The sequence below is a fragment of the Pseudomonas sp. EL_65y_Pfl2_R95 genome, from assembly GCF_963971045.1.
In the GTDB taxonomy this organism is placed as follows: domain Bacteria; phylum Pseudomonadota; class Gammaproteobacteria; order Pseudomonadales; family Pseudomonadaceae; genus Aquipseudomonas.
The window spans coordinates 112,971-227,949 of record NZ_CAXAOV010000006.1 but is presented as its reverse complement, the minus strand read 5'-3'; the positions used below and the strand labels follow the sequence as shown (position 1 = coordinate 227,949).

At 55.7% G+C, this 114,979-nt stretch carries 107 protein-coding genes, 1 other RNA gene and 3 pseudogenes (2 of these 111 only partly in view); 65 read left to right on the top strand and 46 right to left on the bottom strand.

Annotation, left to right across the window (positions count from 1 at the left end; genetic code table 11):
- Nucleotides 1-983 carry the 5' end (the start) of an ATP-binding protein gene (locus tag AACY09_RS19205; protein WP_339490295.1) on the bottom strand. It extends 1,945 nt beyond the left edge of the window, so the window shows 983 of its 2,928 coding nt (coding positions 1-983); its start codon is at nt 981-983; the stop codon falls past the left edge of the window.
- A 141-nt stretch (nt 984-1,124) separates the two neighbouring features.
- Between AACY09_RS19205 and ssrA the strand changes: the two genes are divergently transcribed.
- Nucleotides 1,125-1,511, top strand: a transfer-messenger RNA (tmRNA) gene (gene ssrA / locus AACY09_RS19200).
- A gap of 153 nt (nt 1,512-1,664) precedes the next feature.
- On the opposite strand, the gene AACY09_RS19195 is transcribed toward ssrA, so the two are convergent.
- From AACY09_RS19195 to AACY09_RS19185, 3 genes are all read right to left on the bottom strand, one after another.
- Nucleotides 1,665-1,868: a LexA family protein gene (locus AACY09_RS19195; RefSeq protein ID WP_339490294.1), complete on the bottom strand. Its 204-nt coding sequence runs from the start codon at nt 1,866-1,868 to the stop codon at nt 1,665-1,667.
- A complete protein-coding gene (gene rhuM, locus AACY09_RS19190; protein WP_339490293.1) occupies nt 1,861-2,154 on the bottom strand; it encodes a RhuM family protein in 294 nt (97 codons plus the stop codon). Before rhuM ends, AACY09_RS19195 begins: the two co-directional genes overlap by 8 nt.
- A gap of 138 nt (nt 2,155-2,292) precedes the next feature.
- Nucleotides 2,293-3,987 carry a DNA cytosine methyltransferase gene (locus AACY09_RS19185; protein WP_339490291.1) on the bottom strand — a complete coding sequence of 565 codons (1,695 nt, stop codon included), beginning with the start codon at nt 3,985-3,987 and terminating at the stop codon, nt 2,293-2,295.
- Nucleotides 3,988-4,075: 88 nt separating this feature from the next.
- Between AACY09_RS19185 and AACY09_RS19180 the strand changes: the two genes are divergently transcribed.
- The 5 genes from AACY09_RS19180 (at nt 4,076) to AACY09_RS19160 (ending at nt 8,422) form a co-directional block, all read left to right on the top strand.
- The gene (locus AACY09_RS19180) at nt 4,076-4,210 is read left to right on the top strand and encodes a hypothetical protein (protein ID WP_339490290.1); all 135 of its coding nucleotides are present in this window, start codon (nt 4,076-4,078) and stop codon (nt 4,208-4,210) included.
- Between the two features lie 459 nt (nt 4,211-4,669).
- Nucleotides 4,670-4,891, top strand: a complete 222-nt coding sequence (locus AACY09_RS19175) for a hypothetical protein (protein ID WP_339490289.1) — start codon at nt 4,670-4,672, stop codon at nt 4,889-4,891.
- 39 nt (nt 4,892-4,930) lie between these two features.
- Nucleotides 4,931-6,904: a hypothetical protein gene (locus AACY09_RS19170; RefSeq protein ID WP_339490288.1), complete on the top strand. Its 1,974-nt coding sequence runs from the start codon at nt 4,931-4,933 to the stop codon at nt 6,902-6,904.
- Complete coding sequence (locus AACY09_RS19165; protein WP_339490287.1) at nt 6,901-7,680, top strand: hypothetical protein; 780 nt, start codon at nt 6,901-6,903, stop codon at nt 7,678-7,680. Before AACY09_RS19170 ends, AACY09_RS19165 begins: the two co-directional genes overlap by 4 nt.
- 1 nt (nt 7,681) lies before the next feature.
- Nucleotides 7,682-8,422 carry a hypothetical protein gene (locus AACY09_RS19160; RefSeq protein ID WP_339490286.1) on the top strand — a complete coding sequence of 247 codons (741 nt, stop codon included), beginning with the start codon at nt 7,682-7,684 and terminating at the stop codon, nt 8,420-8,422.
- A 215-nt stretch (nt 8,423-8,637) separates the two neighbouring features.
- On the opposite strand, the gene AACY09_RS19155 is transcribed toward AACY09_RS19160, so the two are convergent.
- Nucleotides 8,638-10,521, bottom strand: a complete 1,884-nt coding sequence (locus AACY09_RS19155; protein ID WP_339490285.1) for a methyl-accepting chemotaxis protein — start codon at nt 10,519-10,521, stop codon at nt 8,638-8,640.
- A gap of 341 nt (nt 10,522-10,862) precedes the next feature.
- On the opposite strand from AACY09_RS19155, the gene AACY09_RS19150 reads away from it, so the two are divergent.
- Entirely contained in the window at nt 10,863-11,183 is a 321-nt protein-coding gene (locus AACY09_RS19150; RefSeq protein ID WP_339490284.1) for a helix-turn-helix domain-containing protein, read from the top strand.
- 151 nt (nt 11,184-11,334) lie between these two features.
- Here the strand turns inward: AACY09_RS19150 and AACY09_RS19145 are convergent.
- The 4 genes and pseudogenes from AACY09_RS19145 to AACY09_RS19130 all read right to left on the bottom strand — a co-directional run.
- A pseudogene (locus AACY09_RS19145) lies at nt 11,335-11,661 on the bottom strand (TonB-dependent receptor domain-containing protein); the annotation flags it as partial.
- 63 nt (nt 11,662-11,724) lie between these two features.
- A complete protein-coding gene (gene map, locus AACY09_RS19140; protein WP_339490283.1) occupies nt 11,725-12,498 on the bottom strand; it encodes a type I methionyl aminopeptidase in 774 nt (257 codons plus the stop codon).
- Nucleotides 12,495-12,707, bottom strand: coding sequence for a ParD-like family protein (locus AACY09_RS19135; RefSeq protein ID WP_339490282.1), 213 nt, complete (start codon nt 12,705-12,707; stop codon nt 12,495-12,497). The genes map and AACY09_RS19135 overlap by 4 nt, the downstream gene beginning before the upstream one ends.
- A 110-nt stretch (nt 12,708-12,817) precedes the next feature.
- Nucleotides 12,818-13,639 carry an AraC family transcriptional regulator gene (locus AACY09_RS19130; RefSeq protein ID WP_339490281.1) on the bottom strand — a complete coding sequence of 274 codons (822 nt, stop codon included), beginning with the start codon at nt 13,637-13,639 and terminating at the stop codon, nt 12,818-12,820.
- Between the two features lie 129 nt (nt 13,640-13,768).
- On the opposite strand from AACY09_RS19130, the gene AACY09_RS19125 reads away from it, so the two are divergent.
- From AACY09_RS19125 to AACY09_RS19095, 7 genes are all read left to right on the top strand, one after another.
- A complete protein-coding gene (locus AACY09_RS19125) occupies nt 13,769-14,287 on the top strand; it encodes a carboxymuconolactone decarboxylase family protein (protein WP_339490280.1) in 519 nt (172 codons plus the stop codon).
- A gap of 10 nt (nt 14,288-14,297) precedes the next feature.
- Nucleotides 14,298-14,552 carry a glutaredoxin 3 gene (gene grxC / locus AACY09_RS19120; protein ID WP_339490279.1) on the top strand — a complete coding sequence of 85 codons (255 nt, stop codon included), beginning with the start codon at nt 14,298-14,300 and terminating at the stop codon, nt 14,550-14,552.
- Between the two features lie 198 nt (nt 14,553-14,750).
- Nucleotides 14,751-15,665 (top strand): LysR family transcriptional regulator, encoded by a 915-nt coding sequence (locus tag AACY09_RS19115; RefSeq protein ID WP_339490278.1) that lies wholly within the window; start codon nt 14,751-14,753, stop codon nt 15,663-15,665.
- 3 nt (nt 15,666-15,668) lie between these two features.
- Nucleotides 15,669-16,598: a LysR family transcriptional regulator gene (locus AACY09_RS19110; RefSeq protein ID WP_339490277.1), complete on the top strand. Its 930-nt coding sequence runs from the start codon at nt 15,669-15,671 to the stop codon at nt 16,596-16,598.
- A gap of 136 nt (nt 16,599-16,734) precedes the next feature.
- Nucleotides 16,735-17,364, top strand: coding sequence for a glutathione S-transferase family protein (locus AACY09_RS19105; protein WP_339490276.1), 630 nt, complete (start codon nt 16,735-16,737; stop codon nt 17,362-17,364).
- A 37-nt stretch (nt 17,365-17,401) separates the two neighbouring features.
- Entirely contained in the window at nt 17,402-19,459 is a 2,058-nt protein-coding gene (locus AACY09_RS19100) for a pyridoxamine 5'-phosphate oxidase family protein (RefSeq protein WP_339490275.1), read from the top strand.
- A 307-nt stretch (nt 19,460-19,766) separates the two neighbouring features.
- Entirely contained in the window at nt 19,767-20,243 is a 477-nt protein-coding gene (locus AACY09_RS19095) for a nuclear transport factor 2 family protein (RefSeq protein WP_339490274.1), read from the top strand.
- Nucleotides 20,244-20,245: 2 nt separating this feature from the next.
- Here AACY09_RS19095 and AACY09_RS19090 read toward each other — a convergent pair whose 3' ends face one another.
- Complete coding sequence (locus tag AACY09_RS19090) at nt 20,246-20,473, bottom strand: hypothetical protein (RefSeq protein WP_339490273.1); 228 nt, start codon at nt 20,471-20,473, stop codon at nt 20,246-20,248.
- 257 nt (nt 20,474-20,730) lie between these two features.
- On the opposite strand from AACY09_RS19090, the gene AACY09_RS19085 reads away from it, so the two are divergent.
- The gene (locus AACY09_RS19085; protein WP_339490271.1) at nt 20,731-21,630 is read left to right on the top strand and encodes a transporter; all 900 of its coding nucleotides are present in this window, start codon (nt 20,731-20,733) and stop codon (nt 21,628-21,630) included.
- 15 nt (nt 21,631-21,645) lie between these two features.
- Here the strand turns inward: AACY09_RS19085 and AACY09_RS19080 are convergent.
- Both AACY09_RS19080 and AACY09_RS19075 read right to left on the bottom strand, forming a co-directional pair.
- A pseudogene (locus tag AACY09_RS19080) lies at nt 21,646-21,957 on the bottom strand (OprD family outer membrane porin); the annotation flags it as partial.
- 95 nt (nt 21,958-22,052) lie between these two features.
- Complete coding sequence (locus AACY09_RS19075; RefSeq protein ID WP_339490270.1) at nt 22,053-23,042, bottom strand: sulfate/molybdate ABC transporter ATP-binding protein; 990 nt, start codon at nt 23,040-23,042, stop codon at nt 22,053-22,055.
- Between the two features lie 410 nt (nt 23,043-23,452).
- On the opposite strand from AACY09_RS19075, the gene cysP reads away from it, so the two are divergent.
- The 4 genes from cysP (at nt 23,453) to AACY09_RS19055 (ending at nt 26,819) form a co-directional block, all read left to right on the top strand.
- Nucleotides 23,453-24,466, top strand: coding sequence for a thiosulfate ABC transporter substrate-binding protein CysP (cysP, locus tag AACY09_RS19070; protein ID WP_339490269.1), 1,014 nt, complete (start codon nt 23,453-23,455; stop codon nt 24,464-24,466).
- Nucleotides 24,467-24,536: 70 nt separating this feature from the next.
- Nucleotides 24,537-25,385, top strand: a complete 849-nt coding sequence (gene cysT / locus AACY09_RS19065; RefSeq protein WP_339490268.1) for a sulfate ABC transporter permease subunit CysT — start codon at nt 24,537-24,539, stop codon at nt 25,383-25,385.
- Nucleotides 25,382-26,212 carry a sulfate ABC transporter permease subunit CysW gene (gene cysW, locus AACY09_RS19060; RefSeq protein ID WP_339490267.1) on the top strand — a complete coding sequence of 277 codons (831 nt, stop codon included), beginning with the start codon at nt 25,382-25,384 and terminating at the stop codon, nt 26,210-26,212. Before cysT (AACY09_RS19065) ends, cysW (AACY09_RS19060) begins: the two co-directional genes overlap by 4 nt.
- Nucleotides 26,213-26,417: 205 nt before the next feature.
- A complete protein-coding gene (locus AACY09_RS19055; protein WP_339490266.1) occupies nt 26,418-26,819 on the top strand; it encodes a hypothetical protein in 402 nt (133 codons plus the stop codon).
- Nucleotides 26,820-26,826: 7 nt separating this feature from the next.
- On the opposite strand, the gene cysW (AACY09_RS19050) is transcribed toward AACY09_RS19055, so the two are convergent.
- The 4 genes from cysW (AACY09_RS19050) to AACY09_RS19035 all read right to left on the bottom strand — a co-directional run bounded on the left by cysW (AACY09_RS19050) (nt 26,827) and on the right by AACY09_RS19035 (nt 29,914).
- On the bottom strand, nt 26,827-27,693 hold the full coding sequence (gene cysW / locus AACY09_RS19050; protein WP_339490264.1) for a sulfate ABC transporter permease subunit CysW: 867 nt from the start codon (nt 27,691-27,693) through the stop codon (nt 26,827-26,829).
- Nucleotides 27,694-27,702: 9 nt separating this feature from the next.
- Complete coding sequence (gene cysT / locus AACY09_RS19045) at nt 27,703-28,521, bottom strand: sulfate ABC transporter permease subunit CysT (RefSeq protein ID WP_339490263.1); 819 nt, start codon at nt 28,519-28,521, stop codon at nt 27,703-27,705.
- A 68-nt stretch (nt 28,522-28,589) separates the two neighbouring features.
- Nucleotides 28,590-29,588: a sulfate ABC transporter substrate-binding protein gene (locus AACY09_RS19040; RefSeq protein WP_339490262.1), complete on the bottom strand. Its 999-nt coding sequence runs from the start codon at nt 29,586-29,588 to the stop codon at nt 28,590-28,592.
- A 143-nt stretch (nt 29,589-29,731) separates the two neighbouring features.
- The gene (locus AACY09_RS19035) at nt 29,732-29,914 is read right to left on the bottom strand and encodes a DUF2292 domain-containing protein (protein WP_339490260.1); all 183 of its coding nucleotides are present in this window, start codon (nt 29,912-29,914) and stop codon (nt 29,732-29,734) included.
- A gap of 234 nt (nt 29,915-30,148) precedes the next feature.
- On the opposite strand from AACY09_RS19035, the gene AACY09_RS19030 reads away from it, so the two are divergent.
- From AACY09_RS19030 to AACY09_RS19010, 5 genes are all read left to right on the top strand, one after another.
- Nucleotides 30,149-30,730 carry an RBBP9/YdeN family alpha/beta hydrolase gene (locus tag AACY09_RS19030; RefSeq protein ID WP_339490259.1) on the top strand — a complete coding sequence of 194 codons (582 nt, stop codon included), beginning with the start codon at nt 30,149-30,151 and terminating at the stop codon, nt 30,728-30,730.
- Nucleotides 30,731-30,849: 119 nt separating this feature from the next.
- A complete protein-coding gene (gene hmgA / locus AACY09_RS19025; RefSeq protein WP_339490258.1) occupies nt 30,850-32,142 on the top strand; it encodes a homogentisate 1,2-dioxygenase in 1,293 nt (430 codons plus the stop codon).
- Nucleotides 32,143-32,515: 373 nt separating this feature from the next.
- On the top strand, nt 32,516-33,310 hold the full coding sequence (locus tag AACY09_RS19020; protein ID WP_339490257.1) for an outer membrane protein OmpK: 795 nt from the start codon (nt 32,516-32,518) through the stop codon (nt 33,308-33,310).
- A gap of 114 nt (nt 33,311-33,424) precedes the next feature.
- On the top strand, nt 33,425-34,273 hold the full coding sequence (locus AACY09_RS19015; RefSeq protein WP_339490256.1) for a DMT family transporter: 849 nt from the start codon (nt 33,425-33,427) through the stop codon (nt 34,271-34,273).
- Between the two features lie 97 nt (nt 34,274-34,370).
- Nucleotides 34,371-34,871, top strand: coding sequence for an LEA type 2 family protein (locus AACY09_RS19010; RefSeq protein ID WP_339490254.1), 501 nt, complete (start codon nt 34,371-34,373; stop codon nt 34,869-34,871).
- Here AACY09_RS19010 and AACY09_RS19005 read toward each other — a convergent pair.
- Nucleotides 34,868-35,956 carry a GGDEF domain-containing protein gene (locus AACY09_RS19005; RefSeq protein ID WP_339490253.1) on the bottom strand — a complete coding sequence of 363 codons (1,089 nt, stop codon included), beginning with the start codon at nt 35,954-35,956 and terminating at the stop codon, nt 34,868-34,870. The genes AACY09_RS19010 and AACY09_RS19005 overlap by 4 nt on opposite strands.
- Before the next feature lie 433 nt (nt 35,957-36,389).
- Here AACY09_RS19005 and AACY09_RS19000 point away from each other — a divergent pair, with 433 nt between their 5' ends.
- The 4 genes from AACY09_RS19000 (at nt 36,390) to AACY09_RS18985 (ending at nt 38,410) form a co-directional block, all read left to right on the top strand.
- Nucleotides 36,390-36,797 carry a hypothetical protein gene (locus AACY09_RS19000; RefSeq protein ID WP_339490252.1) on the top strand — a complete coding sequence of 136 codons (408 nt, stop codon included), beginning with the start codon at nt 36,390-36,392 and terminating at the stop codon, nt 36,795-36,797.
- A 140-nt stretch (nt 36,798-36,937) separates the two neighbouring features.
- Complete coding sequence (locus tag AACY09_RS18995; RefSeq protein WP_339490251.1) at nt 36,938-37,279, top strand: zinc ribbon domain-containing protein YjdM; 342 nt, start codon at nt 36,938-36,940, stop codon at nt 37,277-37,279.
- A gap of 190 nt (nt 37,280-37,469) precedes the next feature.
- Nucleotides 37,470-38,195 (top strand): substrate-binding periplasmic protein, encoded by a 726-nt coding sequence (locus tag AACY09_RS18990; RefSeq protein ID WP_339490250.1) that lies wholly within the window; start codon nt 37,470-37,472, stop codon nt 38,193-38,195.
- A gap of 17 nt (nt 38,196-38,212) precedes the next feature.
- Nucleotides 38,213-38,410: a hypothetical protein gene (locus AACY09_RS18985; protein ID WP_339490249.1), complete on the top strand. Its 198-nt coding sequence runs from the start codon at nt 38,213-38,215 to the stop codon at nt 38,408-38,410.
- 10 nt (nt 38,411-38,420) lie between these two features.
- On the opposite strand, the gene AACY09_RS18980 is transcribed toward AACY09_RS18985, so the two are convergent.
- The 3 genes from AACY09_RS18980 to pmbA form a co-directional block, all read right to left on the bottom strand.
- Entirely contained in the window at nt 38,421-38,948 is a 528-nt protein-coding gene (locus tag AACY09_RS18980) for an AAA family ATPase (RefSeq protein ID WP_339490247.1), read from the bottom strand.
- Entirely contained in the window at nt 38,945-39,511 is a 567-nt protein-coding gene (gene pnuC / locus AACY09_RS18975) for a nicotinamide riboside transporter PnuC (protein WP_339490246.1), read from the bottom strand. Before pnuC ends, AACY09_RS18980 begins: the two co-directional genes overlap by 4 nt.
- Nucleotides 39,512-39,684: 173 nt before the next feature.
- A complete protein-coding gene (gene pmbA, locus AACY09_RS18970; RefSeq protein ID WP_339490245.1) occupies nt 39,685-41,031 on the bottom strand; it encodes a metalloprotease PmbA in 1,347 nt (448 codons plus the stop codon).
- A 108-nt stretch (nt 41,032-41,139) separates the two neighbouring features.
- Between pmbA and yjgA the strand changes: the two genes are divergently transcribed.
- Nucleotides 41,140-41,658 (top strand): ribosome biogenesis factor YjgA, encoded by a 519-nt coding sequence (gene yjgA, locus AACY09_RS18965; RefSeq protein ID WP_339490244.1) that lies wholly within the window; start codon nt 41,140-41,142, stop codon nt 41,656-41,658.
- Between the two features lie 77 nt (nt 41,659-41,735).
- Here the strand turns inward: yjgA and tldD are convergent, their stop codons facing one another.
- The 8 genes from tldD to mreB all read right to left on the bottom strand — a co-directional run bounded on the left by tldD (nt 41,736) and on the right by mreB (nt 52,735).
- Nucleotides 41,736-43,178: a metalloprotease TldD gene (tldD, locus tag AACY09_RS18960; RefSeq protein WP_339490243.1), complete on the bottom strand. Its 1,443-nt coding sequence runs from the start codon at nt 43,176-43,178 to the stop codon at nt 41,736-41,738.
- A 2-nt stretch (nt 43,179-43,180) separates the two neighbouring features.
- Nucleotides 43,181-44,029 carry a carbon-nitrogen hydrolase family protein gene (locus tag AACY09_RS18955; protein ID WP_339490241.1) on the bottom strand — a complete coding sequence of 283 codons (849 nt, stop codon included), beginning with the start codon at nt 44,027-44,029 and terminating at the stop codon, nt 43,181-43,183.
- A gap of 67 nt (nt 44,030-44,096) precedes the next feature.
- Nucleotides 44,097-47,924, bottom strand: coding sequence for a YhdP family protein (locus AACY09_RS18950; RefSeq protein WP_339490240.1), 3,828 nt, complete (start codon nt 47,922-47,924; stop codon nt 44,097-44,099).
- Between the two features lie 31 nt (nt 47,925-47,955).
- Complete coding sequence (gene rng, locus AACY09_RS18945; RefSeq protein WP_339490238.1) at nt 47,956-49,413, bottom strand: ribonuclease G; 1,458 nt, start codon at nt 49,411-49,413, stop codon at nt 47,956-47,958.
- 67 nt (nt 49,414-49,480) lie between these two features.
- Nucleotides 49,481-50,080 carry a Maf family protein gene (locus AACY09_RS18940; protein ID WP_339490237.1) on the bottom strand — a complete coding sequence of 200 codons (600 nt, stop codon included), beginning with the start codon at nt 50,078-50,080 and terminating at the stop codon, nt 49,481-49,483.
- Nucleotides 50,081-50,123: 43 nt separating this feature from the next.
- Complete coding sequence (gene mreD / locus AACY09_RS18935) at nt 50,124-50,612, bottom strand: rod shape-determining protein MreD (protein ID WP_339490236.1); 489 nt, start codon at nt 50,610-50,612, stop codon at nt 50,124-50,126.
- Entirely contained in the window at nt 50,609-51,574 is a 966-nt protein-coding gene (gene mreC / locus AACY09_RS18930; RefSeq protein WP_445323894.1) for a rod shape-determining protein MreC, read from the bottom strand. Before mreC ends, mreD begins: the two co-directional genes overlap by 4 nt.
- 123 nt (nt 51,575-51,697) lie before the next feature.
- On the bottom strand, nt 51,698-52,735 hold the full coding sequence (mreB, locus tag AACY09_RS18925; RefSeq protein WP_010489781.1) for a rod shape-determining protein MreB: 1,038 nt from the start codon (nt 52,733-52,735) through the stop codon (nt 51,698-51,700).
- A 236-nt stretch (nt 52,736-52,971) separates the two neighbouring features.
- Here mreB and gatC point away from each other — a divergent pair, with 236 nt between their 5' ends.
- The 6 genes from gatC (at nt 52,972) to AACY09_RS18895 (ending at nt 58,276) form a co-directional block, all read left to right on the top strand.
- On the top strand, nt 52,972-53,259 hold the full coding sequence (gene gatC / locus AACY09_RS18920) for an Asp-tRNA(Asn)/Glu-tRNA(Gln) amidotransferase subunit GatC (RefSeq protein ID WP_339490235.1): 288 nt from the start codon (nt 52,972-52,974) through the stop codon (nt 53,257-53,259).
- A gap of 5 nt (nt 53,260-53,264) precedes the next feature.
- Nucleotides 53,265-54,716 carry an Asp-tRNA(Asn)/Glu-tRNA(Gln) amidotransferase subunit GatA gene (gatA, locus tag AACY09_RS18915; RefSeq protein WP_339490233.1) on the top strand — a complete coding sequence of 484 codons (1,452 nt, stop codon included), beginning with the start codon at nt 53,265-53,267 and terminating at the stop codon, nt 54,714-54,716.
- Nucleotides 54,717-54,727: 11 nt separating this feature from the next.
- Nucleotides 54,728-56,173 (top strand): Asp-tRNA(Asn)/Glu-tRNA(Gln) amidotransferase subunit GatB, encoded by a 1,446-nt coding sequence (gatB, locus tag AACY09_RS18910; protein WP_339490231.1) that lies wholly within the window; start codon nt 54,728-54,730, stop codon nt 56,171-56,173.
- A 96-nt stretch (nt 56,174-56,269) separates the two neighbouring features.
- Nucleotides 56,270-56,683, top strand: a complete 414-nt coding sequence (locus AACY09_RS18905; protein WP_339490505.1) for a septal ring lytic transglycosylase RlpA family protein — start codon at nt 56,270-56,272, stop codon at nt 56,681-56,683.
- Between the two features lie 95 nt (nt 56,684-56,778).
- Nucleotides 56,779-57,870: a calcium/sodium antiporter gene (locus AACY09_RS18900; protein WP_339490230.1), complete on the top strand. Its 1,092-nt coding sequence runs from the start codon at nt 56,779-56,781 to the stop codon at nt 57,868-57,870.
- A gap of 25 nt (nt 57,871-57,895) precedes the next feature.
- Nucleotides 57,896-58,276, top strand: coding sequence for a carboxymuconolactone decarboxylase family protein (locus tag AACY09_RS18895; protein WP_339490228.1), 381 nt, complete (start codon nt 57,896-57,898; stop codon nt 58,274-58,276).
- A gap of 78 nt (nt 58,277-58,354) precedes the next feature.
- Here AACY09_RS18895 and AACY09_RS18890 read toward each other — a convergent pair whose 3' ends face one another.
- From AACY09_RS18890 to AACY09_RS18880, 3 genes are all read right to left on the bottom strand, one after another.
- Entirely contained in the window at nt 58,355-59,296 is a 942-nt protein-coding gene (locus tag AACY09_RS18890) for an AEC family transporter (RefSeq protein WP_339490226.1), read from the bottom strand.
- Nucleotides 59,297-59,559: 263 nt separating this feature from the next.
- Nucleotides 59,560-60,120 carry a response regulator transcription factor gene (locus AACY09_RS18885; protein ID WP_339490225.1) on the bottom strand — a complete coding sequence of 187 codons (561 nt, stop codon included), beginning with the start codon at nt 60,118-60,120 and terminating at the stop codon, nt 59,560-59,562.
- A gap of 23 nt (nt 60,121-60,143) precedes the next feature.
- Nucleotides 60,144-61,397, bottom strand: coding sequence for an ATP-binding protein (locus AACY09_RS18880; RefSeq protein WP_339490223.1), 1,254 nt, complete (start codon nt 61,395-61,397; stop codon nt 60,144-60,146).
- 358 nt (nt 61,398-61,755) lie between these two features.
- Here AACY09_RS18880 and AACY09_RS18875 point away from each other — a divergent pair, with 358 nt between their 5' ends.
- From AACY09_RS18875 to AACY09_RS18845, 7 genes are all read left to right on the top strand, one after another.
- The gene (locus AACY09_RS18875; RefSeq protein WP_445323897.1) at nt 61,756-62,469 is read left to right on the top strand and encodes an SIMPL domain-containing protein; all 714 of its coding nucleotides are present in this window, start codon (nt 61,756-61,758) and stop codon (nt 62,467-62,469) included.
- Between the two features lie 231 nt (nt 62,470-62,700).
- Nucleotides 62,701-64,302, top strand: a complete 1,602-nt coding sequence (locus AACY09_RS18870) for an ABC transporter substrate-binding protein (protein ID WP_339490219.1) — start codon at nt 62,701-62,703, stop codon at nt 64,300-64,302.
- 105 nt (nt 64,303-64,407) lie between these two features.
- Nucleotides 64,408-66,015: an ABC transporter substrate-binding protein gene (locus AACY09_RS18865; RefSeq protein ID WP_339490218.1), complete on the top strand. Its 1,608-nt coding sequence runs from the start codon at nt 64,408-64,410 to the stop codon at nt 66,013-66,015.
- A 102-nt stretch (nt 66,016-66,117) separates the two neighbouring features.
- Complete coding sequence (locus AACY09_RS18860) at nt 66,118-67,128, top strand: ABC transporter permease subunit (protein WP_339490216.1); 1,011 nt, start codon at nt 66,118-66,120, stop codon at nt 67,126-67,128.
- A gap of 11 nt (nt 67,129-67,139) precedes the next feature.
- Nucleotides 67,140-68,051, top strand: coding sequence for an ABC transporter permease subunit (locus AACY09_RS18855; protein WP_339490215.1), 912 nt, complete (start codon nt 67,140-67,142; stop codon nt 68,049-68,051).
- A gap of 10 nt (nt 68,052-68,061) precedes the next feature.
- Nucleotides 68,062-69,036: an ABC transporter ATP-binding protein gene (locus tag AACY09_RS18850; RefSeq protein ID WP_339490214.1), complete on the top strand. Its 975-nt coding sequence runs from the start codon at nt 68,062-68,064 to the stop codon at nt 69,034-69,036.
- Complete coding sequence (locus AACY09_RS18845) at nt 69,036-70,019, top strand: peptide ABC transporter ATP-binding protein (protein WP_339490213.1); 984 nt, start codon at nt 69,036-69,038, stop codon at nt 70,017-70,019. The genes AACY09_RS18850 and AACY09_RS18845 overlap by 1 nt, the downstream gene beginning before the upstream one ends.
- A gap of 166 nt (nt 70,020-70,185) precedes the next feature.
- Here AACY09_RS18845 and AACY09_RS18840 read toward each other — a convergent pair whose 3' ends face one another.
- Together AACY09_RS18840 and AACY09_RS18835 are read right to left on the bottom strand one after the other, a co-directional pair.
- A complete protein-coding gene (locus AACY09_RS18840; RefSeq protein WP_339490212.1) occupies nt 70,186-72,552 on the bottom strand; it encodes a sulfite reductase flavoprotein subunit alpha in 2,367 nt (788 codons plus the stop codon).
- A 216-nt stretch (nt 72,553-72,768) separates the two neighbouring features.
- Nucleotides 72,769-75,003: a TonB-dependent receptor gene (locus tag AACY09_RS18835; protein ID WP_339490210.1), complete on the bottom strand. Its 2,235-nt coding sequence runs from the start codon at nt 75,001-75,003 to the stop codon at nt 72,769-72,771.
- 171 nt (nt 75,004-75,174) lie between these two features.
- On the opposite strand from AACY09_RS18835, the gene AACY09_RS18830 reads away from it, so the two are divergent.
- The 4 genes from AACY09_RS18830 (at nt 75,175) to AACY09_RS18815 (ending at nt 77,571) form a co-directional block, all read left to right on the top strand.
- Nucleotides 75,175-75,855, top strand: coding sequence for a Fe2+-dependent dioxygenase (locus AACY09_RS18830; RefSeq protein ID WP_339490209.1), 681 nt, complete (start codon nt 75,175-75,177; stop codon nt 75,853-75,855).
- Nucleotides 75,856-75,861: 6 nt separating this feature from the next.
- Complete coding sequence (locus tag AACY09_RS18825; RefSeq protein WP_339490207.1) at nt 75,862-76,614, top strand: tetratricopeptide repeat protein; 753 nt, start codon at nt 75,862-75,864, stop codon at nt 76,612-76,614.
- Nucleotides 76,615-76,816: 202 nt separating this feature from the next.
- Entirely contained in the window at nt 76,817-77,131 is a 315-nt protein-coding gene (locus AACY09_RS18820; RefSeq protein WP_339490205.1) for a DUF4258 domain-containing protein, read from the top strand.
- On the top strand, nt 77,128-77,571 hold the full coding sequence (locus AACY09_RS18815) for a helix-turn-helix domain-containing protein (RefSeq protein WP_339490204.1): 444 nt from the start codon (nt 77,128-77,130) through the stop codon (nt 77,569-77,571). Before AACY09_RS18820 ends, AACY09_RS18815 begins: the two co-directional genes overlap by 4 nt.
- 75 nt (nt 77,572-77,646) lie before the next feature.
- Here AACY09_RS18815 and AACY09_RS18810 read toward each other — a convergent pair whose 3' ends face one another.
- The gene (locus tag AACY09_RS18810) at nt 77,647-78,810 is read right to left on the bottom strand and encodes a type III PLP-dependent enzyme (protein WP_339490203.1); all 1,164 of its coding nucleotides are present in this window, start codon (nt 78,808-78,810) and stop codon (nt 77,647-77,649) included.
- Between the two features lie 723 nt (nt 78,811-79,533).
- Here AACY09_RS18810 and AACY09_RS18805 point away from each other — a divergent pair.
- Nucleotides 79,534-81,117 (top strand): peptide chain release factor 3, encoded by a 1,584-nt coding sequence (locus AACY09_RS18805; RefSeq protein WP_339490202.1) that lies wholly within the window; start codon nt 79,534-79,536, stop codon nt 81,115-81,117.
- 149 nt (nt 81,118-81,266) lie between these two features.
- Here the strand turns inward: AACY09_RS18805 and AACY09_RS18800 are convergent, their stop codons facing one another.
- Nucleotides 81,267-82,484, bottom strand: a complete 1,218-nt coding sequence (locus AACY09_RS18800; RefSeq protein ID WP_339490199.1) for a hypothetical protein — start codon at nt 82,482-82,484, stop codon at nt 81,267-81,269.
- A 219-nt stretch (nt 82,485-82,703) separates the two neighbouring features.
- On the opposite strand from AACY09_RS18800, the gene AACY09_RS18795 reads away from it, so the two are divergent.
- Together AACY09_RS18795 and AACY09_RS18790 are read left to right on the top strand one after the other, a co-directional pair.
- Nucleotides 82,704-84,134 carry a chloride channel protein gene (locus AACY09_RS18795; RefSeq protein WP_339490198.1) on the top strand — a complete coding sequence of 477 codons (1,431 nt, stop codon included), beginning with the start codon at nt 82,704-82,706 and terminating at the stop codon, nt 84,132-84,134.
- 94 nt (nt 84,135-84,228) lie between these two features.
- Nucleotides 84,229-85,011, top strand: a complete 783-nt coding sequence (locus tag AACY09_RS18790; RefSeq protein ID WP_339490196.1) for a TatD family hydrolase — start codon at nt 84,229-84,231, stop codon at nt 85,009-85,011.
- Here AACY09_RS18790 and ptsP read toward each other — a convergent pair.
- From ptsP to AACY09_RS22090, 3 genes and pseudogenes are all read right to left on the bottom strand, one after another.
- Nucleotides 85,008-87,890: a phosphoenolpyruvate--protein phosphotransferase gene (gene ptsP / locus AACY09_RS18785; RefSeq protein WP_339490195.1), complete on the bottom strand. Its 2,883-nt coding sequence runs from the start codon at nt 87,888-87,890 to the stop codon at nt 85,008-85,010. The two genes, AACY09_RS18790 and ptsP, sit on opposite strands and share 4 nt — an antisense overlap.
- Before the next feature lie 227 nt (nt 87,891-88,117).
- The gene (locus tag AACY09_RS22095) at nt 88,118-88,822 is read right to left on the bottom strand and encodes a methyl-accepting chemotaxis protein (RefSeq protein WP_445323896.1); all 705 of its coding nucleotides are present in this window, start codon (nt 88,820-88,822) and stop codon (nt 88,118-88,120) included.
- 153 nt (nt 88,823-88,975) lie between these two features.
- A pseudogene (locus AACY09_RS22090) lies at nt 88,976-89,179 on the bottom strand (HAMP domain-containing protein); the annotation flags it as partial.
- A 1,474-nt stretch (nt 89,180-90,653) separates the two neighbouring features.
- On the opposite strand from AACY09_RS22090, the gene AACY09_RS18775 reads away from it, so the two are divergent.
- The 4 genes from AACY09_RS18775 to AACY09_RS18760 all read left to right on the top strand — a co-directional run bounded on the left by AACY09_RS18775 (nt 90,654) and on the right by AACY09_RS18760 (nt 93,510).
- Nucleotides 90,654-90,827, top strand: coding sequence for a DUF3094 family protein (locus AACY09_RS18775; protein WP_339490193.1), 174 nt, complete (start codon nt 90,654-90,656; stop codon nt 90,825-90,827).
- Between the two features lie 63 nt (nt 90,828-90,890).
- On the top strand, nt 90,891-92,198 hold the full coding sequence (locus AACY09_RS18770; RefSeq protein ID WP_339490192.1) for an NAD(P)/FAD-dependent oxidoreductase: 1,308 nt from the start codon (nt 90,891-90,893) through the stop codon (nt 92,196-92,198).
- 440 nt (nt 92,199-92,638) lie between these two features.
- Entirely contained in the window at nt 92,639-93,118 is a 480-nt protein-coding gene (locus tag AACY09_RS18765) for an Lrp/AsnC family transcriptional regulator (RefSeq protein ID WP_010487285.1), read from the top strand.
- A 182-nt stretch (nt 93,119-93,300) separates the two neighbouring features.
- Nucleotides 93,301-93,510, top strand: a complete 210-nt coding sequence (locus AACY09_RS18760) for a DUF2788 domain-containing protein (RefSeq protein WP_339490190.1) — start codon at nt 93,301-93,303, stop codon at nt 93,508-93,510.
- A 47-nt stretch (nt 93,511-93,557) separates the two neighbouring features.
- Here AACY09_RS18760 and AACY09_RS18755 read toward each other — a convergent pair whose 3' ends face one another.
- On the bottom strand, nt 93,558-94,190 hold the full coding sequence (locus AACY09_RS18755) for a pseudouridine synthase (protein WP_339490189.1): 633 nt from the start codon (nt 94,188-94,190) through the stop codon (nt 93,558-93,560).
- Nucleotides 94,191-94,319: 129 nt separating this feature from the next.
- On the opposite strand from AACY09_RS18755, the gene ahr reads away from it, so the two are divergent.
- A complete protein-coding gene (gene ahr, locus AACY09_RS18750; protein WP_339490188.1) occupies nt 94,320-95,354 on the top strand; it encodes an NADPH-dependent aldehyde reductase Ahr in 1,035 nt (344 codons plus the stop codon).
- 69 nt (nt 95,355-95,423) lie between these two features.
- On the opposite strand, the gene amn is transcribed toward ahr, so the two are convergent.
- From amn to AACY09_RS18730, 4 genes are all read right to left on the bottom strand, one after another.
- A complete protein-coding gene (amn, locus tag AACY09_RS18745) occupies nt 95,424-96,899 on the bottom strand; it encodes an AMP nucleosidase (protein ID WP_445323890.1) in 1,476 nt (491 codons plus the stop codon).
- A gap of 192 nt (nt 96,900-97,091) precedes the next feature.
- Nucleotides 97,092-98,741: an acyl-CoA dehydrogenase family protein gene (locus tag AACY09_RS18740; RefSeq protein ID WP_339490186.1), complete on the bottom strand. Its 1,650-nt coding sequence runs from the start codon at nt 98,739-98,741 to the stop codon at nt 97,092-97,094.
- The gene (locus tag AACY09_RS18735; RefSeq protein ID WP_339490185.1) at nt 98,738-99,379 is read right to left on the bottom strand and encodes a TetR/AcrR family transcriptional regulator; all 642 of its coding nucleotides are present in this window, start codon (nt 99,377-99,379) and stop codon (nt 98,738-98,740) included. Before AACY09_RS18735 ends, AACY09_RS18740 begins: the two co-directional genes overlap by 4 nt.
- A 156-nt stretch (nt 99,380-99,535) precedes the next feature.
- Nucleotides 99,536-101,500, bottom strand: coding sequence for a sensor histidine kinase (locus tag AACY09_RS18730; protein ID WP_445323887.1), 1,965 nt, complete (start codon nt 101,498-101,500; stop codon nt 99,536-99,538).
- Nucleotides 101,501-101,824: 324 nt separating this feature from the next.
- On the opposite strand from AACY09_RS18730, the gene AACY09_RS18725 reads away from it, so the two are divergent.
- From AACY09_RS18725 to AACY09_RS18705, 5 genes are all read left to right on the top strand, one after another.
- Nucleotides 101,825-102,619, top strand: a complete 795-nt coding sequence (locus AACY09_RS18725) for a bifunctional hydroxymethylpyrimidine kinase/phosphomethylpyrimidine kinase (RefSeq protein WP_339490183.1) — start codon at nt 101,825-101,827, stop codon at nt 102,617-102,619.
- A 13-nt stretch (nt 102,620-102,632) separates the two neighbouring features.
- A complete protein-coding gene (thiE, locus tag AACY09_RS18720; protein ID WP_339490182.1) occupies nt 102,633-103,256 on the top strand; it encodes a thiamine phosphate synthase in 624 nt (207 codons plus the stop codon).
- Nucleotides 103,257-103,321: 65 nt separating this feature from the next.
- Nucleotides 103,322-104,611, top strand: a complete 1,290-nt coding sequence (gene hemL / locus AACY09_RS18715; protein WP_339490180.1) for a glutamate-1-semialdehyde 2,1-aminomutase — start codon at nt 103,322-103,324, stop codon at nt 104,609-104,611.
- Entirely contained in the window at nt 104,611-105,273 is a 663-nt protein-coding gene (locus AACY09_RS18710) for a DUF6962 family protein (RefSeq protein WP_339490179.1), read from the top strand. Before hemL ends, AACY09_RS18710 begins: the two co-directional genes overlap by 1 nt.
- Before the next feature lie 245 nt (nt 105,274-105,518).
- Nucleotides 105,519-106,064, top strand: coding sequence for a tetratricopeptide repeat protein (locus AACY09_RS18705; protein WP_339490178.1), 546 nt, complete (start codon nt 105,519-105,521; stop codon nt 106,062-106,064).
- A 75-nt stretch (nt 106,065-106,139) separates the two neighbouring features.
- On the opposite strand, the gene AACY09_RS18700 is transcribed toward AACY09_RS18705, so the two are convergent.
- Nucleotides 106,140-106,463 carry a DUF1820 family protein gene (locus AACY09_RS18700; RefSeq protein ID WP_339490177.1) on the bottom strand — a complete coding sequence of 108 codons (324 nt, stop codon included), beginning with the start codon at nt 106,461-106,463 and terminating at the stop codon, nt 106,140-106,142.
- Nucleotides 106,464-106,592: 129 nt separating this feature from the next.
- Here AACY09_RS18700 and miaB point away from each other — a divergent pair, with 129 nt between their 5' ends.
- From miaB to lnt, 5 genes are all read left to right on the top strand, one after another.
- On the top strand, nt 106,593-107,936 hold the full coding sequence (gene miaB, locus AACY09_RS18695; protein WP_339490175.1) for a tRNA (N6-isopentenyl adenosine(37)-C2)-methylthiotransferase MiaB: 1,344 nt from the start codon (nt 106,593-106,595) through the stop codon (nt 107,934-107,936).
- A 134-nt stretch (nt 107,937-108,070) separates the two neighbouring features.
- Nucleotides 108,071-109,066: a PhoH family protein gene (locus tag AACY09_RS18690; protein WP_339490174.1), complete on the top strand. Its 996-nt coding sequence runs from the start codon at nt 108,071-108,073 to the stop codon at nt 109,064-109,066.
- Nucleotides 109,059-109,544 (top strand): rRNA maturation RNase YbeY, encoded by a 486-nt coding sequence (gene ybeY, locus AACY09_RS18685; RefSeq protein ID WP_339490173.1) that lies wholly within the window; start codon nt 109,059-109,061, stop codon nt 109,542-109,544. Before AACY09_RS18690 ends, ybeY begins: the two co-directional genes overlap by 8 nt.
- 6 nt (nt 109,545-109,550) lie before the next feature.
- Nucleotides 109,551-110,387, top strand: a complete 837-nt coding sequence (locus AACY09_RS18680) for an HlyC/CorC family transporter (protein WP_339490172.1) — start codon at nt 109,551-109,553, stop codon at nt 110,385-110,387.
- Nucleotides 110,388-110,507: 120 nt separating this feature from the next.
- Nucleotides 110,508-112,028 (top strand): apolipoprotein N-acyltransferase, encoded by a 1,521-nt coding sequence (gene lnt / locus AACY09_RS18675; protein ID WP_339490171.1) that lies wholly within the window; start codon nt 110,508-110,510, stop codon nt 112,026-112,028.
- A 51-nt stretch (nt 112,029-112,079) separates the two neighbouring features.
- On the opposite strand, the gene AACY09_RS18670 is transcribed toward lnt, so the two are convergent.
- Both AACY09_RS18670 and AACY09_RS18665 read right to left on the bottom strand, forming a co-directional pair.
- Entirely contained in the window at nt 112,080-112,838 is a 759-nt protein-coding gene (locus tag AACY09_RS18670; protein WP_339490168.1) for a YdcF family protein, read from the bottom strand.
- A gap of 101 nt (nt 112,839-112,939) precedes the next feature.
- On the bottom strand, nt 112,940-113,374 hold the full coding sequence (locus AACY09_RS18665; RefSeq protein ID WP_339490166.1) for a hypothetical protein: 435 nt from the start codon (nt 113,372-113,374) through the stop codon (nt 112,940-112,942).
- Between the two features lie 206 nt (nt 113,375-113,580).
- On the opposite strand from AACY09_RS18665, the gene leuS reads away from it, so the two are divergent.
- On the top strand, nt 113,581-114,979 hold the 5' portion of the coding sequence (leuS, locus tag AACY09_RS18660) for a leucine--tRNA ligase (protein ID WP_339490163.1). The gene runs 1,208 nt beyond the window's last position; the window shows 1,399 of its 2,607 coding nt (coding positions 1-1,399); it begins with the start codon at nt 113,581-113,583; its stop codon lies beyond the right edge, outside the window.

Sequence of the window (114,979 nt, the reverse complement as noted above, 5' to 3'; positions counted from 1 at the left end):
GCGGCTAACAGCGCCTGCATATCTTCCCGGCCGGTCAAACTGAAGCGCTTGGGTTTCAAAACCTCAGCCTTTACCGCGCCGCTGTACGATGCCTCGGTCAGCTCTTCCAGGCCGAAATCCTTCTCACCGGCTTTTGGCAGTGCCATGATGGTGTTTTCCGGACCAATCAGAACCGAATACCCGTTCCAGGGCACAATCAAATTGCTGACCTCTTCAATCAGCTCCCCGACCGTGACATCAAGCCCAACCACCCCCTCCAAGAAATCATTGCGGTAAACCGGCGCAATAGCCGACATCACCCAGCCTTGACCGGCGGGATCGAGGTAAATATCGGTCCAGACTGTTTTGCGCTCAGGGTTGTGCGCGGCATCGGCCTTGTAATAGAAGTTGAACTGGGTCATATCGAAGTCGCGCGGATAAACCGCTAGCGTATCGATGCTGGGGTAAATCCGGTTATAGCTGTCCCACGTATTGAAATAGGCCGCCGCCACGGTCGAATTCGCCGCATGGATGGAGCGCAAAAGTGGATCAATCTGAGCAAGGCGCAAAACCTTGTTGTGGTCCTGCTGCGCCAGCGGCGTCAGGTTCGAATAGAACGAAGCCGCACGGCCTTGGCTGGGTTCAGAGTAATAGATCCCTTCAGGGCTGGTTTTGTAACGCTTGCGCTCCGTCTCATCGGCATTGAAATCTTGGTTTAGCAGGGCTTCACGGGCCGCATCCCGTAGCAACTCAACCTGAACCTGCACCCCATTCAGGCGGCTCTCTATCACCTGCCGCTCACGGTCAACCGAAGTAGATAACTGGCTGAGCGCACTGTCACGCAGATACCCCACCTGGGCCTCGCGGATGGCGGAGTTGCTAAGCATATAGACAGCGATTAACACGCACTCGACCAGCACCAGTGGGATCAACGAGCTCTGTACAACAGCCCGCCATAGCCACTGGCGCAGTGGATATGACGATATCCGTGATGAATTACCCATGCCTTTTCCTGAACACCCGTCTACTCGCAAGCGCCATCATACCTATATCTGCCAGCGCGACTCAGCAAACGAGCATTGGCGGTCGACGCATGGTGGGGCTTTGTCGTACACTAGAGCGGTCTTAGAGACGTACCACCGTTTGGGGCCGATTAGGATTCGACGCCGGTAGCGAAACTCGAGGGGCATGCCGAGTGGGTAACAGAACTCGTAAATCCACTGTTGCAAACTTTATAATTGCCAATGATGACAATTACGGTGCTCAACTAGCTGCGTAAGCAGCCTAGTCGCACTTCTGGTAGCTTCGGCTCCAGCAATCATGAGGGGATGTCTGTAAACCCAAAATGATTGTCATATAGAACAGAATCGCCGCGTAGTACGTTGTGGACGAAGTGGCTAAAACTTACACAACTCGCCCAAAGCACCCTGCCCGTCGGGCGGCCAAGGGTTAACTTAATAGACACGGCTAAGCATGTAGAACCGACAGCGGAGAACTGGCGGACGGGGGTTCAAATCCCCCCGGCTCCACCATTTGAAACACCAACGAAGCCCGCACCATGCGGGTTTCGCTGCATCTGGCCTTTGTAATGTTGCTGAAAGTTGCTGTGGATTCAGGCTGATTAATGTCTGTTTCAGCAACTTTTCAGCAACATTGGTTTTCGCCACATTAAGCCAAAGCTGCGATCACCCAAAGCTCCGCACGCTATTAGTCACCACTCTCCATATTTCCATCTGGTCACCTTCGATGGTGTACCTGGGCGCGTACTTCGGATTTTCCGGGAAGAGCACGGGCATCCTTCCATTCCGGCCCAAGCGCTTAACAGTGGCCGCGCCATTTACACACGCGATCACGATGTTACCAGCCCCCCCCTCCCGGTCTTTAGCCATCGATCAGATGCTGCTTGAGCACCGCACTGGCCCACTGCCGAAACTGGGTCGCGCGGGCCGAGCTCACCCGGTAGCCTACTGAAAGGATGGCGTCGAGATTGAAGTACTCGACTTGATAGGTTTTGCCGTCAGCGGCAGTTGTTGCATTTTTTGCAACAACTTCCTCGCGCTGCAATTCGTTGCTGTCAAAAATGTTTTTCAGGTGACGCGAGATAACCGACTTGTCTCGGCCAAACTCGGCCAATTGCTTCAGGCTCAGCCAAACCGTGTCGTGCTCCAGCGCCACAAAGCGTATTAGGGGACAGATGACGTTTTTGGGAGATTTACATTAAACGTGGTCTGTCCCCTATTGTTCGTTCCTATTGTTCGAGGCTGATTGAGTAATCAACCCGTGTCGTCCGTGGGGTAGGCGCTAATCAAGCGCTCAAGCGGAAGTACCTGCACGCTCTAACTCTTGGCGCTCGTCATCGAACGCCTGAAGCTTGTCGAAGAGCAATCGAAACACAACTTGAGCAATCTTGGATGCCAGAAGCGGGGGTACCGCGTTTCCTACCTGATGAAACTGTTCTGTCCGATTGCCTTGGAAGAAGTAGTTGTCCGGAAAAGTCTGGATACGAGCGGCCTCACGAACAGAAAAGCTACGGCATTGCGAAGGATCGTAATGAATGTAGTAGTGCCCATCCTTGGAAATGTGACTAGTGATCGTAGTCGCAGGCAGCTTTTCCACCTGTACACGGAAACGATCACTGAATACGCCGCTCTCCCAGTTTTTGTGATCGGGAGCAAGCCCTTTTAGGTTGAAACCTTTATGGCCCTTTGGTGATAGTCCATGGAGTTTTGCGTAAGCGGCTGCAAACACATATCGACGCAAATCCATCGGCATATGGCCTCGCACCTCATGGTTCAACCAGTAATCAAGGTTCTGATCGCGGTACCAACTATCTAGCTGAATGCTTCCGGTAGCCCCATCATCCTTGGCATCGTTTCTCTTGACCCGTCTTCCCCCTTTACTTACAGGGGCGTTGAAGTTTTTCGTGACGTCACCAAGGACGCGCCACATCTCATCGGCCTTATCGATCTGGTTACGGAGGTAGCTCACATGGTCCTCCACAACAGAAGCCCAGTTATCCCAGCTATCGGTCATTTTGGTCAAGCCACTACGAAGCGTGGGAAGGCGGCCCAAAACCTCTCCAACGGTGACCGCTAGGCTCTCACTTGTCAGTTTCACTTGCTTCACATCCGAAGGTAGACAATCCTCAGAAATACCCAGAAGAATGACACGGTGCCTAGCCTGCGGGATACCGTAGTTTTCAGCCCTTATGATGAAAGTTTTTGGATCTATTTTGTCAACATCATCGCCAGGTGAAAAGTGCGTACCGGTAACCAGCGAATAGATGTGATAGCGCTTGCCGTCTCCCTTTTGACCAAGAGCCTTATGAGGGTCTGAAAGATCCCTGAGAATGCTGGAGAAAATCCGTTCATTGTTGACCTTCGACGAGAGAATGCCCTTCACGTTCTCCATAACGAAGACTGTAGGCTGCTTCTCCCTAATGATGCGCAAGTATTCCTTGTATAGGAAATGGCGATGATCCTCTTCCGCCTTATAGTCCACATTGGCCTGATTTCGTGCACGCCCTACTATCGAATATGCCTGACAAGGTGGGCCACCGATAAGTACCCATGGGCGCTTTTCATCTAAGCCTGTTTGGGGGGCGTTCAATGCATCATCCAACTCTTTATTACCGCCCTCACTTCCAAGAGTTATACATCTAGCCTCATTGGCAGCTTCGTCCCAAAGCTCCTTAGTTTCTTCCGAAGGAGTAAAGCCATACGCAGCATTGGGATCGTTGCAGTAGTCGTAGTATTCGAAGAGATGACTTCGTTTGTGTTTCTTGAGCAGCCGATAGAACGCTCTCAACCGGAGCGTCTGCCAAGCTTGAGGATCTTTTTCCGCAGACACTACGATTTCGAATCGCTTACCGTCGCCAAACGAGCTGAACCCCTCCCCGAGGCCTCCAGGCCCTGCAAAGAGGTCAACTACTTGGATAGGCTGACCAAGCTCACCAATAGGATCTACGGGCGCAAGGTCTGGGAAAAGAGTCTTCTGGTTTTGATTCATGGACATAGTCAGCAAAGAAGTCAGGTCTCGCATAATGGCTGGCATCCGCGGCAGCACTACATCTCCGGAGATGTAACTTCGAAGGCTGATGCATCGACATAGCTTCAGGTATCGATTGCAACAGCGTGACCTTCACGGAAGATCCGACATAGTACTTGCTCGCTACCACTTGTGCATATTCATCTACGGATGTTTCTGGCACAGACACCCAGGCTGTCGTTAGGCCACAACCCCACGTACGCGAGAAGACTTCTGGCAATTAAAATTTGCACAAAACGTCGCTTGCGGCACCTTCAACCGCAATCTGATGCCTGGGCAGCGCTGACGGGTAATGGATTTTTGGGAATGCGGGTTCGCGGGCCGGAGTCAGACCTTATGTGGATCTTGTAAACGGTGCGCAATTGTAATCAAAAATACCTGTCTTGGCCTAACTTATCAGGCTTTCCGCTCGCTCCAGACTTGTTAAATCGTCAAGCTAAGCCTCTGTTCTAGGCCGCACTCCTGCTCAACGAGCCAAAAAACCGCTCGGTTTCTCCTCCCGTATTCTGCTCCCCATCCCTGGAACCTAGCCGCATGATGGCCAGTGGCCTTAAAAAACTTGACTAAAACAGAAAACAATCCTTATATATTTAAAAAATGTTGAGAAAAAACCTCACATGATCGTAAATATTTGGAGAAAAATATGGGCGATAAACGTGAAAAATTCGTAAAACTGGCTGAGCAACGTGTAAACAGAGCGATGAATCACATGCGCCTAATCGGAAACCTTTCCAACAGGAACGCCTATAGCTTCAACGATGATGATGTGAAAAAAATCTTCAAAGTGCTACAGAAAGAGCTGGATCAGGCCAAGTCACGCTTCAGCGATGCAGTTACCGGATCAACTGGCGACTTCAAGCTTTAAGCCTAATTGACTAAAACATTAGCCTTTGAGAGGTTCAGGATGATCGGACAACCACAATGGAGCTTTCTGCCATTATCTAGAGGAGCTAAAGCTCGAGATCCTGTGCAGGATGAGTTCTTTCAAGAGCAGTCCATAGGAGGGCTTGAACATGCTCTTGTTCGTGAGACGATTCAGAACTCTCTCGATGCTCGGGCTGGTAAAGATCCGGTCAGAATTGTTTTTTCCCTAGGCAAATTACCTGCTGAACAGGCTCTTTTTTGGTTTCCAGAGGAGGTTCAAGCTCATTTCTCTGCGAAGGAAATTAGCCTTGCCCGCCTACCGGAGTGGAATACAGAAACCTGCTCGTATCTGACTATCGAAGACTTCGGCACAAATGGTCTTGAAGGGAAAGTAAACACGACTGAGCCAGAAGCTGGCGGCAATTTCTATCACTTCTTTAGAGCAGAAGGCCTATCCAACAAAGGCGACGGCGCTCGCGGTAGTTGGGGTGTTGGTAAAATCGTTATTCCACGCACCAGTCGTGTCCGTTCGTTTTTTGCAGCAACCATCAGAGCATCAGAGCCAAGACTACACTTAATGGGGCAGACCACTCTGCGCCACCACACGATCGCCGAAACGCAGTACACACCAGATGGCTGGTTCAGCAAGGAGGAAGGCGGACTTCAGGTTCCGTTTACCAACGATGAGGTCACGGCGAGGCTGAATTCCGACTTCCGGTTGACTCGCGAAAACGAACCTGGACTAGGACTGGTTATTCCTTGGGTATATGAGGAGCACGTGACGTTGGAGCGCCTAGCATCAGCCATTGCTCGTGAGTATTTCATACCGATCCTTGCTGGCAATCTGATTGTTGAGTTGAGAGATCATTGCAGTGATAAATATCAACGTTTCGATGCTAGTAGCTTTGAAGAACTCGAGCGTTCAGATCTTGAAAATGAACAGTTCCAAGATGCTATTCAGCTTGCTGGAAACCTCCTGCAACTTGGTCAGTCGCCAACAGTTAAGGTCGACGTAATTCACGAATCAGGCTCAAGTGATCTGGACTATGACTGGTCAAGCTACAAAACCTCGATCTCTCCCCAAGACATAGAGTCAGCACTAGAGCATGGACAAGTCGTGCATTTCAGGGTTCCGATGGTAATCAAGCCAGCCAAAAGCCTACCTGAAAGAGGCCATTTCGACGTCTTAATCAAGCGAAAGCCTGGCCGTCACTTCCCGATATACATCAGAGATGAGCTGATCATTCCCAACCTGACAAGTCGCAAGCGAACCCCTGACAGCGTTGCCCTTATTCACACTTCAAACAGCGCGATAGCGGATGCCCTGCGCCGAGCTGAATGCCCCGCGCACACAGACTGGAAAAGCTCTCGAGATAAATTCCAAGAGCAGAAGTACAGCACAGCTCTTAGGCTCATTCCTTTCGTGCGAGAAAGTGCACTCAAACTACTCGACAAGCTGATGACTGAGGAAGGCAAACCCGACCACAACTTGCTGGCAGCAGTTCTCCCTCTCCCGGCTAGCGACGCACCGCCACAAGCATCAAAAGATAAAGAGTCGATTGAACGCAAAAAAAACCCACAAAAGACGCCAGAAATAGATATTCCCAATATCCCAGCTCCAACACCAAGATGCTGGAAGTTGAAGCAATCAGCAGGTGAAATACACTTGGTAGGCAACCCCGAGGGTTTCACCAATAGTGAGGGCTACACCCTAAATTTGAGGGCTGCCTACGACCTGCGTGGTCGCAACCCGTTCAAAGCTCATTCCAGATTCGATTTCGACTTACACAGAGCGGCCACCAAAGGTGTTGATGATAAAAGTGGCTTCATAATTATGAGCAACGACGCGGTCAAGGTCGTAAACGGCGGCTATGACAGTTTGGTGCTTCACGTTACTGATCCGCACTTTGAAATGACATTCCTAGCAGCAGATCTAAACCGCGACCTGATAATGAAAGTTGGCTCTACCCCATTCGGAGAATCTTCGGACGAAGATGAGGAGACAGAAGAGTGAGTCGTCGATTCAACTTCACTGGCCGCACCAAAATCCTCAGAGAGGACGTGACAATCATTCTTGATTCTCAGGGTAATAAGCTGACCTGTAATGTCCAACTCAAGCTCAACGGCTACGACCTCAAACCTGATGCTGAAGTAGTAGTAGAGGCCGAACGCGGCAGGGTTCTACGTATCCGCCATGATTGGGGGCATGCGGGGAAGGCATTCACCTTAGATGGCGCAAGCTCCCAGTTCGACATCTCCTCGATGGGCGACCCCGAAGATGTTCGTTACCGAGTATTAGTTGTAGAGCCTGGGTCTTGTCGTTTGCTGGCAACAGCTGAAAGCGTGGAAGCTCACAACACTCAGGACGGGCAAACACCACAGCGCTCACTGCTCCCCATTGTCATGCGCGACCTTCACGGCGGTGTCTGGGAGCTTGAGAATATGGGCGACACTCCGACCTTGGTGCTCGACAGCGCTTTGGGTACCAAGCAAGAGATAAAGTCCAGCCCTATCCTCCTATCTCTGCTTCCTGGTGTGATCCGGGCCATCCTCACTTACTTAGCGCACGACCAACAAGGTACTGGCGATGATGAGAGCGATGCAGGTGACGGCAGTACCTCAAATATGTGGTTGGAACAAGGCAAAAAATGGGCAGGCTGCCCTTGCCCAAAAACTATCGAACATAGCGAGATAGATGACTGGGCTCAAAAAGCTGTAACGGGCTTCAGCAGGGAGAAAAAGCTGCGCGCCAATCTCGCAAATGCCATGGACATGACTAAGGAGGATTGAAATGGAAATGTTGCAGATGCGAGTACTCAACCAAGATGGCATCAATCAGATGCGTATCTGGCTAGAGCAGGCCCGGCAGAACCCATCAACCCCAGTGCCAGCAGAGTTGCTGGATGGTATGACATTTACAAAAGCGTGCGGTGCTCCAATCTCTGCATCTATTTTCGATCAAGAAGCCTTTGCAACAAAACTGAATCTTGCAGAAGCCATCGACAAGGCCATTATCGCCGGAGGTCTGGACGAAGAGACGCTGGAAAATGACCAAGGTTTCTGGAGCTGGCTGACCCTACGATTCGCAGCCAAGTTCATTGGCAGCAAGGGGCAAATCGGCGAGTCAGCGTTATGGATATACGAACCTGGGAACTGGCGAAAGGTTTACCGCCAGAAGATGGCTCCGCTATGGCTAGCATACCGGGCACACCGTAAAAACCCCGAATGTCTCATGGCCGTTCTCGGTATACCGGTAAACAAAACCGGCGAGGTCTTCGAACAGATGATGTCTCGTAAATGGATTGTCCTTAGCCTAGGGATTATGACTCTCGTGACAAAACTCTACTTCGATGAAGAAGAGAAACAACTGAAGAGAGGCAGCGGCGGCAAGGGTGCTGGAGCCCCCAGAAGGCTTACCACAGTTCTCGATCAACTTGGACTTACCTACGATATTGAGGAGCTAGGCTGGGAAGCTTTGGCCGGCATGCTGCCGTATGACTTTAGAAAATTTATTCCTCAAAGCTCAGCATGAAGTTATCTAGTTAAGTGACGTTGCCCCGAAACTCCAGATCGTGGCAGCTTCGCCTTCCCTATTCACCCAAACCAACCAAGCGGACACTGCCCGACGTAAATTGATCACTTGGCGATCCCCTCTACCGAGGCAAGTATCAGAGTAAAAAGGGGGCAGACCACGTTTTATGTGCCAGTAGAACGTCGGTTAGGCTCAAGGAGCAAAATGATTGCCCATCAAGCAATGCGAAACTTCCCCGTGCGTTCGCTGAGTGCTGTGACCTGGGCCTGAAGCCCCTGGGTATGGGTGTCCAATGTTTGACGCAAGGTGCGGGTTTCCCCGGTATGGGTGTTGATATCTTCCATCTTCGACGCGATGTCGTCGGTAGTCGAAGAAATTTGCTCGACAGCCACAACCACCTGGCTCATTTCTGCGGTCAGGGTTTCGACCGAATGGGTGATCTCACCAATCGCGTTGGCCACATCGCCGGCATCGTTTTCGCTCTGTTGGGCGAGTGATAAACCGCTGCCGATCAGCTGGTCCATTTTCTGGGTTTGACGTTGCAGTTCGCTAACTATCGCACCGATATCGGTTGTGGCAGCGACCGTTCTCTGCGCCAGTGAGCGGACCTCGTCAGCCACCACCGAGAAGCCACGCCCCGCCTCACCTGCACGGGCCGCTTCGATTGCCGCGTTCAAGGCCAGCAGGTTGGTCTGATCGGCCAGACCATTGATCACACCGATGATGCTGTTGACCTGCAGACCACTTTGGGTCAGCGACGTAACCTGCTCATGGGTGGAGCGGATCACGCCAGATAGAGAGCGTATGTTGTCGACGCTGCTACCAATGATCCGGCTGCCGACTTGTGCTGAATTGCAGGCGGCCTGCGAGGCCGTGCCGACATCGTTAGTCCGGCGGGCTATCTCGTTGACCGTTGCGGAAATTTGCTGTGAAGCCGAGGCCGCTTGTTCGGTCTGCTGTTCGACCTGCTCGCTGTTGATTTCAAGCCGACTCATGGCTTCTTTTAGGTAGGCGTACAAGCGCTCTAACTCACGATTGCCGTCGGCCACTTGGCGAATCAGCCCGCCGACGCGCTGGATCATGTGGTTGGTGGCAATACCCAGTTGATTGAACTCATCTTTTTTGTTGTGACCAATAGCCAGTTGCCCAGTCAGATCGCCAGCAGCGACACGGGCCAGCAATTCGGTCACACGGTTCAACTGGCCAAACAAGGCGCGAGAGGCCTGGCCAAGGGAGATCAGCAGAAATATCGAACCACCGAGAAAAGTCAGCCCCAAGATGACCACCGTCGATTGGCGAGCCTGCTCAACCTCTCGACCCGTACTCGCGACAATGCCATCAGTAAGCGCGGTATCTAGCTGGTCTACAGAGGTTTCTATCTGTTGCGCCTGAGTCTTCATTTGTTCCTGCACGTCACGGATCTGACTAATCAAAGCATTCGCCTGACCGAACGCCTGCTCATACTCACGCGCGTTCTTACCGATCGTGCTGTCTTGCCAGTCAAGTTCGGTAATTTGCTTTTGCATGGCTGCAATCGCTTCCCGGGCTTTTGCCGCTGAGCTTGGATCGAACGACGATAAGTAATCGCGCTGCTGAGCAAGAGCCGTCGCAATAAATGTCTTGATCAGACCAATATTGATTGCTTCCAACTCGGCGGAGGCGCTAGCCAATACCTGACGCACATTGTCTGTCGCGCGCAGACCAAGACTCTGATTGAGTTGCAGCCACTGGCGCTGCATCGCCAAGTCACTGCTGAGCAGAGCAGCAATCTGGTCTGCTCGTTTTACAGTGGCTTCGTCATCCAATTGACGAGACGCCGCGGCAAACGCCTTGGCACTGTCTTCCAGTTCGGTCAGTTGCTCGCCGAAACGCTCGACCGTGTCCGGTGCAAGTTGGCTACGCAGATTACGCATGCGCAACCAGTCATTGAGCAACTGGGTCGACTTGGCCTGAAAATCAGTCGCCATTTGCTGGGACTGAAATGCAGCCGAAAGTCGCTCATTAACCCATAACGCAGAACCCGCCATCACCGCCAGGCCGAGCAAGCAGATGGCGATAAGGCAACGAAATTTCTGCCTCCATGACAGTTGAAGGGGCATAAAAATCTCCGCTTTATTGTAATTAGTATGACAACGTACAACTACATCGGCCGCCCATCGGCTTTCTTAAGCCCCGAAACGCGAAGATTTGTTCGGCGGCGGCCTTAGCGCCTGGACTGCTCTGTGAAGGCCACTTCTGTGGTTCGATTACGGTGTAAAAAGACGCCTCACCCATTGCTCGAGCCTAGCTGGAAATAAGTGCAGGCTTAAAAAGACCTGATATCTGGCAATCTCACAGCTTCCATTCACCTAGGCCACCCATAGCTAGAAGACTTAAGCGATGACCAGCGCAAAGCACTGAAGAAGCGGCTGGAAGACGAATTACAGGCGAGAGGAAAACAATGAACAAAAAGCGCGATATTTTTGCCGAACTCTGCGAAGGATTCGACGCCTTGGCCGAAGAACGTCAAGGCAAAATCACTCTGCGCAGCCATCAGGTTGAGATCAAACAGATTAAACCGGCGACAGCTGAAGAGATCGTTGCCCTGCGAAAAAAGCTGAACATGTCTCAGCCTGTTTTCGCCCAACATCTGCGTGCAACCGCAAGCGCGGTAAAGAACTGGGAGCAGAACCGCGCCAAGCCGAACCCTCAAGCCACCGTGCTTATTCGTTTACTTGATGCCCACCCTGAAATCGCCAGGCAACTCGCTCAAATCGTCTAAGTTCTTTCGCCATTTCATTAAGGCTACGAGCGACGGCGTTACGCGGCATCCCGCCGAGCCAGAGACAGTTGCCCCCAGAAACGACAAAGGCGCCTTATAAGCGCCTTTGTTGTTTTCAGCTGTTGCGAACCGTCTGCTACCCGCTTCTGGCTTACCAGTTGTAGCTGAGCTTGGCGGTGATTTCGCGGCCGGGGTTGTAGTAGTCCGCGGTTCCGGAGCCCACTACGTGCTGCTCGTCAAACAGGTTGCTGACGTTTACAGCAAGGTCAGTGCCTTTGACAATCTGATAGTTGAAAGCGGTATCAAACAGTGTGGTCGCATCGCTTTTGCCGGTGTTGGTGGCATCAAAATAGTATTCACCGATGTAGCGGGCACCCAAGCCAACGCTCATATCAGTGCCAGGCACGCTGTAATAAGTCCACAGCGAAGCCGAATGCTTCGGTGCCGCGGAGAACTCATTGCCTTTGATTGAGGTTCCACCGAAAACCGTACCTTCAACGACTTCTCGAACGCTGGGCATGCAATCACCCCGGCAAATCCTTCACCCGCCAATCATCCCCCGCTCTTCAGGGCGCAGTGTCAGTACTGACACGCCGGATGCGGTGACGGCAACGGTGTGTTCGAACTGTGCGGAAAGTGCGCCGTCTTGGGTGACAACGGTCCAGCCGTCGGCCTTGGTTTTCACCCTGCGCCCGCCTTGATTGAGCATCGGCTCAATGGTGAAGACCATGCCCTCACGAAGGACGAGGCCCGTTCCCGGCGTGCCGAAGTGGAGTATTTGCGGTTCTTCATGCATTTCCCGGCCGATGCCGTGACCACAATATTCGCGCACGACTGAATAGCTATTGCTCTTGGCATGGCTTTCGATTGCCGCGCCAATGTCACCCAGTCGCGCTCCTGGACGAACCGCACGGATGCCTTTCCACATGGCCTCGTAAGTGACCTGTACCAGCTTTTTAGCGGCGGGGCTGACTTCACCAATGAGATAGGTTTTGCTCGAGTCGGCGATGTAGCCATTCTTTTCCAGCGTGATATCTAGATTAACAATGTCGCCGTCCACCAACACTCGGGACTGCGATGGCACGCCGTGGCAGACCACCTCATTCACCGAGCAATTCAATACAAACCCATAGCCATACTGGCCCTTGCTCGCGGGGCGCGACTGGAGGTCATTGACGATAAAACGCTCGACCATGGCATCAATCTGCAGGGTCGACATACCCGCAAGCGGAGTCCGATCCAGCATGCCAAAGACTAACGCCAGCAGGCGGCCAGCTTCAGCCAGCAATGCCAATTCCTCAGGTCGCTTGATCATGCTTCATGCGCCGTCAGCGACTGTGCTGAAACACCTGCCAGGCCAAGTTCGCGGGTAATAATCTGATTGAAACTGAGCGTCGGGTTCATCTCACAGAGCATGCCGACCCTGATCCAGTAAGCAGCCTGCGCGTTGATCGAACGACATGACACCTTAGTGGCCCGGCGCAACTGATCGTGCAACTCATCATCTATGTTAACAATGCCCATTGTTAAAGCTCCATACTCTTAATATATGCTTTATATACGAATCATATATAGCCAATCAAGTGCTGAGCCAAAGATGATGCCTGACTATCTGCCGCTGAAAGCGGTGGTGCCTACACCGTTTTGCCCTGCATCCATTCACTCGGGCTGATGCCGACCTTGCGGCGGAAGGTACGCGCAAGCGCAGATGGGCTTTCGTAGCCAACCTCGTCGGCGATCAACGCGATAGGCCGCCCCTCACGCAGGCGTTTTTGCGCCAGACTGATTCGCCAGTTGGTAAGGTAATCGGCCGGGGTAATGCCCAGCGTCTGGCGAAAGTGCGCGGCAAAACTGGCTCGCGACATGGTTGCAAGGCTCGCCAGGTCCGCCACTGACCAATTACGCCCTGGTTCGTTATGCATGCTCGTGAGCGCCCTCGACAGGCGTGGGTTAGCCAGTCCAGCCATCATCCCCGAAGCGATGTCGCGGCTGGCGATAAGATGGCGAAGCAACTGAATCACCATCAGTTCGAACAGCCGATTCAACACCACATCGCGACCACATTCATCGCCGAATGCTTCTTCAAACAGCCATTCAAGGTTGCCGAGCAGGCCGGGTAGTTCTCGAAGAGGTTTGATGATGTAAGGCGGCAAGGCCAGGGTCAGCGGGTTGTCAGCCCCCCCATCGAAACGCAGGGTTGCGCATACCAATTCAGCTTCATCGGCTTCAGTCGCCACTAGCCGATGCTCTTGCGGACGGACCACCAGCACCAAGCTCGGCTCGGTCAATTCGATGATCTGGTGCTGCTCATCCCTGAAACACAGGCGACCGGAGCGCAGCAGATGCACATGGCCATAGCTGCCCTTTGAAATATCGGTCACTCCGCAAAAGCCGCCCTGATGATAAGTGGCAGCATGCAGGTTGAAGTGTTTGAGCAGTGTGGATAAACGGTCCATGGCGCTTCCGATTTAGACGATCTGTTGCATACAGTCGACTATCTGAAGCCGAAAGGAAAGACCGACCCCTTAATATTCACTCCAAGCTTGACCGACAAGCTCGCGACTCAAACCCACTGGAGAACGACCATGACACGCATTACTGCTCTGACCCTCGACCAAGCCCCTGCTGGCTCACGTGCCGCGCTTGAAAACGTGCAAAAAAACTACGGTTTTATCCCCAATGGGATTAAGACACTGGCCCATGCTCCGGCAGCATTGAATGGCTACCTGGCGCTGGCTCAAGCCATGGGCAAAAGCTCGCTCAGTGCGGCTGAACGAGAAGTTGTCGCCCTCGCTACTTCAGAAGTCAACGGCTGCGATTATTGCATCGCGGCGCATTCCTTCCTCGGTGAAAAAGCCGGCTTGAGCAAGGACGCCATTGGTCAGGCACGATCAGGCGAATTGAGTGCCCTGGCCACTCTGGCGCGACAAATCACTGAAAGCCGCGGTCACCTGACGGATGACCAACTAGCCGCGGCCCACGATGCGGGCCTGACTGACAGCAGAATCGTTGAAGTGGTTGCCCAAGTCGCACAGCTAACCCTGACCAACTACCTAAACAACCTGGCCGTTACCGAAGTGGACTTTCCACCTTCTGCACGCTAAGGAGCCCAGCATGAGCCATGTAACCCTCTACACTACCCAGCATTGTCCATACTGCCTCAACGCCAAAAGCTTGTTGGCACGCAAGGGCGCCAGCACCACTGAAATTGATGTGGCGTCCTCCCCGCAGCGGCTGGCGGAAATGCTGCATAAATCCAAGCGCAGAAGCGTGCCGCAAATCTTTATTGGTGACAGGCATATCGGCGGCTTTGATGAGCTAGCCAGTCTCGAACGCAAGGGGGAACTGGATGCCCTATTGCGAGCCTGATGCTGTATTGAAAGGGTCTGCAGGTGTTGGCCGCCGCCATCACCGAAGGTCGGATGTGGCAAATAGCATCCGAACGCCAGACCCGCTCCCCCTTTTCACACCGCCTGCACATCAAAGTGCGCAGGCGTTCCATATTACTGTCGCGATCAACCGCTATGCTGGTAGCGATTGAGCTCACTCTGTAAGCAGGCGGTGATAGTGGACCGGTTTCAGGAGATGAAAGTACTGCTCGCCGTTGCTGAGGCGGAAAGTTTTGCCGGTGGGGCAAAGCTGATCGGTATGTCGCCACCCAGCGTGACCCGGGTGATTGCGGGACTGGAGCATCGGCTAGGCACCTTGTTACTGGCACGAAGCACACGAAGTCTGCGCTTAACCGACGCCGGCCGGCGCTATGTCGATGACTGCAAACGCATTCTGCTCGACCTCGAAGAAGCGGAAGAACTGGCAACCGGCAGTAGCACGCGCGCGCGGGGCAATCTGGCCGTAACCGCGTCGGTGATGTTCGGTGAGTTATTCCTGATTCCGCTGATCACCGAGTACCTGACGCAACACCCCCAAGTCACCGTCAACGCACTGCTAGTGGACCGACTGGTGAACATGGTCGATGAAGGCCTGGATGTCGCCATACGTATTGGCCAGTTGCCGGACAGCAATCTTCAGGCAGTAAAGGTTGGGCAAATTCGTCCGGTGGTCTGCGCCGCACCGGCATTTCTCGATCGCGTAGGCCGCCCACAGTACCCAAAAGATGTAATGACACTGCCGATTGTGATGTCTTCGGCAAGCAGCTTGCTCACCGAGTGGCAATTCGACCTAGGGGATAATCACATCACGTTGCACCCCAAGCCACGCCTGGTGGTGAGTTCCAATCAGGCGGCGATCAACGCCGCCTGCATGGGCTGGGGGTTCACCCGGGTGTTGTCTTATCAGGTTGCTGAACGGGTTGCAAAAGGCGAGCTTGAGATCGTTCTCGATGCGTTCGAAACAACCTCTCTGCCGATAAACGTCGTCTATCAAGACAGCGGCCGGGTACCCGCCAAAGTAAGCACTTTCGTCGACTTTTGCGCCCGCCGATTCCTGACCGATCCAGCACTGCAAGCCGTCATGGTGAGGTAAATCATGAGCCGCTATCGTGAGATGCAGGCCTTCGCGGCCGTCGCGCAAACAGGTAGCCTTGCAGCCGCTGCGCGCCATCTAAACCTGTCACCCGCAACAGTGATGCGCACAATTGGGGCATTGGAAATACGCCTGAGCAACACCCTGCTGACTCGGGGCCCGCGCGGTGTTAACCTGAGTCCGGCCGGGGAAAAATTCGCGCTGAACTGTCGGCATATATTGCAGCAAACCGACGCAGCCGAGCGCTCTGCTGCCGGCTTACACAGTTGCCCAAGCGGGCAGTTAACAGTCTCGCTTCCGCTGTTGATGGACCACTCCATATTCACGCCCATCGCGCTGGCTTATCTGGATGGCTATTCCGATGTGAGTCTGCTCACCCGAACCCATGAAGGCTTACCTAAACTCTTGGATGAAGGGATAGATGTTGCCCTCGTCGTCAGCCACTTACCCAACTCGTCTGACTTCGCCATGCCCATGGGCTGGGCCAGACCCGTGGTCTGCGCCTCCCCTGCCTACTTGGCGAAATGGGGACAGCCCGAGACGCCCAACGACCTCAAGACGCACCGAACAATCTTCACGACCTCACTTGGCTGCGAAAGCGGATGGCGATTCCGCTGCGAACGCAGCAGTCGCCTGATAAAGCTTGCGCCCCTGCTCAGGTGCACGACCACCCGCGCGGCGATCAACGCCGCCCTGCAAGGTTACGGCTTGATCCGCTGCATGAGCTACGAAGCGCACCTTGAGCTGCAAAACGGATCGCTGGTGCCTGTACTCAATGGTTTCGCCAGCGAAGACGTGCCCGTGCAAATGATCTATCGCAATGGCCGTCGGGCCGAGGCACGTGTGCGCACATTTATCGACTTCACCGCACCCAAACTTCGCGCCCACCCAGCGCTTCTCAACGAAGACACCCGGCTGCCAATTCTTTCATAAAACGAAATTATGGATTGCGCTACGTGGCTGTTCTGCTTCGCCATTGATGGGCGCAGTATCACTCCACCAGCGCATAGACCGCCGTCTTGGTTTGAACCGGCGCTGATTTCCCTAAATCAAATGCGGAGCCAAGACCATGCCTACACAGCCAATCAAACTGTATCGCCACCCATTATCTGGCCACGCCCATCGCGTCGAGTTGCTGCTTTCGCTGCTCAAGGTACCGACTGAGCTGGTGTTTATCGACCTGGCCAATGGCGAGCACAAAAAGGCGGAGTTTCTGGCCATCAACCCCTTTGGCCAAGTCCCGGTTATTGATGACAACGGCACCCTGATCAGCGATTCAAATTCGATTCTGGTTTACCTGGCGAAAAAATACGGTACCGGCAGTTGGCAGTTTGAGGACCCACTGAGCGCCGCGCATATTCAGCGTTGGTTATCAGTCGCAGCCGGTCAGGTCGCCTTCGGTCCAGCCGCCGCCCGTCTGATCACCGTATTCGGTGCAGCATTCAATGCTGATGAGGTCATCACCCGTTCACACGCTTTACTCAAGCTGATGGAGAGTGAATTGAGCGACAGGCCATTTCTCGTGGATGGCGAGCCAAGCATTGCCGATGTTGCCAACTACAGTTATATCGCTCACGCCCCTGAAGGCAACGTATCACTGCAGGATTATCCGAATGTGCGCGCCTGGCTTGAGCGGATTGAAGCGCTGCCCGGCTTCGTACCCATGCAGCCGACCGCTGTCGGCTTAAAAGCCAGCTGAAGCAGATTTCACTGCGGTCATCTTACGGAGTACTTGCATGGACCACTTACCCAAGCACCGGCATTCGCCCTGGCATGCCGGTGAAAAAATGCTCCAAGCGCTGTTCAACGCGTCTGACCGCATGGAGGCGGTCGGTCAGAAAGTGATCCGCCCCTATATGCCCGACCAACACCGGGACTTCTACAATCAGCTGCCCTTTATGGTGGTCGGTGCAGTGGATTCGCAGAAACGGCCGTGGGCGACGTTGCTTGAAGGCCCGGAAGGTTTCGTCAGCTCTCCAGACCCTGAGCACCTGCTTATTGCTGCCCAGCTCGACGCTCAAGATCCCGCCACTCCCGGCCTTCAAGCAGGCCACGCCATTGGTATGCTGGGTATTGAATTACACACGCGGCGACGTAACCGCATCAACGGCATCATTGAGCAGGCGTCGGCCGGGCAACTTAGAGTCAGCGTCGAACATGCCTTCGGCAATTGCCCGAAGTACATCCAAGAGCGCTCTTACACACGCTCGCCAGAACGATTGAACAATAAGGGAGCACGGCAGGATTTCTCAGTTCTGAACGCCCAAACCAGCAAAATAATCAGCGACGCCGATACCTTTTTCATCGCCAGCTACTTTAGCCATGATGACCAAAGTCGCTCGGTGGATGTGTCTCATCGCGGTGGCCGCACCGGTTTCGTCAAGGTTGAAGATGATCGACTGACCATTCCCGATTATGCCGGCAATCTGCACTTCAACACCCTCGGCAACCTCAAAGCCAATTCACTGGCTGGGCTGCTCTTTGTCGACTTCAACAGCGGCGACATGCTACAGCTCAGCGGCCGCGCGGAACTGATTCTCGACAGCCCGATGATCAAGGCATTCGAAGGTGCCGAGCGGCTCTGGACCTTTGATGTTGAGCAGGTGGTGCTGCGCCCCAATGCCCTGTCGATCCACTGGGCGTTTCACGACTACGCGCCCACCAGCTTGATGACCGGCTCGTGGGCAGAAGCAGATGAGCGTATACGCCAGAGTGAGCAACGCAGAAAATGGCACCCGTGGCGCGTGGCACAGATGCAGCAGGAGAGTAGGGATATCCGCTCCTTCCTGCTTGAGCCGTTGGACAACAGCGCGTTCGCCTTCTCACCTGGACAACACCTGCCCATGCGTATTCTTGCCGCAGACAACGATGCGCTGATCAGAACCTACAGCATCTCCAGTGCCCCTTCCGATGGGCACATCCGTATCAGCGTCAAGCTGCAGGGCAAGGCTTCGCAGCACCTGCATGACAAGGTGCAGGTAGGCGACCTGCTGGACGTGCGTCCTCCGCTGGGCAGCTTTACCCTGACGGACGAAACCGCGAGGCCCATCGTACTGATTGGTGCGGGTGTGGGAATCACACCGCTGATTTCCATGGCCAGAGAGTTGGTGGCGCAAAATCAGCAGCATCAACGCACGCGCGCTATCCACTTATTCCAAAGCGCAAGAAGCTTGGAGGAGCTGCCATTCCAGAGCGAACTCAATGAGCTGCTGCAACGCTCTGCCGGACAGCTGCATATCCACCGTGCGTTGAGCAGCCCTTGCGCCGAGGCAGTACTTGATCGCGACTACCAGGTGACAGGACGCCTCGACTTTGCTCAGGTCAAAGCCCGGTTGCCACTGGATGACTATGACTTCTATTTGTGCGGCCCTGCAGGTTTTCTGCAGGACATGTACGACGGCCTGCGCGGGGTGAACATCCCCGACCGGCGCATCCATGCCGAAGCCTTTGGCCCCTCGGCGCTGCGCCGGTTTGAAGTTGAACAGCTGTCGGGGCTGACTCAGCCACCCGCAGCCACCGCGCCAGTGCCGGTGTACTTTTCCGCGTCGGCCACCGAGGCACGCTGGAAACCCGAAAGCGGTAGCCTGCTGGACCTGGCAGAAAGCCGCGGGCTAAGCCCTGAGTTCAGTTGCCGTGGTGGTTCTTGTGGCACCTGCAGCACGCGCTTGATCAGCGGCAAAGTCCACTACCCGAACCTACCCGCAGAAATGCCGGAGCCCGACCGCGTGCTGATCTGCTGCGCTGTACCGGCAGAAGATGAAAGCGGCATCCAGCCTTTGGTTCTCGATCTTTAATCAGGCGTTCACAGCATGAGCACATCAAACGCCCTCAATACAATAAACCCTGAGGCGCCGCTGTGGAGGGCTGAAAGCGAGGTCGTATTCAGCCCTCCACAGCAGCGTTTAGAAGGCACAGAATGGGAGGCTAATTACCTCCTTCCGCATATAGTGACCGGACCCGAAAACCTGCAGACAAGCACTGCAACCATCGACGTTTGGCGGTGGGTAACCGACTAGTGCTTATCCGCTACCGCTGCTCTTTCGCCGGCTATTAGAAGAGTTTCGATCATAACCGTACTGTTTAAAATCAGGAGCAATCGCCATGTCCACCGCTGAAGTTCGTCAACCTGTTCCACCCTTCACCCGGGAAACGGCCGTGTTAAAAGTCCGCCTTGCCGAAGACGGGTGGAACAGCCGCGATGCTGGCAAAGTCGCCCTTGCCTATACCCCAGATACTAAATGGCGCAACCGGGCAGAGTTCGCCACCAGCCGCGAAGAGGCCGAGGCGTTTCTGGCGCGCAAATGGAATAAGGAACTTGAGTACCGCCTGATCAAAGAGCTGTGGGCGTTTACCGACAACCGGATCGCCGTACGCTATGCCTACGAATGGCACGACGATTCCGGCAACTGGTTTCGCTCTTACGGCAACGAAAACTGGGAGTTTGCCGACAACGGCTTAATGGCTCATCGATTTGCCTGCATCAATGACATGCCCATTACCGAATCTGAACGCAAGTTTCGCTGGCCACTGGGCCGCCGCCCGGATGACCATCCAGGGCTCTCGGATTTAGGTTTGTAAACTCAGCTAGCAACCCGAATATCAGTGATGGCCAACACCTCGGCCTGCGCCAGCAGTTCATCTTCGCTGGCATCCGCTGCCGGCATCAGCAAGCTGTTCTCGGCGTCGGCGTGGTGCAGTTCAATCAGATGGCGTGCAGCGTCACCTTCGCTCAATTGGCTTTGCTCAAGATCGAGTTCATGGCTGCGCGCCTCGTTGTTGAAGTGGTAGTTGACGGTGAATTGAGTCATGAAAATTACCTCTGTAGTTTAAGCCGGATAAAATACTGACTCCACAGTCAACTTATTGGTTCCGGTTATTTTTGCTGAGGCAAATGGCGGTTTCTACGGCTTGCAAAGGCCTAGAAAAGCTATTGCGTATAGATCGCCAATTTCAAGCGCTAGCGTCTGCTCAAAGTGTTACTACACTGCAAAACAAGATGCCTGCAAAGGAAAGGTGTCCTACCCCCTCCCGCGGAATGATCTATTAAAGTCTAAGGATGGCTTGCATGCATCACTGCCCGAGCAAAGCTTTACTTCTGATGTTGGCTACTGCCCCGCTGCTGGCAGAGGCCGATAATGCCCGGGACTGGCAGAACGTACCGATCGACCTCAACATGGTCTTCGGCTATTACAACAAGATTGACACCAATACGCCCATTGATACCAGCTTGCCGCTAGATGGCCTGTCGCTAAATGCCGACCTTTACTTATTACGCTACGCACGCTCCTTCGGTATTGATGGACGCAACTCGGCCATCCAGATCATTCAACCCTATGCCGACGTCGAAGCATCTTTCGATGACTCACGCTTCTTCTCAGGCACAAAGCACAATGGTGGTATGGGCGATATTCAGGTGGTTTTCGCGCATAACTTTTTTGGCGGCCCAGCCCTGACTGTCGAGGAATTCTCCAGCCACCAACCTGGCACCTTTATGACCGGAGCACTGTGGATCACTGCGCCCACAGGCGACTATGACAAAGATCGCATCATCAATATTGGCTCCAACCGCTGGGTGGTTAAGCCAGAAATTGGGTTCGGTCACCCCCTCGGCCCCACTTGGCTAGAGATAAACACCTGGGTTTCACTATTCGGCGACAACGATGATTACCAAGGCAACAGTAAGCTGGAGCAGCGCCCGCTCTACGCCATTGAGGGGCACTACAGCTATACGGTCAACCCTGCTCTGTGGGTTTCCCTCGACGGCACTTGGAGCAAAGGCGGCGAAACCCAAGTAGACGGCACTGACCAAGATAACGAGCAAGAAAACACCCTGCTCGGCGCCAGCATGGGCTTTATGCTTTCACCGCAGCTTGGTGGACTCATCGCCTATTCCGACACCGTGTCGGAACAGACAGGCTCCCCTGATGTGAATACCTGGACCCTGCGTATGCAGTACGTCTGGTAAGCAGTTTGCTTCCCAGAAACCGCCGTTCATGGGGTGTTCGATAGCTAAACGAATTTGGTTTGCATCCAGTTCGGCTTGCGGGGTATTGCTACGGTGAACGTTGTAGCGCAGCGATATCGCCGTGCCTTTAGCATCACCGTTTTGCACCACATAACGCGCCTCAAGATCACGTTCCCAATGCTCGCCATCCTTGCCATAGCCCAGATAGGCGTCACCGCCACTCGGGTCGACATGGGTGCCATCAATGTCTTTGCCGCGTACTTAAAGTGCAGTCAAGTTCAAGCCCGGCATGCCCCACGGGGTCATATTCAGGGTGTAGCGTGCCTGTGAGAATTTTATTAAGACGCTGAAGCGTCTGCCTGATTGCGCAGTAGCTGGGCTAATATTTCGGCCAAACCAGTGCCACAGACAGATCGAGCTGCTTAGGGATTAGCCTGCGCCTGGCCGCCCTTGGGTTTGAAGTACAGCGTTTCGCCGCGATTAAGGTCATCAAGGCTCATATGATCCTTGGCCACTTCGGCCTCAATCAAATCACTCTGCCCGTCCACCTTGAGGGTAACGCGAGTGATTGCACCTAATGGGCGGATATCGCGCACTTCACCGGCCTGATGGCCTTCTTCCGGATGACGGGACAAATGCACTTCGTGGGGGCGAAACAAGACGTGATGGTCTTCGCCGATGTACAGGCGGTTAGCATCACCGAGGAAGTGGTAGACAAAATCACTCGCCGGGTTCTCATAGACCTCGCGAGGCGAGCCAATTTGCTCGATTACGCCTTTATTCATCACTACGATTCGATCGGCCACTTCCATGGCTTCTTCCTGGTCGTGGGTTACGAAAACTGAAGTCAGATGCACGTCTTCGTGCAGACGCGCGAGCCAACGACGCAGTTCTTTACGCACCTTGGCATCCAGTGCACCAAAGGGCTCATCAAGCAGCAAGACGCGAGGTTCAACGGCGAGCGCACGGGCCAGTGCTATACGTTGGCGCTGGCCACCGGAGAGCTGCTCAGGATAACGATCAGCCAGCCAGTCGAGTTGCACCAAGCCCAGTAACTCGTGCACCTTTTCAGCAATAACGGTCTCACTTGGACGTTCACGCTTAGGTTTCATGCGCAAGCCAAATGCGACGTTATCGAACACTGTCATATGCCGGAAAAGTGCGTAGTGCTGGAATACAAAGCCCACATTGCGATCGCGCACGTCGTGCTCGGAAACGTCTTCACCGTGAAACTGAATGCTACCGGTGTCCGGAGTTTCAAGGCCGGCAATTATGCGCAGCAGGGTTGTTTTGCCACAGCCGGAAGGCCCCAACAACGCAACCAGCTCACCACTCTGAATATTCAGGTTGATCTGATTGAGCGCCTTGAACGCATGGAAGTTCTTGCTGACGTTAGTAATTTCAATCGACATGCGGTGCGTCCTCAGCCATCTGGCGCGGGCGGTTAATGCTTACGTGACCTTCCACCAAGGGTGAAGGTTTACAGCGCCAGAGACAGCAGGCTGATACAGGCGATGCAGGGGTGGGCGGATAATAGCGCTGAAGGTATATTCTTAAAAATACTTTTTATTCACATTTATATTCGTTTTTAGAATAAAAAACGCACCGAGCAGTCCAGTTAACAGCAACGTCAGGCACAGGCAGGATTCGTCGCCTGAGATAAACGGCAGTTAAATTCCATTAAGATATATACATAGCGCTAAAAATTACTTTTTAAGAATAAAAAACTTAGGCAGTATCAGGCCCAATCTTTTGGCCTATGGCCTCATAATCGAATTATGTGCTTGTTAAAACAAGCGCAGTGACGGGGAATGTCTTGATCATGCTAAAGAAACTGCTTATCGCCAGCGTTATCTCCACGAGTCTGCTCGGCAGCCTGACTGCCTTGGCTGATGACAAGCCAATTCTTAATGCTTCCTATGACGTAGCCCGTGAAGTCTTTGCAGCGATCAACCCCAAGTTCGTCGCCAAGTGGAAAGCTGAAACCGGCAAGGATCTGGTGATTGACCAGTCGTTTGCAGGGACTTCGCGTCAGGCCCAAGACATTATTCAAGGCAAGAAGGTTGATATCGTCACCTTCAACCAAGTCACCGACATCGACATCCTCGCCAAGCGCGGCCTGGTGCGCAAAGACTGGGCTGAGCAATTTCCGAATAACAGCTCGCCGTATTACAGCACCACCGCCTTTCTGGTGCGCAAGGGCAATCCGAAGCACATCAAAAACTGGGATGACCTGGCCCGTGAAGATGTGAAGCTGGTATTCCCTAACCCGAAAACATCCGGCAATGCGCGTTACAGCTACCTGGGCGCCTGGCTCTATGCCAACGAGAAGTTTGACGGCGATGAAAGCAAGATCAAAAGCTTCGTCGGCAAGATTCTGCACAACGTGCAAAACTTCCCTACCGGCGGTCGTGCAGCAACCGTAGCCTTTGCTCAAAATGGCCAGGGTGATGTGCTGCTGACCTTTGAGTCGGAAGTGGTCAACATCGCTAACAGCGAAGAATTCAAGTCAGGCGAATATGAAATCGTGGTGCCACCAGTCAGCGTACTCGCTGAGTTCCCGGTTGCTCTGGTGGATAAAGTAGTCGACTCAAAAGGCACTCGCGACGCCTCCAAAGCCTTTCTTGAGTTCCAATACACCAAAGAAATCCAGCAACTGCTGACCACCTTTAACTACCGCGTGCATAACCCGGAAGTTGTCGCGGCAACTGCTAGCCAGTTCCCACAGGTACGCCTGATCAACCCGAACGAAGTGCTCGGCACTTGGGATGAAATCACCGCGAAGCATTTTGCCGCTAACGGTGTGCTGGACCAGTTACTCGCCGAAGGCCGCTAATAGCCTTGGCTTTGAGAAGTACAATAAGCCGCAGCTTCCAGCTGTGGCTTATTCGTTCAGGAACCTTTGTGTGCAAACCTCCCCACGTTTTTTTCTGCAGAAACCCTTGCTCCCAGGTTTTGGCCTGAGCTTCGGCTTCAGCACGTTTTATATTTCACTGGTGATCCTGTTTCCGCTGTCGGCGTTGCTGGTATATGTCAGTGACATGGGGTGGGCCCAGTATTGGCAAGCGATCAGTGACCCGCGTGTGGTGCAGAGTTACAAGGTGACCCTCAGCGGTGCCTTTTACGCCACCATTGCCACCGTGTTGATCGGCATGTTGCTGGCCTGGATCATTACCCGCTACGACTTCCCCGGCCGCCGTCTGGTCGATGCGTTTATCGACCTGCCCTTCGCCTTGCCAACCTCTGTGGCGGGCTTAACCTTGGCTACGCTGTTGGCGCCAAGCGGCTGGTTAGGCGCATGGCTTGAGCCGATGGGCATCAAGCTGGCTTATGCCTATCCCGGCATCATGATCGCCATGGTGTTTACCAGCCTTCCGTTTGTGGTGCGCACCGTACAACCGGTGATGCAAGATATGGGACACGAATACGAAGAAGCGGCCAGAACCTTGGGCGCTAACCGCGTACAAACCTTCTTCCATGTGATACTCCCGACGTTGCTGCCAGCGCTGGTAACTGGCGCATCTCAGTCTTTTATTCGCAGCCTTGGTGAGTTTGGCGCGGTAATCATGCTGGCCGGCAACATCCCGTTTAAAACCGAAGTGTCTTCACTGATGATCTTTATCCGCCTGCAGGAATTCAACTACCCCGCAGCAGCCGCCATCGCGTCGGTCATTTTGCTGGCATCACTGACACTGCTGTTTAGCTTGCAAGTACTACAAGGCCATCTTTTCAAATGGCAACGGCAGGGCAAATGAAAAAACCTCAACACTGGCATCAATGGCTGTTGATCGGCCTGGGCCTTAGTCTGGTGACCTTGATCTTGCTGGTGCCTTTGCTATTGATTTTCAGCAAAGCACTGTCGGGCGGCTTGCTCCTGCTGTGGGGCAATCTCAATGAAGACTATATGCTGCATGCCATTGGCCTGACGCTGATGGTGGCGGCCATGACAGTGCCGATCAACCTGGTATTCGGCGTACTGCTGGCGTGGTGCATCACCCACTATGACTTCCGTGGCCGCAAAATACTGACCACCTTTGTCGACATCCCTTATGCGGTATCGCCTGTTGTGGCCGGGCTTTGCTATTTGGTGGTGTACGGCATCGAAAGCAGCCTGGGCCAATGGTTCTACGATAACGACATCCAGATCATGTTCGCCTGGCCCGGCATTGTTATGGTCACCGTGTTTGTGACCGCGCCGTATGTTGCCCGCATTCTGATCCCGGTCATGCAAACCCAGGGGCAGGACGAAGAAACAGCCGCCCTGTGCCTGGGTGCAAATGGCTGGCAAATCTTTCGCCATATCACCCTGCCCAAAATCAAGTGGGCACTGCTCTATGGCGTAGTTGTCACCAACGCCCGTGCCGTCGGTGAGTTCGGCGCGGTGTCGGTTGTGTCAGGCACCATTATCAACCATACATTGACCCTGCCCTTGCTGGTCGATCAACTCAACAACGATTACAAAACCGCGGCCGCCTTTACCGCTGCAGCTCTGCTCGCACTGATGGCGCTGCTCACCCTATTGCTGAAAACATTTATGGAATGGCGCCAACGCAGCCTGATGCAGAAAGCACAAGCCCAGTAGTAAAACCGTCGAGCCCATCGCGTCGGCTCGACGTGTTCATGCACACCAAGACCTGCAACTGATTAACGCTTGCTGCTCGGACGGGGCTGTGCAATAAACAGCGCAATCTAATCCCTTGATCGCCTGATGCATCTGCCAGTACCCGACAAGCAGCCTCTGCGTAGGTGCCGGCAATTGCCTTAGCACGCCGTTATAATCGGAGCCCATGAGCGAATCATTTGCCACTCGCCAACCCTGCCCTCCCGGTGCCTGCGATTGCGGACGCGAACAGTTGGAACACGCGCCCGGTGCGGATATGCGCATCCTGCGCTTGACCCGCCAGGAAGAAAAACGCTTGGTCGAGCGCCTTGAGAACATTCAAACCCTCGAAGACCTTGAGCGCATGCAAATGCGCATCTACGAGCAACTGGGTGTGCGTGTCACTGTTGCGCCCGGTTTTAACGAGGTGCGCAGCATGCGCGGCATTGCCATTGAAGTTGCTGAACTGACCGGTCTATGCCGCAAGACTCGCCAGTCGATTCCTGCTGCCATTCGCCGAGGGCTGGAAAAGCACCCCGAAATTGCATTCCGCCTGCTCGACAGCCACGACTTGCTGCGCGACGCCTAAGCGCCAATCAAGGCGCACCAGCACTGGCCTTGAGCTGGTTGATCCGCTGCTCGCTCAACTGCTTAAGCAACAAGATGATCAACGCCAGCAGCAGCAACAAGCTGGCAACACTGAACGCTGCCACGTGGTTATATTCGTTGTAGAGAATCTCCACATGCAAGGGCAGCGTGTTGGTGTAACCGCGAATGTGCCCGGACACCACCGAAACCGCGCCGAACTCCCCCATCGCCCGGGCCGTACACAGTACTACTCCATAGACCAGACCCCATTTTATGTTTGGCAAGGTCACATGCCAGAACATCTGCCAGCCATTGGCACCGAGCAAACGGGCGGCCTCTTCTTCTTGGGTGCCTTGTTCTTGCATCAGGGGAATCAGTTCACGGGCAACGAAGGGCACCGTGACGAAGACCGTTGCCAGAATAATCCCCGGCAGGGCAAAGACGATCTGAATATTGTGCGCCTGCAGCCATTCGCCAAAGAACCCTTGGGCGCCAAACAGCAGCACATAGATCAGACCGGCAATCACCGGCGACACTGAAAATGGCAGGTCAATCAGAGTCACCAATAGGCTTTTGCCGCTGAACTCATACTTGCTCACCGCCCAGGCTGCACATACGCCAAATACCAGATTAAGTGGCACCGAAATGCCCACTGCGAGCAAGGTCAATTGCAAGGCCGAAAGCGCGTCCGGCTCCACAATAGCGCTGAAAAATACGCCCCAGCCCTGCTTCAAGGCGGCGCTCACCACAACCCCCAAGGGCAGTAGCAAAAACAATCCAAAAACACCCCATGCGGCAACGATCAACTGGCGCCTGCCAGATCCTTTTGATCGGGCGCCGACTGCGGATAAATGAGCACTCGATTGAGATGACATGTTCAGCCTTTATCCTTTACTGATTTTGCGTTGCAGCAAATTAATGACCAGCAACAACGCGAATGAAATTATCAGCATCAGCACACCAATTGCGGTGGCGCCGCGGTAGTCATACTGATCGAGTTTGACCATGATCAGCAGCGGTAGAATCTCGGTTTTCATTGGCATGTTGCCAGCAATGAAAATCACCGATCCGTACTCGCCAACACCCCGGGCGAAGGCCAATGAAAACCCGGTCAGCCAGGCAGGCAATAGCGCACGCAAAAGCACGTAGCGCACAACCTGCAAGGGTTTGGCACCCAGGCACGCTGCCGCTTCTTCTATCTCACGCGGAATATCAGCCAAGACCGGCTGCAGGGTACGCACCACAAACGGCAGCGTGACAAAGGTCAGTGCCAAGGTAATACCAAGGGGGGTGTAGGCAATCTTCAAGCCGATGTCTGCTGCCAGCCTACCGACCAAGCCATTAGGCGCATACAGCGCCGTAAGCGCGATACCTGCAACAGCGGTCGGCAAAGCAAATGGCAGATCAATCATCGCCTCAATCACCTTGCGCCCGGCAAACTCATAACGCACCAGCACCCAGGCCAACAATGCGCCAATGAATGCGTTAATCAAGGCCGCAGCCAGGGCCGTACCAAAGCTTAATTTAAGCGCTGCAAGCACCCGTGGCGCGGTAATGATTGCCCAGAAATCCAGCCAGGTAAGTTGCGCCGCATGGACGAACATCGCACCCAAAGGAATCAACACCAGCAAACTTAAGTACAGCACCGTGAAACCCAGCGTAATTCCGAAGCCGGGTATCACTGGGGAGGTTCTGACTAACATGATCAATCCTCAGCGAACAGAGCACAGCGCTGGCGGGCGGTGCTCTGAACGTGCGCGGTAAAGTTGAGTTACTGGACCTGATAGATCTGATCGAACACGCCGCCATCATTAAAGAACTTCGGCTGCGCGGTTTTCCAACCACCAAAGTCTTTATCAACGGTGACCAACTTCAAGGCAGGAAACTGCTTGCTGAACTCAGCCGCAATTTGGGTATTGCGTGGACGGTAGAAGTGCTTCGCGGCCAAGCGCTGTCCTTCGTCGCTATACAGGTAATTGAGATAGGCCTCGGCGACTTCACGGGTGCCTTTGCGGTCGACGTTTTTATCGACCACTGCCACGGGCGGCTCGGCAAGAATCGACAGCGACGGGGCGACAATTTCAAACTGGTCGCCACCCTCTTCTTTCAGGGCGAGAAAGGCCTCGTTCTCCCATGCCAGCAAGACATCGCCAATCTGGTTATTCACGAAGGTAATAGTCGAGCCACGCGCACCGGTGTCCAGCACAGGCACGTTGCCATACAGTTTTTTGACAAAGTCCTGGGCTTTCTCATCGCTGCCTAAGTGTTGTTTCGCGTAAGCCCATGCAGCGAGAAAATTCCAGCGTGCACCACCAGAGGTTTTTGGATTTGGGGTAATCACCGACACCCCTGGCTTGATCAAATCATCCCAGTCTTTGATGGCTTTGGGATTGCCCTTGCGCACTAAAAAGACAATGGTCGAGGTATAGGGCGTACTGGATTGCGGTAAGCGTTCTTGCCAGTTTTCCGGGATCAGTTTACCAATGCGCTGCAGCTCATCGATATCACCTGCAAGCGCCAGGGTTACCACATCCGCAGGGAGGCCATCGATCACCGACCGGGCTTGTTTTCCTGAACCCCCATGGGATTGTTGGACAGTGATACTGGGGTGGCCTTCGGCCTGCCAATGCTTATTGAACGCCGCATTGAACTCGCTGTAAAACTCGCGAGTGGGGTCGTATGAGACATTGAGTATGGTTTGCGCAGCTACCGCTGGGCCAGCGATAAGCGCGCTCGCCACTGCGGCGAGTGTGAAACGACGAATGGACATGATGCAGCTCCTAAAAAACAAAGTGCTGATTTGCATGGCCGCATCCGGTTTTAAAGGGATGACGGCTGCAATACCGGTGCGTGTTGGGTTATCACGCCCTCCGGTTGTCCAGTCGGGCTACTTACTATGTAGGGCTAGCTGAATCAGCCAGATTGTTGATGCGCAGTCGCGAGCCTGAATTTTTCTTTGCGCTCGATTTGCACCACGTGGCCGTTATGCACGGCGATCTCTACCGAGCCAAATTTAAGGCCACTGAGCGCGCGTTGGATTTCGTGCAGTACTCTGGGCTCCTCTAATGCATCCGGTGTTCTCTCTGTCCCAGCCATAATCGACCTCCACCCTATAGCCACCTTTACCTGACTACTCTGAGTCAGTTGAGGCTGATAATAGGAGCAGCCTCATATTCTTAAAAATACTATTTATTTACATGTTTATTCTTTTTGGAAATATAAGAAGACGCATCAAATTCCATAAAGGAATAACAAAATAATTTTTTATTCTTTTATTGATCGACAGATAATCTCTAACCTGCGCAGCTCAGCCCCCAGCGAGCGACGCCCATGCCCGATCCCACTATCCGTTACCTCATCATTCCAGGCTGGCATGGTTCAGCACCTGAGCACTGGCAGAGTCATTGGCAGCGCGTGCTGCCCAACAGCAGCCGGGTTGAGCAAGTTGACTGGCAATACCCGCAGCAAGCCAGCTGGGTTGAACAGTTGCAGCGCGGTATAGCCGAAGACTCGCGCCCTGTGGTGCTCATTACCCACAGCTTGGGCTGTGTAACCGTTGCTCATTGGGCCGCCCAGGCACCCAAACAGCTGCTAAGCAAGGTGCTGGGCGCTCTATTGGTAGCACCCGCTGACGTAGAGCGAACCAATTGTCCGGAGCTCTTGCGCAACTTTGCGCCGATTCCGACGGCTAAGCTGCCGTTTCCAAGCCAGCTCATTGGCTCAGACAACGACTCGGCAGCCACGCCGGAACGCGCCCTGCAACTGGCGCATGACTGGGGCAGCGAAGTGTCAATCCTGCGCGGCGTCGGTCATATCAATGTTTCATCAGGACACAATCGTTGGGAGCAAGGGTTCGGTCATCTGTACCGCCTACAGCATCAACTGGAGCAGAACAGCCAGCAGCGAGCCTAGTCAGCAATGTCTCCCAAGCCTTCGGCCAAGCCGGGCAGGCTGCGCTTTGCTGCGATTGTTTGACGATATGCACAACTCAAGTTACGCTTATCGTAATTCAATTACATAAAAATAAAATCATGAAAACGGATGACCTCGTCTACCTGTCTGGCTTTGCCAATCACTTGAGCAGTGAAGCACTTCCGGGTGCACTGCCGATCGGTCAGAACTCCCCACAAAAAGTACCTTACGGGCTCTACACCGAGCTGCTTTCAGGCACCGCATTCACCGTACCGAGGGCTGATACTCGGCGAACGTGGATGTACCGCATCAAGCCGTCGGCCAATCATCCGGCCTTCGTGCGCATGGAAAAGCAGATTGAAGGCGGCGCCTTGGGCCCCATTACACCCAACCGTTTGCGCTGGAATCCGCTGCCATTCCCTGAACAGGCAACTGACTTTCTGGATGGCTTAGTCACCCTAGCCGCCACCGCCGCTGCCGACCAGGCGTCCGGGGTCAGCGTGCATATCTACCGGGCTAACTGCTCGATGACCCGCGTGATGTTCAATGCCGATGGCGAATTCTTGATAGTGCCGCAGCAGGGCCGCTTGCGGATCGCCACTGAGCTCGGACGCCTGGAGATCGAGCCCTTGGAAATTGCAGTCATTCCTCGCGGCATGAAATTTCGCGTTGAGTTGCTTGATGACAACGCACGCGGCTATATCTGCGAGAACCATGGCAGCGCCTTCCATCTGCCGGAACTAGGCCCCATTGGCAGTAATGGCCTGGCTAACGCCCGTGACTTTCTCGCGCCAGTTGCCCACTTCGAAGACAGCGACCAGCCAGTACAACTGGTGCAAAAGTTTCTTGGTGAGTTGTGGGCCACTGAGCTTGATCACTCGCCATTGGACGTGGTCGCGTGGCATGGCAATAACCTGCCTTACAAATACGACCTGCGCCATTTCAATACCATTGGCACCGTTAGCTTCGACCACCCGGACCCCTCCATTTTTACTGTACTGACATCGCCCAGTAACACACCAGGCCAAGCCAATGCTGACTTTGTGATCTTCCCGCCGCGCTGGATGGTTGCCGAGAACACCTTCAGGCCACCGTGGTTTCACCGTAACCTGATGAATGAGTTCATGGGTTTGATTCAAGGCGCGTACGACGCCAAGGCGGATGGTTTTTCACCAGGTGGCGCCTCGCTGCATAACTGCATGAGTGCCCACGGGCCGGACAACATCAGCACCACCCAGGCGATTGCCGCAAGGTTACAGCCCCATAAAATCGATAACACCATGGCCTTTATGTTCGAAACCTGCACAGTGCTGCGTCCAAGCCAATTCGCATTACAGTGCCCTGAGCTTCAGACCGATTACGATGGGTGCTGGTCAGGCATGAGCAAGACCTTCAACCCCAAGCTTGCCTGATGTAATCCTGCTATGGGCTCATGAGCAGCTGTTCATGAGCCTACCCCCCCTCGCCCGCCACTCCTCGCTTGACCTTTATGCCCGGCCCGCTAGTATGCCGCGCGCATTGCCTGGGTCACGCTCATCCTGCGCACGTCAATTGATGCCCCAATCTGATGCAAAACTGTCCTTTTGGTCAGAAAAAGGGCAACCGATCGTGCCTGATCTACTGATCAATCTGTGACCAAACACCGCAAATATGCTCGTTAAATTACGTTTTAACGGCCTAAAAGCAGAAAAATCAATAATTGGCTTTGTTTTTGCTCTAGAACCCACAGCCTGACCGAATAGACAGGTTTAAAACTATAATTCTGCGCACCAGGAGCACCACCCGATGAACCGTTTTATCCCTACTCTGATGTTAGCCGGCGGGCTTCTGGCGGGCGGCCAGGCTGTTGCGGGTGATTTGATGCAATGGCAAAACAACAGCCTCACGTATCTATACGGTGAAAATTTCAAGGTCGATCCTGACAAACAACAAACCCTGTCGTTTGAGCACGCCAGCGGCTGGAGCTTCGGCGACCTGTTCTTTTTCGTCGATGGCATCACCTACAACAGCGCCGAACGTAACGGCGCGGGTGACTCAAGCACGTTCTACGGCGAATTCGCACCCCGTTTGTCGTTCGGGAAAATGCTAAATACCAAACTCGAATTTGGCCCAGTTAAAGATGTGCTGTTAGCCATGACCTACGAATTTGGCGAGGACGATACCGAGTCCTACCTCATTGGCCCTGGTTTCGACCTGGCGATTCCTGGCTTCGATTATTTCCAGATCAACACCTATCTGCGCACCACCGATGGCAAGCGTGATGGCGACAATGTCTGGCAGATCACGCCGGTGTGGAGCTACACCATCCCCGTGGGCAACTCAGATATCTTGATTGATGGTTATATGGACTGGGTTGTCGATAACGACAACAGCTACCACGCCAACCTGCACTTCAACCCACAGATCAAATACGACTTGGGTAAAGCCATGAGCTGGGGCGAAAAGCAGTTGTACGTCGGTATTGAATACGATTACTGGAAAGATAAATACGGCATCGATAATGACAGCTACCTCGGTGACACCATTCTCGATGGTACAAACCAGAGCGCAACCAACTTCATCGTAAAAGTGCACTTCTAAGTGCACAAAGGCACAGGCTAAAGCCATTTAGCCTGTGCAATCCTAAGCCTTCAGTCCCATGTCGCTCTTGCCACTTGTGTGATTAGATGTCCCATCTGCATACAAGGATGGATCATGTCTTCGCGCATTCTGCTGTTAACCGCACTTGCGATGCTGGCGTTTGCTGGCAACTCGATTCTCTGCCGAATAGCCCTGAAAGCGACTGAAATCGATGCAGCCACCTTTACCAGCGTGCGCATTATCGCGGGTGCAATAACCCTGCTGATCATCCTGCGCTTGAAGACTGCAGCGCAGCCGATGTCGGGCAGTTGGCCCGGTGCCCTGGCGCTAACCACCTATGCAGCAGCCTTTTCATTCGCCTATATCAACCTCGATGCGGGCAGCGGTGCATTGCTGCTGTTCGGTGCGGTACAGCTGAGCATGATTGCCTGGGGCTTTTATCGCGGTGAGCGCTTCGGTATCACCACGACTTTAGGTTTGGCCTTGGCACTCGCAGGCCTGGTTGCCTTGCTACTCCCGGGTGCCAATACCCCTGCGCTCAGCAGCGCGTTGTTAATGATGGTTGCCGGGGTTGCATGGGGCGCCTATTCGTTGATGGGCCGTGGCGCTGCAGACCCGCTGGCGACCACAACAGGGAATTTCTTACGGGCAGTGCCGATTGCATTATTCATCAGCCTGCTATTGATCAGCCGCCTGCAGTGGGACGCAGCGGGTTTAGGCTACGCGGTACTTTCGGGGGCTCTGGCCTCAGGGGTCGGCTACGCGATCTGGTACAGCGCTTTGCGTGGCTTGAAATCCTTCCAGGCCGCCACCGTACAATTGAGTGTTCCTATACTAGCGGCGCTTGCTGGCAGCTTATTGCTCCACGAAGCGCTGACATTGCGCCTGTTGCTAAGCTCCGCAGCGGTGCTCGGCGGTATCGCCATTGTTCTCACCGCCAAGCAGCGCAGCCCTCAAACCTAAGCGGTTATTTGTGGTCTATAGCTGTAGCATTATTGCCTCTCCATGGATTGCCAACTGCGCACCATGCACATGTTCAACCTTGAACGGAATCTAAGCCATGCTCAGTTTTAGCACTTCATCGACTCATGCGCTGCTGCGCGCAGTGCTCGCCAGCTTCTTAATCGTCAGCTTGGCGGCCTGCAGCAGCCTGAGCCCGCGCGACCCGGTTAAAATCGACCTCGTTGGCCTGGAGCCCTTACCCGGTGAAGGTCTGGAAATGCGCTTTTCAGTGAAGCTTCGGGTGCAAAACCCGAATGACAGTGCCATCGATTACAACGGCATCGCACTGGATCTGGATGTGAACAACCAACCGCTGGCCAGCGGTGTTAGCGATCAAAGCGGACAAATACCCCGCTTCGGTGAGGCCGTAATCAGTGTCCCTGTGACTATTTCGGCGTTCTCGGCAATGCGCCAGGCAATGGGCGCATCGCTTTACAAGCCAGGCCAAGGCTTGCCCTATGAACTGAGCGGTAAGTTTGCTGGCGGCCTGTTTGGTACCTCACGCTTTAGTGACTCAGGCACGTTCAATTGGCCTGATCCAACCCAGCCAGTGCCTTAACTAGCGGTTTGTGGATCACTTTTAACCACACGATCACGCCCCGCCCGCTTACCTTCGTACAGGGCCGCATCGGCTCGCTTTACCAGATCGGCAAGCCCTTCACCCGGCATCAACATCGCAACGCCCAGGGTCAGTTGCATGTACAGTTCGACCTCGGGCGCTTGCAGGGGCGATGCCGCAACGACCTCTCTGATCCGCTCTGCCACGTGCACGGCGCCCAGTAGATTGGTGTGCGGCAGTAAAAGTAAAAACTCCTCTCCGCCCCAGCGACAGCAACTGTCCGATTCCCGGGCAATTGTGCGGATCAGATCGCTGACATGGCGCAACGCCGCGTCCCCAATCGGATGCCCATAACGGTCGTTGATCCCTTTGAAATGATCGATATCAGCCAAAATCACCGACAGCGGATATTGCTGGCGACGGCTTTGCGAAATGGCCTGTTCTGCCAGCTGCCCGATTCTGCGACGGTTAACCAGTTGCGTGAGCGGGTCATAAGCCGCCAAGTGCTGCAACTTGGACTGGATTCGAGAAACGGTGACAAAGTGAGTAAAGGTCAGAAGCGATATGGTCACAAAGCAAATCAGCAGATTCAATATGCGAAACTGCTCCAGCGCTTCAACGCTCATTGAATGCTTTGCGCCTGAGGCTGGCTGCAGCTCAAAGCTGAACATCCCAATCGCCATGACCAGGCAAATCAATACCTTCAGCTTAAGGCCGATCCGCCCGGCAAATACCACCAGAGGAATCAGCGCCATCACCAGATATTGGAAACCTGCGCTGGGCCCGAAGTGCTTCGAGAACTCCATAATGTAGAGCGTAACAATTGCAAAAAGCATGAGCACACTGGGCAGAAAGACTGCGAATGGACGTTTCCGTGCGCATAGCGGATAGAGCGGAATTTGGATGATCATCGCCAACAGGCTGAACTGCCACCAACTGCTGTGGTTGAGCCAGAGCAAGATCGCGTGCAGTGGATTGACCACCATCAGGATAAGAATCCCCCGCTGCACAAAAGAGCGGAAGGTCATTCGGATAAAATCTGTATCTAACGGATCGCGTTCTATCCCGGACAAGAATAACTGCATACGCGAGCTCCCAAGAAATCCCTTCGCCGCCGGCGGCGCCAGCGTGGATACCGCATCTGCATCACAAATGAAGTATCGCCCATTCAGCCCACACAGATGAATCAGAAAGGGATACGCCCCATTAGAGGCCGCTATTGCCTGGAACATGGCGCAATGCCTAGCCCCTAACTGATAACCCTGCTCGCACTTTGCTTGAGCAGACTGCCGACATCAATAGCCAAGGTGCGGCTAGCTGTTTAAGAGTAGCTCAAGGTCAAGCTTCCCCTCCCAATCAAAAGTTGTTATCTACCGGAATCTGCAGCCAGCAACAGTATCGCGCCCCAAAAAGGGGCGCCTTAATTTACACAAGCTTTACACCCTGTTTCGTGCCGAAATCGCAAAATCATAGTCAGAATATACAGGCGGCATTTGTCCGTACTGTAGGAGTCATAAAATGATTAAGCGTATTTTTCTGCCACTCATATTAATTGCCAGCTGGCTCGCCGCCGGCCAAGCTTCAGCGCACGGTCATAACGATGGCGCTGTGATCGCAGGGGCCGTTGCAGGAGCTGTGATCGGCGGCGCGATCGTCGCTAATAGTCAACCGGCGCCGCAGACTGTCTATGTACAGCCGGCTCCACCTGCCTATTATCCGCCGCCCCAGCCTGCTTATTATCCGCCACCACAGCCGGTGTACTACCAGCCACCACCGGTGTATTACCAACCTTACCCTGTAGTTGTGGCCCCAGCCTACCGTCCCCGTACAGTGATTTACTACGGCGGCCGAGGCGGCTATGGCCACTACAACAACTATTACCATGGTGGTGGCAATTATCATGGCGGTGGAGGCCACCATCATTAAGCGCCAGATCAGCCTCGCAATTGCGGGGCTTTTTTTGCCCTGAGCTACAGCGCAGTGTCCCAGTCAGAGTTCGCAGCCGCAGCGCCCGCAAAACCCTATACAATATATGGCCATTAATAGACTCAAGCCGAGGTCGCGTGATGAGCACTCTGCCGCCATGCCCTAAATGCAACTCTGAATATACCTACGAAGACGGCACCCTGCTGATGTGTCCGGAATGCGCCCATGAGTGGTCGGCCAACAGCGAAGACACCGCCGCTGACGATGCCAAAGTCATCAAGGACTCGGTCGGCAATCCGTTGCAGGACGGCGACACAATCACCGTGATTAAAGATCTCAAGGTCAAGGGATCATCGCTGGTGGTTAAAGTCGGTACCAAAGTCAAAGGCATCCGCTTGTGCGACGGCGATCATGACATTGATTGCAAAATAGACGGTATCGGTGCAATGAAACTCAAATCCGAGTTCGTCAAGAAAGTCTGACCCCCAACTCAGCAATGCTTGCCCCCTTCTCCACGCACGGCTATTGCCACTAATAGCCGCTGCACACAGATTTCTTTGCCTTATATTCCAGCCTGCCCTGCGCAAACAGCGCATTATTTGCCAGTATTAGCTAGCATTCGTATGTACCGCCGATTTGCTTAACCCTCCTCAAGGCAAGCTGGAGTCCACTATGCGCTACCTTTGCATCGGTCTGTTGCTGTGCCTCAGCCTGCCTGCATCTGCAGAATCTCTGCTGGCAGTGGCCGATGAACAATTCGCGCCCTACAGCTTCAGCAAAGCCAATAGTGAAAAACCAATAGGAATGGATGTTGACCTGATAAGCGCGATTTTGCATGAGGCTAAATTGGATTTCCAAATTCGCCTTTACCCTTGGCAGCGGGTAAAGCAAATGCTCGATCAACATGATGCTGATCTGGCATTTGCATTCGCTGGCACCGCGGAGCGCAAACAGCAATATCGTCTTGTTGGCCCGCTACGCACCGGCGCTACGGTATTTATGACCACCCATAAAACCGCTATCACTGACTGGCAGAGCCTTGATGACTTGATGCCTTATGTGATCGGTCAAGTGCGGGGCTATGCCTATGAAACCAACTTTGACCACGCTGACCTCTCCCGGGACAGCAGCGCGCAAAACCCGAGACAGCTGGTGTCAATGTTGCTGGCGGGTAGAATCGACATCATCATCGGCGACAAAACTCAACTGATGTATTTCGTCCATGAGCAAAATTCAGCCTCTAAAGTGCGTGTTTTGCCCCACGTATTGGTCGATATGCCGCGCTACGCCGCCTTCAATAAAAATGACGAAAAAAACGCCCAAGCGTTCGCCAGCGCACTGCAACGGTTGAAGGATAACGGCAAACTGCAGGCTATCTATCAGCAGTGGCAGTACTAGCGCAAATGAATACACCGATGAACAAATTTTGGCTACTCACCAGCCTGTTGTTAATGAGTGCCTGCGGCGTCGGGGAGACAGCAGCAACTGCGTCGCTCCAGGCGCAGCAAGCCGAGAAAGCCCAGCAGCAAATGGTGCAGATGCAAAAACAGATCGATGAGGCCAACGCCGCCAATAACCAGCGACTCGAGCAGCAGCTCAAGGACTCGAACTGAAACTACCCGCTCAATCCTCAGCCAACCACTGCTGCACAGCCTCCAACGCTTGAGCTTGACGCTCCGCCCAATCCCCCTGCAGGGTAACAAACCGCTGTTGATGATGAACTAACCAGTCGCGACAGTCGCTGAAGAACTGCACCCGCTCAGCCAATTGCGGCTGACAGCGCTGGCCATCATCGACCCAAGGCACCCCTTGCGGGTCGAGCAGTAGGTTAATGTCGTACCGACGCGCCAAAAGAGCCTGTTCGATCCACGCCGGGCAATCCCCGAACAACTCTCGGCTCCACAGCATATTGCTGAGCAAATGAGTATCGAGAATCAACAACTCAGGCAGCTGGGCGCGGGCACTGTCTTCCCAGTCAAGCTGGCCCTGGGCGATTGCGGAGATATCTGCATAACAGGTTTCGCGCTGTTGCTGATCAATAAAGTAGCGCACATATTCGCCAACCACGACGCCACCAAACTGCTGCTGCAGCGCCGCTGCCAGCCAACTTTTACCGGTCGATTCCGGCCCGGTCAGCACCAGCACCTTCATGCGTATGCAGGCTCAGGCGCTCGCCGCCAGTCCCGCCAGCCTTGAACCGCCAATAGGGTGAACAGGGCATACAGCGCCGCCGTCAGGTACAAGCCTTTGCTGATGAACAAGCCGACGAAGATCAGGTCAACGATGATCCATAGCGCCCAGCATTCAAGTCGCTTTTGCGCCATCCACACTTGAGCCACGAGGCTGAAGCCAGTCAGGGCAGCATCCAACCAGGGCGAAGCGGCATCGGTGTGGGTCGCCATCACATAGCCCAGGGCAACACTGCCCAGCGCACCCAGTAACAGGCTGCCAGCCAGCGCCGTTGAGCTCAAGCGGCTAACCTCACGCCCATTATGCGCACCGCCGCCACGGGTCCACTGCCACCAACCGTAGAGTTGCAGCGCGGCATAAATGATCTGCAGGAGCATGTCTGAATAGAGCTTTATATCGAAGAATATCCAGCTGTACATCAACACCATGACCAGCCCGATCGGCCAGCACCAGATGTTCTGTTTAACCGTCAGCCACACGGCAATTACGCCAAGAGCGGCGGCTACGAGTTCAAGTGGCGACATACAAGCCTCAAAGCCAGGACAGCTGTGCGCTGCCCTGTAGTCAAATAATTCTGGAAGTCATCCAATGGCAGCTGAGCGCCGTTAGCGCGAAGCACGCGAGCTTGTTGGCGACGCGGCACAACAGTCGTTACCGGAGAAGGCGGATAGCGAACACCATCCACCCTTTCAGGCAATTAGCTCCCGGCTACTGTCATGCGCTCAATCAATACGGAGCCAGTGCGAATACTGCTGCGCAGCTCCAGATCATTGCCGACTGCGACAATCTGCCTGAACATGTCGCGCATATTGCCGGCAATTGTCACCTCTTGGACAGGGAACTGTATTTCGCCGTTTTCCACCCAGTAACCACCCGCGCCACGTGAGTAGTCGCCGGTCACCATGTTCAGACCATGGCCCATAAGCTCGGTAACCAACAGGCCACGCCCCATACGCTTGATCAGTGCTTGTTGGTCTTCGTCGCCATGGCTGACAAACAGGTTGTGCACACCGCCCGCGTTAGCGGTGCTTGGCATGCCCAGCTTGCGCCCGGAATAGGTGCCGAGCACATAGGAAAGCAACTCGCCGTTCTCGACGAACGATTTAGCGTAAGTGGCCAAACCATCGCCATCGAACGCCGCGCTGGCCATGGCCCGCGGGATATGCGGACGCTCATCCAGACTCAGCCACTGCGGGAACAACTGCTGGCCGATGGTGCCTTCAAGGAATGAGGATTTACGGTAAATGCTGCCGCCCGAGATCGCGCCCAAGAAGCTGCTGAACAAGCCCGTGGCCAATTCAGCAGCGAACAACACAGGCACTTCACAAGTCGGCACAGGACGCGCACCGAGGCGGCTAACCGAACGCATGGCGGCACGCACGCCAATGTCTTCAGGGCTGGCCAGCAATTCGCCCTGACGATTAACGTCATACCAGTAGTCACGCTGCATAAGGCCGTTGTCTTCGGCGATCATTACGCAGCTGAGGCTGTGCCGCGTACTGGCATAACCCCCGACAAAACCATTGCTATTGCCATACACGCGGCAGCCTTGGTGAGTACTCAGGGATGTGCCGTCGGCGTTCTTGATCCGCTTGTCAGCATCGAATGCCGCGCTTTCGCAACGCAGTGCGTGCTCAATCGACTGCTCAGGGGTTATCGCCCATGCATGGTAGAGATCCAGATCAGGCAGTTCACGCGCCATCAATGCAGCGTCGGCAAGGCCTGCGCTTTCATCTTCAGAGGCATGTTTGGCAATCGCCAAGGCTGCCGCTACTGTTTCACGAATCGCTGCATCGCCGGTCGCCGAGGTACTGGCCGAGCCTTTGCGCTGCCCCAGGTACAGGGTGATGCCAAAACCTTGATCGCGGTTGAACTCAACGGTTTCAACCTCGCGCTGGCGTACTGTCGTCGACAAGCCTTGCTCAACAGAGACCGCTACTTCACAGGCACTGGCCCCCTGTTTTTTGGCTTCAGCGATAATCTGCTCAACCTGAGCCTGTAACTGCGGCACCATTTGCGGGCCGACAACTTCTACTGAACTCATACCTACTCCTGAAAATATTTTCGCTGTGAGCTGCACCCTGTCGGGCTCAACCGCTTACAACTTGGAACTAACTGCTATCATGACGGCGTTTTCCACTGGATCGCCCCCATGTCTGAATACCTTGACGACTCCTCCGCAGAGAAAAGCAAAACCCAGGTCAAACGCGAGCTGCATGCGTTGCAAGATCTCGGTCAACGTCTGGCTGCTCTAAAGCCGGACCTGCTAAACAAATTACCCCTCACCGAAGAACTGCGCACTGCGCTGGCTGAAGCGCCTAAGCACACCGCTAATTCGGCGAAAAAACGCCATACCCAGTTCATCGGCCGGTTGATGCGCGATCAGGACACTGACGCGATTCTGACCCTGCTCGATCAGCTTGACGCCTCAACCCGTCAATACAACGAGCGTTTCCACGGCCTCGAGCGCTGGCGTGACCGTTTAATCAGCGGCACCGATGAAACCCTCGAAAGCTTCGTCGGCGAGTACCCTGAAGCAGACCGCCAGCACCTGCGCCAACTTATCCGCCAAGGCCAACATGAAGCTGCGCAAAACAAAGCGCCAGCGGCCTCGCGTAAAATCTTCAAATACATCCGTGAGCTAGACGAGAGCAAACGCGGCCTGCGTTAATTTCTCGAATGCCATTGCGCGGGACCTTCCCGCGCTAAAACCCGCAAAGGCTGGCGCGCACCTTCGCAGGCTTTGCATCAACCGCCGGTACCGCCGACGGTAATTGCATCGATTTTCAGGGTTGGCTGGCCGACACCAACGGGCACTGACTGACCGTCTTTGCCACAGGTGCCCACGCCGCTGTCCAGCGCCAGGTCGTTACCGACCATCGACACTCGGCTCATGGCCTCTGGACCATTACCGATCAAGGTCGCGCCTTTAACCGGTGCCGTAATTTTACCGTCTTCAATCAGATAGGCTTCGCTGGTGGAGAAGACGAATTTACCGCTGGTGATATCGACCTGCCCGCCGCCCAGGTTGGCGCAGTAGATGCCCTTCTTCACTGAGCGGATAATTTCTTCTGGGTCACTCTCACCGGCGAGCATGTAGGTATTGGTCATGCGCGGCATTGGCAAATGCGCGTAAGACTCACGACGGCCATTGCCAGTAGGCCGGACACCCATCAAACGAGCATTGAGTTTGTCCTGCATGTAGCCCTTGAGTACGCCATTCTCGATCAGCGTGGTGCACTGCGTCGGCGTACCTTCGTCATCCATGCTCAACGAACCACGTCGCTCAGCCAAGGTGCCGTCATCGACAATGGTGCACAGGCTCGATGCAACTTTCTCGCCCATGCGACCACTGTAGGCCGAGCTGCCTTTACGGTTGAAGTCACCTTCCAGACCGTGACCTACCGCCTCGTGCAACAGCACACCTGACCAGCCCGCGCCCATAACCACTGGCATGCTGCCAGCCGGCGCTGGAATGGCTTCGAGATTGACCAGCGCCTGACGCAACGCCTCACGGGCATAGCCCATGGCGCGGTCTTCGTTTAGAAAGTAGCGATAATCGGTGCGCCCGCCACCGCCATGTCCACCCCGCTCACGACGGCCATTTTGCTCAACGATAACGCTGACGTTAAACCGTACCAGCGGACGAATATCAGCGCCAAGGCCACCATCGGTTGAGGCGACCATTACCCGGTCCCATACCCCCGCCAGACTAACGGTAACCTGCTTGATCCGCGAGTCGAGTGCGCGTGTTGCCTGGTCGACCTGCTTGAGCAGTTCAACCTTCTCGGCCCGATCCATCACATCCAGTGGGTTATTCGGCGCATAAAGGGCGGTAATGCTTGGGCTGCTGAAGGCGCGCACACAGCCATTTTGCCCAGCGCGAGCGATAGACCGCGCAGCCAGAGCAGCTTGGCTCAAAGCTTCGGCGGTAATCGCGTTGCTGTAGGCAAAACCGGTTTTTTCGCCGGACTGGGCGCGCACACCCACACCTTGATCAAGGTTGAAACTGCCTTCTTTGACGATGCCATCTTCAAGCACCCAGGTTTCAGAAACCTGACTTTGGAAGTACAAATCAGCGGCATCGATACCAGGCCCAGCCAATTCGCCTAGAACGCCAGGTAAACTATCGATCGTCAGGCCGCCTGGGCTCAACAGGTGATCGCTCACCGACATCAACATCTCGCTCATAACTACTCCAAACCTGGCAGCCGCAGTTCGGCCGCTGCAAAAAATCGTTTATGCCGCATCACCGGCATTCGTTGGCGTATCGAGGCCTGTTCGGCGGCGTCTCGTGGCTCGACCAGAGCGCCCTCGCCTTGTGCCTGACTGATACAAATGCGTCCCCAAGGATCAACAATTGCTGAATGGCCATGGGTCTCACGACCGCCGGGGTGAACACCACCCTGCGCGGCGGCCAGCAGATAACACTGTGTCTCGATGGCACGTGCGCGAATCAGCACCTGCCAATGGGCAGCGCCGGTCACGGCGGTAAACGCCGACGGCGCGGTGATCAGTTCAGCGCCAGCAGCACGCAAGGCGCTATACAACTCAGGAAACCGCAAATCGTAGCAAACGGTCAATCCCAGCCGCCCTATCGGGGTATCAGCCACCACCACGTGGGCGCCAAATTCATAATCATCCGACTCCCGGTAACGACCGCGATTGTCGGCGACATCCACATCAAACAAATGCAATTTGTCATAGCGTGCAACAGGCTCGCCATCCGCATCAAAGAGTAATGAGCATGCATTTGGCTTGGCCTCGGGCTGCCCCTCGGCCGGCAAAGGAATTGTCCCGGCAACTATCCATAACTTGAGGTCGCGGGCGGTCTTTTTCAACCAGGGCAGGATCGGCCCTTCACCCATTGCTTCATCACGACCCATCTGCCGGTAATCACGCCGACCCATAGCGGCAAAGTTTTCAGGCAAGACCGCAAGACTTGCGCCTTGCTCAGCGGCGTTCTCGAGCAACTTGCGTGCTTGATGCAGGTTAGCCAGCACATCATCCTGGCTGACCATCTGAATAACCGAGAGGCTCATGATCTCTCCGTGGCGATAAGGCTGTTACTCGCTAGTCTACGCCCCTCACCACCTTCTGACAGGCTACTCACCTGGGTTTTTCAAAAGGTTTATCAAAGTCGATATCAGGCGATTGAATCGGGCCTTTGACGTCGTATTGAACACTGGCAAAGCGCGCTATATGGTCGCCTAACAGCTTATCGACAACAAAGAGCGCCCCACCAATCGCAGGCGCTCCGACAATCAGCGCGGCGATGGGCAAATTGTTCGTCACTGGCAGCGTGACCAGTAATTTAGCGTCGATGCTTTGATCAACCATATTCAAGGTGCCATTGAGTTCCAGATCACTTGATGGGCCTTTTAGCGTGATCGGTCTAGTGGTGACATAAACCCCACTGGTTGCACGCAGATCGCCTTTAACCTCGTCATAACTCAAGCCCTCGCCCAGCAAGTCAGAGAAGTCCAAACGCAAGCGACGCCCGATTGAGTTGAAGTTAAGCAGACCGAAAACCCGCAACGCCGACGCCGAGCCCTTGGCCTCGACGAACTGGCCTTTATGCAGGGAGGCGTCCATATCGCCACTGAATCGTGCCAAACTGACATTCAGGGGCGAGCCAGGCCAAGTGCCATCCACGTCCAGCCGAAACCGCTCACTGGTGGCGGTAGGCGCGAACCCCCAAGCCTGCAACACATCTTTTAGATTCTTACCTTCAAAGCGCCCCTTGTACCAACTATTGGCGCTGCCCACCGCCCCCTCCCAGCCTGCGGTACCTGTCAATTTCAAGCCGGAAAGGTTGATATTCAGATCACTGAACCGAACCCCACTGGTAACGGGTCGGGCCTTCAATGATGACGGGCCCAGTGAGTGCTCGCCCAGTTTTATCTCCGCCACCTTAAAGTCAATTGAGGGGATTTTACCCGGATCAACATCCGCCAACGGATCAGGCTTGTCCGAGACGACCGTCTTGCTTGGCTCTAGCTTGGGCAAGCGAATGTAGGCAAGATCAGCGCTGATCGGCCGCGATGAATTATCGGGGAACAGTACATTGCCCTTCGCCAGCGAACTGTCGACAGACAAGGCCCATGCTGGACCCGAGCGGCGCACGCCCACCGTGACGTTATCCACGGTTTTACCAAAGCCGACAAAGCGCCCAATCTTCAATTGTGCATCGGTGAAAACCTGCAAGGCGGAGCCCTTGGACGCCCCCATATAGGGAGCGACCGCTTTCTGCCAGGCGGCCAGATCCAACTCGGCAACCGAACCACGCAGACGATAGCCCTTCTGCGTTGGCAACTGCGCCAGGCCACCGCCTAAGCGCAACTCACCCCGACCTTGCAGAATATCTGCTGCAGGCGCAACGCCATTGAAACTCAACAAGTTCGCATAACCCACTTTGAAACTATGCTGCTCGCCACCCAAGCCCATTTCAAAGGTCGTATTGCGCCGATCATTGGCGGCTTTAGCAAAAGGTGCCGGCAGATCAATCGCCACGCCTTTAAGCGCAGAATCAATTTGCAAATTGGTTTGCGCACCATCAATTTTCAGGCGCATGCGATAAGGCAAATCACCTTTGGCGGGGATCGGCTGAGTCACGCCAAGCCACTTGCCAAGCGCTTCTAGAGGAACTTGTCCTTGGGCATCAATCAAACTGGTCGCCCGACCATTCACCGCCTGTGCAATGGCCTTGCCCTTGGCTTTGTGCCCGAGCAATTGCGCCTCGATTTTCGGGGCACTCAAGCCTTTGGAGGTGTCATAACGAAATGCACCGGATACATGGCTGAGGTCCAGCTTCGGGTTGCCAATCTTGACCTCGGCATCCTTCGCGGTGAAATCGACTATCACCTTGGGCTCTAGGCCTTTGTGCAGCGGGATATCCAAATCCAGCGCGCCGGTCAAATCCCCTTTACCCTGCCAGTCTTTAAATACTTCAGCGGTACCAATGGGCGCTTCCTTGAGGATTTTCAGCGCATCAGCAGCATTACTCTCAAGGTCGGCCGTTAGCATCAGGTGGGGTTGTGTATCCGGCTGCTCAAGAGGAATGGTGACAGTAACGTTTTTCGCCGTGCTATTGAGTATCTGCCCTTGCGGCACGCGAATGCGCACTTGATCGTCTTCAATCAGCACTTCCCCACGGGCGTTTTTCAGCTCCGGCCAGCCCGGCTGATAGGCCAACTCAGCGTCATGCACGGCAAAGTACAAGCTAATGCTGTGCGAAGCCTTGCTCGAGCCCTTGTTAAGCGAGCCTTGAAACTGGAAATAACCCTGGTCGACCGCACCGGCCTTGATCGACGTTTTCAACCAGTTGGCCAGTTCCGGGCTGAACTCAGGCACCTTGGTCGGCAAGTATTTTTCTGTGAAACGCGCATCGCCATGGGTGATGCCGACCCGCAGGTCCATGTAATCTTCAATCTCAGGATCGCCGGTCAGGCGAATCAGGAAGTCACCCGCCGCCTGGCCTTCATCACCCGTTGCTTGAACATAAGGGGCACGCAGCGTCAGGCCTTGCTCGTTGATTCGCCAATCAACCTGGCCGCGCGCCGTGTGATACAGCCACGGCTTGGGGAACAAGGTTGCCAGGTTGAGGGAGAACTCTTTGGCATCCAGCAAAATCGAACCCGAGCCCAAATCGCCCGTGACGCTGCCGGTAATATTCTCAATGCCGGGCACATGGTCATAGGCCGAGAAGCTGACGCCATCGGTATTGGTTGCAAACTGAACCCGTTTATCCCCCTCGGCGTCAGGTTCAAAGCGCAGGGTAGCGTTGGTCAGCGCACCGCGAGGGTCGAGGGTGGTGATCGCATTCAGTGCTTTATCTTGCATCGGCGCCAGCGCCTGCACGAATGGCAACAAGGGGGCGATCTCTAAGCGATCAACACTCAGCGCCCAATACTCAGCAGCATCGGGCTGCTTTACATGCTGTCGCAGCGTCGCGTTCAAAGGGCCAATTTGCTGCTCACCGTTGCGCGCGGTGAAGTTGGACAACTGGGCACGCACGCCATCAGCATCGCGTTCAAAATAACTGTTGAGCTCCACATCGGTCAGGCTCACAGGCTTTCGCTCGGCGTAGCGACCCTCAAGCAGGGGCATTTTAATTTGCGTGGTGGCGCGCTGCAGCGTCCTGTCAGCCCATGACAGCCAGAATTGGCCGCCAAGCTGCAGATGATCCAGCGACCAGTCGCGGGTTAGGCTTTTGGGTAACCAGCTTGCCCAATCGGTTTCAGGCAATTGCAGGTACACCTCAGCTTGCAGGTCACGCCACTTCTTGACGTTCATCCTAGTGCGTACCTGCAATGCCAACGGTTTGCCGTCGGGGAGTTGCAAACGCCCATCGAGGCGCTGGCGACCGCCGGAAAAACCCAGGGTCATGTTCACGTAGCGCAAGGTATGGGCGGGCTGCTTGAAGGCTTCGAGTGTCACCTGACTGTTAAGCAGCGAAAGGTGGCGCACCCTTTTCAACTGCTCAAGGACCTTGTCTATATCAGGCGCATCATTGTCTTTGGGCTTAGGCAGGCCTTCAACCTGCCACTCGCCAGCCTCATTCTCGGCCACACTAAGCTGCAAGCCATCAATCGCCAATAGCTCGGCTCGGGGCTGCATGGCCATGGCACTGGCGACCAGATCAGGTATCAGACGAATTTGATCCAGACGCACCGCATCGGCCCCGTCGCCAAGGATCACATCATGGGCGACCAGTATGGGTGCCAAGCCGTGCCAACTGCCCTCCAGCGAACCAATGGACACAGGCATACCCAAGGCGGCCTGCGCTTTGTCTTCGGCCTCGATGCGGTATTGCGCCACTAACGGAGTAATTTGCCGACCGATGCTGACCAGCAATGCGGCAACGATTAATACCAGCGCACAGAGCCCTAAGCTCCAGCGCAGAAGCTTTGCTAGCCAGTTGCCTGAACGTGCCAACTAACTCAACCCTTTACGGCGAGCAGGTACGTCACAGCAGCACCACATCGTATTGTTCCTGAGAGTACATGGTCTCTACTTGAAACTTGATGGTGCGACCAATAAAGGCCTCTAGATCTGCAACGTTGCCTGACTCTTCGTCGAGCAAACGGTCTACCACTTTTTGATTGGCCAACACCCTGTATCCCTCTGGCTGATAGGCTCTTGCTTCACGCAGTATTTCCCGAAAAATCTCGTAGCAGGTGGTTTCCGGGGTTTTTAACTTGCCGCGTCCCTGACAACAAGCGCAAGGCTCACAGAGCACTTGCTCAAGGCTCTCGCGCGTACGTTTGCGGGTCATTTGCACCAGACCCAGCTCAGTAATGCCAATGATATTGGTCTTCGCGTGATCGCGCTCTAATTGTTTTTCCAACGTGCGTAAAACCTGGCGCTGGTGCTCTTCATCTTCCATGTCGATAAAGTCGATGATGATAATCCCGCCGAGGTTACGCAGGCGCAGTTGCCGGGCAATTGCCGTGGCTGCTTCAAGATTAGTCTTGAATATGGTTTCTTCTAAGGTGCGATGGCCGACAAAAGCGCCGGTATTGACATCAATGGTGCTCATCGCTTCAGCCGGATCAACCACCAGATAGCCACCGGACTTCAGCGGCACCTTGCGGTCGAGGGCTTTCTGGATCTCATCTTCAACGCCGTACAGGTCAAAAATCGGCCGCTCACCCGGGTAATGCTCAAGACGGTCAGAAATTTCCGGCATCAGTTCACCGACGAAATGGCTGATTTTCTGAAAGGTCTCACGGGAATCAATGCGGATTTTCTCAGTTCGCGGGCTGACCAAGTCACGTAATGTGCGCAAGGCAAGGCTGAGGTCTTCATAGATCACCGAGGGTGAGGATGCAGACTTCATCTGCCCGGCAATTTGCCCCCACAAACGGCGCACGTAACGGATATCCGCCAGAATTTCATCCGTGCCCGCGCCCTCAGCAGCTGTGCGCAGTATGAAACCGCCGGCTTCCTCATTGCCGTCAGCCGCCACACACTCGGCAACCACTTGCTTGAGGCGCTCACGCTCCGCCTCGTCCTCGATCTTCAAGGAAATGCCGACGTGGCTGCTCTTGGGCATATACACAAGGTAACGCGATGGCAACGACAGCTGGGTCGTCAGGCGCGCACCTTTGGTGCCGATAGGGTCTTTAGTGACCTGCACGACCAAGCTTTGGCCTTCGTGCACCAACGCGCTGATGCTTTCGACCGCAGCGCCTTCACGGCTGGAAATTTCTGACGCATGAATAAAGGCCGCCCGCTCAAGGCCAATATCGACAAATGCGGCCTGCATGCCCGGCAACACTCTTACGACTTTACCCTTGTAGATATTGCCGACAATCCCGCGACGCTGTGTGCGCTCGACGTGGACTTCCTGCAGCACGCCATTTTCGACGACTGCCACGCGCGATTCCATCGGCGTGATGTTGATCAGGATTTCTTCACTCATGCGTCCATCTCTTTTGAGATGAAGCTGCAAACTCGGGGAGATCGCTCACCCGTGACCTACAACTTCCTTAAGTGTGGACTGGCAACGCTTGCCAGCACGGAATTGCAAAATCTGCGAGTAACTCAGCCGTTTCGCACAGGGGCAAACCCACCACTGCCGAATAACTGCCCTGCAATTGACTGACGAACACTGCCGCCAAGCCCTGAATACCGTAACTACCCGCTTTATCCTGGGGTTCACCGCTGGCCCAGTATGCCTGTGCCTGCGCATCTGAAATGGATCTAAAGGTTACCTGACTTGTCACCACCACGGCGCTGACTTTATCTCGCGAGACCAGCGCCACCGCGGTCAACACCTGATGCTCGCGGCCCGACAGTGCCTTCAACGTCGCCAGTGCATCGTTTCGGTCAGCAGGTTTGCCCAGAATCTTGCCATCAAGCACCACCGCCGTATCAGAGCCGAGCACCACTGCATCAAGCGGCGATTCAAGCTGGTCAAACACGGCCTGCGCTTTTGCCAACGCCAGACGCTCTACATAACGATCTGGCTGCTCATCAGGCAATGCAATTTCATCTATCGGGCTGATTTGCGTGGTAAAGGGCACACCAATCTGGGTGAGCAACTCACGCCGACGTGACGAACCTGAAGCCAGGTACAACGTGGCCATGCAGAATTCTCCCTGTCGAATAATGATGTCAGGCCAAGCCTGCTTAATTGACGCCTAGGCGCTGTTGAATGCTACGCAAGATAACGCTGACCCACGGCCAAAGCAGCACACTGACCACGGCAGGAAGGATGAAGGTAAGCGTCGGAGGACGGCTGCCCGTAAGCGCGTTAAGCCACAGCTGAACCAGCTGTGCCAGGCCAAATACAACCATCAATACCAAACACTGCTGCCACATAGGGAACATGCGCAAACGCTGGTGCAGGCTTAACACCAAAAAGGTGATCAGACTCAGGATCAGCGCATTTTGACCCAGCAACGAGCCATTTAGCACATCCGCCAACAAGCCAAATGCCCACGCGGTGGCCATGCCGACCCGGTGTGGCAGCGCCAGAACCCAATAGGTCAGAAACAGCGCGAGCCATAGTGGCCTGCCCATTTCCATAAAGGCCGGCAGACTGGAAACGCTGAGCAGCAATGCGAACATCAAACTCAGCCAAACAACCCAGGTATTACGGGCGCGAACACCGCTCATTGTTGAGCTCCTTGCGCGGGTTGTGCTGGCCCGGCGGGTGCAGAGCCTGGCGTAGCGCCTTCGGCCCCCGGCTTAGCCTCTTCAGCCGCCGGTGCAGAGCGCGATCCTGGCTCCATTGACTGGCGGTCCTCTGCCTCTTGCGCTTGGGCCGACTCGGTCGCGCGCTGCTCTGGCGAGCGCGGATCGGTAAACACCAGCAGCATATAGCGGCTACGGTTGAGGTTAGCAGTGGGAATGGCCCGGACTATTGCAAAGGGCTGGCCCGAGTCGTGGATCACCTGCGACACAGTCGCTACCGGATAACCGGCAGGGAAACGCTGGCCCAAACCAGAACTGACCAACAAATCGCCTTCCTTGATATCTGCCGTATCGGCAACATGACGCAGATCCAAACGCTCAGGATTGCCGGTACCACTGGCAATCGCCCGCAAACCGTTACGGTTCACCTGCACGGGAATACTGTGATTGGTATCGGTGAGCAACAAAACACGCGCCGAGTAAGGCATCACCTCAACCACTTGGCCCATCAAACCACGCGCATCAAGCACTGGCTGACCAATCACCACACCGTCTTTCGAGCCCTTATCAATCAGGATGCGATGGGTGTAGGGGTTCGGGTCAATGCCGATCAATTCGGTGGCGAGCACATCGTCATCAACCAGCGCAGCCGAGTTGAGCAACTCACGCAAGCGCACGTTCTGCTCAGTCAGTGCCGCCAGCTTTTGCAGGCGACGTTGCATCAACAGACGTTCAGTTTTGAGCTTTTCGTTCTCAGCGACCAATTCGGTGCGCGAACTCAGCTCCTGGGTGGTGTTTTCCCAGAGCGTCACCGGCAAGCTGCCCAGCCAATATACCGGCTCGACAATCACACCGAGCTGGCTACGAAAAGGCTTGAGCACATCAAAACGCGCATCTACCACCATCAAGGCAGCCGAAAGCACAGCCAGCACCAACAGGCGCACACCGAGCGAAGGTCCTTTGGCAAATAGCGGTTTAATAGGCGGGTCCTCGTAGCGTCAGATATTAACAAAAAGCTGCAAGTGAGCCTGAGGCCCGCCTTGCAGCTTTTGTTTAAAACGGAAAGCTTACTCCGTGGACAGCAAGTCCATGGTGTGACGATCCATCATATCTAACGCTTTACCGCCGCCACGTGCAACACAGGTGAGTGGGTCTTCGGCAACAATGACCGGCAGGCCAGTTTCCTGAGCCAGCAATTTGTCGAGATCACGCAGCAGTGCGCCACCACCGGTCAACACCAAGCCACGCTCGGCGATGTCTGAAGCCAGCTCTGGAGGCGATTGCTCCAGCGCGCTCTTGACCGCCTGCACGATAGTCGCCAGGGACTCTTGCAGCGCTTCGAGCACTTCGTTGGAGTTCAGGGTGAAGCTGCGCGGCACGCCCTCAGCCAGGTTGCGACCACGCACATCAACTTCGCGAACTTCGCCACCGGCGTAAGCCGTGCCGATTTCCTGCTTGATACGCTCAGCCGTCGACTCACCGATCAGGCTGCCGTAGTTGCGACGCACATAAGTGATGATGGCTTCGTCGAAGCGATCGCCACCCACACGTACTGATTCGGCGTAAACCACACCGTTCAACGAGATCAGGGCAATTTCAGTGGTACCACCACCGATATCCACCACCATCGAACCGCGAGCTTCTTCAACCGGCAGACCGGCACCAATCGCAGCAGCCATTGGCTCTTCGATCAGAAACACTTCACGTGCACCGGCACCAATCGCCGACTCACGAATGGCACGACGCTCAACTTGAGTCGACTTGCACGGCACGCAGATCAGGACCCGCGGGCTTGGCTGCAGAAAGCTGTTTTCGTGAACCTTGTTGATGAAGTACTGCAGCATCTTTTCACAGACACTAAAGTCGGCAATGACGCCGTCTTTCATCGGGCGAATTGCGGCTATGTTGCCCGGTGTACGACCAAGCATGCGCTTAGCCTCAGTACCGACAGCAACGACGCTCTTCTGGTTACCGTGGGTACGGATGGCGACTACGGAAGGCTCATTGAGAACAATTCCGCGCTCGCGAACATAAATAAGGGTATTGGCAGTGCCCAGGTCAATAGAAAGATCGCTGGAAAACATGCCACGCAGTTTTTTGAACATGGGATATAGGACCCTAGGAAACGCGTGGGTAAAAAAAGTGCGGCAAACTCTAACAATGGAAGGGATTTTGAGCAAGGCACCAATGTGTTAGATTGCCTGTTTTTCCGGGCTTCTGGCCCACCATCGCGGCCTTAGACCGCTGGCTTACGAAATACGTTCCCTGCATATCGCATGTACGTCGACTCAATCACACTTTCAGGCAGCCCATAAAAGGCTGCTTAATACAGGGGAATCCGATGGCGCTTGAACGCTCCGAAGTGGAGAAAATCGCCCATTTGGCCCGTCTGGGCCTGAATGAAAGCGAAATTCCACAAACGACCGAGACCCTCAACAACATTCTCGGCCTAATTGATCACATGCAGTCGGTAGATACCAGCGGTATCGAACCTTTATCGCATCCCCTTGAGGCAACTCAACGTCTGCGAGCCGACGAAGTGACAGAAACAAATCACCGTGACGCCTACCAGGCAATCGCTCCGGCTGTCGAAAGCGGCCTTTATCTTGTTCCAAAAGTTATCGAGTAACCAGTATGCATCCACTGACTCTGGCCGAGATCGCCCGCGGACTCGCCGACAAGACATTCTCATCCGAAGAGCTGACGCGAACCCTGTTGGCGCGCATTCAGCAACTCGACCCGCAACTCAATAGTTTCATCAGCATCACCGAAGACCTCGCGCTACAGCAAGCCCAATCGGCTGACGCACGTCGTGCCGCGGGCGAGACCGGTGCTTTGCTGGGTGCCCCGATCGGCCATAAAGACTTGTTCTGCACCCTCGACATCCGCACCAGCTGCGGCTCGAAGATGCTCGACAATTTTAAAGCGCCGTATAACGCCACTGTCGTTGAAAAACTGGCGACAGCCGGCACTGTAACCTTGGGCAAGCTGAACATGGACGAATTCGCCATGGGCTCAGCCAACGAATCCAGCCACTACGGCGCGGTGAAAAACCCATGGAACCTTGAGCGGGTCCCAGGTGGTTCGTCTGGAGGATCAGCGGCCGCGGTCGCTGCGCGCCTGTTACCGGCTGCCACGGGTACAGACACCGGCGGCTCTATTCGCCAGCCGGCGGCGCTGACCAACCTCACCGGAATCAAGCCGACCTACGGCCGCGTCTCGCGCTGGGGCATGATTGCCTACGCTTCCAGTCTCGATCAGGGCGGCCCTTTGGCTCGCACCGCTGAAGACTGCGCACTGATGCTGCAAGCCATGGCTGGCTTCGACCCGAAAGACTCCACCAGTGTCGATCATCCGGTTGATGATTACCTCGCCGCGCTGGGCAAGCCACTGACAGGCTTGCGCATCGGTTTGCCGAAAGAGTACTTCAGCGCCGGCCTCGACAGCCGCATCGCCGACGCGGTAATGGCGGTGGTCGAGCAACTGAAAGCCCTTGGCGCCACGGTCAAGGACATCAGCCTGCCCAATAACCAAAACGCGATTGCGGCCTATTACGTTATTGCTCCGGCTGAAGCCTCGTCCAACCTGTCGCGCTTCGACGGCGTGCGTTTTGGCTATCGCTGCGAAAACCCGGTCAACCTTGAAGACCTCTACAAGCGCTCGCGCGGTGAAGGCTTCGGCGCCGAGGTCAAGCGCCGGATCATGGTGGGTGCCTACGCCCTGTCTGCCGGTTATTACGATGCGTACTACATCAAGGCGCAACAAATCCGACGCCTGATCAAGAACGACTTCGTCGCTGCGTTCAATGACGTTGATGTGATTCTCGGTCCAACCACGCCAAATCCGGCCTGGAAGCTGGGCGAGAAGAGCAACGACCCGGTAGCGGCGTACCTTGAGGACATCTACACCATCACCGCCAACCTTGCCGGCATTCCCGGTTTGTCGATGCCGGCCGGTTTCGTCGATGGTTTGCCCGTGGGCGTGCAGTTGTTGGCGCCCTACTTCGAAGAAGGTCGCCTGCTGAATGTGGCGCACCAATATCAACAAGTCACTGATTGGCACACTCGCGTGCCAGCCGGCTTTTAAGGATCACTCAGATGCAATGGGAAACCGTGATCGGGCTGGAAATTCACGCACAGCTCGCGACTCAGTCGAAAATCTTCTCGGCCAGTGCCACCACCTTTGGCGCCGAGCCTAATACCCAAGCCAGCCTGGTTGACCTCGGTATGCCGGGCACGCTGCCTGTGCTCAATGCTGAAGCCGTACGCATGGCGTGCATGTTTGGCCTGGCCATTGATGCGCATATTGCCCCGCGCAATATTTTTGCCCGTAAAAACTACTTCTACCCAGACCTGCCAAAGGGCTACCAGACCAGCCAGATGGACGACCCAATCGTCGGCATCGGCCATCTGGATATCACCCTGGAAGACGGCACCGTCAAGCGCATCGGCATCACCCGCGCGCACCTTGAAGAAGACGCCGGTAAAAGCCTGCACGAAGACTTCCAGGGCATGAGCGGCATTGACCTTAACCGCGCCGGTACGCCGCTGCTGGAAATCGTCTCCGAGCCGGACATTCGCAGCGCCAAAGAAGCCGTGGCCTATGTAAAGTCGATTCACGCGCTGGTGCGCTACCTTGGCATCTGCGACGGCAACATGGCCGAAGGCTCGCTGCGCTGCGACTGCAACGTATCGGTACGGCCAAAAGGCCAGGCCGAATATGGCACCCGCGCCGAGATCAAGAACGTCAACTCGTTCCGCTTTATCGAAAAAGCCATCAACCATGAAGTTCAGCGTCAGATCGAGCTGATCGAAGATGGCGGCAAGGTTGTTCAGGAAACCCGCCTGTACGATCCAAACAAAGATCAGACGCGCTCGATGCGCAGCAAAGAAGAAGCCAACGATTACCGTTACTTCCCCTGCCCTGATCTGCTGCCGGTGGTGATCGAACAAAGCTTCCTCGACCAACTGCGCGGCACGCTGCCTGAATTGCCCGTGCAAAAGCGCGAGCGCTTCGAGGCACAGTTCGGCTTGTCCGCCTACGACGCCAGCGTATTGGCTTCGAGCCGGGAAATGGCCGACTACTTTGAAGCCGTTGAGAAAACCTGTGGCGACGCCAAGCTGGCCGCCAACTGGGTCATGGGCGAGCTTTCAAGCCTGCTCAACAAAGATAGCCTCGAGATCGATCAATCCCCTGTCAGCGCTGAACAACTGGGCGGCATGATCCTGCGCATCAAAGACAACACCATCTCCGGCAAAATTGCCAAGATGGTCTTTGAAGCGATGGCGGCCGGCGAAGGCTCTGCGGATCAGGTCATCGAAGCCAAAGGCCTGAAGCAAGTTACGGATAGCGGCGCAATCGAAGCCATGCTCGATGAGATGCTCGCGGCCAACGCCGAGCAGGTTGAACAGTACCGCGCGGCTGAAGAGGCCAAGCGCGGCAAGATGTTCGGCTTCTTTGTCGGTCAGGCCATGAAGGCCTCAAAAGGCAAAGCCAACCCGCAGCAAGTGAACGAACTGCTAAAGAAGAAGCTCGAAGGCTAATGCGTCATCGCCCGGCACCGATTGATCACCAAGGTGGTCAATTAGCGCCGGCTTCATCCAAAGCGCTTTGCCCACAACTGTTACGGAGTTCGTATGCTGTATCGCTCGCTGTTACTGCTCGGACTATTCGCCGTACTGGCCGGGTGCGCCAGCAACACCCCGACCACCAGAACGGTAACCAAGCCACCCGCCAGCAACGACAGGACTGAGGGGGCTTACACCGCGACCGGCAACGCTTCCTTCTACGGCTCGCAACATCAAGGCCAGAAAACCGCCAACGGCGAGCGCTTCGACCAGAACGCCCTTACCGCAGCCCATCGCACCTTACCGTTTGGCAGCCGTGTGCAAGTCACCAACTTGCGCAACAAGAAAACCGTGGAAGTGCGCATTAATGACCGCGGCCCCTTTGCACGCGGACGTATTATCGACATTTCGAAAAAGGCAGCAGAGCAACTCGACATGCTCGGTGACGGGGTTGTGCCAGTTAGCATCAAGCTGTTAAGCCCTTGAAATTGACTGGTAAAGACTGGTTACCAATCGCCCAAACTATTCCTAGCGCCGAATCTGCGACTGGCTAAACTAGCCGCACCTTTCTGGAGCCCTGTATGACGTTACTGACATTTGTCTATTTAATTGCTGGCCTGGTGCTGCTGGTCGGCGGCGCCGAAGTGCTGGTCCGTGGCGCCGCACAATTGGCCGCGCAATTCGGTATTCCGCCCCTGGTGATCGGCCTCACGGTTGTCGCCTTCGGCACCAGCGCCCCGGAAACCGCTGTCAGCGTACAGTCGGCGCTCAGCGGCAGCGGTGACCTGGCCATCGGCAACGTGGTCGGCAGCAATATCGCCAACGTACTGCTGGTACTCGGCGCCACGGCGCTGATTGCGCCGCTGGTGGTTTCACGTCAGCTGATCCGCATGGACGTGCCGCTTATGATCGGCGCCAGCCTGCTCGCATTTGGCCTGTCCTATGACGGCGAACTGAGCCGGATTGATGGAGCGATCTTGTTCAGCTGCATCGTCGTTTACACCTTCTTTCTGGTGCGCAGCAGCCGCAAACAGGGCGTAAATACTGCTGATGATGAATTCGCCGATGAGTTCGGCCTCGACGAACCAGCTAAACCCAATGCATGGGTGACCAACCTGCTGCTGATCGTTGTCGGCTTAGTGCTGCTTGTGGGCGGCTCACACTTCTTGGTCGAGGGCGCCGTAACCCTGGCTCGCGCACTGGGCTTATCGGAACTGGTCATCGGCTTGACCGTAATCGCCATCGGCACCTCGCTGCCCGAGCTGGCGACATCGATCCTTGCCGCATTCAAAGGTGAACGCGATATCGCCGTAGGCAATATTGTCGGCAGCAACCTGTTCAACCTGCTGAGCGTGCTTGGCTTGGCTGCCCTGGTTGCGCCAAATCCAATTTCGATATCGCCCAACGCACTGGCATTCGACTTCCCGGTGATGATTGCCGTGGCCGTGGCTTGCCTGCCGATTTTCTTCACCGGCTACAAGATCAGTCGCTGGGAAGGCCTGCTGTTCCTGGCCTACTACGGTGCCTACACCCTGTACCTGGTGCTGTTTGCCACCGGCCGGCCGATTGTTGAAACCTTTGGCCACGCGATGATTGGTTATGTGATTCCACTGACAGTGGTCACCTTGATCGTGATCACCGTGCGTAGCTGGCAGAAGCAGCGACTCAACTGATTACCCACTAGAAGGACTGGCGAGCATGAGCACTAAACCTCTAGACGGCGAACAGGTTCGGCGCGAAGTCATGGGCGATGTATACGTTGACCGCGCCTTAGGCAATACCAGCGATTTCAGCCAGCCCCTGCAAGACTATCTTAACGACCACGCATGGGGCGGCGTCTGGAACCGTGAAGGCCTGGAGCGCAAAACCCGCAGCCTGATTACCCTGGCCGCATTGACCGCGCTGAAATGCCCGCAAGAGCTTAAAGGCCATGTGCGCGGCGCGTTAAATAACGGCTGCACAGTTGAAGAAATCCGCGAAACGCTGCTGCACTGCGCGGCTTACGCCGGGGCTCCAGCCGCAATCGATGCCTTCCGCGCAGCGCAGGAAGTTATCGACGAACATCAGCAAAAAAGCTGATTTCGTTGTAAAGCCACGCACTGAAAAGCCGAGCCAACTGCTCGGCTTTTTCATTGGCGGCAAAAGCGAGTGGGTGGACTATATCCAGCCAAGTGCCTTCAGTATCAGCAAGCCGATATTGATCGTCACCACCGCGCCGAGCGTCGTCATCACAATAATCGCAGCCGCCAGTTGATAATTACCGTTAACCGCGCGCGCCATCACATAACTCGCCGATGCCGTTGGGCTGGCGAAGTAAAGGAACAACACTGCCAGATCGGCATCGCGAAAACCAAACAGCCAAGCACCAATTGTCGCCAGAACCGGTAACCACACCAGCTTCATCAAGCTTGAGCCAATCGCAATTCGGCTGCTCTGGCGCATTGATGCCAATGACAGCGTACCGCCGATACAAATCAGCGCCAGTGGCAGGGTCATGTGGGCAAAGTATCCGGCAGACGCCAGGAACCATTCGGGCAGTTGTAGCTGCCAATAGGAAAAGGGAATTGCCGCCGCCACACCGATAATCAGCGGATTGGTCACGATGCTTTTGCACATCGTCCATGGGTCAGTCTTGGCGCCGGGACTATAAATCGCCAGCACCAGCACCGAGAGAATGTTGTAGCAAAAGATCACCACGCCCGCGAGCACGCTGCCCACCGCCAGGCCATAGTCGCCGTACATGCTGGTGGCCAATGCTAAACCAACAATGCCGTTATTCCCGCGAAACGCGCCTTGGGTGTAGATGCCGCGCTCGATCTCGGGGCAGCGAAATATTGCCCAGCCCCAGGCCACAGTGAAGGTGACAAGGGTGGCGAGGACGAAGTAAATAATCAGCCCCGGCTGAAACGCCTTGCTCATGTCAGCATTGACGATACCGAGGAACAGCAAGGTCGGCATGGTCCCGCGAAATACCAGCTCCGACGCTGTCGCAATGAAACTGTCGTCGATCCAACGCAAACGCTTAAGCGCCACACCGAGCAACAGCATGGCGAAGACCGGCGCAGTGATACTGATGGTTTGCATAACGATGTCGAACACAGCAGCCTCTGATCAATTCAGGTATCTGGGTAGCCAGGTACGTATTGATCCACAAGTCCGTAGCCCACTAACAATCATAGCAAGCTTGCAACTGAAAAGGCTGAGCCATACTCCCGTAGGGGGGCGGCGTTTTTTTCGGCCACCATTCACGTTCACCCACATCGTCGGGCTCTTCACAAAACGGTGGCCAAGCTTCGCGTTGACGCACCCGAGACCGGCATCTACGCCGGCCAATGGGTTTGTTGCCTGATCCGGCGGGCGTTCTAGCGACGCACTGGGCGCTTTTGCAACTTGCGCTGCAAGGTTCGGCGGTGCATGCCCAAGGCGCGGGCCGTGGCGGAGATATTACCTTCGTGCTCGGCCAATACTCGCTGAATATGCTCCCACTGCAGGCGATCAACCGACATGGGGTTTTCAGGAACCAAGGTCTCGAGATCGGCATGCTGGGTCAGCAACGCCGCCAGCACATCGTCGGCATCCGCAGGCTTGCACAGGTAGTTGCACGCGCCGCGTTTGATCGCTTCAACGGCGGTGGCAATGCTTGAATAACCAGTGAGCAGCACCACACGCATCTCGGGATCGAGCTCAAGCAATTTAGGCAGCAGTACCAAACCCGAATCGCCATCCATTTTCAGATCAACAACGGCGTATTCCGGCAAATCCTGCTCGGCCAGCAGCAGGCCTTCCTCGGCCGAACCCGCAGTGGACACTCGCAGGCCACGGCGACTCATGGCACGCGCCATGACCCGAGTAAAGGTTGGGTCATCATCAACCAGCAACAGGTGCGGTTGTTCGTCACCTTCAAATAACGCTTCTTCAGACATCGTTGGCTCCTTGCAGGCCACGTTTACGCATGGCCATAAGCGCGCGGCAGTTTCAATTCGGTGAGCGTGCCACCCTCTTCATGGTTATACAGTTTAACCGTACCTCCGGCACGCGTAACGCTGGCCTGACTAAGAAACAGCCCCAAGCCAAACCCTTTACCTTTAGTGGTAAAGAACGGCCGACCCAGCTGCTCGGCAATCGCCAGCGGTACACCCGCACCGAAGTCGCGAATGGTCAGGTACAACCACTGGTGATCCCAATCAAGGCGGATATCCAGCTTGTCGGGATAGGCATCGGCGGCATTATTTAGCAGGTTGAGCAGCGCCTGGGTGAGATCCGCTGGGGGCATCAGGCGCGGCGCCGAACCACGACCCAGACACTGATAACGATAGCTGGCTTCTGGACGCATCAGGTGCCAACGATTGAGTGTGACTTCAAGCCACTCCACACTCGATTGCTCGACAATCGCTTGCCGGCGGTCCGCCTCAGCAGCACGGACCAACTGCTGCAGTGTGTCCTTGCACAATTTAACTTGTTCCTGCAACACCGCTAAATCTTCCTGCAACAAGGGTTCAGGGTGCTCACGGCGCAACTCTTTGATCAGCACACTCATGGTCGCCAGCGGTGTTCCCAGTTCGTGCGCTGCGCCAGCCGCCTGAGTGGCGACGGCTAATAGTTGTTGATCGCGCAGGTTCTCTTCACGACGTCCAGCGCGCTGTTGGTCCTGCTCGCGCAATTCTTCGGCCATTTTCGCCACAAAGAAGGTAATCAACCCAGCGGCCATGGCGAAGCTCAGCCACATGCCATAAACCAACAGGCTTTCACGCTGCTCCAGAGGCACCGTCACGGAGTGCGACCAGACGAGAAGCAGGCTGTAGCCGGTTAACGCCAAACCGGACAGTGTCACGGTGTACAGCCACGGCAAGGTCGCGGCGGCAATGGTTAAAGGCACCAGGTAGTAGGACACGAACGGATTACTGGAGCCACCGGAGTAAAACAGCAGCACGCTGTGGATGATCAGGTCGAAACTCAGTTGCAGAGCATATTCCTGCTCGGTTACCGGCCAAGGACCGCGCAAACGCAGTGCGGTGAGCAGGCATAGAACGAGCGAGACGCCTAATGTGACACTCAGCTCAAGCCATGGCAGCACCAGCAAACCTGACTTATAGACAAGCCCTACAGCGCCTGCTTGAGCAGCGAGCACCAAGAAGCGAATCAGAATTAAACGCCTGAGATTCTGTCGACTGGCCGACAACAACTGCACCGGTGCGAGCATAGGCTCTCCAAAAACACCTTTTACGAGTGGGGCGAGTATAACCAAGCGGCCGCGCCGCCTAGTGCGTCAACACGCCGCAGCCGAATCATTTAGCAACCGATACCGACTGAACAACCCCGGACTTAACCGCTCAAATAAGCTGATAAGGACTAAAAACCTCTAAAAATCTCACGCACGTGCGTGCGCCGATGCGAAGAGCCGAACCCGAGGTTCACTTGCAGTGTAGGTAAGCAGGTTTATAACCGGCATTAACCTTTTCCCTATTTTTTTTAAAAGTGTTTAACCCCAATTCGCAACAGACACCGTCTACCCTTTTGAACCTAGTCACTCGACAATTAAGGAAGTCTCCATGCAATCCATGTCACGTCTCCCAAGCCTAGCGGCTGCTCTGCTCCTGACCGCTGGCAGCCTGCTCAGCATCTCGGCCCATGCCGATGAAGCCCGCTACAATCAAGTGGCCTTGCGCGCCGAGGTCAGCGAAGAAATCGCCCATGACTTGATGCACGTGACCTTTTACACCGAAGCGCAGAATACGGACCCCGCGACCCTAGCCGCTGAAGTCACGCAAACGCTGAATGGCGCCTTGAAACAAGCCCGCGCGGCAGACGGTGTCAGCGTGGCAACCGGCAGCCGCAACAGCTATCCGGTGTATGACGATAAAGGTAAAAAGATTATCGCCTGGCGCGAGCGCGCTGAATTGCGCCTGGAAAGTGCAGATTTCGCGACGCTGTCTAAACTGACAGGTGAAATGCTCAAAACCCTGCAGATGGGCTCAATGAGCTTCAGCATTGCCGATAACACCCGCAAGAGCAAAGAAGACGCCATGCTCAAAAGTGCAGTGGATGCATTTAAAGCCCGCGCTGATTTGGCGACCCAAGCGTTAGGCGGCACAAGCTACAAACTGGTGAGTCTGAATATCAACAGCGGCGGTTTCCAAACCCCAATGCCGATCCGTATGGCGCGTGGCAAAAGCATGGAAATGATGATGGACGCGGCGCCACCGGAAGTCGAAGCCGGTACCAGCCAAGTCACTGTGAACGCCGATGGCGTCATTGAAGTGCTGATGCCCTGAAAAGTAACACTCGATAGCACCAAAACAGTCCAGCGCCGCTATGCTCCGATAGCGGCGTTTTGCCATATCGGGACGTAAAGTTTGTCTAAATGCGACAGCAACGTACACCACACCCACGGATATCCCTATTTATGACTTAACGCACTTGTCTCCGGCATGTGCCCTGCATAGTTTCACCTAAGGTCTCCATAAGAGGCCCCTCAACATAACCACAACAAACATGAGGTTTCTATGCGTAAGAATGCCGTCATCCAGGCAATGCTGGTGGCTGGGCTGATCGCCAGTGCTCCATTTGCTCAGGCAGCAAGCAATCTAGTCTTTTGTTCAGAAGGCAGCCCTGCAGGCTTTGACCCTGCGCTATACACCACAGGTACCGATTTTGATGCGGCCGCAGAGACCGTATTCAACCGTCTGACTCAGTTTGAGCGTGGCGGCACGACGGTCATACCGGGGTTGGCGGAGAAGTGGGATATATCCGACGATGGCCTGACCTATACTTTCCACCTGCGCTCCGGTGTGAAGTTTCATACCACCGACTACTTCAAGCCAAGTCGCGACTTTGATGCAGACGATGTGCTCTTCACCTTCCATCGCATGCTCAACAAAGACGATCCGTTCCGCAAAGCTTACCCAACCGAATTCCCTTACTTCACCGACATGGGCATGGACCAAAACATTGCCAAAATCGATAAAGTCGATGACATGACGGTGCGCTTTACCCTTAATACGGTAGACGCTGCGTTTATCCAGAACTTGGCCATGAGCTTCGCTTCTATCCAGTCAGCCGAATACGCGGCCAAACTGTTGAAAGAAGGCAAAGCCAGCGACATTAACCAAAAGCCAATCGGTACCGGGCCTTTTGTATTCAAGCGTTATCAGAAAGATGCGCAGATTCGTTTCACCGGCAACAAAGAGTACTGGAAGCCGGATGACGTGAAGATCGACAACCTGATCTTCGCCATCAATACCGACGCCTCGGTGCGCATGCAAAAGCTTAAAGCTGGCGAGTGCCAGGTTACCGCTTACCCCCGCCCTGCCGACCTCGACTCACTCAAAAGTGATGCGAAGCTGAAGATGCCAGATCAAGCGGGCTTCAACCTCGGCTACATCGCCTACAACATAGAACATCCGCCATTCGACAAGCTCGAAGTGCGCCAGGCACTGGATATGGCCGTCAACAAGAAGGCCATTATCAACGCGGTCTACCAGGGTGCTGGCCAGTTAGCGGTCAACAGCATCCCGCCAACACAGTGGTCCTACGACGACAGCATCAAAGATGCGGCCTTCGACCCAGAGAAAGCCAAACAGATGCTCAAGGATGCCGGTGTCAAAGAAGGCACTGAGATCACCCTGTGGGCCATGCCCGTTCAACGTCCCTACAACCCGAACGCCAAGTTGATGGCTGAAATGCTTCAGGCTGATTGGGCCAAAATCGGCATCAAAGCCAAGATCGTCAGCTACGAATGGGGCGAGTACAACAAGCGCGCCAAAGCCGGCGAACACGATGCACTGCTGATCGGCTGGACCGGTGACAATGGTGACCCGGACAACTGGCTGGGTGTGCTCTACGGTTGCGATTCCATTGGTGGCAACAACTACAGCCGCTGGTGTAACAAGGACTATGACGGCTTGGTTAAGAAAGCCAAGACCCTTAACGACAAGGACGCGCGCAGCAAGCTTTACATGCAGGCTCAGCACATCCTCAAAGACAACGTGCCAATTACCCCGATTGCCCACTCAACGGTCTACCAGCCAATGAGCAAAACAGTTAAGGACTTCAAAATCAGTCCATTCGGGCTTAACTCGTTCTATGGCGTTAGCGTCGAGAAATAACCCTAGCAGCAGTTACCCAGCCGACTACGTGTCAGCTGGGTAACCGGGCGTCAGCGGCCTACCCGGCTGCTGCGCGCATTCCGATGACGCACCAGGGATTACTCAATGCCCAACCCAAAATCATTATTAGCCTTCAGCCTGATTGCGATCCTGAGCGCAAATTTTGCTGAGGCCGCAAGCGAAGACAGTTTGATTGTCTGCACCGAGGCCAGCCCAGAAGGTTTCGATGTGGCGCAATACACGGCGGCCGTCACCGCTGACGCGTCGGCCGAAACCCTGTTTGAGCGTCTGGTTCGCTTCAAACCCGGCACCACCGACCTTGAGCCGGCACTGGCCGAGAGTTGGGACATTTCCGACGATGGCCTGAGCTACACCTTTCACCTGCGCAAAAACGTTAAATTCCACCACTCAAAAACATTTACCCCCACGCGCAACTTCAATGCCGATGATGTGCTCTGGAGTTTCAACCGTCAGATTGATCCAAAGCATCCATGGCATGATCAAGCGCTGCGAGGCTTTCCCTATGCAGAATCCATGGGCATGGCCGACCTGATTCAGCGTATCGACAAGCTCGACGAGCACAGCGTGCGCTTTACCCTGAACCACCCCGAAGCACCCTTTCTTGCCGATATGGCCATGGGATTTGCCTCGATTTATTCCGCCGAGTACGCCGACCAGCTACTCGCGCAAGGGAAGAAGAAACAACTTAACAGCCATCCGATTGGTACCGGCCCCTTCGTGTTTGATCGCTACAGTAAAGATGCCCAAGTCCGCTTCCACGCCAACCCTGAGTATTGGGACGGGGTGCCGGCAATCAAAAAGCTGCTGTTCGCCATCACCCCCGATCCCAATGTGCGCATCCAACAACTTAAAGCCAATGCCTGTCAGGTCGCGCTGTATCCACGCCCAACGGATATTCCGACACTTAAGACCAGCCCCGAGATCAAGATCCAGGCACTCGATTCATTGCTGACCGCCTACATTGCGATCAATACCCGACGCCCGCCGCTGGATGATGTGCGCGTACGCCGGGCGCTGAACATGGCCTTTGATAAAGCCGCCTATGTTCGCGCTCAATACGGTGAAGGTGGCGCCACAGCGGCGGTTGCACCCTACCCGCCAACACTCTGGGGCCATGATGAGCAACTGCTGGGCTGGCCCCATGACGTAAAACGTGCGCGGCAACTACTTGAAGAGTCTGGCCATGCCGATGGTTTCAAACTGTCGATCTGGACCCGTCCCGGTGGCGGCCCGACCAACCCCAACCCGGGTATCGGTGCGCAAATGCTTCAGGCCGACCTCGCGGCGATCGGTATTACTGCCGATATTCGTGTGTATGAGTGGGGCGAGCTGATCAAGCGCGCGAAAAACGGCGAGCATGATTTAGTGTTTATGGGCTGGGCTGGTGACAACGGCGATCCAGACAACTTTCTCACACCAAATCTGTCGTGCGCCGCCGCCAAGTCCGGTGAAAACATGGCCGGCTGGTGCAACAAGGATTTCAATGCATTGCTCGAAGAGGCACGCCGGGTCAGTGAGCGCTCACAACGCGCCGCGTTGTATCGCGAAGCATTATCCGTGTTTCAAGATCAAGCGCCGTGGATTGCCTTGGCCTATCCCAAACAATTCACCGCCCTGCGCAGTAATGTGCAGGGTTTTGTACAGAGCCCCATGGGCTCGAACAACTTCGCCAAAGTGAGCCTCAAACCGTAGAGGCAGGAACAGGTCCTGACGGCCCTGGTACCCACTGGTTATAAAAACATCGCCGAGCCACGTAGCACGGTGAACTGAAAATTGCTGGAGTGTTAAAACCCTATGTTGTCTTTTATTGCCAGGCGTCTGGGACTGCTGATCCCAACCTTTTTTGGCATCACCCTTCTTACCTTCGCGTTAATTCGCATGATTCCGGGTGACCCGGTCGAAGTGATGATGGGCGAACGCCGTGTTGACCCCGCCATGCATGCCGAAGCGCTGCACCGCCTGGGGTTGGACAAACCGCTGTATGCCCAGTATTTCGATTACATCGGCAACCTTGCGCACGGCAACTTGGGCGAGTCCCTGCGCACCCGTGAAAGTGTCTGGCACGAGTTTATTACCCTGTTCCCGGCGACGCTGGAGCTGTCATTGGCAGCCCTGCTTTTCGCCGGCACACTGGGCCTGATTGCCGGGGTGATTGCCGCACTTAAACGGGGTTCGTTGTTCGATCACGGGGTGATGGGCATATCACTGGCCGGTTACTCCATGCCGATTTTCTGGTGGGGCCTGCTGCTGATTATGTTCTTCTCGGTTTGGCTCGGCTGGACCCCCGTCTCCGGGCGTATCGACCTGCTTTATGACATCGAGCCACGCACCGGCTTTATGCTGATCGACACCCTGCTCTCGGATGAGGAAGGCGCATTTGTCGATGCGCTGCAGCACCTGATATTGCCCGCCATCGTGCTCGGCACCATCCCGCTGGCGGTCATCGCCCGGATGACGCGCTCGGCGATGCTCGAGGTCTTGCGCGAAGATTATGTGCGCACCGCTCGTGCCAAAGGCCTGTCGCCGGCCCGGGTAGTCTTCGTTCATGGCCTGCGGAATGCGCTGATTCCAGTGCTGACAGTGATCGGCCTGCAGGTCGGTACATTGCTGGCGGGGGCGGTGCTGACCGAAACAATTTTCTCCTGGCCCGGGGTCGGTAAATGGCTGATCGAGTCGATCGGAGCCCGTGACTATCCGGTGGTGCAGAACGGCATCTTGCTGATCGCCTGCCTGGTCATTCTGGTCAACTTCGTCGTGGATATTCTCTACGGCCTGGCCAACCCACGCATTCGCCATCAGCGCTAAGGAGGCCTGAAATGACTACTACAAACTCCCTCCCGGCGATTGACCAGAGCGCGCTCTATCCCTCGCCATTAAAAGAATTCTGGCAAGCCTTCGCCCACAACAAGGGCGCAGTGGCTGGCTTGATATTTATGATCATGATTGTGATTTGCGCGCTGTTTGCGCCGTGGATCGCCCCCTATAACCCGAGCGAGCAATTTCGCGATTTTCTGCTGACGCCACCGCCGTGGCTTGAAGGTGGCCAATGGCAATTTTTGCTGGGCACAGATGAACTGGGCCGCGACCTGCTTTCACGTCTGATCCACGGCGCCCGGTTGTCGTTGATGATCGGCTTGGCCTCGGTACTGATGTCGCTAATTCCGGGGATCTTTCTCGGACTGGTTGCAGGCTTCTTCCCGCGCCTGATGGGCCCGGCAATCATGCGCTTGATGGATGTAATGCTGGCCCTGCCATCCTTGCTGCTGGCGGTGGCAATTGTCGCCATCCTCGGCCCTGGCTTGATCAACACTGTAATCGCAATTGCCATTGTCTCCTTGCCATCGTATGTACGCCTGACCCGCGCCGCCGTGATGGTTGAGCTGAACCGTGACTATGTCACTGCAGCCCGCCTGGCTGGCGCCAGCTTGCCACGCTTGATGTTTATCACCGTGCTGCCGAACTGCATGGCGCCGCTGATCGTGCAGGCAACCTTGAGCTTTTCTTCGGCAATTCTCGATGCCGCCGCGCTGGGCTTCCTCGGGCTGGGTGTGCAACCACCTACTCCGGAGTGGGGCACCATGCTGGCGTCCGCCCGCGATTATATTGAACGGGCGTGGTGGGTAGTCACACTGCCCGGCCTGGCCATTTTGCTCAGCGTGCTGGCAATCAACTTGATGGGTGACGGTTTGCGCGATGCGCTAGACCCGAAACTCAAGAACGCAGTGTGAGGAGCCTACGATGAGCTTGCTTAATATTAAAAATCTCAGCGTGCGCTTCGGCGACGAGAACGCAGTCCCCGTGGTTGATGGCCTCGACATCAGTGTCGATAAAGGTGAAGTGCTGGCGATTGTTGGCGAATCTGGTTCGGGTAAATCGGTGACCATGATGGCCCTGATGGGCTTGATCGAAGCGCCCGGCAAGGTCAAAGCCGACAGCCTGCAGTTCGACGGCACCGACATGCTGCGCCTTAAAGGCAAACAGCGCCGGCACATCATCGGCAAAGATTTGTCGATGATTTTCCAAGACCCGATGACCTCACTCAATCCGAGTTTTACAGTCGGTTTTCAGATTGAAGAAGTACTGCGCCAACACATGGGTCTCAAAGGCAAAGCGGCGCGCCAGCGGGCGCTGGAACTACTGGAAAAGGTTGAGATACCGGGCGCAGCCAGCCGGCTCGAAGCCTATCCGCACCAACTGTCTGGCGGTATGAGCCAACGGGTCGCCATTGCTATGGCCATTGCCGCCGAACCCAAACTGCTGATTGCCGATGAGCCAACCACGGCGCTTGATGTGACCATTCAAGCGCAAATCATGGAGCTGTTGCTCAATCTGCAACGTGAACAAGACATGGCCCTGGTGCTGATTACCCATGACCTTGCGGTGGTAGCCGAAACGGCGCAGCGTGTATGCGTCATGTATGCCGGCCAAGCCGTGGAAGTGGGGACGGTGCCTGAGTTGTTCAACACCCCGACGCACCCCTACACCGAAGCATTGCTTAAAGCGATCCCCGAGCACTCGCTGGGAGCAGAGCGTTTGTCGACCTTGCCGGGTATTGTTCCCGGTCGTTACGACCGCCCGCAAGGCTGCCTGCTTTCCCCACGCTGCCCCTATGTGCAGGAACAATGCCGCCAACAGCGCCCGCAACTTGAACCCCATGCGCAAGGTGCTGTGCGCTGCTTCTTCCCGCTTAACTTGCATTCGGAGGTGGCTTAATGAGCGCGCCTACTAACAGCGTGTTATCTGCACGCGACCTCACCCGTCATTATTCAGTGTCCACGGGCCTGTTCCAACCCAACGCCACGGTGCAGGCCCTCAACGGTGTGTCCTTTGAATTGGCTGCGGGCAAAACCCTGGCGGTTGTCGGCGAGTCCGGATGTGGTAAATCCACTCTGGCCCGCGCCTTGACCTTGATTGAAGAACCCAGCTCTGGCTCGCTGCAAATTGCCGGGCAGGAAGTCAGCGGCGCCAGCAAAGCCGAGCGCAAACAACTGCGCCGTGATGTGCAGATGGTGTTCCAAAACCCTTATGCATCACTCAACCCACGGCAGAAAATCGGTGATCAACTGGCCGAGCCGTTGCTGATCAATACCTCACTGTCAAAAGGTGAGCGCCGCGAGAAAGTCCAGGCGATGATGCAGCAAGTCGGTTTGCGACCGGAACATTATCAGCGTTATCCACATATGTTTTCTGGTGGCCAACGTCAGCGTATCGCCCTGGCCCGCGCCATGATGCTAACCCCCAAAGTGTTGGTGGCCGATGAGCCGACGTCAGCCTTGGATGTGTCGATTCAGGCGCAGGTGCTTAACCTGTTTATGGACCTGCAGGAAGAGCTCAATACCGGCTACGTGTTTATCTCGCACAATCTTTCGGTGGTGCGTCACGTGGCCGATGATGTGTTGGTGATGTACCTCGGGCGGCCAGCGGAAATGGGCCCCAGCGAGCAGATTTATCAGCGGCCATTGCACCCCTACACCAAGGCGCTGCTGTCTGCCACGCCAGCGATTCACCCGGACCCAAGCAAGCCGAAGATCAAAATCAGTGGCGAGTTGCCGAACCCGTTAAACCCGCCCAGTGGCTGCGCATTCCACAAGCGCTGCCCGTACGCGACTGAGTTGTGCGAAGTCGAGCGGCCTGAATTGCGCTTGATTGATTCGCGGCAAGTGGCTTGCCATCACGTAGAAACCATCAACAGCTAACCGGGTGTACCAAGCCTGACGGCACGTAGGTGGATGACGCTCTTTTCATCCACCATTTACGTCCACGCATATCCGCCGGGCTTTCCACAAAATGGTGGCCAAGCTTCGCGTTGACACACCAACGGCGGCCATCTTTTATGGCCGCTAACAACAGATCGGAATGAAGTTAATAGACGTCCCGGCGGTATCGTCCACTTTCCTGCAAATGATTGACGGCCTCCTCGCCAATCACCTCACGCAATACCTTATCAACCCCGGCGGCCATGCCTTGCAAGCTGCCACACACATAGATTGCAGCGCCTTGCTCCAGCCATTGCCGTAGCTTGGGTTCTGATGCGCGCAATTGATCCTGCACGTAAAGCTTATCCGCCTGATCGCGCGAGAACACCGGGTCAAGCTGGGTCAGATACTCCTGGCTTTGCCACTCCAACAACTCTTGCTCGCAATAGAAGTCATGGGTGCGATTGCGCTCACCAAACAGCAGCCAGTTACGGCGGTGGCCTTGCTTGACTCGCGCTTTGAGAATGCAGCGCAAACCCGCCAGACCGCTGCCGTTGCCGATCAGGATCACCGGCCGATCATCTTCAGGCGGATGGAAAGCACTGTTGGATCGCAACCGCGCTTGCAGATCGAGCATCGGCTGGCCGGCTTCAGTCAACCAGCCTGAACACAGGCCATGGGAGCCATCCGGATGACGCTCTTGGCGTACCAGCAACTCAAGCACACCGTCACTTGGCAAGGATGCAATCGAATACTCACGGGGTTTCTGAGTGGGGTCGTTCGCCGGGCGAACTTGCAGAATATCGCCCGCTTGCCACTGTGCACCCGCTGGCGGCTGTAACCCTAATAAGTACATTGGCAAACCTGCAGAGCCAGGGTTCAAGCATTCACGCTCGTGCAGACGCCAATTTACGAAAGGTTCCTCGGTTGTCAGTACGGCGTCGGCACCGGTGACTGCGCTAAGTTGCTGTTGCCAGTGATTAATTGCATGCACGTCCCCGGCGTCGACCTCAACCGGAGCAAATAAACTGTGCGCGCCTTGGCCGGCTAGCCATTGGTGTACGCGCTGCGCAAAGCCACAAAATTGCTGATATTGCCGATCGCCCAACGCCAAAACGGCGTAGCGCATATCCCCCAGACTCAGGGTGCTTGCCAGCATCGAAGATTCAAAACCACGGGCCGAATCGGGTGCCTCGCCATCACCAAAGGTGCTGATCACAAACAGCGCGTTATGCGCCTTGCTCAAGACATGCTGATTAATCTTTGCCAGTGGCTGCACATTGGTATCAATCCCGGCCGCTTGCAGTTGTCCGGCGGTTTGCCAAGCCAACTGCTCAGCAAAACCACTTTGGCTGGCAAACCCCACCAGCCAGCTTTCGCCTGTAGCAGCACCTTTAATCACGCCCTGCTGAGCGATACGCGTGGCGCGCTTTTTACGGCGGCGATCGAGATAAAGCAGCCAGCCCGTAATAGCAAACAAGGGCATCAGCAGGCTGGCGACCATTACGATAATCCGCCCGACCAAGCCAAAGTATTCACCGGTGTGCAGCGGATAAACGCTGGCCAGCAGTTGAGCACTGGTGCTCTTGTCGCTGTAGCGATCATCGCGGGCGACCTTGCCGGTTTCAGGGTTCAACTCCATCAAATTGAACGCGCGCGGATGTTCTGCATCACTGAGCACGTAAAACACCTGAGCGGGCTGGCCGGCAACCGGCGGCAAGCGCAAGCTCCAGGCCTGCACCTGCTCGCCGCCGGTTTGCCGGATACTGGCCCAGACCCTGTCGTAATCGACCACGGGGGCAGGACCTTGCGGTTCAGCGCCAGGGCGGCCACGGCCTTTCTTGCGCTGCTGGCCGGCGTGCTCGTCACCGAGCATTCTGGTCAAGCCGTCGCGCACCCAATCGTAGGACCAATACAGCCCGGTAATGGATGCCAGCAAATACACCAGTAGGCACCAGGTACCGGCGACTGCGTGCAGATCCCAATTAAAACTGCGGCCTTTGCGCGCCCAGTCCAGGGTCAACCACGCACGCCAACTTGCCGCTTGGCGCGGCCAACGCAAATACAAACCGGACAAGCAGAAGAACACCAAGGCCAAGGTGCTCGCAGCGGTCAGTTGCTTGCCGACCTCACCTGCCGCCAGAAAGCGGTGTAACTGCAAGACAAACCCTAGAAACCCTTCGCCTCGCAGCGGCGCCAATTGCTCACCCGTGTAAGGATTAACAATCCGCGACTCACCACGGCGCTGGCCGGGGGGCGGGGTGAAAAATAGCCGGGTCGGCTTGGTGCCTTGCTCTTGATAGAACAGGCCTGAAACGGTTTTGCCGCTCTCGGCTTGGGCTTTAAGCACCAGTTCATTCGGTGACAAACGCTGCTGATTGCCCGTATCTACCATCACAGCCGAAGGATTGAGCAGTTCGATAATTTCCGGCTCGAAGCTGTACATAGCACCGGTTATACCCATCAGCGCCAGAATTAAACCGGCGCTGATACCGAAAAACCAATGCAATTGAAACAGTACTTTCTTAAACACCCAGATTCCCCAACCTCTTCCACTGCAGATAACGCCTGAGCACGCAGGCAGCCCTTCAAACGAGACACGATATTATTTGATACTAACTCTCAACAAACACAATTTACTCAATATTTACTCGACTAAACGAGGCACCCCACCACGCAAAAATGCCCCAGGTGCGCTGCTTTCCAATGAAAAGCCGCATCTGGGGCACTGCAACGATCTATCAGTCGACTAGAAGTGGAAGTTGGTGCTCAGCAAAGCGGTACGGCCAGCGGCGACGTGAGCATAGTGGCTGCCATACACCTGATCGTAGTAGCGCTTGTCAGTCAGGTTTTGCACGTTAAGTTGCAGGTCCAGCGAGTCGCTTATGCGGTACTTGGCCATTGCGTCATAGCGCCAGTAGCTCGGCACCTCAACGGTGTTTGCCGCATTACCAAAGCGTGAATCGACAAAGTTGGCACCGCCACCGAGGCTCAGGTCTGGCGTGAGGTTATAGGTGGTCCAAAAGCTGAAGCTGTTCTGCGCAGTGCTGGGGATATCGTTACCGTCGGTTGCGCCATCAATACCACCGACAACACCGCCTTTTTTGATCTCGCCGTCAAGGTAGGTGTAGTTGGCAAAGACTTGCCAATCACGGGTGATCTGCCCCGTTGCACCCATCTCGAAACCGGCAACTGTGGTCTCACCGATATTGCGCGTAGTGCCATCGACATCAGCAACACGGGCGTTGCTTTTCTCGGTGTAAAACACGGCAGCGTCGAGGCCAAGGCGACCGTCATAGAAGTCCCACTTGGTGCCCAGTTCTGTGCTGCGATTGCGCTCTGGTGTCAGGTCAGCGTTTGCTGTGGACAGGCCATCCTGGCCTTCACCGGCCGTTTCACCTGCTGGGTTGCTTGAGGTCGACCAGGCCAAATAGATGCTACCGTTTTCAGTCGGATTGAACACCAGGCCAGTCTGGTAGCTCCAGAAGTAGCTTTTGTTCTCATTCTTGAAATCACCCGCAACCGAGCCGCGACCGCCCGTGCTGTAACCGCTGGAGGTTGTTTCAAAATCGTCATAGCGCAGGCCAAGGTTCAACGACCATTGCTCGCTGAATTTGAGCGTGTCGAAAACGAAACCCGCCAGGGTGTCGGTATCCGTATCGGTGTAGGCCTGGCTGTCAGCGATGCTGCCGTTCCAGCTGTCATGCTGATTAGGATTCTGCAACGAGGTGCAGTCGCCATTGGCGATAAACGCCGGGGTACACACCCTGCCGGCGCCTGCGGCTGACGTCACCACATACGGGCGGTTGTGCACGTTTTGACGGCTGATCTCAACACCGGTAATCAAGGTATGTTCGATGTCAGCGGTATTGAACAAGGTCTTAACATCAGTCTGGTTGACCCAGCTTTCGTTGGTCGAATTACGGCTTTTCGCCGAGCGCCAAACCAGGCCGTCGGCAATATTGCCCGCACTGTCATCCGGGTTGCTGACGATGTAATCGAGGGTGGTCCGTGCCGAGCGGAATTTATTGCTCAAGGTCACGTTTTCATTGAAGTCGTGGGCGAACAGAACGGTGCCTGCGTCGCTGGTGCTCTCGCGGTAATCGCGGGACTTGAGGCCGTAGAAGTTATCCTCATTGACGTGCACCGGCTTACGCACCGGGTTGCTGTCTGTCGCCAGCGTCAGCGGTATGCCGTAATCCGGCATGTCATCAGTTTCAAGGTGATAGTAGGACAATGTCAGTCGCGTCGCGGTATCAAAACCAAAGGTAATGGTTGGCGCAACACCCCACCGGTTAACACTGACCCCATCACGACCGGCGACATTGGCGTCATGCTTCATCAGGTTCAAGCGCGCGGCGATGTTGTCCGTCAGCTTGCCGTTAACGTCCAAGGTAGAGCGCCGGGTCTGATCGGAGCCCATGGTGTAGCTGGCGTCAGCAAAGTTATCCAACTTGGCGGTTTTGCTGATCAGATTCAGACTGCCACCGGTCGAACCGGCGCCAGTAAAGGCAGAGCCCGGGCCTTTGCTGACTTCAATTTGTTCAACGTTGAAGATCTCGCGGGTTTGCGAGCCGACATCACGCAGGCCATCAATAAAGGTATCGCTCTCGGCGTTGAAGCCACGGATGATCGGACGGTCACCCGCCGGGTTGCCACCCTCACCCGCACCAAAGGTAATGCCTGAAGTGGTGCGCAGTGCATCGGCCAAGCTAAGGGAGCCAGTGTCCTTGATCACCTGATCAGAAATTATGGTCACGCTTTTGGGCGTTTCACGCAGTGGCGCGGTGAACTTGTCGTTGCCCGACTCAACCTTATAGGCATCTTGCTGACCGACGACGGTGTCGGTGCCTAAAGAAAGAGCACCCTCGGCTTGGTTCGACTCTTCTGCCTTAGCCCAACCGGCAGTCATCACCGTTGCAGCGCCTACGGCTGAAACCAGCGCCCGCTTTTTAAAGCTTTTATTTTTTAATTCGCCACGCATTTGACCCACTCCCCAGTAAATTCTGGGCGGGATTTAAATCTAAATCATTACTAATTACAATTAGAAATGATTCTTGTTTTAAATATTTTTTCAAAATATGAAAGAACCCGTCATAAATGCCAGTGAAAATCGTTATCATTCGACTATTACCTGTTGCCGCCTGGAGCGCCCATGCTTTTGCACATACCCGCCGTGTTCAGCCGCGAAGAAGTTGCTCGCATTCGTGAGGCACTCGATGCGGCGGCATGGGTTGACGGCAAAGTCACCGCGGGGCATCAGTCAGCAAAAGCGAAGAACAACCTGCAACTCGCTGACGACAACCCGCTGGCGAAGGAAATCAGCCAAGCCATGCTTGAGCGACTTTGGAACAACCCACTGTTTATGTCGGCGGCATTGCCCAACAAAGTCTTCCCGCCGCTATTCAACTGCTACCGCTCGGGTGACGACTTTGGTTATCACATCGATAACGCTGTCCGTCAGGTCAAAGGCTCAGTCGAGCGCGTGCGTACCGACCTGTCTTCAACCCTGTTCTTCAGTGACCCACATGAGTACGACGGCGGTGAACTGACCATCCAGGACACCTTTGGCCTGCAAAAAGTAAAACTGCCAGCCGGTGATTTGGTGCTTTACCCAGCGAGCAGCTTGCACAAAGTGGCGCCTGTAACGCGCGGCGAGCGCTATGCCTCGTTCTTCTGGACCCAAAGCCTGGTGCGTGAAGACAGCCAGCGCAGCTTGCTGTTCGAGATGGACAACGCTATTCAGCAGCTCAACCAGGACGTTCCAGATCATCCATCATTGACCCAGCTGACAGGCACCTATCACAACCTGTTGCGGCGCTGGGCGGATGTCTAGGCGACCATGAGTTTTTTGCTGCGTAGAACCGAAACGCTGACAGCTGCCAATGCCCATGAAAATCCTCGGCGCACGGCTCAATGGCTACTTAACTGCGCAGGCCAGGGCGAGCTTGAGGCCCAAGCATTGCTCGGCCAAATACTGCTCGATGGTCAGGGTATTGAGCGCGACAGCGCACTGGCCCGACGCTGGTTTTCAATCGCCGCCGAGCGCGGTCATGGCATGGCGTGCAACATGCTCGGGCGATGCCATGAACACGGCTGGGGCGGGCCGATCAACCTGCTTAGCGCAGTGAATTGCTATCAAACAGCAGCCGCTCAAGGCTTGGATTGGGCCATGTACAACCTGGCCAACCTGCTGGCAACGGGCCGAGGTTGTAGCCTCGATTTGCCGCAGGCCTTCAGTTGGTATCAACGCGCCGCACATCTAGGCCATGCCAAGTCAATGAACCTGCTCGGACGCTTTTACGAACAAGGCACCGTGGTCGCAGCACAGCCTGAGGTTGCCCTTGAGTGGTTCCGCAAGTCTGCCGAAGGAGGCGATTTCAGAGGCCAGTTCAGTTACGCCGGGCGGCTAATTGAACAAGGTGACATCAGCCAGGCACGTATCTGGTTGGAAAAAGCCTTGGCCACAGGCAACCTGAATTTTATTAACAGCGCATGCCGCTCACTCGCGCAACTCAATCACCCACAACTGCTAGATATCCACGCCGCCTACGCGCAACGCCAAGCAGTAATTGCAAACCTGCAAACGGCTTGAGCAACATTAACCACCTGTGGAATTCGCCACAGACAGTACTGCGCAGCCCCATCCTGGCATCAGAATTGCACAGAACCCCTAAAAGCGTTCTACACAGCCCGCCAATACAATAGCCAGTTGTCAGCCTGAAAACATTCCTCACTATTGACCCGAACGGGTAGCGAACTACCGAGTAAACCCTATAAGGTTTATAGGTCAAATAATGAGCAAAAAGCCGCCATGGACAAGGCAGCAGTTAGAAAAGCGTGTGCACCTATTGGCGCAGGATTCAAATGCAGTGGTGTTTAGCGAGCACAGCATTGAAAGGCTTTACCAGCGCGGAATTACCCTAACCGAGGCGCTGCGATGCTTACGCCGAGGTTCGATAATTAAAGGCCCAAGCTTTAGTGCCGAGCATTGGACTTTTGTATTTAGAATGGCTGAACCACCCCCGCGAGGTATTGCCTGCATGGTGGTTGCAGTCAGCCCAAGCCTTGAACTTACCGAACTATTCGTCGTTACGGTATGGGAGGTATGAACGTGTACAAATATAGCGGCAGCGGGTTAGCAGACATTTACCTGACAAACGGCTTTACCCTTGTTGATACCCCGTATGGACCAGGCGTACGCATCGAGGATGTGGATGGTCTGCACATAGCGATTGCCCGGAATATCGTTCGCCAGAAAACGCCTATGACAGGCCAGCAATTGCGGTTTCTCCGAAAAGAACAGGAGCTAACTCAGACAGAGGCCGCCGCTATTTTTCGAGTGGATATTCAAAACCTAGTCAGCTGGGAGAACCAAGGAGTTGCGCAAATTCCCACAGAGGCTGATTTGGCCATGCGTGTTTTATACTCAGCATTCAGGCGCACCCACCTTGACCCGGTCAAATTCGAGCCAAATGCGGCGCCACGTACAAGCTGCACATATGAAAGAGTTGGCAATAACTGGAGTGAGTCAGCGCGAATAGCCGCCTGAAAACTGGCAAGTTGTGTATAGCTGACGCACAGTCTAATGCTGCACCGCAGCATTAGACTCGCGACAACTCAGTGTTTACAGGTAGTAGGCTTTCAGCGGTGGAAAACCGTTGAATTCTACAGCGCTATAGCTGGTAGTGTAGGCGCCGGTTGACAGCCAATACAGGCGGTCGCCGCTGGCCAGGTTGAGTGGCAGGCCATACTTGTAGTTCTCGTACATGATGTCAGCGCTGTCGCAGGTCGGACCGGCGATAACCACTTCTTCCATCTCACCCTTCTTCTCGGTCCAGATCGGGAACTTGATGGCTTCATCCATGGTTTCGATCAGGCCCGAGAATTTACCCACATCGGTAAATACCCAACGCTCTACGGCTGTACGCGACTTACGCGATACCAGCACCACTTCGCTGACCAGAATACCGGCGTTGGAGATCAACGAACGGCCTGGCTCAAGAATGATTTCCGGCAGGTCATCGCCAAAGTCATCCTTGAGGAAGCGGATGATTTCTTCGGCGTAGGTTTCCAGGCTATTGGTGCGATGAATGTAGTTGGCGGGGAAGCCGCCGCCCATATTGATCATGCGCAGGACAATGCCATCTTCTTCTTTCAAACGCTCGAAGATCACTTTGACCTTGGCGATTGCGGCGTCCCAGACGTCGATATCGCGCTGCTGCGAACCGACGTGGAAGGACACGCCGTACGGGTCCAGACCCAGTTGCTTGGCCAGAATCAGCAAATCCAGGGCCATGTCAGTCTGGCAGCCGAACTTACGCGACAGCGGCCAATCGGCGGACGTTGAACCCTCGGTAAGAATGCGCACGTAAATCTTCGAGCCAGGCGCGGCCTTGGCAATATTGCGCAAGTCAGCTTCTGAGTCGGTGGAGTACATGCGCACGCCCTTCTCATAGAAGTAGCGAATGTCTTTGGCTTTCTTGATGGTGTTGCCGTAGCTGATGCGGTCAGCGCTGACACCGCAGCCCATGACTTTGTCCAGCTCATAGATCGAGGCAATGTCGAAATTCGAGCCTTTGTCTTTAAGCAACTCGATCACTTCCACGGCCGGATTGGCTTTGACCGCGTAGTAAATCTTGGCAAACTCAAAGCCTGCACTCAGGTCGTCATAGGCCTTGCTGATGATTTCTGTATCAATCACCACAAACGGAGTTTCTTGTTTATCCGCAAACGCCTTCATTTTCTGAAAAGTGGCGGGTGCGTAGTAATCATCAACATTGATCGACATGCGTGGACTCCATTTGGCTGAACCGGAATGCATAAATTTCGAGTAACTGAGCCCGCTAGGGTTCAATTAATCGGCGGGGCCGGTCGTTTCAACTGACAACTGAGCGCCACTGGCACCGCAATTCTCAGTTCAAACAACCCAAATTGGCGCATAAGTGTTACGGGGTCATGCGCCAACCTCGAACGTCTGATCAGTCTCCCCACTTTGGTCGCCTACTTCCCAAGGCATTTCGCCGAGAATCAGTTTTTGCCTATGGCCAAAACCGACCTCTCGTCGTCTGTACTTGAGCCGGATGGATCGTTGCCAGCATGGACGTTCGGGGCGGAACTTTAGGGCCATGTGCCTTGCAGATCAATCACCAATAAGCGCTTTTTACGCATTAGTTGTTGATCGTTTTAGATTCAAAACAAAACGTGTTTTATGCTGCACAAACGTACGCCGCACGATGCCTTTTTCGTTCGCCATGCCCCCCGACAGTGGGTGGTCGACGCTCTTTTCGGCCAACATTTATGGATGCACGTCCAATTACCGCTTCGACAACCGTGGAAAACGTCGCGTTGCCGCACCCGTGCGCGCGCCTTTGGCTCAACTAAAAATCAGCGCGCGCGTGACTACTGATCAGGTCATTCACCAAAAGCAGTGGCTTTTCACGTTATAATTGGCGGTTTTACGGGCCGGCTGTCGTTCGCCCGCCCGCAACCGCATTTAGTCAGGCAATCACCCATGACCACTCAGGCCGCCGAAGTCGCGAAACGTCGCACGTTCGCCATTATTTCTCACCCCGATGCCGGTAAAACCACCATTACCGAAAAGCTGTTGTTAATGGGTAAAGCCATTGCGGTAGCGGGCACGGTTAAATCGAGAAAATCCGATCGCCATGCGACCTCCGACTGGATGGAGATGGAGAAGCAGCGCGGTATCTCGATCACCACCTCGGTGATGCAGTTCCCGTATCGCGATCATATGATCAACCTGCTCGATACCCCGGGTCACGAAGACTTCTCGGAAGATACCTATCGCACCCTTACCGCAGTGGACAGCGCCTTGATGGTGCTCGACGGCGGTAAAGGCGTTGAGCCAAGAACTATCGCCCTGATGGACGTTTGCCGCCTGCGCGACACGCCGATTGTCAGCTTCGTCAACAAACTCGACCGCGACATTCGTGATCCGATCGAACTGCTTGACGAGATTGAGGCTGTCCTCAAGATCAAGGCGGCGCCTATCACTTGGCCAATCGGTTGCTACCGCGACTTCAAGGGTGTTTATCACCTCAGCGAAGACTACATCATCGTGTACACCGCCGGGCACGGCCACGAGCGCACCGAAACCAAGATCATTCAGAATCTTGATTCCGACGAAGCGCGTGCGCACTTGGGTGACGAGTACGACCGCTTTGTCGATCAGCTTGAGCTGGTGCAAGGTGCTTGCCACGAATTCAACCAGGAAGAGTTTCTCAGCGGCCAGTTAACCCCGGTGTTCTTCGGCACCGCACTGGGTAACTTTGGCGTTGATCACGTGCTCGATGCCGTCGTTGACTGGGCGCCTAAGCCTTTGCCACGCGCTGCTCACGAACGAGTGATTGAACCGACTGAAGAGAAATTCAGTGGCTTCGTATTCAAGATCCAAGCGAACATGGACCCAAAGCACCGCGACCGCATTGCCTTTATGCGCATCTGCTCAGGCAAGTACGAAAAAGGCATGAAAATGCGCCACGCGCGCTTGGGCAAGGATGTTCGTGTACCCGATGCGCTGACCTTCTTCTCCTCCGAGCGTGAGCAGCTTGAAGAAGCCTACGCGGGCGACATTATCGGTTTGCACAACCACGGCACTATCCAGATTGGCGATACCTTTACCGAGGGCGAGAGCATCGGCTTTACCGGTATTCCTCACTTCGCCCCTGAATTGTTCCGTCGCGTTCGCTTGAAAGATCCGCTGAAATCCAAGCAGCTGCGGCAAGGCTTGCAGGAATTGGCGGAAGAAGGCGCAACCCAGGTGTTCTTCCCAGAGCGCAGCAACGACATCATTCTCGGCGCCGTCGGCGTGCTGCAGTTTGATGTGGTCGCCAGTCGTCTGAAGGGTGAATACAAGGTTGAATGCGCTTACGAGCCCATCACTGTCTGGTCGGCGCGCTGGATCGAATGCAGTGATAAAAAGAAACTCGAAGAATTCAAGAACAAGGCCTTGGAAAACCTCGCTATCGATGGCGGCGGTCACCTCACCTACCTCGCGCCAACCCGTGTCAACCTGGCATTGATGGAAGAGCGCTGGCCGGATATCAAGTTCCGCGCTACCCGCGAACACCATTAACCGAGCGGTTCCAATCGGGTGGTCGACGCGCTTGTCGACCACCATTACGCGCCCAAAACCGCCAACAAGGTCCAACCCGATGGGCGCGCCCTGTCCGAGGGGCGGTGTGAGAATGGCGTGCTTTTATGGGGCGGCAGCGGCTGCTTGCCTCAGGCCTCTACTGGCTGGGCAAACACGATCACGCCAATTCCAATCAATACCGCAATTGCAAACAACACGGCGCGCGCTTTGTGGCCTTTACGCCATGACATCAGCGCCGCTTGCAACGATTGCAAGGCATAAAAAGCCACAAACATTTTCGAGGCATAGGTAATGATCTCGTAAATATTGGCAAACCAGGTGATGCCAATAGCCACCAAAGCGGTGAGCAAATTACCGACGCGCACCGGAAAGCGACGCCCCGAGGTCTCCGCCAGTAAACCGCCAGCACCATTCATGTCAGCCACGGCGGCTGACAATTGTGATGACAAGGCCGTGAGAATCAACAAAGGCCCAATCAAGGTGCCTATAGGTTTGAGCAAGTCGATAATCGCGGTCTCACCGCCTTGCTTTGGCAAGCCTTCACTGAACTGGCCGGTGATGAGCAGTATAAAAGCCAGGTAAATTGCCGTGGCAATCCACTGCGCCCAGCGCATGCTGCGCACCCGAACTTCGGCACTGTACTTTGAACCCAAGTAACGTGACGTTTCGAAGCCTTGAACCAACACCACCAAGCCCAAGAGCACCGTTAGCGACTGCAAGCCTTGGTCATGATGCTTGACCGCCCAGACCAGCTCCCCCGCCTGCCATTGATTGAAGTTAGCCAAGGCCAATGTCACCAGCAGGCCACCAATCAAGGTCATTTTCAGCGAAACCACCCAGACTTCAAGCCGCTCTAAACCGGCCAAGCCGCGCAAGGCCCCGAGCAATCCAATAGCGGCAATAACCGCCGTGGAAACAATCCGAATCCACAGGGTGTCGAGCACATCACCCATGCGCAAACCGAAGGCTGCAAACAGGTTGAGGTAATAAGCCACAGAGACAAAATAGGCCAGCGCCAAGGCTAATTCAGACAAGCGTTCCAGCCAGACATGATAGGTCGCGGGGTTATCGTCCAGATGCCCTTCGAGGTGGGTAATGTTGTAGCGAATGGCGGCGCCAAACCAGTAAGCCATCACACAGAGCGCCAGCATCGCCAACCACGCCCAAGCCCCAGCCGCATGCGCAAGAATTGGCCCGGCCACCAAAAAACCAGACCCAATAATCGACGCCAAGGGTGTAACAGTGGCCCGCCACATAGTGGCGCGAACCAGCCGTGGGTAGAAAAACACGGCAGCGAATACCAAACAGGCCGCCCCTAACACAACATTCGGCGTCAGCAGATTCATAGACTTACTCAAAGTAATACAGCGTTTGAATCAACCCAAATCGCAATTCACGGGCCTGAGAATTTGTTCAGAATCCGCTCTACAGGCAGCGCAAGACAGGTAACACCGATCGTTAATCAGGCTAGACCATGGGGCATCATACGGCGATGTGTGGCAAAATATTACAACACACTCAGCGACGAGTTTGCCTGACCCCTCCTCAATGCGGTCCAGACACCTATGCCCAGCGCTCCTGAAACCCAGAAAACACTGACTGCACGCCAACGCTTTCGTGCCCGGCGTCGGTACCTGCGGGTATTCCGACAGCGCCTTGCGTTTTGGGTCGGTGCGCTACTGGTCGGCTTGGTGGCACTGGCATTTGCCTGGCTGGCGGATGAGGCAAACGTCTATTTCCAACGGATGCTCAACCACAGCAATTACTGGCCATGGCTGGTGACCCCGCTTGGTTTCGCCGCACTGGCCTGGGCCACCCAAGGTTGGTTCAACAACGCCAAGGGCAGCGGCATCCCACAGGTGATTGCCACCTTGGAACGCCCTTCCAGCCGGTTCCGCAACCGGGTGTTATCACTGCCCATTGCAGCAGTGAAAATGGTGTTGTCTGTGGCGGGCTTGCTGGTGGGCGCATCGATTGGCCGCGAAGGCCCGACCGTGCATGTTGGCGCGGCATTGATGTACACCTTCGGGCGGCGTCTCGGCTTACAAGCGCGTAGCGCGGGTTCGGGATTGATAATCGCAGGGGGGGCAGCCGGTATCGCCGCTGCATTCAACACCCCACTTGCCGGGGTGGTTTTTGCGATTGAAGAGCTTAGCCACCGCTTCGAACAAAGCCTCAATGGCTTGGTGCTGACAGCGGTGTTGATCGGCGGCATGGTCACGCTTGGGTTAATGGGACATTACAGCTACTTCGGCCAGCTCAGTGCCGAATTACCGTTAAGCCGCGATTGGCTCGCGGTGTTGGTCTGTGGCGTAGTCGGAGGCTTGGCTGGCGGCTTGTATTGCCGTTTGGTACTGCCCGCCAAACTTGGCCCCTTGGCGCTGATGGCCACTTGGCGAGCCAAGCATCCGGTGATCTTTGCAGCCATTTGCGGCTTGATCATGGCGCTGCTTGGGCTGATATCCGGGCAACATGTTTTCGGCACCGGCTACGCAGAAACCCGGGCCATTCTCGAAGGCCAGCCGGTCACCGACCCCAGCTTTATCGTCTGGAAATTTCTTGCCAACGTGGTCTCGTACCTCGCGGGTATTCCCGGCGGCCTGTTTTCGCCCTCATTGGCGGTCGGTGCCAGTATTGCCCCATGGATCACCGACTGGATTCCAGGGATTGGCCTGCAAGCAGCCGGCTTGATTGGCATGGCGGCTTACCTTGCCGGAGTGACGCGCACGCCGTTAACCGCCACCGTCATCACCATCGAGCTGTCGCACAGCCAGGATATGGCGCTGCCCATTTTGGCCGCCAGCCTGCTGGCCAGCGCGCTGTCAGGCCGTATCTCGCCTGTGCCGCTGTACCGTGCCCTGGCCATTCAAGTGCTCGATACCGAGCGCGAATCCATTGCCAGGCGCCGCAGTAAAAAGCAGCACGAGAACGCGCAAGCGCTGGCCAAGCAAAAAGCCGAGCATGAGCCTGAGCCAACCACGCCGGGACAACAGTAGGCGGTAACGGGCAGCTTGCCCACCGTGGTTTATCGATACCGTCGGCGATGCTAGGCTGACGGCCTGACTCTCCCGTGCCGTTGCCACAAGCCCCATGCGCCTAATTGACACCCACACCCATATCGACTTTCCCGACTTCGACGCCGACCGCAACGAAGTGCTCGCGCGCAGCCGCGAGTTGGGCGTCGAGCGCATGGTGGTGTTAGGGGTGGAGCAAGCCAACTGGCAGCGCGTGTGGCAATTGGTCGAAAGCGATAAAAGCCTCTACGCCGCATTGGGTTTACACCCGGTGCACTTGCAACAGCACCAACAAGCTCACCTGCAGGAACTGGGCGAGTGGCTGCAACGCTTGCACGGCCATCCGCAACTCTGTGCGGTGGGCGAGATTGGTCTCGACTACTTTATCGAGGCACTGGACCCGCAAGCACAGCAGGTCTGGTTTGAGGCACAGTTACAATTGGCGGTTGAGTTTAAGCTGCCAGCGTTAATCCATGTGCGTCGCTCGCATGCGGTGACTATCGCCACCCTGAAGCGGATAAAACCACAACGCGGCGGGATTATTCATGCCTTTGCCGGCAGTTACGAAGAAGCCCGTGAGTACATCAAACTGGGCTTCAAGCTTGGCCTTGGCGGCGCCCCTACCTGGCCCCAGGCATTGCGCATGCACCGGGTCCTGCCGCGGCTACCGCTTGAGGCCATAGTGCTGGAAACCGATTCACCGGATATGCCACCGGCGATGTACCCGCAGCAGCGCAACAGCCCCGAGCACTTGCCCGATATTTGCCGCGCGCTGGCCGAGCACTTCAATGTCGAGGCCGAGCAGCTTGCGTCAATCACCAGCGCGAACGCCGATGCATTATTCGGCTGGGCGGACTAACCATCTGACTCTACAGCTTCAACCAAGGCGCGCACCGCGCTTGCGCTGTCCTGCTCAAGGGCCTGTTCTGCGAGGCGTTGGCAGTTGCGCCAATCGAGTTCACGCACGCGGGCCTTGACCAAAGCCACTGAACGCGCCGACACACTCAATTCATCGACCCCAAGACCAATCAACAACGGCACGGCGAGCATGTCATTGGCCAACTCACCACAGACACCCACCCACTTGCCATGCGCATGAGCCGCCTTCACGGTGTGTTCGATCAGCTTCAGCACTGCAGGGTGTACACCATCCGCCTGGGAGGACAGGGTCGGATGGTCGCGGTCGATGGCCAGGGTGTACTGGGTCAGGTCATTGGTGCCGATGCTGAAAAAATCGACTTCCTTGGCCAGTACCGGCGCCAGCAGCGCAGCACTTGGCACTTCGATCATGATCCCCAACTGCAAATCTTTAACCGGCATATCAGCCGCGACCCGCTGCGCAATCGCGCGCGCCGCACGCCACTCCTCAACGCCACCTATCATGGGAAACATCACCCGCAATGGCCGTTCCCCGGCACAGGCGAACAATGCGCGCAGTTGGGTTTCGAGAATTTTCGGGCGCAGCAGGCTCAAGCGAATCCCGCGCACACCGAGAAATGGATTGGTCTCTGCTGGCATTGGCCAATAGGTCAGTGGCTTGTCGCCCCCGACATCAAGGGTACGCACCACCAATGGCAAACCATTCAAGCTATCGAATACACGGCGATATTCACGCTCTTGAGTGACTTGATCCGGCGCTTGGGCATGGTTCATAAACACCAATTCGGTGCGCAGCAAGCCGATCCCTTCAGCGCCTAAATCGACCGCCATGGCCGCTTCACTGCCAGAACCGATATTGGCCATAATCGCAACGCCATGACCATCGCAGGTAATGGCTGGCGTTGATCGCTCGGCATGAGCTCGCTCCTGACGTTGCAGGCTTGCTTCGCGGTCTTGCAGCGCTTGCTGCAAGGTCTGCTCATCCGGTGCGATACGTACCAGACCGTGATCGCCATCGAGTAATAATGGCGTGCGCTGAGCCAGTACCAGCACAGTTTCTCCGGCGCCTACTACTGCGGGGATACCCAGCGCCCGGGCGATAATTGCACTGTGCGCAGTGGCGCCACCGCGGGCGGTCAGAATACCGGCAACGCGCTGACGATTGAGGCTGGCGACATCAGAAGGCGCAACCTCCTGCATTACCAGCACATAGGGTTCATCGGGCTCTTGAAGAGGCTTAACGTCACAAAGATGCTCGAGGACGCGCCGGCCAATATCACGCAGATCTGCCGCGCGCTCTGCCAAAAGCGCATCGTGCTGAGCTTCTTGTTGCTTGGCTGCGCTATCGATTTCCGCACTCCAAGCCGCTTCTGCACTGGCGCCTGCCGCGAGTCTGGTTTGAATATCATCGGCCAGAGCCGGGTCGCTTAACATCGCTTGGTGCATCAGCAGGATGTCACGCACATCGGCTTCATGCGACTGATCAACCACCGCCTGGATATCAGCGGCCACAGCTTGCAAGGCATCATCCAAACGCTGACGTTCGTGTCTTTCACCCTGACCTTCTGCCGAGTACTCCAGCGGTTGCGGTACCCGCACCAAAGCAGGACCAATGACGATGCCAGGTGAGGCGGCAACGGCACGCAAGCGTGACCCAGCAGCCGGCGCCTCGATCCTGGGCGTCAACGCACTTTCAATGGCCGCCTGCACGGCAGGTTCGGTGTACACCGGCAACGGTTCGACCTGTTCGCCCAGGCCGTCCTCAACGGCGGCCGTCAACGCCGCCAATGCTGCCTGCGCAATGCTCGGCTCTGCGCTGAACTCAAGCACCTGCCCGCGCCGCGCGCCGAGTCCGAGCAGCTTGCTCAAACTCTTGGCTGAAACACCAAGACCCGGCTCTTCAGCCAAACGGATACGAATATCGCCCGCAAAGCGCTGGGCCAACTCGCTCAACATTTTAGCCGGGCGCGCATGCAAGCCATGTGAGTTCGCCAGTGTCACGCTGGCCCGACTCCAGTCAGCGGGGACTTCACCCCCTAAGGCTTCAAGCACCGTTCGCCGCGAGGTGGCTTGACTAAATGTCGGCCCATGGCCTTCGACTAAAAGATCACACAAGCGCTCCAGCACTGAACGATGGGCCTCGCCGACACTGGCCAGACAGAACAATCCTTTGACCGGTTGCCGATCAAAGACTACGGGATGCTTGGGCGTAACAAAAGACAAGCCCGGCAATTGCACCGACTGTTCACTGCTAAGCCACCACAAACCATCGCCCAGAGCTAAAGGCTCAGCCTGCATCAGCTTGGCAATAAATGCGGAGTCTACGCAGCCCGCTTTTTTCAGCAGGCGCGCGCCTTGCCAGACCAGTTCATCGAAATCGTCCACTGCGACAGCCAGGCGGATCAGTTGGCTGTCAAGGACCAGATCCTGCGGTGCTCCTTGCAGCAACGCGACAATGGTTTCGGCCTCAGTGGCTTGGTGCAAGGCTCTGCTCAGGCCCTTATCAGCCACAGCGTGGGTCAGCAATTGCAGGAGGCGCAGGTGTTCATCCCCCTGCACCGCAAGGGCAACTGCCAGATACACCTGCTGACCCGCTCCCCAGTCGACACCTTGCGGGAAGTGGATCAGTCTTACACCGGTCTCGATGACCCGAGCATGGCTATCCTGTGAGCCATGCACTATCGCAATACCTTGTCCCAGATAGGTTGAGCCCTGTCGCTCACGCGCTTGCAGAGCGGCCAGGTAACCGTCCTTGACCAACCCGTCGTCAATGAGCCTCTGCGCCAGCAGGCTCAATGCTTCCTGCTTGCTTGCAGCATTGCGACCCATTTGGATCTGCGCGGCATTTATCTCCAGCATTGAGCGCCTCTTGTGCAAGCGTGAGTGATGAGGGTGCGACCGACAATGGGGAATTAGAGTTCAGTGCAGTGTCGCTCAACTATAAATCAGTCACGAACGCGAACAAGGCCTTACTGAGGCACAACCAAGATGGCGCATGCTATTAAGCACTGCCGCAGGCAAATAGGAAGGAGGCAATCTGTGCAGCGGTACACAGCCCGCTTGATCACGGGCCATGTGCGTTTGATTTAGACGCGGAAAGCGCCAATTAACTGCTTGAGCTGAGACACCTGCGCAGAGAGTTCACGACTGGCCTGCTCGGTATCGCTGGCACCTTCGGCCGTGCGCTCGCCCGCTTGATTGATCTGCACAATATTCTGGTCGATATCATGGGCAACAGCCGTTTGCTGTTCAGCCGCCGCGGCGATTTGTTGGTTCTGATCAACAATCATACCCACTGCGCCGAGGATATTCTCCAGCGCGGCCTGTACTTTGCTTGATTCACTCACCGTGTCATCGGCCATTTTATGGCTGACATTCATGGTTTTAACCGCAGCGCCCACGCCCCCCTGGAGTTTGGAGATCATCACTTCAATCTCCTCAGTTGACTGCTGGGTACGCTTGGCCAAATTGCGCACCTCATCGGCAACCACCGCAAAGCCCCGGCCCTGCTCACCAGCACGCGCCGCTTCGATTGCAGCGTTAAGTGCCAGCAGGTTGGTTTGCTCGGCCACACCCTTGATGACATCCAGCACCTGCGATATCGACGCGCTGTCACTGGCGAGTTGATTGATTACCAGCACCGACTGATCAATTTCACTGGCAAGGCGCTGAATACTGCCCACTTGGGTTTCAAGCAAGGCGCGGCCACTGATGGTTTCATCATTAACGCTGTTGGCACTGCCAACGGCTGCGGCGGCACTGCTTGCCACTTCTTGTGCAGTCGCAGACATCTGATTCATCGCTGTGGCGACCTGCTCAATTTGCCCCAACTGACCGGCAACGGCCTGGTTGCTCTGGGCGGAAACCGACTCAACTCGTCCAGCTTGGCGCTCAACTTCGACAACCGTTTCCCCAACGCGGTTAATCAGCTCACGGATTTTCACCACAGTGGCGTTGAACACCAGCCCAAGGTCACCCACCTCGTCCCGACTGCTGGCCTTGAAGCTTACCGTCATATCGCCGGTGGCCACTTGATTCATGGTCAAGCCAAGCTGCTTGAGACTGGTCCGTACCGATACGTAAAAACCACTATAGAGGTAAAAAATCAGCAGCAGCACCAACCCCAGCGCAACGGCCAGCAACAGCATTCTGTTCAAGCTGGCCTGAACGCGCGTCTCAAGACGCTGGTCGAGCAGGCTGACCACAGCGTTACTGAAGTCATAGGTTTTGCCGATTAAAGCCGTGGTGTCAGAGAAGAAGGTGCGCCATGGCGCATCCAGTGAGTCGGCAATCACTACACGGTCTTCAAACAAACGGGTAGCTTCAGCCAGCGTATTCTGGCTGGCCTCAGCCTGCGCAGCCAGTGCAGTGCGTACATCCGGACTGGAGCTCAGCGCCTGTTGAATATCCACCGCATAGGCGCCACCAAGGGTTTCCAGCGACTCCAGCAGATCGGCAAAGGTGTTGCTGTCAGCCGAGTTCAACAGCCCCTGCCCCAAGGTTGCCGCGCCCAGTTCGCGGCCTTGGCCCAAGGCCTGAGTGACCTGAGGCATGCTGCTAATAAGCAAATTGGTTAATTGACGCACAGCGCGCTCGCTGTCTTGGCTCAAGCCTGCCTGACTGGCAATCAACTTGGCAAACACACCCGCACGGCCCACAAGTTCGCGGCCCAGGTTGACTTTACTGCGCAGCGAAGGCTCCGCCTCAATCGCCTGCATGCCGGCATTAACTTGTTTACGCTGCGCCTCGAACTCGGCCAGGTCTGCCTCAGCGCTCACCGCAGGTTGCACGCCAGCCAAAATAGTTTCAATGGAGGTTTTAGTCGCGCTCAACTCGTCGGCCAAGCCACTGCCGGTGCTATTTGTGCCCAACTCAGCATCAACGCTGAGCAAGTTGGCATATAGCTCAGCGTCTCGCCGCAATTGCAGGGCGTTTGACAGCAGTTCAATGCTGTTGCGGGCAGACTCACTCATCTGATACTGACGGTAGGCGTCCTGCATCAAAAAGTAGTTGGTCACCAGCATAGGCAAAAAGAACAGAATGCTGATCAAGCCAAACTTCATGCCGAAACTGAGGCGGTTCATCAGCGCGATGGCCGGATACAACGCGGTCTTCACAAGACGTCTCCAGATCTAATTATTTTTATTGGCAGGCAGGTTTCAGCTACCAAGCTGAGGCCCTTTTACTACTCGTGCAACTGCAGCCCAGCAGGACGCAATGATTGGCCAGGCAGCACAACCACTCACAGCAGCAGAGGCCATCTGTATACCTGTTATCGACCTGATTTTCTGTAACTTAAGGTAAGCGACCAACTGAAAGTACAGTGGACCAGCTTGCCGTTATCAGGATGAACAATGGCAGGTCGTTTGTAGGCTGTATGGCCCGATTTTCATAGGCCCATAGTGATCCGGAATGATGGCCTTAATGTTTGGCTGATTGCGGGTATCAAGCAATCTTCGCCGACACATAAGTGGTTTTAAAATAATGACTAATGCGCTTCTCAGGGGCCCTTCGCCGCCCTGCCTATCAGGGGTATTTGCATAAAGCACGCTGGACAAGCTTCGCCTTGTGCGCCCTACTGACTATAATTACGCCCACGCAGTACCTACCCGCGAGGTTCCTATGACCAGCCGCCTTACGCCTGACGACCAGCAACGTGTTGATCAGTATTTAAGCGCTCCGCAACATCAGGTTGAGCGCCGACCGTTTAAAGTGTGGCGCCTGCTGATGGTGGTGCTTGGCATAGTCGTTGTGCTTGGGGTCCTCAGCCGATTTCTTGGGAGTTTGGTGCTATGAGCTGCTTAGCGCTCGCCCACTCGCCCTCTGACAGTTTTATTCAAAGCCTTGCGAGTCTATTAAATGAACCATCAAATCGTGATCGTCGGCGGTGGTGCCGGCGGCTTGGAGCTTGCTACCCGCCTGGGTAAATCTCTGGGCAAACGCGGTAAAGCCAAAATCACCTTGGTTGACGCCAACCTGACCCATATCTGGAAACCCCTGCTGCACGAAGTGGCAGCGGGTTCACTTAACTCATCGGGTGATGAGCTGAACTATGTCGCTCAGGCGAAATGGAATCATTTTGAGTTCCAACTCGGACGTATGTCCGGACTGGACCGTGAAAAAAAGTTGATCAGCCTAGATGCAACCTTGGATGAGCACGGCCAGGTTTTAGTGCCTGAGCGCGACCTGCCTTACGACAGCTTGGTCATTGCCGTGGGCAGTACCACCAACGACTTCGGCACTCCAGGTGCAGCGCAGCACTGTTTATTTCTCGACACCCGCGAGCAGGCCGAACGTTTTCACACCCAACTGCTCAACCACTATCTACGCGCTCATGCCAGCCAAGGCGAAACCATCGAGCAGATCAGCGTAGCGATTGTTGGCGCTGGCGCCACTGGCGTTGAGCTGGCGGCGGAACTCCACCACGCCGCACACGAACTCGCGGCATACGGCCTCAATCGTATCCTGCCCGAAAACATGCGCATCACCCTGATTGAGGCCGGACCGCGTGTATTGCCTGCATTGCCTGAGCGTATCAGCCAGCCGGTGCATAGAACCCTGGAAAAGCTCGGCGTCACCGTGCTGACCAACTCAGCGGTGAGCGAAGTCACCGCCGATGCTTTACTGACCGCCAACGGCGAAACCATCACAGCCAGTCTGAAAATTTGGGCCGCAGGCATTCGCGCGCCCAGATTTCTCAAAGATATCGCTGGCCTTGAGACCAACCGCATCAACCAACTGGTAGTTCGCCCGACACTGCAGACCACTGAAGATAATGACATTTTTGCCTTTGGTGATTGCGCCGCCTGCCCACAACCCGGCGCAGAGGGCCGCAATGTCCCACCGCGGGCTCAGGCTGCTCACCAGCAGGCATCCTTGCTGGCGAAAACCCTGAAGATGCGCGTACAGGGCTCAGAAAAAGCATTGCCGGAGTATGAATACCGTGACTATGGCTCACTGATTTCTTTGTCGACCTTTTCGGCGGTGGGTAATCTGATGGGCAACTTGACTGGCAGCGTAATGCTCGAAGGCTGGCTGGCGCGGATGTTTTACGTATCGCTCTATCGCATGCACCAAATGGCGCTTTACGGTTTCTTCCGCACCGCACTGTTAATGCTTAGCGACCGCATCGGGCGCAGCACAGAACCCAGGCTCAAGCTGCACTAACTGGGGCGCAGGAGTAACGAGCTGGCCCAGCATAACTCGCGCAAATATGTCGAATATTCGAGGCCGCCATGGTGGCCGAAAAGCGCGTCGACCACCATACATAGGGAGCAATTCGTAAGGTCCAACAACAAAAAGGGAGGCCTCGCGGCCTCCCTTCGGGAATGTTGTCCTGTGTTGGCAATTGTGTTGCCGCCTTTATCGCCCGTCTGGTTGGACAGTGCGGACCCGGGTGCCGTGACGACCCGGTTGGATCGGCGGCGGCCGCTCACCTGATTGAGTGAGTCGGCGTGGACATGTCGTCCGGGCCTTGAAACTGAGATAAATAATACGGCGACGACCTTAGTGAATGATTGCGAAGATTGCTCAATCAACTATGTGTTGCGCAATTTTTACCTAATGAGGCATGATTTAAAGCAATCTAATTGGATATCGTGACCAAGATGAACAAACTGGACCGCTATGACCTGAGTATTTTGGCAGAATTGCAACGCGACGCCCGCCTATCCAACCAGGAGCTGGCCGAACGCATTGGTCTGTCACCCTCCCCCTGCTCACGCCGGGTTAAACAGCTTGAAGACGATGGCTATATCGCCAGGCAAGTGGCCCTGCTCGACAGTAAAAAACTGGGCCTGAGCCTCACCGCCTATGTGCTCATCGGCATGGATCGGCATACGCCAGAACGCTTCGAGCATTTTCAGGAGGCCATTCGCAACTGCCCGGAAGTGCTTGAGTGCAGCTTGGTCACCGGGATGGACGCCGATTACCAGTTAAAAGTGGTGGTGCCGGATATGGATCACTATCAAAAGCTGCTGCTCGGCACCCTGACCCGGATAGAAGGAGTCTCCAGCGTGCGTTCAAGCTTTGTCTTACAGCAGATTCTGTCGAGCACCCAATTGCCGCTGGAACACCTGCGCAGTTGAATACCCAGGCTTTGGCAACGCGCAGCCTGACCTCTATAGCTCAAACAATAAAACACTCGCGCATATCGCTCGGTTGTCGCTGCCAATGGTGGATGAAAAAAGCGGCATCCCCCCTACAACGCCCCGCGCTCACGTATAATCGCGTCCCTGCACTGCGTCCTACTACGTAATTTGAGGCCACGATGGATACCGAGTATTTCGAAGACCTGATGACCACAGTTCTGGTCAGCGTCCTGATTCTGTTTATGGCATTTATTGTCTGGGACCTGGCGAAAAAGTCCAAAGCCGGCCGCTTTGGCAGCATGATTCTGTTTTTAGCCCTCGGCTTGGGCGTCCTCGGGTTTATTATCAAAACCTTTGTGATTGCCGGCCTCGAAATGGAAGGCCATTAAGGCCAAGCGCACTGCTAAAGCACGGCGAGCCCGCTTAACGGCGCCACCTAGAGCCGTGGTTGCAGGTCCTTCCACTGCCCTGGCTGCAGATCATCAAGCCCCCAAGGGCCGATGCGCACGCGCACCAGGCGCAAGGTCGGCAAGCCAACTGCTGCGGTCATGCGCCGGACTTGGCGATTGCGCCCTTCTCGGATCACCAATTCAAGCCATGCAGTGGGAATGCTTTTACGAAAGCGCACCGGCGGATTGCGCGGCCACAATTGCGGCTCATCCAACTGGCGCACCTCGGCGGGCAACGTCATGCCGTCGTTAAGCTCAACACCGTCACGCAGCCGCTGGACTTGTTCGGCAGTCGGCTCACCTTCAACCTGTACCCAATAGGTTTTCGCCAACTTGTGTTTGGGGTCAGCGATCCGCGCCTGCAAACGTCCGTCGTTGGTCAACAGCAGCAAACCCTCGCTGTCACGATCCAATCGCCCTGCGGGATAGACACCTGCTACATCGACAAAGTCTTTGAGGGTGGCGCGACCTTGATCGTCGTTAAACTGAGTCAAAACATCGAAGGGTTTATTCAGCACCAGCAACCGCGGCTCGGCGGGTGGAGCCTTGGCCTGACGACGAGGGCCGGGCTTGGCCGTGGCTGTGCGATTCCCGGCGGCGGGGCGTGGTGGGCGCGGCATTGAAGATTCCAACATAAGCTGACAGGGGTGCAGTTTACCTTAGCATCACCGTTAATGATCTTGATCCGCAGATCTGCGCAAGGGTCTATGCTGCTTGTCACTTGATTATCCCGCCTTCAGGAGCCCGCAATGAGTACAACCGAATCTATCGTCGAGACATTCACCGGCTGGGCTGCGACGGCAGCGGGCGCGCCACTTGAGCAGCGTGAGTATGATCCAGGTCCGCTTGGCGCCGAGGACGTTGAAGTCGCCGTTGAATACTGCGGCATCTGCCACTCTGACCAGTCAATGATCGACAATGATTGGAAAAACGCCCGCTATCCCTTTATTCCCGGCCATGAAGTGGTTGGCACAGTGGTCCGCCTCGGCGAACAAGCGCGCGGGCTAAAACTCGGGCAACGGGTCGGTATAGGCTGGTTCAAAGGCAGCTGCATGCATTGCAACTCGTGCATGGAAGGCTCACACCAGCTGTGCAGTACCGTTAAACCCACTATCGGCGGCAGCAACGGCGGCTTCGCCAATCGCATGCGCGCTCATTGGGCCTGGACCTTACCCCTTCCAGACAGCCTCGACCCGAGCATGGCCGGCCCTCTGTTTTGTGGCGGCTCGACAGTGTTTGCGCCCTTGCTCGAGCTCAACGTCAAACCGACAGACCGAGTTGGCGTTGTGGGTATTGGTGGCCTGGGTCACCTGGCCCTGGGCTTTTTGAATGCCTGGGGCTGCGAAGTCACTGCCTTTACTTCATCGCTGAACAAGCAGGAAGAAGCCAAGCGTCTCGGCGCACACAATGTGGTTGCCTCCACCGACAGCAATGCCATGAAAAAAATTGCCGGCACCCTGGACTTTCTATTGATCACCGCCAGTGCCGATCTGGACTGGAACGCGCTGATCAGCACGCTAGGCGGCAAAGGACGACTGCACTTTGTCGGCATTGTGCCGAGTGCTATCCCGGTGCATGTGTTCAACCTGATCCCACGCCAACGGGCGATTTCCGGCTCACCGGTTGGCTCGCCCGCGATCATGCGCAGCATGCTTGAGTTCTGTGCGCGGCATCAGATTTTGCCGCAGGTCGAGCACTTCCCCATGAGCAAAGTTAACGATGCGATCCAGCACCTGCGCGACGGCAAAGCCCGTTATCGCGTGGTGCTCGACGCCAGTAAATAGCAGCCGCAAACGCCGCAAATAAAAACGCCCCAGCTCAACACTGGGGCGTTTTACGTTATTTACTGCTGATTAACGGAACGGTGGCTCGTCAAAGCTGCGTAACTTGCGTGAATGCAATGAGTTGAGCTGGCCACGCAGCAAGTCCAAGGCCGTGATACCGATGTGCAGATGCTGGGTCACGGCGCGCTCGTAAAAGGCACCCGCAGCGCCTGGGAGTTTGATTTCGCTGTGCAGCGGTTTATCCGAGACACACAGCAGCGTGCCGTATGGCACACGCAAACGATAGCCTTGCGCTGCAACGGTGCCGCTTTCCATATCCACTGCAACCGCTCGCGCCAAGTTAATCAACGGCCGCTCCTGGGCCCAGCGCAATTCCCAGTTACGGTCGTCGTAAGTCAGCACTGTGCCGGTACGCAAGCGGCGCTTGAGGTCGTCGCCTTTCTCTCCCGTCACTTGTGCCGCCGCATCTTGCAACGCTTGCTGAACCTCAGCCAAGGCGGGCAGTGGAATATTCGGCGGCAGCACGCGGTCAAGAATCCCATCACGGCGCATATAAGCGTGCGCGAGCACATAATCACCAATGGTTTGTGACTGCCGCAGGCCGCCGCAGTGACCAATCATCAACCAGCAGTGGGGCCGCAATACGGCCAGATGGTCGGTGATGTTCTTCGCGTTTGAAGGGCCGACACCAATATTGACCAAGGTGATGCCATCTCCCCCGTCACGCGTCAGCAGGTGGTAGGCCGGCATCTGGTAGCGATGCCAAACCACGCCACCGATGATAGCCTGCATCTCGCCCTCGGACATACCGCGCTCAATCACCACATTGCCCGGCAACACCATGCGAGTGAAGCGTGAGTCACCGACCAGCATGTCCAGACCGTGGCGGATGAACTGGTCAACATAGCGGTGATAGTTGGTCAGCAGGATCCATGGCTGCACATGACGCCAGTCACTGCCGGTGTAATGCACCAGCCGGCGCAGCGAAAAATCCACCCGCGCCGCATCAAACAGCGCCAGCGGCATGGGGTCCATGCTTTCCCAGCTGTACAAGCCATCAGCAGTGCTGTCTGAGGCGGCGGACAGATCGGTGCTGGGGAAGACACGCGCCAGCTCACCCGCCGTTACGCCGGAGCCCGCCAGCTCGTCGCCTTGTTCAACCACATAGGGATAAGGAATATTCTGCTGACTGAGGCCAACTTCAACGCGCAGCGTGTAGTCGTGCATCAGGGGCTGCAGTTGCTCCAGCAAGTACTTACGAAAGGCCCCGGGGTGGGTGACCGTAATGCTGTAGGTGCCGGGCACCTGCACTTTGGCGTAAGCGCGGACAGTGGCAGGCGCTTCGCCGTGACACAAATAAGTCAGGCGTAATTCTGGATAACGAAACTGGCAATGGGTCGCCGGATCTGGCTTGACCCGATCTTTAAGATAGGCCTTGAGCGCCTGACTCAAGGCACGCGTAGCTTGCTCATGCAAGGCGGCGAGTCGATCAACCGCCTCTTCAGGGCTAGTGACAACAACAAAGTCTTCTGAACATGGATTCACGGCAAACTTCCTGACTGAACATGCAGGCCAATATTGCACCCTAGACGGGCTGCGATGCCAGCCTAAGAAGTCGTCAGGTGCAATTGATCAAGAGCCTATCAAGGAACATGCGCGCAAAGAAGCGGCTGGCAGCGAAACCAATTTCCTGCGGGGGCCGGCCATGTAATCAACCCCCGCACTTTATGACTGCTCTCAGGCCAAATGCGGCGTGCTGCGCGCCACCAAGGCCTCGGCATCAATCCCGCGAGGCAAGGTGCCATATACCCGACCACCCTCGCCCAAGCGGCTGGCAACAAAGGCATCGGAGACCGTCGCATTACCAGCCTCAAGCAACAATTTGGCTTGCAGGGCAACAGCCAGGTCTTCAGTCAGTTGACGGGCGCGAAACTGAATATCATCGGTATCTTTGAACGCGGCCTGCACCTTGCCGATGTGTGCCTTCAAACGGGCGTCGCCGTGTCCACCGCCCAGTTCGGCAAACAAGGCTTCAAGCACGCCCGGCTCTTTCGACAGGGCACGCAGTACATCGAGGCACTGAACATTGCCCGAGCCTTCCCAGATCGAGTTGACCGGCGCTTCGCGGTACAAGCGCGGCAGGATAGTGTCCTCGACGTAACCGGCGCCGCCCAGGCACTCCTGAGCCTCGTTGATCATCGCCGGGGCGCGCTTGCAGATCCAATACTTGCCGATGGCAGTCACCAGCCTGGCGAACTTCTCTTCCTGTTCGTCATGGGCATTATCCAACGCCTTGCCCATGCGCAGAGTCAAGGCCAGCGCCGCTTCGCTTTCGAGGGCCAAATCGGCCAAGACGTTTTGCATCAAGAGTTGCTCGGCCAGCACGCGCCCGCCGACTTTGCGGTATGCGCAGTGGTGTGCGGCTTGCGTCAGGGCTTGGCGCATCAAGGCACTGGAGCCGATCATGCAATCAAAGCGGGTCAGCGAGACCATTTCAATAATAGTCGGCACGCCACGGCCTTCTTCACCGATCATCCATGCCAACGCGCCCCGGTATTCCACTTCGCTGGAGGCGTTCGACCAGTTCCCCAATTTATTCTTCAGACGCTGGATGTAAAACTCGTTGCGCGACCCATCTGGACGATGGCGCGGGAGCAAAAAGCAGCTCAAACCTTTGTCGGTGTAGGCCAAGGTTAAAAAGGCGTCGCACATGGGCGCCGAACAAAACCATTTATGGCCAACCAGTTCATAAGCTTGGCCCGGCCCTGGCATGCCGACTGGATGAGCGCGCGTGGTGTTGGCCCGCACATCGGTGCCGCCCTGCTTTTCGGTCATGGCCATGCCGATGGTCGCACCGGTCTTTTGCTCAATTGGCAAATTACGCGGGTCATATTCAGTCGAGAGAATCTTCGGCAGCCAGATTTCGGCCACATCCGGTTGCAGCTTGATTGCTGGCACACTGGCGTAGGTCATGGTCAACGGGCAGCCCGAACCGGCCTCGGCCTGGCTGTGCAAATAGCTCATGGATGCACGCGCCACTTGGGCGCCGCTGCGAGGATCAGTCCATGGAGAGGAAGGCAGACCATGCTTGATCGCAGCCGCCATCAACTCATGATAGGCCGGGTGAAACTCCACCAAATCGACACGATGGCCGTAGCGATCGTGACTTTTGAACACCGGCTTTTGCTCATTGGCCAAAAAGCCTGCCGCCATGAGAGGACCGCCCGCCAGTGCGCCGTATGTGTGCAGGCGGTCTTCAGCCCACGCGCCGCCAAAGTGACGGTTCCACTCTTGCAGAGGGAGGTCGACCCGGTAGAGGTTGGCACCGTCCATTGACGGCACCTGATTAAATACTTCATGGGTTTCTGCGTTAAGGCTCGGGTTCATGCGGATAACTCCTTTGCGCCGACGGCGCTTAAACAGAATGCGATCAGGTCGGCGGTGATATCACCCAAAGCCAGGGCGTCCTGGCCTCTGGCACGAGCCGCACAGGCACTGGGCGACAGAGGACCAACCAGTGATTCAGCAATAGCACCGACCAGACAGGCAGCACTTAACTGGGTGTGCTGGGGCCGAAAATGGCCACTGGCAATGCCCTGCTCCAGCACTTCGACCAGAAGCTCGGCATAGGCCTGGCGAAACAGCAGACGCTGTTCATCAACCTCAGGATCAACCGGTTCGGCAATCAGGGCATAAGCCAACCGACGGCTATGCCATGCGCGTGTTGCAAACTGGGTTAAGCCCGCAGCCAATCGCTTCGGCGCTGAAAGCGGGGCGTGTAATGCCAAGGCCATGGCATCGACTTCACGCTGGCTGGCCAGCGCAAACACCTCAGCCGCCAACTCACCTTTATTGCGAAAGTGGCGATAGAGGCTGCCGGTCGCGATGCCGACATCTTCGGCCAAGGCCTGCATGGTCAGCGCAGCAAAGCCGGCCTCGGTGACACGCGCCTGAGCGCAGCGCAAGATGCGCCCACGCAGGGCATTGTCGCGATCAATTCGTAAGGCGCTGGTGCGGTAGGCCATGGTCTGAATCCTGATTCAATAGTTACAAGTGAATCAGGATTCAGCTTTTCAATACAGAGGGATTTTAGGCAGATTAGGTGCCGTTTCAGCCACCCTTAATGCCAGCACACAGGATCAGCAAATAAACCCTGCGGGCCAAGCTTCGCGTTGTCCAGCCTAGGGCTTGGCTGCGAGGGTGCCGGCAAGTGCCAACCGGACGTTGAGTTTGAAATGGCTGCCTTGGCCCGGTTGCGAAACATGGCTTAGCTCGCCACCCAGCAGTGCAACCATTTGCCGGCAAATGGCCAAGCCGATACCCAACCCCCCAAAGCGCCGAGTCATGGAGCCGTCCAGTTGCTGGAAACACTGGTACAAGGCGTGATTACTGGCCTGATTAAAACCGGCGCCGGTGTCGATCACATCGATGCATAGCGGCACCCCATGCTGCGTATCAGGCTGTGGATTGATGCGTAAGGTGACACAACCCTTATCCGTAAACTTAATCGCATTATCCAAGAGGATGCCGATACTTAAGCGCAGTTTAACCAAATCTCCTTCCAGTTCGTCGGCCAGGTCTTCATCGTACTCAACCACAAACTCCAAGCCTTTGCCTTGCGCCAGCGGCATGTACTGGGCGTTGAGTGCGTCGATCAGTACCCGCAAGCTGAACGGCTCACACAAAGGATACAACCGACCGGCCTGCAGCTCGGTGAGCGTAAGGATGTTGTTGATCATATGCATCATCTCTTGCGCAGAGCCTGATGCCATGGCCCGGTATTGTTCCATTTCCTGATCAAGACGAACGCTTTGCAGCAGATCCAATGAGCCGATCACCCCATTCATGGGTGTACGCAGTTCGTGGCTGATGGTCGCCAAAAACTCATCTTTAAGCCGGTTATTGTTGGCCAGAGCCTGGTTTAGCGCCTCAAGTTCGCGCCGGGCGGATTGCAAAATCGCGGTACGCTCTTCTTTAAGGATATTGATGCGATCAGCCAAGGCCAATGACAGCAGCGCCACCTCGAGCGCCGAGCCAATCTGGCTGGCGTACATGGTGATAAACAGGTTTGGTAAAAAACCAAGAACCATCAGCGTATTGAGAATGCCCCCGAGCAAAAAGGCCGACCAGGCGAAGATAAAATAGCGAGCAACACGCATGCCGCTATACCAAGCGCTAAGGCCCGCGTAGAAAACCACCAGGGTAAAGACCAACGCCAGAAAAGTGGCCAAGCGCAAAGACAATGCATAGCTGGCGGTCAAGGCCAACACCATTACCAGTACCGACACGGCCATCACTGACAGCAGCATACGATCAAGCCACTTGCCATGCTGGGCGGTTTGCAAAAAACTCCGTGCAAACTGGGTACCGAACAAGGTGGCAGAACCAATCAGAAAAGGGGTGGCGGCATTGGCCCACCACGGACTCTCCGGCCAGAAGTAGGCGATGCCGGCACCATTGACTGACACCTGATAGAGGCCGAATGAGGCGATATAAAGGATGTAATACAGATAGCTGGTGTCGCGAACGCTAAGGTAGATAAACAAGTTGTAAATGATCATCCCCAGCAGCACACCATAGATGATCCCCAGCACATAAATGCGTGTCGGCTGGCTTTCGATGTATGCATTCGGCGACCAGAGCGTCAAAGGCGCCTGAATTGAACCCTGGCTCTGCAAGCGTAAATAAACCCGCCGAGGCTGATCAGGCACCAGGCCCAGCTCAAATAAGTAATTGTTGTTTTTGATTTCACGGGAAGCGTAAGGCAACGCATCACCGGTACTGCGCAGCAGGCTGAACCCACCTTGGCCGTTATCGATGTACAGCTCCAGGTGATCAAGTGGCGGATACGCCAGTTCTAACAACCAAGGGCGCTCGCCGACCAGTTGCAACGGACGGTAATCCAGATCAACACGCAGCCAAAAGGCCGACCGTGAGTAACCGGCATTCAATATGGCTTCAGATTGGCGCTGGAAACGCGAGGCAAAGTCCGGCGACGAGACTTGATCAATAGTGGCGGCACCACTGGCATCTTCAAGCACATAGCTGTCGCGACCCAAATCTACTGATCGCGTATGTTCATCAAAAGTCATTGCTCCAGCCAATACTGGCCAGACAGCAAGCAACAGGATCAAAATGGTGCGCATTCAGCCCCGCGGTAACGTGATGACCGACAATTTTCAACTGCGTCCGTGAGCCCCAACTCACTGACTGGACGCTGCCAGTTATGCCTGTTTATTCGAATTATCGACACGATATCACAGGGCAAAACCCGCAATAAGCGACCCCACGCAAAATATCCATAATTTTGCCCATTGGCCTGTTAGTCAGGTCTTAAGCGCCGGCATAAGGCGCAATTAAAAAGTGACGCAGATGCGCTAACGGCCCCGATTGAAAATAGCCAATCGCTCTAGCCCAGAACAATCATCTCGCAGGCCAAAATCAACGATTTAATGATAAGCTCGCGCACCATGAAAACGCCTACTTCTCGCCCCGTCGTACTTTGCCTGTCTGGACATGACCCAAGTGGTGGTGCTGGACTTCAAGCTGATATCGAAGCGCTGCTCGCTCAAGGCTGTCACGCCGCGCCAACCGTGACGGCACTGACCGTTCAGGACACAGTCAATGTTTCCGACTTCCGCGTGCTGGATCGCGAATGGGTGCTGGCGCAAGCCAATGCGGTCATCGCCGATCTGCCTGTCGAGGCGATAAAACTGGGCATGCTTGGTTCGGTCGAGATGGTCGAAACCGTGCTCGAGGTCCGCAGTAAGCTACCGGACATCCCGCTTGTCTGCGACCCTGTGTTACGCGCTGGCGGCGGCGGTGCGCTGGGTAAGGATGAAGTCGGTTTCGCCATGCGCGAACGACTCTTCCCTGTCTCGACCATTGCTACGCCGAACCTGCCCGAAGCCCGCATCCTAGCCGAACTGCCCGACGGCAGCGCCGATGAATGCGCAGCTAAACTGTTGCCCTATATCGAGCATCTGCTGATTACCGGTGGCCATGGTGACGAGCACGAAGTGCACAATCGGCTCTATTCGCGCGACGGCAGCCACCACACATTTACCTGCCAGCGCCTGCCGGGCAGCTATCACGGCTCAGGCTGCACCCTCGCCAGCACCTTGGCGGGTCGGCTGGCGATCGGCGAGGAGTTAGTCAGCGCCGTGCGCACATCGCTCGATTACACCTGGCGCACCCTGCGCGATGCAGAGCAGCCAGGGCACGGACAGTTTATTCCGCGGCGCCTACCGCTGGATGGATTCTGATGGAGGTCAGCTGATGAAACTGCGCGGACTCTATGCAATCACCGACAGCCAGTTACTCGCGGGCGGCAAATTGTTGCCCTATGTCGAAGCGGCACTCAAAGGCGGCGCCACACTGCTGCAGTACCGCGACAAGTCCAACGACGAAGCGCGGCGCCTGCGCGAAGCTGAGGCTTTGCGTGAATTATGCGACCGCTATGGCGCAGCGTTGATCATCAATGATGATGCCGAGTTAGCCGCACGCCTTGGCGTTGGTCTGCACCTAGGCCAGAGCGATGGTTCGCTTGCAGTCGCACGCGCCTTGCTCGGCCGCAAAGCAATTATTGGCGGCACCTGCCACGCCGAACTTGACCTGGCGCAAAGCGCCGCCAGTGAAGGCGCCAGCTATATCGCGTTTGGCCGCTTCTTTAACTCCAACACCAAGCCCGGTGCACCGGCAGCCACTGTCGAATTGCTTCACCAGGCGAAAAGCCGCTTTAACCTGCCGATCGTTGCGATTGGTGGCATTACCCTTGAGAACGCGCCCCAGTTGATCGCCGCAGGCGCCAGCATGGTGGCAGTGATTCACGGTTTGTTTGCCGCCGATTCCGCAGATGAGGTCGAGCATCGCGCCCGCGCCTTTAGCGCGCTGTTTACCTGAGCGCAGGCCAACCCCAGATTATTTTTGCAGGATTCACGCCCTGCGCAGACTTTGAGAGGCTCCCGATGTCACGTTCAGAAACTCTATTTGCCAACGCTCAAAAACATATTCCGGGCGGTGTTAACTCGCCGGTTCGCGCGTTTAAAAGCGTGGGCGGCACGCCGCTGTTCTTCAAACACGCAGCTGGCGCCTATGTCACTGACGAAGATGACAAGCGTTACGTGGACTACGTCGGCTCGTGGGGCCCGATGATCCTTGGCCACAGCCATCCCGACGTGCTTGATGCTGTGCGCAAGCAGTTGGAGCACGGCCTCTCCTACGGCGCCCCGACGGCCATGGAAACCGAGATGGCTGACTTGGTGTGCAGCATTGTGCCTTCGATGGAAATGGTGCGGATGGTCAGCTCCGGCACCGAAGCCACCATGAGCGCCATTCGTCTGGCCCGTGGCTTCACCGGCCGCGACTCGATCATCAAGTTCGAAGGCTGCTACCACGGCCACTCCGACAGTCTATTGGTTAAAGCCGGCTCGGGCGCCTTGACGCTTGGCGTACCGAGCTCACCCGGCGTACCTGAAGCCTTCGCCAAGCACACCTTGACCCTGCCGTTCAACGACATCGACGCCGTAGCCGAGTGCCTCAGCGAAGTCGGTAGCGAGATCGCCTGCATGATTGTTGAGCCTGTTGCGGGCAACATGAACTGCGTACCGCCAGCACCGGGCTTTCTAGAAGGGCTGCGCGAACAATGCGATAAACATGGCGTAGTGCTGATTTTCGACGAAGTCATGACCGGCTTCCGCGTTGCACTGGGCGGCGCGCAAGCGCATTACGGCGTCACCCCGGACCTGTCGACCTTTGGCAAGATCATCGGGGGCGGCATGCCCGTCGGCTGCTTCGGCGGTAAACGCACAATCATGAGCCACATCGCGCCGCTGGGCCCGGTTTACCAAGCAGGCACCTTGTCAGGTAACCCGCTGGCCATGGCCGCAGGCCTGACCACCTTGCGCTTGATCAGCCGCCCAGGCTTCCACACCGAGCTTAGCGACTACACCCGTCGCCTGCTACAGGGCTTGCAAGAGCGCGCAGATGCTGCAGGCGTAGCCTTCACGACCACTCAGGCGGGCGGCATGTTTGGCCTGTACTTCACCGAACGCAAGCACATCAGCAGTTTTGAAGACGTAATGAGCAGCGATAGCGAACGCTTCAAGCAGTTCTTCCACCTGATGCTGAAAGGTGGCGTGTATCTGGCACCTAGCGCATTCGAAGCAGGCTTCACCTCGATCGCCCTTGGCGATGCTGAACTGAAAATCACCCTTGATGCTGCAGAGCACGCATTCGCTGAGATGTCCAAAGTCTGATGCAATACACCACCGCCGCCAGCGATGCACTGCTGGCGCTGGCTTGCATTGCCAGCACCCTACTCATTGGCAAAGCCCGCAGCCGCTACCAGGAAGGCGATCAACCTGCCTTGTTTTGTGCTCTGCTGGGATTCGGCCTGACCGCCGCTGCCGCAATTTGCGGCAGTATCCGTTACGGGCTCGACCCCAGCTGGCAAGGTACTCACCTGTGGCTAAGCCAAGCCAGCGCCTTTCTTGGCCTGCCGCTGATTGGCTGCGCAGCACTGGCGTTAAGTCGCAGCTGGGTATGGAGCCGCGCGAACTGGGGGCGGATTTTACTCGGCCTGTGCGCCTTCTTCGAACTGGCCCGGCAACTCAACCAGCTTGATGAGTATCGAGTACTACTTAACCTCATCACCCTGGCACTGGTGCTCTACGCGGGCATCATTCAGCGCCCCGACAAAGCCTTGATGCTCACCGCAGTCGCCGCGGTAGGGTTGTTTATTGTCGCGGGCTTAGCCGTCGGCACCAACGGCTACATGGGCGCGATTCGCCGTGTAGACCTCTTTCACCTGCTGCTAACCCCCGCCTATCCGTTGCTCGCGTGGCTATTATTGAAACTGCCTGGGCACAAAGGTGTCTCAACTGAAGCGAGCCGAGAAATCGGCAAAACAGTCAACTAGCCAGCCTACAGCGTGCAATTAAATATTAACCATCTGATTTATATAGGTTAAATATCAGCTATTGGCGGCTTTTAGTTTGCATGAGCGTTAACCATGACCCACTTTATAGCGCTGCGTTACAGCTATTTACGATAAATCCCGTAAACACTTTGTAAGAACAGTGCCGCTTATTTCATAATGTGACATCCGCCACATTCTGCGGATCATCTATTAGTCGTACTGCAATGCGAGGAACACCGACTTTCATGAACCGCACCGGCCGCGCCCTATCACTGGGCTGCCTGCTGCTTCTGCCTTTACTCGCTAACGCGGGCGGTAATTCGCTGCTCATCCCAGCGACAGGGAGCTGCTCACTTAACACCGCCCCTGAAGAACTCCCTGATGCACTCAACGCCTGCCTCACCTCTGCCAAAGCAGGGGACCCACAGGCTGCTTATGAGCTGGGCGAGTTTTATTACGATGGCAAAGGTGCTCCACAAGATCTACAACAAGCCCTGAACTGGTTTGAACAGGCCTCCTTAAAAGGCCATGCGCAGGCGCAGTATCACCTCGGCATGATGTTCTTCCGCGGCGAAGGTGTGCAGGCGAATAATATTCAGGCGTTTATCGTGCTGAAAATGGCTGCAGTCAATGGCTCGGATGAAGCCATGGACAGCGCTGATCTGATTGCCGAAAAAATGCAGCGCAATGAACTGGAGATCTCCAACCAGGTGCTGGGACAGATTTTTCGTAATTACCTGCAGGAACTGCAGACAGCAGAGCATGTAACGCCCTTCAGTCCGCTGCCTTGATCTTCTGTTCACCCATTCAGCGGTAACGCTATCAGGCTGCCAGCTCCAGCAGCCTGAGCGATGAAGTCGTGGGGCTTATTTATCAGGCATCGGCATTGGGAACGGCATAACATTGCCGCCGCCCTTGGCTTCACTGATCTTCGGCGTACCTAGACGCTCAACCTCATCGATTCGAATAATCGAATGCATGGGTACGAAACTGCGCACAACGCCGTCGAACTGTGCCTTGAGCTTCTCCTCACTCGGGTCAACCACGACCTGAGTTCGCTCACCAAAGACAAACTCCTCCACCTCCAGAAAGCCCCACAGATCGCTTTGAAAGATCTGCTTGGCGTACATTTCGTACACCTGGCCCTGATTGAGAAAAATCACTTTATAGATAGGTTCGCGTTTGCTCATAGAGGCAGTTTAGTCGGGCCAGAAAAATAACGGGCGCGAATCATAGCATGCAGGCAGTCAGTCAATGCTAGGAACAAAAGTCCATGGGGCTTATAATGTGCGGTTCTTCGAATCACCCTTTGAGCCCGCATGAGCAAGAAGCTTTATATCGAAACCCACGGTTGCCAGATGAACGAGTACGACAGCTCGCGCATGGTCGATCTTCTGGGCGAACATCAAGCCGTGGAAATTACTGAACGCGCCGAAGATGCAGACCTGATTCTGCTCAACACCTGCTCCATCCGTGAGCGTGCGCAAGACAAGGTCTATTCCCAGCTGGGCCGCTGGCGTGAACTGAAACTGAGCAATCCAGATCTGGTGATTGGCGTCGGCGGTTGCGTTGCCAGCCAGGAAGGTGCGGCCATCCGCGACCGCGCACCTTATGTTGACGTGGTATTCGGCCCGCAAACCTTGCACCGCTTGCCCGAAATGATCGATGCAGCGCGCACCACCAAACTGCCGCAGGTGGATGTTTCCTTCCCCGAGATCGAGAAATTTGACCGCCTTCCGGAGCCGCGCATCGACGGCCCAACAGCTTATGTGTCGGTGATGGAAGGCTGCAGCAAATACTGCACGTTCTGCGTGGTGCCATACACCCGTGGCGAAGAAGTCAGCCGCCCCATGGCCGATGTGCTCAGTGAAATCCTCCACCTCGCTGAAAATGGCGTGCGTGAAGTGACCCTGCTTGGGCAAAACGTCAATGGCTATCGCGGCGACACTGGCAATGGCCAGATTGCTGACTTTGCCGAGCTGCTCTATGCCGTTGCGGCAATCGACGGCATCGACCGCATCCGTTACATGACCTCACACCCGCTGGAATTTTCCGACGCGCTGATTCAGGCCCACGCGGACATTCCGGAGCTGGTCAAATACCTGCACCTACCGGTTCAATCTGGCTCCGACCGGATTCTCGCCGCCATGAAGCGCAACCATACAGCCCTTGAGTTCAAGTCGCGTATCCGCAAACTCAAAGCCGTGGTGCCTGAGATTCTGATCAGCTCAGACTTTATTATTGGCTTCCCCGGTGAGACCGAGAAAGACTTCGAGCAGACCATGAAGCTGATTGAGGATGTCGGTTTCGACTTCTCCTTCTCGTTTGTCTACAGCGCACGCCCTGGCACGCCAGCCGCTGACCTGCCGGACGACACACCTGAAGAACTGAAAAAGCAGCGCTTGAAGATTCTTCAGGACCGCATCAATCAGATCGGCTCGGCCAATACCCGACGCATGGTCGGTACCACTCAGCGCATTCTGGTGACTGATTACTCAAGAAAAGACCCAGGCATGCTGCAAGGACGCACGGAGAGCAACCGCGTGGTCAATTTCCGCTGCGACAACCCGAGCCTGATTGGCCAATTTGTCGACGTTATGATTGATAGCGCACAATCTTATGCACTTCGCGGCAGCCTGATCACAGATTCAGGCACTGAATAAAGCTGTGCAGCCCAGCAATTGCGGGCGCTTTGCCCTCATTGCACTAAAGCCTATGCTGTTGATGCTTTCCTGCATGAACAGCTAAGGCTATTCTTGCCCAACGACCCCTGCCGACTGGCGGCCATCTTATTATTTTGAATACTCAGACAGAGCCACATCATTTCATCCTCGAGCCGTTCGAAGCCAATCGCTTCGCCAACCTGTGCGGGCAGTTTGACGAAAACCTGCGCCTGATAGAACAGCGCCTCGAGATCGAGATTCGCAACCGCGGCAATCAATTCGAACTGATTGGCGATAGCGAGCAGACCCGTGCAGCAGAGCAACTGTTGCGCCGCCTCTACCGAGAAGCCAAAAGCACAGAACTTTCGCCAGACATGGTCCATTTGTTCTTGCAGGAATCCGGTATCGAGGAGCTGAAGAACTCGACGGTTGAATCCTCTATTACCCTGCGCACGCGCAAAGGCATGATCCGCCCCCGCGGAGCCAATCAACAGGCCTACGTTAAATCCATACTCGAACACGACATCAACTTTGGCATTGGCCCAGCCGGCACCGGCAAAACATACCTGGCCGTGGCCTGCGCAGTGGATGCACTTGAGCGCGAGCAGATTCGCCGCATTCTGCTGGTCCGCCCGGCGGTTGAAGCGGGTGAAAAGCTTGGCTTCTTGCCAGGCGACCTGTCGCAGAAAATCGACCCGTACCTGCGCCCGCTCTACGACGCACTTTACGAGATGCTTGGCTTTGAACATGTGGCCCGCTTGATTGAAAAGCAAGTGATCGAAGTGGCACCGCTCGCCTATATGCGCGGTCGCACCCTGAACAACAGCTTTATCATTCTCGATGAAAGCCAGAACACCACCCTTGAGCAAATGAAAATGTTCCTGACCCGGATCGGCTTCGGTTCTACTGCGGTGATCACCGGTGACATCACTCAGGTTGACCTGCCACGCGGTACCAAGTCCGGGCTGACGCATGTGATCGACGTGCTACGCGACGTCCCCGGCATCAGTTTTACCCACTTCAAGCCCAAGGACGTGGTCCGCCATCCGTTGGTGCAGCGTATCGTTGAAGCCTACGAGCGTTTCGAAGACCGCGCACAAAGCACGCCACAGGGCAAAGACAATGCTTGAGCTGGACTTACAAATCGCCAGCGACGCCTGCGATTTACCCAGCGAAGCGCAATTTCGTGACTGGTGCGAGATTGCACTGCGCCAGCGCAGCGCCGACTCTGAGCTGACCATACGTCTGGTCGATGAAGCCGAAGGCCTCGAGCTCAACCACACCTACCGCCAACGCGAGTACGCCACCAACGTGCTCTCGTTCCCTGCGGACGTGCCGGATGAACTGCTGGATATTCCGCTGCTGGGTGATCTGGTCATTTGCGCACCCGTGGTTGCGCGCGAAGCCATCGAGCAAGATAAAAGCCTGATTGCCCACTGGGCACATCTGGTGATTCACGGCTGCCTGCATCTTCTTGGTTACGACCATATAGAAGATGCAGACGCTGAGGAAATGGAAGCGTTAGAACGTACATTGCTCGCCGAGCTGGGTTATCCCGACCCCTATGCCGACGACGAATCATTGACCACAAGCAAGGATCCTGAGTAAAACCCCATGAGCGAAGACCGATCGAGCAACGAGCAAAAGTCATGGCTGAATAAGCTGACACAGGCTTTTGCTCACGAGCCGAAAAACCGTCAGGAACTGCTGGAAGTCCTGCGCGAAGCGCACCAGAACAAGCTACTCGACAGCGAGGCCCTGGCCATCGTTGAAGGGGCTATTCAGGTGGCTGACCTGCAAGTTCGCGACATTATGGTTCCACGTTCACAGATGATCAGCATCAAAGCCACACAAACGCCCAAAGAGTTTCTGCCGTCAATTATCGACGCTGCGCATTCGCGCTACCCGGTCGTGGGTGAAAGCCTTGATGACGTGATTGGCATTCTGCTGGCCAAGGATCTGCTGCCGCTGATCCTGCAAGACGAGCAGAGCTTCAACATCAAAGACCTGCTGCGCCCGGCGACGTTTGTCCCTGAGTCCAAGCGCCTTAATGTGCTGCTGCGTGAGTTCCGCGCCAACCACAATCATATGGCGGTGGTAATTGACGAATACGGCGGCGTTGCAGGTTTGGTGACCATTGAAGACGTACTTGAGCAGATCGTCGGCGACATTGAAGACGAGCATGACGTTGAGGAAGACAGCTATGTCAAGCCGCTGCCGAGCGGTGATTTCCTGGTCAAGGCCCTGACCCCGATCGAAAACTTCAATGAATCCTTTGGCACTGACTTTTCCGACGACGAATTCGACACCGTTGGCGGCTTGGTCATGAGCGCCTTTGGCCACCTGCCAAAACGTAACGAAGTCACTGAGATCGGCGGCTTTCGCTTCCGCATCCTCAATGCCGACAGCCGCCGTGTACATTTGCTGCGACTGACGCCTTTGGCAGGCTGATGCTTAACCCGACTGAGCCCACTCACAGGCTCAGTCGCGGCCACAATTACCACTGCAAACTTGCCGAACATGGGCGCTTACCTATAGCCTCCAGCGGTCTTTTAACGTCTAGGATTTAACATGCGCTGGATCACCCGCCCGGGCTGGCTAGGCAACCTGATAAGCATGGCTGCAGGTGCCATCACCACATTTGCACTTGCACCCTTTGATATCTGGCCGCTGGCCCTGCTTTCTATCGCTCTGTTTTACCTTGGCCTGCGCGACCTGACACCGCGCAAAGCCGCCGGGCGTGGCTGGTGCTACGGTTTTGGTCTGTTTGCCGCCGGCACCAGTTGGGTTTATGTCAGCATTCATACCTTCGGCGATGCGTCTCCCCTGCTCGCGGGCCTGCTGACGCTTGGCTTTGTCATGGGGCTGGGGTTGTTCTTCGCCCTGCCTGCCGTGCTTTGGGCACGCTGGATCCGCCGCCCCGAAGCCCCACTGGCTGACGCCTTGGCATTTGCCGCATTGTGGGTCGCCCAGGAAGCCTTCCGTGGCTGGTTCCTGACCGGATTCCCCTGGCTTTACGCGGGCTACAGCCAACTCGACGGCCCACTCACCGGCCTCGGCCCAGTGGGCGGGGTCTGGCTGATATCATTTGCCCTGGCGCTCAGCGCAGCCCTGGTTGTCAACCTCTACTCATTGCGCAGACGCCCGGCCTTTCTAACTGCGGGCACGGCGCTATTGGCGGCACCATGGCTCAGTTGCCTGGTGCTTAACGGCTATGCCTGGACCAAGCCTGCCGGACAACCGCAGAGCGTGCTGTCGATTCAGGGCAATATCGAACAAAGCATGAAATGGGACCCCGCCAAACTGGAGGCCCAGCTTGCGCTGTATCGCGACCTGACATTGAACGCCAAACCAACAGATTTGGTGATCTGGCCAGAAACGGCAGTCCCGGTACTCAAAGATCAAGCCCTGGGCTATCTGAGCAGCATGGATAATTTTGCCAGTGAGCGCAAAAGCGCACTGATCACCGGCGTACCGATCCGCCAGCCGAATAAGGCGGGCGAGATGCGCTATTACAATGGCGTAACCGTACTGGGCCAAGGCAGCGGCGACTATCTCAAGCAAAAGCTGGTGCCATTTGGCGAATACGTACCACTGCAAGAGGTGCTGCGTGGGCTGATCGCATTCTTCGACCTGCCAATGTCGGATTTTGCGCGCGGCGATGCCGATCAACCCTTGCTGGAAGCCAAAGGCTACCGAATCGCGACGCTAATTTGCTACGAGGTGGTTTATCCCGAGTTTGCTGCGGGACTCGCCGCCAAGAGCGACCTGTTGCTTACAGTGAGCAACGACGCCTGGTTCGGCGACTCGATTGGCCCACTGCAACACTTGCAGATGGCGCAAATGCGCGCGCTGGAAGCTGGCCGCTGGATGATTCGTACCACCAACAATGGCATGACCGTGCTGATCAACCCAATGGGCAAGATCACGGCGCAGCTGCCACAGTTCAAGCGCGGCCTGCTCTACGGCAGCGTGCAGCCAATGCAGCAGCTAACGCCGTACCTGCAGTTTCGCTCGTGGCCGTTGATCATTGTTTGCGCCCTGCTGTTTGGCTGGGCTTTGTTAGCCAGCCGCATGGCTAAAACGGTTTAAGCGGAACGCCCTGCGCCAGCAAAAGGCGCAGGGCACTCGCTGCATGAGCGATCAGTAGAGCAGCCGATAGGCCAATGCGCCTACCGCCTCATTGAGCAAAAACGTGCTTTGCATAAAGGCTTTGCCGTCAGGCAGCCAGCCACCGCCGGGCAACTTGTTCGGCACCCCCAAGGCGCCAACGGGCGCAGCCAACACCGCAAAGCCTGCCCGCTCGAAGCACCATCGCGCACGCGGCATATGCATGGCCTGAGTTACCAATAGCACCCGCTTAATGCCCTGCGGCTCGAGTACCTGATAGCTATATCGTGCATTCTCCCACGTGGTCCGACTCCTCGACTCTTGCCAACGGGCAGTCACTCCAAAGTCTTTAGCCAGCACCTCAGCCATGATCTGCGCTTCGCTTGGCGGCTGCCCGAAATGCAGACCTCCACTGATCAACACAGGCAAATCCGACGCTTTGGCCAAGCGCGCGGCATAGCGCAGACGCTCAATGGCAAGCGCACTGGGCTGGTCTTCGCCCCAGGCCAAATCGCCCTGATCACGCCCGGCACCCAGCACCACAATGGCTTGCACTCGCTGGTCGAGTTGCGCAACCTGCGCCGCACTCAGCGCAGGTTCGGTCTCAATCTGCCTCGCAACCCACTCGACTGCCACCGGCATACTCATTAGGTACAGGCCAGCAAAGCCCAAGATAAAGCATGCTGCGGCAATCCTTGGCGAGCGCTTGCGTAACCACCACCCCAACAGCAACAAAATAAACAGCACACCGGGCGGCATGCACAGCTGCTTGATGAGATAGCGGATTGGCATCGAGTTATTCCAGCGACAGTTACGAGCACAGCGCCCAAGGCCCTATGAATCAGCCGCTAAAATAGCGCAGAACAAGACTGCCTGTCGTCGATCCGGAAAAATCAACAGACCTGCCTGGCAACCCTAAACAGCTTTGAGCCACAGTAGCGACAATCACGCACACTGGAGAAAGATTGCCAGTGGGCCGAGCAGCCACATAAGGCGCAACACAATTGGCTGTGTCGAGCGGCGATAGACTTGGGCCGGGCCAAGGCGCGGGTCGGCAGCTTCAAGCGTGCCGTTCTGGGCGTGTACCGCTCAATCGCTGAAAGCTCGGCCGCTGCAGCGTGCCAACCACGCAACCAATTTGAATCGCGTGCTAAATAGGCACTGATCAACTCATGCTCGGCCGCCGTCAAGCCCCGCAATTCCAACTCTTGCGGCTCAGTGGTGGCCAGCCCCTGCACACTTTGTGCGTCATCCAGCGCAATCGTTAGCCGTTGCAGCAATCGGCTATATAACCCGGCACTGGCTTGTCTCCTTTGAAATTCGCCCATCAAGCACCTCACCCGGGTACATACACACTCTTACTGCAAGCTTAGCGGCCCACTTATGGGCAGTACGGCGCTGCGACAAACGGCGACAACCTGCCTGATAGATGGCTGTCCTGCCTGCGATTATGCAATCAAGGTTTCCCACTGTTGCCGGGGGTCATGTATGCTACGACGTTTCCCGAAAGCCTCTATTCCTAGCGCAAGTAGCCATGCACGAACAGTATCAGCCACGCGAAATCGAAGCCGCCGCGCAATCCCAGTGGGATGCGCAGAAATCCTTTGTAGTGAGCGAACAGCCAGGCAAAGAAACATTCTATTGCCTGTCGATGTTCCCCTACCCGAGCGGCAAGCTGCACATGGGTCACGTGCGCAACTACACCATCGGTGATGTAATTGCCCGCTACCAGCGTATGCAGGGCAAGAACGTACTCCAGCCCATGGGGTGGGACGCCTTTGGCATGCCGGCTGAAAACGCCGCCATGAAAAACAAGGTTGCGCCGGCCAAATGGACCTACGAGAACATCGATTACATGAAGACCCAGCTGAAAAGCTTGGGCCTGGCAATCGACTGGACCCGTGAAGTCACCACCTGTAAACCTGACTATTACCGTTGGGAGCAGTGGCTCTTTACCCGCCTGTTTGAAAAAGGCGTGATTTACCGCAAAAACGGCAGCGTTAACTGGGACCCTGTAGACCAGACCGTTTTGGCCAATGAACAGGTGATCGACGGTCGCGGCTGGCGCAGTGGCGCACTTATCGAAAAGCGCGAAATTCCGATGTACTACTTCAAGATCACCGCCTATGCGGATGAACTCTTGAGCAGCCTGGATGAACTGGATGGCTGGCCTGAACAGGTCAAAACCATGCAGCGCAACTGGATCGGCAAATCGCGCGGCATGGAAGTTTGCTTTCCCTACGATGTTGACAGCATTGGCAGCAGCGGCGAGCTGAAAGTATTCACCACCCGCCCAGATACCCTGATGGGTGCGACTTACGTTGCGGTGGCAGCTGAGCACCCGCTCGCCACCCAAGCAGCGCAAGGCAACCCTGAACTGCAAGCATTCATCGACGAATGCAAGCGTGGTGGCGTAGCGGAAGCTGATATCGCCACTCAGGAAAAGAAAGGCATGCCGACATCGCTATTCGTCGAGCACCCGCTGACCGGTGAGAAACTGCCTGTCTGGGTCGCCAACTACGTCTTGATGCACTACGGCGATGGCGCGGTAATGGCTGTACCGGCACACGATGAGCGCGACTTTGAGTTCGCCAGCAAGTACGACCTGCCAATCAAGTCGGTGGTGCGCACCAGCGCTGGCGATGAAACGCCTGCGTCATGGCAGGAAGCCTGCGGCGAGCACGGCGAACTGATCAACTCAGGCGCATTCGACGGCCTCGACTTTGCCGGCGCATTCGATGCAATCGAAGTCGCCCTGCAGAAGAAAAATCTCGGCAAGTCACGCACCCAGTTCCGCCTGCGTGACTGGGGCATCAGCCGCCAGCGTTACTGGGGCTGTCCAATTCCAATCGTGCATTGCGACAGCTGTGGCGATGTTTCTGTACCAGAAGACCAGCTCCCCGTCGTGCTGCCTGAAGATGTAGTTCCAGATG

Excerpts from the sequence above, each read along its gene's own strand:
- AACY09_RS18870 (WP_339490219.1), top strand. The coding sequence starts at position 62,701 with ATGCGTAAGAATGCCGTCATCCAGGCAATGCTGGTGGCTGGGCTGATC.
- pmbA (WP_339490245.1), bottom strand. The coding sequence starts at position 41,031 with ATGAGTTCAGTAGAAGTTGTCGGCCCGCAAATGGTGCCGCAGTTACAG.
- AACY09_RS19075 (WP_339490270.1), bottom strand. The coding sequence starts at position 23,042 with ATGTCGATTGAAATTACTAACGTCAGCAAGAACTTCCATGCGTTCAAG.
- mreB (WP_010489781.1), bottom strand. The coding sequence starts at position 52,735 with ATGTTCAAAAAACTGCGTGGCATGTTTTCCAGCGATCTTTCTATTGAC.
- AACY09_RS19170 (WP_339490288.1), top strand. The coding sequence starts at position 4,931 with ATGATCGGACAACCACAATGGAGCTTTCTGCCATTATCTAGAGGAGCT.
- AACY09_RS19085 (WP_339490271.1), top strand. The coding sequence starts at position 20,731 with ATGCATCACTGCCCGAGCAAAGCTTTACTTCTGATGTTGGCTACTGCC.
- AACY09_RS19195 (WP_339490294.1), bottom strand. The coding sequence starts at position 1,868 with ATGGCTAAAGACCGGGAGGGGGGGGCTGGTAACATCGTGATCGCGTGT.
- AACY09_RS19000 (WP_339490252.1), top strand. The coding sequence starts at position 36,390 with ATGATTAAGCGTATTTTTCTGCCACTCATATTAATTGCCAGCTGGCTC.
- cysT (WP_339490263.1), bottom strand. The coding sequence starts at position 28,521 with ATGTTAGTCAGAACCTCCCCAGTGATACCCGGCTTCGGAATTACGCTG.
- AACY09_RS18860 (WP_339490216.1), top strand. The coding sequence starts at position 66,118 with ATGTTGTCTTTTATTGCCAGGCGTCTGGGACTGCTGATCCCAACCTTT.
- AACY09_RS18995 (WP_339490251.1), top strand. The coding sequence starts at position 36,938 with ATGAGCACTCTGCCGCCATGCCCTAAATGCAACTCTGAATATACCTAC.
- AACY09_RS18770 (WP_339490192.1), top strand. The coding sequence starts at position 90,891 with ATGAACCATCAAATCGTGATCGTCGGCGGTGGTGCCGGCGGCTTGGAG.
- AACY09_RS18760 (WP_339490190.1), top strand. The coding sequence starts at position 93,301 with ATGGATACCGAGTATTTCGAAGACCTGATGACCACAGTTCTGGTCAGC.
- yjgA (WP_339490244.1), top strand. The coding sequence starts at position 41,140 with ATGTCTGAATACCTTGACGACTCCTCCGCAGAGAAAAGCAAAACCCAG.
- hmgA (WP_339490258.1), top strand. The coding sequence starts at position 30,850 with ATGAAAACGGATGACCTCGTCTACCTGTCTGGCTTTGCCAATCACTTG.
- grxC (WP_339490279.1), top strand. The coding sequence starts at position 14,298 with ATGAGCCATGTAACCCTCTACACTACCCAGCATTGTCCATACTGCCTC.
- AACY09_RS18805 (WP_339490202.1), top strand. The coding sequence starts at position 79,534 with ATGACCACTCAGGCCGCCGAAGTCGCGAAACGTCGCACGTTCGCCATT.
- AACY09_RS18830 (WP_339490209.1), top strand. The coding sequence starts at position 75,175 with ATGCTTTTGCACATACCCGCCGTGTTCAGCCGCGAAGAAGTTGCTCGC.
- hemL (WP_339490180.1), top strand. The coding sequence starts at position 103,322 with ATGTCACGTTCAGAAACTCTATTTGCCAACGCTCAAAAACATATTCCG.
- AACY09_RS19135 (WP_339490282.1), bottom strand. The coding sequence starts at position 12,707 with ATGGGCATTGTTAACATAGATGATGAGTTGCACGATCAGTTGCGCCGG.
- ybeY (WP_339490173.1), top strand. The coding sequence starts at position 109,059 with ATGCTTGAGCTGGACTTACAAATCGCCAGCGACGCCTGCGATTTACCC.
- AACY09_RS18700 (WP_339490177.1), bottom strand. The coding sequence starts at position 106,463 with ATGAGCAAACGCGAACCTATCTATAAAGTGATTTTTCTCAATCAGGGC.
- AACY09_RS18940 (WP_339490237.1), bottom strand. The coding sequence starts at position 50,080 with ATGGCCACGTTGTACCTGGCTTCAGGTTCGTCACGTCGGCGTGAGTTG.
- AACY09_RS19110 (WP_339490277.1), top strand. The coding sequence starts at position 15,669 with ATGAGCCGCTATCGTGAGATGCAGGCCTTCGCGGCCGTCGCGCAAACA.
- AACY09_RS19155 (WP_339490285.1), bottom strand. The coding sequence starts at position 10,521 with ATGCCCCTTCAACTGTCATGGAGGCAGAAATTTCGTTGCCTTATCGCC.
- AACY09_RS18875 (WP_445323897.1), top strand. The coding sequence starts at position 61,756 with ATGTCACGTCTCCCAAGCCTAGCGGCTGCTCTGCTCCTGACCGCTGGC.
- AACY09_RS18725 (WP_339490183.1), top strand. The coding sequence starts at position 101,825 with ATGAAAACGCCTACTTCTCGCCCCGTCGTACTTTGCCTGTCTGGACAT.
- AACY09_RS19030 (WP_339490259.1), top strand. The coding sequence starts at position 30,149 with ATGCCCGATCCCACTATCCGTTACCTCATCATTCCAGGCTGGCATGGT.
- AACY09_RS19180 (WP_339490290.1), top strand. The coding sequence starts at position 4,076 with ATGCATCGACATAGCTTCAGGTATCGATTGCAACAGCGTGACCTTCAC.
- AACY09_RS18895 (WP_339490228.1), top strand. The coding sequence starts at position 57,896 with ATGAGCACTAAACCTCTAGACGGCGAACAGGTTCGGCGCGAAGTCATG.
- AACY09_RS19010 (WP_339490254.1), top strand. The coding sequence starts at position 34,371 with ATGCTCAGTTTTAGCACTTCATCGACTCATGCGCTGCTGCGCGCAGTG.
- AACY09_RS18845 (WP_339490213.1), top strand. The coding sequence starts at position 69,036 with ATGAGCGCGCCTACTAACAGCGTGTTATCTGCACGCGACCTCACCCGT.
- AACY09_RS18880 (WP_339490223.1), bottom strand. The coding sequence starts at position 61,397 with ATGCTCGCACCGGTGCAGTTGTTGTCGGCCAGTCGACAGAATCTCAGG.
- cysP (WP_339490269.1), top strand. The coding sequence starts at position 23,453 with ATGCTAAAGAAACTGCTTATCGCCAGCGTTATCTCCACGAGTCTGCTC.
- AACY09_RS18800 (WP_339490199.1), bottom strand. The coding sequence starts at position 82,484 with ATGAATCTGCTGACGCCGAATGTTGTGTTAGGGGCGGCCTGTTTGGTA.
- AACY09_RS19150 (WP_339490284.1), top strand. The coding sequence starts at position 10,863 with ATGAACAAAAAGCGCGATATTTTTGCCGAACTCTGCGAAGGATTCGAC.
- tldD (WP_339490243.1), bottom strand. The coding sequence starts at position 43,178 with ATGAGCGAGATGTTGATGTCGGTGAGCGATCACCTGTTGAGCCCAGGC.
- thiE (WP_339490182.1), top strand. The coding sequence starts at position 102,633 with ATGAAACTGCGCGGACTCTATGCAATCACCGACAGCCAGTTACTCGCG.
- AACY09_RS18850 (WP_339490214.1), top strand. The coding sequence starts at position 68,062 with ATGAGCTTGCTTAATATTAAAAATCTCAGCGTGCGCTTCGGCGACGAG.
- AACY09_RS18825 (WP_339490207.1), top strand. The coding sequence starts at position 75,862 with ATGAGTTTTTTGCTGCGTAGAACCGAAACGCTGACAGCTGCCAATGCC.
- gatC (WP_339490235.1), top strand. The coding sequence starts at position 52,972 with ATGGCGCTTGAACGCTCCGAAGTGGAGAAAATCGCCCATTTGGCCCGT.
- AACY09_RS18835 (WP_339490210.1), bottom strand. The coding sequence starts at position 75,003 with ATGCGTGGCGAATTAAAAAATAAAAGCTTTAAAAAGCGGGCGCTGGTT.
- gatB (WP_339490231.1), top strand. The coding sequence starts at position 54,728 with ATGCAATGGGAAACCGTGATCGGGCTGGAAATTCACGCACAGCTCGCG.
- AACY09_RS18955 (WP_339490241.1), bottom strand. The coding sequence starts at position 44,029 with ATGAGCCTCTCGGTTATTCAGATGGTCAGCCAGGATGATGTGCTGGCT.
- AACY09_RS18900 (WP_339490230.1), top strand. The coding sequence starts at position 56,779 with ATGACGTTACTGACATTTGTCTATTTAATTGCTGGCCTGGTGCTGCTG.
- AACY09_RS18820 (WP_339490205.1), top strand. The coding sequence starts at position 76,817 with ATGAGCAAAAAGCCGCCATGGACAAGGCAGCAGTTAGAAAAGCGTGTG.
- AACY09_RS18795 (WP_339490198.1), top strand. The coding sequence starts at position 82,704 with ATGCCCAGCGCTCCTGAAACCCAGAAAACACTGACTGCACGCCAACGC.
- AACY09_RS18670 (WP_339490168.1), bottom strand. The coding sequence starts at position 112,838 with ATGCCAATCCGCTATCTCATCAAGCAGCTGTGCATGCCGCCCGGTGTG.
- AACY09_RS22095 (WP_445323896.1), bottom strand. The coding sequence starts at position 88,822 with ATGTCTGCGACTGCACAAGAAGTGGCAAGCAGTGCCGCCGCAGCCGTT.
- map (WP_339490283.1), bottom strand. The coding sequence starts at position 12,498 with ATGATCAAGCGACCTGAGGAATTGGCATTGCTGGCTGAAGCTGGCCGC.
- AACY09_RS19100 (WP_339490275.1), top strand. The coding sequence starts at position 17,402 with ATGGACCACTTACCCAAGCACCGGCATTCGCCCTGGCATGCCGGTGAA.
- AACY09_RS19160 (WP_339490286.1), top strand. The coding sequence starts at position 7,682 with ATGGAAATGTTGCAGATGCGAGTACTCAACCAAGATGGCATCAATCAG.
- ahr (WP_339490188.1), top strand. The coding sequence starts at position 94,320 with ATGAGTACAACCGAATCTATCGTCGAGACATTCACCGGCTGGGCTGCG.
- AACY09_RS18865 (WP_339490218.1), top strand. The coding sequence starts at position 64,408 with ATGCCCAACCCAAAATCATTATTAGCCTTCAGCCTGATTGCGATCCTG.
- AACY09_RS19105 (WP_339490276.1), top strand. The coding sequence starts at position 16,735 with ATGCCTACACAGCCAATCAAACTGTATCGCCACCCATTATCTGGCCAC.
- AACY09_RS18735 (WP_339490185.1), bottom strand. The coding sequence starts at position 99,379 with ATGGCCTACCGCACCAGCGCCTTACGAATTGATCGCGACAATGCCCTG.
- ptsP (WP_339490195.1), bottom strand. The coding sequence starts at position 87,890 with ATGCTGGAGATAAATGCCGCGCAGATCCAAATGGGTCGCAATGCTGCA.
- AACY09_RS19185 (WP_339490291.1), bottom strand. The coding sequence starts at position 3,987 with ATGAATCAAAACCAGAAGACTCTTTTCCCAGACCTTGCGCCCGTAGAT.
- AACY09_RS18775 (WP_339490193.1), top strand. The coding sequence starts at position 90,654 with ATGACCAGCCGCCTTACGCCTGACGACCAGCAACGTGTTGATCAGTAT.
- AACY09_RS18740 (WP_339490186.1), bottom strand. The coding sequence starts at position 98,741 with ATGAACCCGAGCCTTAACGCAGAAACCCATGAAGTATTTAATCAGGTG.
- AACY09_RS18710 (WP_339490179.1), top strand. The coding sequence starts at position 104,611 with ATGCAATACACCACCGCCGCCAGCGATGCACTGCTGGCGCTGGCTTGC.
- gatA (WP_339490233.1), top strand. The coding sequence starts at position 53,265 with ATGCATCCACTGACTCTGGCCGAGATCGCCCGCGGACTCGCCGACAAG.
- AACY09_RS19005 (WP_339490253.1), bottom strand. The coding sequence starts at position 35,956 with ATGCAGTTATTCTTGTCCGGGATAGAACGCGATCCGTTAGATACAGAT.
- AACY09_RS18980 (WP_339490247.1), bottom strand. The coding sequence starts at position 38,948 with ATGAAGGTGCTGGTGCTGACCGGGCCGGAATCGACCGGTAAAAGTTGG.
- AACY09_RS19015 (WP_339490256.1), top strand. The coding sequence starts at position 33,425 with ATGTCTTCGCGCATTCTGCTGTTAACCGCACTTGCGATGCTGGCGTTT.
- AACY09_RS18755 (WP_339490189.1), bottom strand. The coding sequence starts at position 94,190 with ATGCCGCGCCCACCACGCCCCGCCGCCGGGAATCGCACAGCCACGGCC.
- AACY09_RS18885 (WP_339490225.1), bottom strand. The coding sequence starts at position 60,120 with ATGTCTGAAGAAGCGTTATTTGAAGGTGACGAACAACCGCACCTGTTG.
- AACY09_RS18665 (WP_339490166.1), bottom strand. The coding sequence starts at position 113,374 with ATGGGCGAATTTCAAAGGAGACAAGCCAGTGCCGGGTTATATAGCCGA.
- AACY09_RS18730 (WP_445323887.1), bottom strand. The coding sequence starts at position 101,500 with ATGCGCACCATTTTGATCCTGTTGCTTGCTGTCTGGCCAGTATTGGCT.
- AACY09_RS19035 (WP_339490260.1), bottom strand. The coding sequence starts at position 29,914 with ATGGCTGGGACAGAGAGAACACCGGATGCATTAGAGGAGCCCAGAGTA.
- AACY09_RS19020 (WP_339490257.1), top strand. The coding sequence starts at position 32,516 with ATGAACCGTTTTATCCCTACTCTGATGTTAGCCGGCGGGCTTCTGGCG.
- AACY09_RS18810 (WP_339490203.1), bottom strand. The coding sequence starts at position 78,810 with ATGTCGATCAATGTTGATGATTACTACGCACCCGCCACTTTTCAGAAA.
- AACY09_RS19130 (WP_339490281.1), bottom strand. The coding sequence starts at position 13,639 with ATGGACCGTTTATCCACACTGCTCAAACACTTCAACCTGCATGCTGCC.
- AACY09_RS19055 (WP_339490266.1), top strand. The coding sequence starts at position 26,418 with ATGAGCGAATCATTTGCCACTCGCCAACCCTGCCCTCCCGGTGCCTGC.
- AACY09_RS18705 (WP_339490178.1), top strand. The coding sequence starts at position 105,519 with ATGAACCGCACCGGCCGCGCCCTATCACTGGGCTGCCTGCTGCTTCTG.
- AACY09_RS18985 (WP_339490249.1), top strand. The coding sequence starts at position 38,213 with ATGAACAAATTTTGGCTACTCACCAGCCTGTTGTTAATGAGTGCCTGC.
- AACY09_RS18990 (WP_339490250.1), top strand. The coding sequence starts at position 37,470 with ATGCGCTACCTTTGCATCGGTCTGTTGCTGTGCCTCAGCCTGCCTGCA.
- rng (WP_339490238.1), bottom strand. The coding sequence starts at position 49,413 with ATGAGTGAAGAAATCCTGATCAACATCACGCCGATGGAATCGCGCGTG.
- AACY09_RS19125 (WP_339490280.1), top strand. The coding sequence starts at position 13,769 with ATGACACGCATTACTGCTCTGACCCTCGACCAAGCCCCTGCTGGCTCA.
- AACY09_RS18765 (WP_010487285.1), top strand. The coding sequence starts at position 92,639 with ATGAACAAACTGGACCGCTATGACCTGAGTATTTTGGCAGAATTGCAA.
- pnuC (WP_339490246.1), bottom strand. The coding sequence starts at position 39,511 with ATGTCGCCACTTGAACTCGTAGCCGCCGCTCTTGGCGTAATTGCCGTG.
- AACY09_RS18855 (WP_339490215.1), top strand. The coding sequence starts at position 67,140 with ATGACTACTACAAACTCCCTCCCGGCGATTGACCAGAGCGCGCTCTAT.
- miaB (WP_339490175.1), top strand. The coding sequence starts at position 106,593 with ATGAGCAAGAAGCTTTATATCGAAACCCACGGTTGCCAGATGAACGAG.
- AACY09_RS19040 (WP_339490262.1), bottom strand. The coding sequence starts at position 29,588 with ATGTCCATTCGTCGTTTCACACTCGCCGCAGTGGCGAGCGCGCTTATC.
- AACY09_RS18680 (WP_339490172.1), top strand. The coding sequence starts at position 109,551 with ATGAGCGAAGACCGATCGAGCAACGAGCAAAAGTCATGGCTGAATAAG.
- AACY09_RS18790 (WP_339490196.1), top strand. The coding sequence starts at position 84,229 with ATGCGCCTAATTGACACCCACACCCATATCGACTTTCCCGACTTCGAC.
- cysW (WP_339490264.1), bottom strand. The coding sequence starts at position 27,693 with ATGTCATCTCAATCGAGTGCTCATTTATCCGCAGTCGGCGCCCGATCA.
- AACY09_RS19090 (WP_339490273.1), bottom strand. The coding sequence starts at position 20,473 with ATGACTCAATTCACCGTCAACTACCACTTCAACAACGAGGCGCGCAGC.
- AACY09_RS19095 (WP_339490274.1), top strand. The coding sequence starts at position 19,767 with ATGTCCACCGCTGAAGTTCGTCAACCTGTTCCACCCTTCACCCGGGAA.
- AACY09_RS19175 (WP_339490289.1), top strand. The coding sequence starts at position 4,670 with ATGGGCGATAAACGTGAAAAATTCGTAAAACTGGCTGAGCAACGTGTA.
- lnt (WP_339490171.1), top strand. The coding sequence starts at position 110,508 with ATGCGCTGGATCACCCGCCCGGGCTGGCTAGGCAACCTGATAAGCATG.
- AACY09_RS18815 (WP_339490204.1), top strand. The coding sequence starts at position 77,128 with ATGAACGTGTACAAATATAGCGGCAGCGGGTTAGCAGACATTTACCTG.
- mreD (WP_339490236.1), bottom strand. The coding sequence starts at position 50,612 with ATGAGCGGTGTTCGCGCCCGTAATACCTGGGTTGTTTGGCTGAGTTTG.
- cysW (WP_339490267.1), top strand. The coding sequence starts at position 25,382 with ATGAAAAAACCTCAACACTGGCATCAATGGCTGTTGATCGGCCTGGGC.